The following is a 108404-nucleotide window of genomic DNA, read 5'->3' on the forward strand; positions in this document are numbered from 1 at the left end:
CCGCGTAGAGCGTGATGGCCGAGCGCGAGAACGAAGAGCTGGTCGGGAAAGCGCCCGAGAAACCCGAGGCCAGCTTGGCCAGGCCCTGGCCGATGAGGTCCTGGTTCTCGTTCCAGAGCGTGCCGGCGCGCGCGTTGTCGATCTTGGCACTCGAGGCGGTCTCGAGAAAGCTCACCAGCGTGATCATCAGGGCCGGCAGCACCAGCGCACCGAGCGTGCTCGGCGGCAGCATCCCCGGCCAATAGAAGGAAGGCAGGCCCGAGGGCAGGCTGCCCACCACGGCCCCGCCACGCAGCGCATAGTTGACGGCCCAGCTGATGGCTGCGGCGCCTGCCACCAGCGCCATCGTGGTCGGGAAACGCGGCGCCAGCCGCTTGCCGAGCCACAGCACTGCAATGCTGCCGAGCCCGAAGGCAATGGCCACCATGTCGGGCAGCGGACCGCCCCGCAGCACCTGGGCAATGGTGCGTCCTGTGAAGCCGAGCAGTGCCGGCAGCTGCGAAATCGCGATGAGCACCGCCGCACCCTGCGTGAAGCCGATGAGCACCGGCGAGTTGACCAGCCGCAGCAACCAGCCGAAGCGCCCGGCGCCCAGCACGATCTGGATGGCGCCCGATATCAGCGTGAGCCACACCGCCATCGCCACCCATTCGGTGCTGCCGGGCACCGCCAGCGGCGCAAGCGATGCACCCACCAGCAGGCTAGTGAGCGCCGTGGGTCCGACCGACAGCCGCTGCGACGAACTGAAGATCACCGCAATGAGCGCCGGGAACAACGCCGCATACACGCCGGTGACCAGCGGCATGCCCGCGAGCGCCGCGTAGGCCACGCCTTGTGGAATGACCATCAGCGCCACCGTGATGCCCGCCATCGCCTCGTTGCGCAGCAGCGCGGCCGAAGGGCGCGGCCATGCGAGGCAGGGAACCCAGCGTGCGAGGCGCTGGCGCAAGGAAGGAGAGGGGGCTGCCGGGTTCATGAATCGTTACTGGCGCACGGGGAAGCGGGAGAGCACAACATGCGCGGTGCGTCGCGCGGGGTGACGTGCAGGAGCGTTGTCAGATCAGCGACGTGGCGTTTTTCAGCACGTAGTCGCAAGCCTTTTCCTTCATCTTCGACGACAGGATCTTGAGGTTGAGCGTTTTGCCGTCGCCGCCTTTCAGCAGACCCTTTGCGCCGCTTTCGAAGTTCTTTTCCTGCTGCTTCTGGCCGGTGACCTTGGCAAGAAGCTTGTCTTTCACCGAGGCCGCATCGCCGCCGAGGTAATTGTTCTTGACGCAGTACTGAAGCACGCCGGCTGCACTGCCGATCGTGCTGGAGCCGATCGCGGGCATCTTGAAGCCGAGGTTCTCGCCGAGCGACGAACCGGCCTGGTCCTTGAGCTTGCCGAGCAGGTCGGACTGGGCCGAGGCCGAGACGCTGGCTGCGACCAGCACGATGGAAATCAGTGTGGAACGAACATGCATGACGTGCTCCCGCCTGTAGATGTGAATGAGGATTCCATCGTCAGCATACCCCGATGGAACCGCGACTCACGAGCGACGGAAGAGCAGCACCGAATTCGTGCCGCCGAAGGCGAAGGAGTTGCTCACGGCAGCTTCGAGCGCCGGCGCACTGGTGTCGTTCTGCGTCACGAGATTCAGGCTGCAGGCCGGATCGATCTCGTGGCAGTTGGCATTGGGCGGCAGTGCGCGGCGGTGCAATGCCAGCACCGTGATGAGCGCCTCGATGGCGCCCGCCGCGCCCAGCATGTGACCGTGCAGCGCCTTGGTCGAGCTGACGCGCAGCAGCTCGAGATCGTCGCCCCAGACTTCCGCGAGCGCATTGCGTTCGACCACGTCGCCGATGCGCGTGGCCGTGCCATGCGCGTTGCAGTAGCCCACGTCGCGCGGGTGCAGGCCGGCCTGGCGCAGGGCGGCGCGCAATGCGCGGGCCTGCCCGGGCGCGTCGGGTTTGGTGAGGTGCGTGGCGTCGCTGCTGAGGCCCCAGCCTGCGAGCGTGGCATAGCTGCGAGCGCCGCGCCGGCGGGCGCGCTCGGCCGATTCGAGCACGATGAACGCGGCCCCTTCGCCGAGAGCGAATCCGGTGCGGTCGGCCGCGAACGGCCGCACCGCGCCGGCCGCTTCGCCGGGCTGGAAGGTGGCCAGCGTCTGCATGGCCTGCCACGCCAGCACCACGCCCGGCACGATGAGTGCCTCGCTGCCGCCGGCAATGGCCAGGTCGACTTCACCGCGCTGAATGGCCTTGGCGGCTTCGGCAATGGCCACCGACGACGAGGCGCAGGCGACCGAATAGGTGAGCACCGGGCCTTGCACGCCGTTGCGCATGGCCACATGGGCTGCGGGTGCGTTGGGCATGAAGGCCGGAATGGTGAGCGGCGGCACGCGCGTGCCGCCGCGGTAGGCCGCCTCGAGCGCCGCGGCGCCGCCCATGCCGCAACCGGCGTAGACACCGATGCGCTCGGGATCGGCGTCTGCACGGTCGAAGCCCGCATCTTGCAGTGCGAGGTCGGCGGCCGCTACCGCGAGCTGGCTGACCCGGTCGACGCCGGCGAGCTGCAGCTTGGTGAACCAGCGTGTTTCGTCGAAAGCCACGGTGGCCGCGGCGGCCGGTTTGGGCAGGTCGGGAAAGATCGGGCGGATGGCCGATTGGCCACCCTGCAGCGCCTGGAACAGCGCATCGGGCTCGCCGCCGTGCGGCGCCATGACGCCGAGGCCGGTGACACAGACCTCGTGGTTCACGCTGCCTTCGCGGCCCTGACCTTGTCGACGAGCAACGCCAGTTCGCCCAGCGTGTCAATGTTCGCGTCGTCGTCGGGCATGGTGATGCCGAAGTGGTCTTCGATGGCAAACAGGAACTCGGCCAATGCGAGCGAGTCGAGTCCGCCGGTTTCGCGCATCGATGCGTCGGGGTCGAGCTTCGACGGTTCGATACCGTATTTCTCGTGGATCAGGTCCTGCAATTCCTTCAGCGAACTCATCGTGCGATGCCTGTTGTCGTGTGCCGGCCGCTGATCGATCGCCACCCCTCAGGGTGCTCCATGGGATCGACCCCTTCCTCGCTCGGCGTGTGGGTCAGTGATGGCCAATGATATCCGCTCCCACCAAAGTATTCGGCCGGTTCCGGTACGCTGGCCGCCAGCGCAAAGAGGGGAGTGCAAAGGCCGTTCCCAGCAACGCGCCAGCCACTGCGTCGAGCACCACGTGCTGCTTGACGGCCAGCGTCGAGTAGGCAATGGCGGCAAACCAGAGCCAGTTGGCAAGGCGCAGAAAGACGGGCGTGCGCGCCTCGCGCAGCACGTGGGCGAGGCGTATGGCCGTGAAGATGGCCACGGCCACGTGCATGGAAGGGCAAGCGTTGCCGGCGGCATCCACGCCCTGCAGCATTGCAAAGCCCGGGTAGCCTGATACGTCGATGGTGAGCGGCGGTATCTGCGTGGGCCAGAAATAGAAGAGGCCCAGGCCCGTGAGGCACAGCGCGCCGATCCACAGCCCGTAGACCACCAGTTCACGAAAGCCCAGTTGCAACCCGGGCGCAACGCCGACGTAGAACCAGAGCGAGAGGTAGGCGCCCAGCGTGTAGGGCTGGAACGGAATCAGATGGTCCAGCGCCGTGAGCGGCATCACCGCGACCGGGTACGCCGGGTTGCGCAGCAGATGGAAGTAGCCGATGAAGAAAAGCCAGGTAAAGGCCGTGGTGCCGATCGCCTTGAGCCAGAACAGGGAGCGGATGCGCTCGCCGATGTCTGCGGTCCAGGTCTGGGGGCGATGCGATCGGGGAATGGGCGCCATGAGCAGGTCAGCAGGTCGGTCGGGATGGTCCGTGATGGTTTCTTCGGCCCGCCGATCTTGCCAGAGCGCCGTGACGGCACGACCTGATTCCGGCGATTCAGGCGAGTGCGGCGGATCGCTTCCGGTGCTGGAACGAGGTCGGCGAGCGCCCGGTGGCCGCTTTGAACATGGCGCAGAACGCGCTGTCGGTGGCATAGCCGCTGGCCGCCGCCACCTGGCTCACCGCCATGCCGCGCGCCAGCAGCGGCAGCGCGTGCGCCATCACGGCCTGCTGCCGCCACTGCTGCCAGCTCATGCCGAGCTGGTCGCGAAAGAGCCGCGCCACGGTGCGCTCGCTGGCGCCGATGGCGGCGGCGCGCTCGGCCAGCGTGGCGCGGTCGGCCGGGTTGCGCAGCAGCGCTTCGCAGAGCTGGCGCAGCCGCTTGTCGGTGGGAAGCGGCACATCGATGCGGATCTGTGTGGCGCGCTCCAGCTCGTCGACCAGCAGCGGAGCGATCATGCGTTCGCGCTGCGGCGCATGCGGGTCGGTCGGCGGCAGGCCGTCGGGCGTGGTGTCGAGCGCGAGCATCAGCGCACGCAGCAACGGGCTGATTTCGAGCACCTCGCACTTTTCCCATGGCGGGCCGAGCCAGGCATGCAGGTACACGGTGCGCAGCTCGGCATCTTCGATCAGCATGATGCTGTGCGGCATGTTTGCCGGCACCCAGACCGCACGCGAGGGCGGCACGATATAGCTGCCGTCCTGCGTGCTGAGCCGGATCACGCCGCGGGTCGAGAAGGTGAGCTGCGGCCAGGGGTGCTGGTGCAGTTCGACGAAGGTGTCTGCGCTCAGGAAATGTTCTTTGGCGCGCAGCGGCCGCACGGCGTCGGGTGCGTAGAGGTGCGGCGTGAGCGAGGCCACGCTGGTGACCGGCGCCACGTTTGGGCCGCGCGGCTTGGCGGTGCGGGTGCGCCCGGCATCGGACGAAAAAGAGGGGGAAACGGCGCTTGGCATGGTTTCGACAAATGTTGTCGCTGTATCGCCATTCTGCCGCGACCTGCGGGCATAGCATCGGTGCCTGCCTGGTTTTTTTGTAGCAATCCATGTCTTCCTCTTCCTCCCCGACAGCCACCCCATCCACCAACCTGCGCAGCGATGCCCAGCTGATCGGCCTGGTCGGCCTGGCCCATGCCATCAGCCACTTCAGCCAACTGATCCTGGCGCCGCTGTTCCCCTGGCTGAAGGACGCCTTCAACGTGAGCTACACCGAGCTTGGCGCGGTGCTGACGGTGTTCTTCGTGGTTTCGTGCATCGTGCAGGCGGCCTCGGGCTTCATCGTCGACAAGCTCGGTCCGCGCCCGGTGCTCTTCGTGGGGTTGGGTGCGCTGGCGCTGGCGGCTTTCGGCTATGCCATGGCGCAGAGCTACTGGATGCTGCTGGCGTGCGCGATCGTGGGCGGCATCGGCAACGGTGTGTTCCATCCGGTCGACTACACGCTCTTCAACCGCAAGGTCGCGCCGACGCGGCTCGGCCATGCCTACAGCGTGCACGGCATCACGGGCAGCCTGGGCTGGGCGCTGGCGCCGGCCTTCGTGGTGCCGATTGCCATGGCCTATTCGTGGCGGGTGGCGCTGGCGTCGGCGGGTGCGCTGGCCATTGTGGTGCTGCTGGTGCTCTGGGTTTACCGCAGCGTGCTGTCGCTCGATGTGAAGGCGGTGCAAAAAGCCACCGGCCACGGCGAGCCCGCACCCATCGGCGGCGAGTTCGACTTCCTGCGCATTCCGGCCGTATGGATGTGCTTCGGTTTCTTCTTCCTGTATGCCGTCGTGATCAGCGTGGTGCAGACCTTCGCGCCGGTGGCGGCAGGTCATCTGCACGCCGTGCCCGTGGCACTGGTGGCGGTCTGCCTCACGGTCTACATGGTCGCGAGCGCGGCCGGCATGGTGGCGGGCGGCTTTCTCGCTTCCGATCCCTCGCGCTGCGAGCGCATCGTGGGCACCGGCTTCGGCATTGCGGCGGCCGTGGCGCTGGTGTTGGCCTTTGCGCAGTTTCCGCCGGTGCTGGTGCCGGTGCTGTTCGGCGTCATGGGTTTCGTGTCCGGCGTGGCCGGGCCTTCGCGCGACCTGCTGGTCAAGCGCTCGACGCCGCCCAACGCCACGGGGCGCGTCTACGGCGTGGTGTATGCGGGCTTGGACATCGGCCAGGCGCTGGCGCCGCTGGTGTTCGGTCGGCTCATGGACCATGCCCAGTACACGAGCGTGATCGTCGGCCTTGCGCTGGTGCAGGGCGTGCTGATTGCCAGCGCCTTCAACGTGACGAAGGTGCGCCGCACGGCGCTGATGCCGGCCTCGGCCTGACGTTCCGGGCGGCCGCCAGGGCGGTGGCCCGCATGCCGCCGATATCATCGGCCGCATGCAGGCCTTGTATGTGTATGTGATCGCCGGCGCCGTGCTGGCGGGCTTTGTGCAGGGCCTCTCTGGCTTTGCGTTTGGCCTGGTGGCGATGTCGGTCTGGGCCTGGACCCTGGAGCCGCAACTGGCCGCCGTGCTTTCGCTGTTCGGCGCGCTCACCGGCCAGGTGATTGCGGCGGTCACGGTGCGCCGCGCTTTCGACAGGCATGTGCTGTGGCCCTTCGTGCTCGGCGGGCTGGTCGGTGTGCCTTTCGGCGTGTGGCTGTTGCCGCACCTCGATCTTGTGCTTTTCAAGGTTTGCCTTGGCGTGCTGCTGGTGCTGTGGTGTCCTGCCATGCTGATGTCGCAACACCTGCCAAAGGTGACCTTTGGCGGACGAATTGCCGATGGCATCGCCGGGTGCATCGGCGGCGCCATGGCGGGCATCGGCGGCTTCTCGGGCACCATTCCCACGCTCTGGTGCACCTTGCGCGGCTTCCAGCGCGACACGCAGCGCGCGGTGATCCAGAACTTCAACCTCTCGATGCTGCTGGTGGCGTTTGCAATCCACCTGGCGAGCGGCAGCATCGGCCGCTCGATGGTGCCGCTGCTGGGGCTGGTGGCGCTGGCCGTCGCGGTGCTGCTGGGCGCGCGGCTCTACATCGGCATCAGCGAGGCGGCGTTCCGCAAGCTGGTGCTGGGGCTGCTGACAGCCTCGGGCGTGGCGATGCTGGCCTCGGGCGTGCCTGCGTTGTTGCAGCGCGGCTGAGCCGCCTGCCTCCGTCCCTACGCGGTGGGCAGGATCTCGCGCACGCGCTCCCAGGGCCGGCACATCAGCGTGCCGCGCGGGGAAACCACGATGGGCCGCTGCAGCAGGATGGGGTTGGCAATGATGAAGTCGAGCAGCTGGTCGTCGCTCCACTTCGGATCGGCCAGCTCCAACTCTTCGTAGGGTGCTTCCTTCGTGCGCAGCAGGTCGCGCGCGCCCATGCCCATGGCTTTTGCCAACTCGCGCAGCTTCTTCTTCGACGGCGGAGTCTCCAGATAGAGAACGATCTCGGGCTCGACGCCACTCTCGCGGATCAAGCCCAGCACGTTGCGCGAGGTGCTGCAGTTGGGCTTGTGGAAGATGGTCATCGGATACGCGGTGGTCGGAGTACGTGCGGTCATCGGGTCATCATTCTTTCTGCACCTGCGGGTCCAACGAGAAAGGAAAGCGCGCGGCCCAGAATTCGGCCAGCCGGGGATCGGCGTCCACGCGCCGCACCACCTGGGCCATGCGCGGCGCTACGCGGTAGAAGCGTTTTCGATGCGGCGTCCAGCGCGACAGCACGGTCACGTAGAGGTCGAGCATGCTGATCTTCTCGCCGAGCAGGTAGGGCGCGGGTTCGTCGATCTGCGTGTCCATCAGGTGCCAGCAATGCGCAATGCGCTCTGCCGAGCGTTCGAGCATCACGGCCTGCGCTGCGGGGTCGGGCGTGAGGCGCGTGGGATCGTCGCGTACCCAGTACAGCGAGTAGATGGCTGCCGGCAGGTAGACCATCCAGCGCAGGTAGCGTGCGCGCAGCGGATCGCCGGGCGCGGGGCAGAGCCCGGCCTCCGGATACCGATCGCCAAGCCAGATCAGGATGGCCGCGCTCTCGGTCATCACCTCGCCCGAAGGCAGCACGAGTGCGGGCACCTGGCGCATCGGGTTGATGCCCGATACGCGCTCGCGCTCGGCCTCTCCCTCCCAGGGAGAGACGTCGACAGTGTCGACCTGCGCGCCGATCAGCGTCAGTGCCGCATGAACGGGCGTGGCGCCCGAACCGGGCGCACCGTAGAGGGTGTAGCGGTCGTTCGAAGAGGCGGATGAAGAGGTCATCCGCCCAGATTACTGCAGCCGCGTGCCGGTTGTCACGCGGTGGCCAGCAGCGCGTCGACCTTCTTCAGGCCTTCGAGCGTCTTCACGCAGGCTTCGGCCACTTCGGTGCCCTTCACGGCGAAGTGGCGATGGAAGTACTTGCGGTGCTCCACATGCTCATGGAAATGGTGCGGCGTGAGCACGGCCGAGAAAATCGGCACGTCGGTTTCAAGCTGCAGCGACATCAGCGTGCTGACCACGGTACTGGCTACGAACTCATGGCGGTAGATGCCGCCATCCACCACCAGCGCGCAGCCCACGATGGCGGCGTATTTGCCCGAGTTGGCGAGCCGCTTGGCATGCAGCGGGATCTCGAATGCGCCCGGCACATCGAACACGTCGATGAGGTCGCGCGGCACACCGAGCCGTCCCATTTCGGCAAGGAAGGCATCGCGTGCCTGGTGGACGATGTCGGAGTGCCACTGCGCCTCGACAAAGGCGATGCGCTCGCCGCGCGGATTGCCCGACGCGTTGACGGCGGAAAGGGGAAGGTCGTTGATCTGACTCATGGTGTGCCTCTTGAAAGCAGGTTTCCTGAATCAGGGCGCACGAAACCACAAGCCAGACCGCGCCATTGCAAGAGATTGCAATGGCGCGCGGGCCGGCCCGCATTTCGCGCTCTCTTTCATCCGGACTGTGACCGTCGGCTTCGGAATTGCACCGAAATCTGCTGACCCCGCAGCCTGCTTGTTGCAGGCCGCGGGCGCTCGCGGGCTCGTGCGGCTCCTCTTTCGAAGAAGCCGCCATTACCGCCGGTGGGGAATTTCGCCCCGCCCTGAGAACGCTTGCCGTCCGGCATGCCGGACGACGGGGCGATTCTAGGAGCGGGCGGCGGCGCAGGTTGTCGCCCGCGCGCCAGACCTTCCGCGGCGCGGGGATTCTCGTCTCGTCTCGTCGCGCGCGGGGATGCGGGGCGGCTCAGCGCTTTGCGAGGAACTGCGTCATGTGCTGCAGTTCGTCGTCGAGCGCCGCGCTGAACGCCCCATTGCGCGGCTTGCGGTCGACGTAGCCGAATGCGGGCTGCAAGCGGCCTTCGGGTGCGGTGACGTTGGACCAGCCGATCACGTGGTCGTGCCACAGCATTGGCAGCGCGTAGTAGCCGAACTGTCGCTTCGGCGCCGGCGTGTAGGCCTCGAACTTGTATGCCCACCCCCACAGCAGGTCGAAGCGGCGGCGGTCCCACACCGCGGGGTCGAAGGGCGCGAGCAGGCGCACCTTGTCGTCTGGTGCATGGCGGCGCGAGGCCGGGTTTTCGTCGGCCGGCCAGTACCAGGTGGTGCCGTCGATGCGGCAGCTTGCAAGCTCTTCACGGGCGAGGCGCAGCGCGGCCTGCGTCTGCGCCGAGAGATGCGGGGCGCCGTAGCCGAGCAGCCGCACGAGATACGTCAGGCTCGCAGCCGGCAGCGGTGCGTACTTGCGCACGACCAGGTCGATGAGTGCGGCGGCGCGCTGGGCGCGGCCGGCGGGACTTTCATCGGCGGGCGCATGCGTGACAGCCTCGTAGACGCGCGTACCGCCGTCGCGCCGCACCACGCGCAGCATGCCGCGGTAGTGCAGTCCGTCGAGCAGCCGCGTCGTCGCATTGCTCGAGCCGCCCCAATAGTTCTTCACGCTGCCGTGCGCAAAGTGCTGTTCGACTTCGCGCGGATGCACCGGTCCGCGTTCGCGCACAAAGGCCAGAACGTCGGCGGCCTTGCGGCGAGTGTCCGCATCCCAGGGCCGCTTGGCTTCACGCGGATGCATCAGCGCCAGATGCTCACGCGGCAGGAAGCCGTAGTTGACGAGGCAGTCTTCTTCGACGGCAAGCCGCGTGTAGCGGCTTTCGAGATCGCCCGCGCGATAGTCCTTCACACGGTGGCGCAGCGTCAGGTCTTGTGCGCGCGCGGGTGCGCGGATCGGGTCGGCTTGAACGAAGCCGAGTTGACGGATCGCGCCGGGCAGCGTCGTCGGCCTGAAGAGGGTGCGCGCCACCGCATAGCGGCGCAGGTCGTCGAGGTTCGGGGTAGCCATGGGGCGAATTGCAGCACAAAGTGGAGCGTTCTTTTTTGGCGCTGCTGTTCTTCAGGGCGCGCACCCGCCGACGGGGTACCTTGCTCCGCGAATGTCCCCCGGCCTGCGGCCTCCTCCTTTATTTCGCTGCGCAAGGCACCCCATCGACGGGAGCGTTGGGCAGAGCGGTCGTTGATCGGCGGTTCACCGAGAGCGAGTCCAAGTGCACAGGGCATCGGGTGCTCCCCGCAGCGAAATAAAGGAGGAGGCCGAAGGCGGGGGACATTCGCGGAGGGGAGTACCCGGTGGCCTTTGCACGCGCCCTGAACAACAGCCCCGAATACGACCACAGGCTCAGACAGCGTGCTTATGCCGCTCGATACACACGTCGAGCGTTTCGTCACCGCTCCGCTGCCACCAGTCGAGGTTCGAGAAGATCTCGACCTCGCTGAAGCCCGCGAAGCCAGCGTCTTCGACCCAGCCGCGAATCTTCTTGAGTTCCACCACGCCGTCGCCCATCATTCCGCGATCGGAGAGCAGGTCCCGCGTAGGCGTGAGCCAGTCGCACACGTGATACGCCAGCAGGCGCTCGCGGCCGGCACGGGCGATCTGCTGCTGCAGCTTCGGATCCCACCACACGTGATAGATGTCCAGCGCCACGCCGAGCATGCCGCTCCTGCCTGCATCGAGCTCGTCGCAAATGTCGAGCGCATGTTCGAGCGTGTTGATGCAGGCGCGGTCGGCCGCTTGCATGGGGTGCAGTGGTTCGATGGCAAGCGGCATGCCGACTTCGCGGGCGTACTCCAGCGAGGCTGCGATGCCGTCGCGCACTTCACCGCGCGCACGGCCGATGTCCTTGTAGGCCGCCTGGCCGTCGAGCGCGCCGGGCAGCGCGCCGACCACCAGAACCAGGCAGGGCGCATTCAACGTCTTGGCCTCGTCGATGGCGCGGCGGTTGTCGTCCAGCGCGGCCTTCAGGCCTGCTGCATCGGGCGCCGGAAAGAAGCCGCCCCGGCAGTAGCCCGAGAGGCCGATGCCGTGCGCCTTCAACTGCTTCGCGATCTTGTCGAGCCCGACGGCAGCCACTTGATCGCGCCAGGGACTGATCGCGCGGATGCCGCGTTCGGCGCACTGGTCGATGATGCGGTCCAGCGGCACCTCGGCGCCCATCTGCTTGCGGATGGTCGCCGTGTTGATCGACAGCCAGTCGTGGTTCTGCGAGAAATCGCGCATGGGTTCGCTCAGCCTTCCACGCCGTGCAGGGCCAGCAGCGTCTTCATGCGCCGCACCGCCAGCTCGGGCTGCTCCAGCAGGTTGGCCGCATCGGCCAGGCGAAACAGCTCGGCAAAGTGCTGCAGCGAGCGCGTGCTCTGCTGGCCGCCCACCATCGTGAAGTGCTTCTGGTGGCCGTTGAGCCAGGCCATGAACACCACGCCGGTCTTGTAGAAGCGCGTGGGCGCCGCAAAGATGTGGCGCGACAGCGGCACCGTGGGACCCAGGATCGCGTGGAACTTCTCGGTGTTGCCTTGCGCCAACGCACCCAGCGCCGCACTCGCGGCGGGTGCAATTGCATCGAAAATTCCCAGCAGCGCGTCGCTCTTGCCGTGTGTCGGCTCGCTGCCGAAACCGTCACCGGCAATCAGCTCGGCGTAGTTGAAGTCGTCGCCGGTATACATGCGAACACCTGCCGGCAGGCGGCGGCGCATCGCGATTTCCTTGTCTTTGTCGAGCAGCGAAATCTTGATGCCGTCCACCTTGTGCGGATGCGCCGCGATCACGGCGAGGGCCGTGTCCATGGCCGCATCGGCGTCCTTGCTGCCCCAGTAGCCCGCTAGCGCGGGGTCGAACATGTCTCCCAGCCAGTGCAACACCACCGGCTGTTTGGCCTGGCTCAGGATGCGGTCGTACACGCGCTCATAGTCGGCCGGGCTCTTAGCCACGCGGGCGAGTGCGCGGCTGGCCATGACGATGAGCTTGCCGCCGAGCGCCTCGATGGCGGCCATCTGCTCTTCATAACCGCGGATCACGTCGTCGACGCTCTTCACGTCGTCGATGTTCAGGTGGTCGGTGCCGCAGCCCGAGGCCACCAGCGCGCCGGGAACGTCCTTCGCCGCATCGAGCGAACGGCGAATCAGTTCGAGCGATGTCGGCCAATCCAGGCCCATGCCGCGCTGCGCCGTGTCCATGGCCTCGGCCACGCCCAGGCCCAGCGAGAACAGGTGGTGCCGGTAGGCGATGGTCGCGTCCCAGTCAACGGCGGCCTGCAGCCACGGATCCACTGCGGCGAGCGGATCGGCCACCACGTGTGCGGCCGAATAGGCGATGCGGTTGAACTTGACGCCCGCTTCGGGCTTGACCGGCGCGGTGCCGCGCAGGGCGTACGGTGCGAGCGAGCCGCTCGCGGTGGGAAGGGTCAGCGAAAGTGCCATGCTGCCTGCCTCAGACCTTCAGCGCAGGCACGTCGACCCAGCGGCGTTCCTTCCACGACTCGAGCGCGGCCTCGACCAGCTGCACGCCCTTGGCGCCTTCAGGCAGCGTCCACTTGTAGGGCTCGTTCTCGACCACGTGGCGAATGAAGTGTTCCCACTGGATCTTGAAGCCGTTGTCGTACGCCTGCGAATCGGGAATTTCCTGCCACTGGTCGAAGAAATTCATCATCTGCTTTTCGTCCGGATTCCACACCGGGCGCGGCGTGGCCACGCGCGACTGGGCGCGGCAGCTCGACAGGCCCGCCACCGCTGAGCCATCGGTGCCGTCGACGTGGAAGGTCACGAGGTCGTCGCGGCGCACGCGCGTCGCCCAACTCATGTTGATCTGCGCGATGACGGGTTCGCCGTTGTGGCCGGTGAGCTCGCAGGTGGCGTAGGCCGCGTCGTCGGCGGTGGCTTCATACGGCTTGCCGGCTTCGTCCCAGCGCTTGGGGATGTGGGTGACGCCGAGGCACGACACCGACTTTACTTCGCCGAACAGGTTGTCCAGCACATAGCGCCAGTGGCACATCATGTCCAGGATCATGCCGCCGCCGTCTTCCTTGCGGTAGTTCCAGCTCGGGCGTTGAATTGGCTGCAGGTCGCCTTCGAACACCCAGTAGCCGAACTCCAGGCGCACGCTGAGCATGCGGCCGAAGAAGCCGGCGCGGCGCAGCATGTCGAGCTTGCGCAGGCCGGGCAGGAAGAGCTTGTCCTGCACCGCGCCGTGCTTCAGGCCCGAGCCTTCGGCGAGCCGCGCGATCTCGACGGCTTCATTGAGGTTGGTGGCAATCGGCTTCTCGCAGTACACGTGCTTGCCGGCGCGGATGGCCTTGGCCAGCAGCGTGGGGCGCATCTGCGTGGTGCCGGCGTCGAAGAAGATGGTGTCTTCCTTGTTGGCCAGCGCCTTGTCCAGGTCGGTGCCCCAGCGCGCGATGTTGTGCGTCTTGGCGAGCGCTTCCATCTTCTCGGCGTTGCGGCCGATGAGGATGGGGTCGGGCATGACCTTGTCGCCGTTCGACAGCGTGACGCCGCCCTGCGCGCGGATTGCGCAGATCGAGCGGATCAGATGCTGGTTCATGCCCATGCGTCCGGTGACGCCGTGCATGATGATTCCGAGTCGTTGTGTAGCCATGTCTTCAGCCGAAAAAGAGTTGGAGAGAGGGAGAAAAGGAGAGGGCGGATTACTGCGCCGGCGTCAGCCCGGCGGCCTTGACCAGCGTTGCGTTGGTCTTGATTTCGTCTTTGATGTAGGCGTCGAACTGCTCGGGCTTGAGCGTCCAGGCGTCGGCGCCGAGCTTCAGGAAGCGTTCCTTGACCTCGGGCGAAGCCAGCGCTTTCGCCACCTCGTCGTGCAGCCGGTTGACGATGTCGCGCGGTGTCTTGGCGGGCGCCATCATGCCGATCCAGAAGTTGAACTCGGAGCCGGGTACTCCGGCCTCGGTGGTGGTCGGCACGTCGGGTAGGGCGGCGGCGCGCTTGGGCGATCCGACCGCCAGTGCGAGCAACTGGCCGTCCTTGATCTGGCCGATCACGGGGGCGATGGGCGAGAAGTAATAGTCGACGCGGCCCGACAGCACTTCGGTCACGGCCTCGGCCGATCCCTTGAACGGGATGTTGGTGGCGTCGATCTTCGCGGCCAGCTTGAACTTCTCGGCGTTGAGGTGGGTGGCGCTGCCCTGGCCCGCCGAGGCGAAGTTGATGGTGCCCGGCTTGGCCTTGGCTGCCGCGACCAGCTCCTGCAGCGTCTTGATGTTCTTCGACGGCGAGATCACCAGCGCATTGGGCAGCGACGAGATGGGCGTGACGGCGGCGAAGTCGTTCACCGTGTCGAACGGCAGCTTTGCGAAGGTGGATGGGCTCACCGTGTGCGACGACGAGTGAATCATGATCGTGTAGCCGTCCGGTGCGGCCGTGGCCACGGCCTGCTGGCCGATCGTGCCGCTGGCGCCGCCGCGGTTGTCCACGACCAGTGTCTGGCCCATGCTCTGGCCCATCTTGTCGGCGATGGCGCGCGCAATGATGTCGGTGGTGCTGCCGGCCGCGAACGGCACGATCACGCGAATGGGTTTGTTGGGGTACCCGTTCTGCGCCGAGGCCAGGCCCGGCATCAAGGCGGCGAGGCAGGCGAGCGTGGCGAGTGCAGTGGTGCGTACAAGTTGCTTCATGGTTGTCTCCGTGCGGTCGGGCCGCCTTGTCTTGATCGATTAATTCACCAGTAAGTGAATTAGCAATTTTAGAAAGGCTGTCGCCGCAGCGCAACCGCTGCTGATTGGTAAATACCCGGAGATGCAGGAAGGGCGCCCGAAGGCTCAGTGCAGCACGTAGCCCAGCACGAGGTCGGTCATGTGCGAGAGGCGCTGCGCCATCGCCTTGGGCGCGCGCAGGTCGCGGCCGAAGACTGCCGAGAGCGTGTGGTTGTTCGAAAGGTAGAAGTAGCAGAGCGAGGCGATCGAGATGTAGAGCTGCACCGGGTCGACGCCGGCACGGAACAGCTTGTCGCGCTTGCCGCGCTCCAGCACGGTGTCGAGCAGTTGCACCAGCGGCGAGTTCATTTCCTGGATGCGCTCGGAGCGCTTGAGGTGCGCGGCGCAATGCAGGTTCTCGCTGTTGAGCAGCGTGATGAACTCGGGATGCTCGAGGTAGTAGTGCCAGGTGAACGAGACCAGCTGGCGAATGGCTTCGACCGGGTCGATTTCGTCCAGGTGCAGCTGTTGCTCGGCCTCGCGGATGTCGGCGTAGGTGCGCTCGAGCACCGCCAGGAACAGGTCGTCCTTGCTGCCGAAGTAGTAGTAGATGAGGCGCTTGTTCAGGCCCGCACGCGCGGCGATGCTGTCCATGCGTGCGCCGGCCAGGCCCCGCTGGGCAAACTCATCGCGCGCCGACGCAAGAATCGCGAGTTGCGAGCGGTCGGCGTCGCGCGAACGCGGCTCGATCGTTTCGGGTGAGGAATCCTTGGAGGCCTTCATGGCGCGAATTTAACCATTTGGTGAATTAGCGCAAGGCATTGGGGACATTGAGAGCAGGCGCGCATAGTTCCGGAGACGTTTGCAGTTGGGTTCGACGCTAGCAAAAAAAAAGCCGGCATGTGCCGGCCTTTTGATTCGGGAGCGCGATGAACGCGCAGTACCCGAGCGCTTACTTGACGTGCTTGCCGATCAGCGCGGCCAGTTCGAACATCGACACTTGCGGCTTGCCGAAGATTTCCTTCAGCTTGGCGTCGGCGTTGATGTTGCGCTTGTTGGCCTTGTCTTGAAGGTTGTTCTTCTTGATGTAATCCCACAGCTTGCTCACGACTGCGGTGCGCGGCAGAGGCGTCGAGCCCACAACAGCGGCGAGTGCCGGGCTGGGGGTCAGGGCCTTCATGAACGCGGCGTTGGGCGTGCGCTTCTTGGCGGGAGCGGCCTTCTTTGCAGGAGCCTTCTTCGCCGGTGCAGCCTTCTTCGCAGGAGCAGCCTTCTTTGCGGGAGCAGCCTTCTTGGCCGGTGCGGCCTTCTTCGCAGGAGCCGCAGCCTTCTTTGCGGGAGCGGCCTTCTTTGCCGGAGCTTTCTTGGCCGGAGCCTTCTTTGCAGTTGCCATGGTTGATTTCCTTTTTTGGTTGAACAGTCACCAATGAAAAACTTGCGTCTCCAGTGGCATTGCGGATGCTAAAGGAGAAAAAACGCGTTTCCAAGGGAAAAAGCGGTTTTTTCATTGGGAGTTGTTGTTTTTTCAGAGGGGAGAACCCGTGGTTTTCAGCTTCTGCGTCCAGGCCAGGTCGCCAGCACCACACCAATGAGCGCAAGCGCGAATGCAAACAACTGTGCTGCGGAGAGGCTTTCGCCGAGCACCAGCACGCCCACGAGGGCCGCGCTCACGGGCAGCATCACGGCGAAAACACCGGCCTGTGCAGCGGGCACATGGCGCAGGCCGGTCATCCAGAGCCACACGGTCCAGATGCTTGCGGCAAGCGCATAGACCACGAGCAAGGCCCAGGTGCCGAAGCGCACGGCCGAAAAATCGAACTGCAGTGCGAACCAGATGCCGAAGGGCATCGACAGCACGAAGCCCCAGAGGTTGATGAGCGACGAGATCCGCTTGGGGCCGAGACGGCCGGTGAGCGATTTGCCGATCACCGCATAGGCTGTTTCGCAAAGCACCGCGCAGAACACGAGCAGGTTGCCGAGCCAGGGCATCGATGGCGGCGCAGCGCCGTCGTTCGCGGCCGGTGCATGCGCCGGCGTGAGTGCGAGCAGGCCGATGCCGAGCGCGGCACAACCGATGGCAAGGCCGATGCGCACCGTGATGCGCTCGCGCAGGAAGAGCCAGCTCGCGACGGCCACGGCTGCGGGAATGGACGCCATGATCACGCCGGCCGACACCGCACTCGTCAGGCTCACGCCGAACAGCATGCAGATCGAGAACAGGAAATTGCCGAGAAACGATTCCAGAAAGACCAGGCCGCGTGTGTGACCGCTCATGGGCGGCTCATCCGATGCACGCCGCAGCCAGTGCGGCATGGCCAGCGCCGCGATGCCGAAGCGCAGCCATGCAAGCAGCAGCACCGGGAAGACGGCCACCAACGGTTTGGAGAGGGCGACATAACTGCCGACGAGCGACATGCTCAAGGCCAGGCAGCCGTAGGCAACGAGGCGGCTGGAGGCGGGGACGGCGGTGTTCAATAGACTGGACGGTTTGTTGGGACGATGGATTCAATGATGCCGCAATCGATGAAATTCGATGCCCTGCAGGGCGCGCGCGCTCCGCGCCATGTGTTTGTCTATGGCACGCTGCGTCGCGGCGGGCGCAATGACATCGCGCGTTTCCAGCCCGAGCCATTCCATGTGGCCGATGCCGTCATCGCGGGCACGCTGTACGACCTGGGTGCCTATCCCGGCTTGGTGCTGGACGGAAAAGGGCGAATCGTGGGCGAGATCTACCGCATCGAGCCCGAAGTGGAGGCCGCACTCGACGTGCTCGAAGAAGTGGCCGACGACGGCTCCGGCGAATACATCAAGCGCCAGGTGGCGGTGGATGCCGGTGCGCAGCGGTTCGAATGCCTGGTCTATGAAATCCATCCGGCGCGGATCGGAGGGCGCGCAGTGATCGGCAGCGGCGACTGGATTGCGCATGCCGCCGCCCGGTGAGCTTGTTTTGCCCCACCGTTTTCACTGCTGAAAGATTCATTGCACATTGCGAAAATCGACGCTGCTGCGCCGCAATATTTTTTCTCAATATGAGAAAAATAATTTTGCATTGAGAAATATGAAGACAAGTGATTGATTTTGTTGAGATAAAAATATGTCTTCTATAAGACATAAGAGTGCTGCTTGGGCTTAAAGTAACTCCACGGCCACAGCGCCCAACCTTCAATCAACCTCACGGAGTGACCATGCCCCAGACCCTCACCGAACAATTGAGCCGCGAACAGCAAATTGCCGCCCTCGAGAAAGAATGGGCCACCAATCCCCGCTGGAAGGGCATCAAGCGCGGCTACAGTGCCGCTGACGTCGTGCGCCTTCGCGGCTCGTTCCCCATCGAGCACACGCTGGCACGCCGCGGTGCCGAGAAGCTCTGGGAACTGGTGAACAACGAGCCCTACGTCAACTGCCTCGGCGCGCTCACGGGCGGCCAGGCCATGCAGCAGGTGAAGGCCGGCGTGAAGGCCATCTACCTCTCGGGCTGGCAGGTTGCCGCGGACGCCAACACTTACTCGGCGATGTACCCGGACCAGTCGCTGTACCCGGTGGATTCGGTGCCGACCGTGGTCGAGCGCATCAACAACACCTTCCGCCGCGCGGACGAAATCCAGTGGTCGAAGAACGTGAACCCCGGCGACAAGGGCTATGTCGACTACTTCGCGCCCATCGTGGCTGATGCGGAAGCCGGCTTTGGCGGCGTGCTGAACGGCTTCGAACTGATGAAGGCCATGATCAAGGCCGGTGCCGGCGGCGTGCATTTCGAAGACCAGCTGGCCTCGGTCAAGAAGTGCGGCCACATGGGCGGCAAGGTGCTCGTGCCCACCACCGAGGCCGTGCAGAAGCTGGTTGCCGCACGCATGGCGGCCGACGTTTGCGGCACGCCCACGCTCGTGATTGCCCGCACCGATGCGGAAGCGGCCGACCTCATCACCAGCGACTACGACGAGAACGACAAGCCCTTCCTGACGGGCGAGCGCACCGCCGAAGGCTTCTACAAGACGAAGAAAGGCATGGACCAAGCCATCAGCCGCGCCGTTGCCTACGCGTACTACGCCGACCTGGTGTGGTGCGAAACCGGCACGCCCGACCTGGAGTTCGCCCGCAAGTTCGCCGAGGCCGTGCACAAGGTGCACCCGGGCAAGATGCTGGCCTACAACTGCTCGCCGTCGTTCAACTGGAAGAAGAACCTCGACGACGCGACCATTGCCAAGTTCCAGAAGGAACTGGGCGCCATGGGCTACAAGTACCAGTTCATCACGCTGGCCGGCATTCACTCGATGTGGTTCAACATGTTCGACCTGGCGCAAGACTACGTGCAACGCGGCATGTCGGCTTACGTCGAGAAGGTGCAGGAGCCCGAATTCGCGGCACGCGACCGCGGCTATACCTTCGTCTCGCACCAGCAGGAAGTGGGTACGGGTTACTTCGACGAAGTGACCACGGTCATTCAGGGCGGCAAGTCCAGCGTCACGGCGCTGACCGGCTCGACCGAAGAAGAGCAGTTCCACTGACCTCCTGATCGCCGATACAGACGATTCGCTGTCACCTTCGAGCCCGGCCGAGCGCCGGGCTTTTTTTTGCAGGGAGCCGCAAAACCCGGCAGCCGATGGCCTGCACGGGCAGCGGATAGAATCGCGACTCTCTGCACCCAACAAGAGCGAGAAAGGCACCTTGGTTATGACACCGCGAACTACTCCGCAAGGATTCAGCGGCTTTTTCTTCGTCTTCGAAGGAAAGGGCCGGTAGCCCGCGCTCGCTGGTTTCTTCCAGCTCTCGAACCAAGCAAAGCGCGGCCAGTCACCGCGCTTTTTGTTTTTCCGCCCGAGGTTTTTCCATGATTCAGATCACGCTTCCCGACAACTCGCGCCGCGAGTTCCCCGGCCCGGTTTCGGTGGCCGAAGTTGCCCAGTCCATCGGACCGGGGCTCGCCAAGATGACGGTGGCCGGCAAGGTCGACGGCAAGCTCGTCGATGCCAGCGACGTCATCGACCGCGACGCCAAGCTGCAGATCATCACGCCCAAGGACGACGAGGGCCTGGAGATCATCCGCCACTCGACGGCCCACCTGGTCGGCCACGCCGTGAAGCAGCTGTATCCGACGGCCAAGATGGTCATCGGGCCGGTGATCGAGGAGGGCTTTTATTACGACATTTCGTACGAGCGCCCGTTCACGCCCGAAGACATGGCCGCCATCGAGGCGCGCATGCGCGAGCTGATTGCGCAGGACTACGACGTGGTCAAGAAGATGACGCCGCGCGCCGAAGTCATCGAGGTTTTCAAGTCGCGCGGCGAAGACTACAAGCTGCGCCTCGTCGAGGATATGCCCGACGAGCAGGCCATGGGCCTCTACTACCACCAGGAATACGTCGACATGTGCCGCGGCCCGCACGTGCCGAACACGCGCTTCCTGAAGGTCTTCAAGCTCACGAAGCTGGCCGGCGCCTACTGGCGCGGCGACGCCAAGAACGAGCAGCTGCAGCGCGTCTACGGCACGGCCTGGGCCGACAAGAAGCAGCTGGACCAGTACATCCAGCGCATCGAGGAAGCCGAGAAGCGCGACCACCGCAAGCTGGGCAAGGAACTCGACCTGTTCCACATCGACGAAGTGGCGCCGGGCGTGGTGTTCTGGCACCCCAAGGGCTGGGCCCTGTGGCAGGCGGTGGAGCAGTACATGCGCGGCATCTACCGCGACACGGGCTACTGGGAAGTGAAGGGTCCGCAGATTCTCGACAAGAGCCTGTGGGAGAAAACGGGCCACTGGCAGAACTACCGCGACAACATGTTCACGACGGAATCGGAAAAGCGCGAGTACGCGCTCAAGCCGATGAACTGCCCTGGCCACGTGCTCATCTTCAAGAGCGACCTGCGCAGCTACCGCGACCTGCCGCTGCGCTACGGCGAGTTCGGCCAGTGCCACCGCAACGAACCCAGCGGCGCGCTGCACGGCATCATGCGCGTGCGCGGCTTCACGCAGGACGACGGCCACATCTTCTGCACGGAAGACCAGATCCTCGACGAGTGCATTGCGTACACGGAGCAGCTGCAGAAGGTGTATGCCGACTTCGGCTTCACGGACATCCTCTACAAGGTGGCCACGCGGCCCGACAATCGTGTGGGCTCCGACGAGCTGTGGGACAAGGCCGAGCACGCGGTGATGGAGGCGCTGCGCCGTTCGGGCGTCGATTTCATCATCTCGCCCGGCGATGGCGCCTTCTACGGCCCCAAGATCGAATACACGCTGAAGGATGCGCTGGGCCGCCAGTGGCAGTGCGGCACGATGCAAGTCGACTTCAATACGGCCGAGCGCCTGGGCGGCGAATACGTGACGGAATCGAGCGGCCGCGCCCACCCCGTGATGCTGCACCGCGCCATCGTCGGCAGCCTGGAGCGTTTCATCGGCATGCTGATCGAACACCACGCCGGCGCGCTGCCTGCGTGGCTTGCTCCGGTGCAGGTGGCGGTGCTCAATATCAGCGAAGGACAGGCCGATTACGCCGCTTCAGTGGCGAAAACGCTGCAGAATCAAGGGCTTAGGGTTCAGCTTGACCTGCACAACGAGAAGATTACGTATAAAATACGGAAGCATTCGTTGCAAAAGCTTCCCTACATCCTTGTCGTAGGCGACAAAGAGAAGGAAGCTGGTGCCGTCGCAGTGCGCGCCCGAGGCAATCAAGACCTCGGTGCAATGTCCCTCGAGTCGTTCGTACGACGGCTCAATCAGGATATTGCTGACAAGCGTTGATTTGTCCCGGAAGCATCCTCATCTGTGCTTCTTGACCAATTCATGCCGCTTGTCCGCGAGGACTGACCCGGCTTCTGCTACAGATTTTGTAGCAACTTTTGAAGGATTCTGACCATCGCTACTGCATTTCGCGACCGCCGCCACCGCGAGGAACGCCAACACCGCCTGAACCGGGAAATCATGGCCCCGGAAGTCCGCCTTGTAGGCCCGGAAAACGAGCCATTGGGTGTTATGAGTCTCTCCGAGGCCTTGCGCCTCGCCGGTGAGGCTGACGTGGATCTGGTAGAGGTCGTTGCCGCGGCCAATCCGCCGGTGTGCCGTCTGATCGAGTACGGCAAGTTCAAGTACCACGAGCAGAAGAAGGCGGCCGAGGCGAAGTCGAAGCAGAAGGTCATCGAGGTCAAGGAAATCAAGTTCCGGCCCGGTACCGACGATGGCGACTACAACATCAAGATGCGCAATATCCGGCGTTTTCTTGAAGAGGGCGACAAATGCAAGATCACGCTGCGCTTTCGCGGCCGCGAGATCACGCACCAGGAGCTCGGTCTGGCTTTGCTGCAGCGCATTCGCGATGAGCTGGGCGACCTGATCGTCGTCGAGCAGTTCCCGAAGCTCGAAGGCCGGCAGATGATCATGATGATCGCGCCGGGCCGCAAGAAGCCGGGCGGCGGTACCGCCAAGCCAGCGTCGTCGGAAACGTCGGCGCCTGCAGCAGCCTGAAAAGGCCGGCTGAGTGACAGCAGGGTTTTAAAGAATTTCGCCTTTGAGGGCGCTTCGAAAGAAGTGCCGGCAGGGGCGAAATAAAGAAGTGTCTCGGGGCCAACAAGTCCGTGGAGTATCCGCGGCGCCTCACGAGCACAAACTAAAGGAGCATTCATATGCCCAAAATGAAGACCAAGAGCAGCGCGAAAAAACGTTTCCGCGTTCGTCCCGGTGGCACCGTCAAGCGCGGTCAAGCCTTCAAACGTCACATCTTGACCAAGAAGACCACCAAGAACAAGCGTCACCTCCGTGGTGCAGTCGCAGTGCATGAGACCAACATGGTTTCTGTCGCCGCCATGCTGCCCGGCCGTGGCATTTAACTCAGACGAACAAGGAGTACACACATGCCTCGCGTCAAACGTGGTGTAACGGCTCGCGCCCGCCACAAGAAAGTTCTCGCACTCGCCAAGGGTTTCCGTGGTCGCCGCGGTAATGTCTTCCGTGTCGCCAAGCAGGCGGTAATGAAGGCTGGGCAATATGCCTACCGTGACCGCCGCACCAAGAAGCGCGTTTTCCGTCAACTGTGGATCGCGCGTATCAACGCCGCCTCGCGTGAACTGGGCCTGACCTACAGCCAGTTCGCAAACGGCATCCGCAAGGCCGGAATCGAGATCGACCGCAAGATGCTTGCGGACATCGCAGTGCACGACAAGGCCGCTTTTGCCGGCATCGTGGAGCAGGTCAAGGCCAAGCTGGCTGCTTGATCCTGTACAGCAGGGCGGCTGTCTTCGTGGCAGCTTCCTGCGCTCACGACACAAGGGCTGGCGCTTGAAAAGGCTCCAGCTCTTTTTTTATTTCCCCGCCTATTTTTTGCTGCTATGAACGAGTTGGACTCACTGGTCGACACCGCACGCGTTGCCTTCGCCGAGGCGAAAACGCCCGCCGAACTCGAGAACGCCAAGGCGCAGTTCCTCGGCAAGTCGGGCCGCATCACCGAGCTGATGAAGGGCATGGCCGCCCTCAGCGTCGACGAGAAGAAGTCGCGCGGCGCCGCGATCAACGTGGCCAAGCAGGCCATCGAGTCCTCGCTCACCGAGCGCCGCCAGCAGCTGGCCGATGAAGAGCTTTCGCTGCAACTGCGCGCCGAGGCCCTCGACGTGAGCCTGCCGGGCCGCCGCCGCATCCCGGGTGGGTTGCATCCGGTGAGCCGGACCCTGGAGCGCATCGAAGAGATCTTCTCGAGCATGGGCTTCGACGTGGCCGATGGCCCCGAAATCGAGAGCGACTGGCACAGCTTCACCTCGCTCAACAACCCGCCGAACCATCCGGCGCGCTCGATGCAGGACACCTTCTACGTCGACCTGAACGGCGACGACGGCATTCCGTACAACCTGCGTCCGCACACCAGCCCGATGCAGGTGCGTTATGCGCATCAACACATCAAGAAGTACGCGGCCGAGTTTGCCGCCGCGGCAGCCGACACCTCCGGCATCGTCAAGGCGCCCGAGATCCGCGTGATTGCGCCGGGCCGCACCTACCGCGTCGACAGCGACGCCACGCACTCGCCCATGTTCCACCAGTGCGAAGGCCTGTGGCTCGGGGAGAACGTGAGCTTCAAGGACCTGAAGGTCGTTTTTACCGACTTCTGCCGCACCTTCTTCGAAAGCGACGACCTGGTGCTGCGCTTCCGCCCGAGCTTCTTTCCGTTCACCGAGCCGAGCGCCGAAATCGACATCCAGTTTGCGAGCGGCCCGCTGGCCGGCCGCTGGCTCGAAGTCGCGGGTTCGGGCCAGGTGCATCCGAACGTGGTGCGCAACATGGGCCTCGACCCCGAGCGCTACATCGGCTTTGCCTTCGGCATGGGCCCCGACCGGCTCACGATGCTGCGCTACGGCGTGAACGATTTGCGGCTGTTCTTCGACGGCGACTTGCGCTTTCTCTCGCAGTTCCAGTGACGTCCCCAGTTCAAACCTAGAAAAACCGAATACGAGATCGAAGAGATGCAATTCCCGGAATCCTGGCTGCGCGAGTTCTGCAATCCGCCCCTCGGCAGCGCCGAGCTGGCCGAAACGCTCACCATGGGCGGCTTCGAGGTCGAAGAGCGCCGCCCCGTGGCGCCGCCCTTCAGCCGCATCGTGGTCGGCGAAATCAAGGAAGCCGTGCAGCACCCCGACGCCGATCGCTTGCGTGTGTGCCAAGTCGATGTGGGGCAGGGCGCCTTGCTCAACATCGTGTGCGGTGCACCCAATGCGCGCGTTGGCATCAAGGTGCCGTGCGCGCTGGTTGGTGCCGAACTGCCGCCGGGTGAAGACGGCAAGCCCTTTCTCATCAAGGTCGGCAAGCTGCGCGGCGTCGAGAGCCAGGGCATGCTGTGCTCGGCCCGCGAGCTCAAGTTGAGCGAAGACCACGGCGGCCTGCTCGAACTCGATGCAGACGCACCCATTGGCGCCGACGTGCGCGACGTGCTCAAGCTCGACGACGCGCTGCTCACCCTCAAGCTCACGCCCAACCTGGCGCACGGCCTGAGCGTCTACGGCGTTGCCCGCGAGCTTGCAGCGCTGACAGGCGCACCGCTCAAGACGCCCGCCATCCCGCCGGTGGCCGCATCGTTTGCCGACGTGCTGCCGGTGAAGGTGGAGGCGCCCGAACTCTGCGGCCGTTTCTCGGGCCGCATCGTGCGCGGCGTGAACACCAAGGTTGCCACGCCGGCCTGGATGGTCGAGCGCCTCGCGCGCTGCGGCCAGCGCAGCGTGACGCCGCTGGTCGACATCTCGAACTACGTCATGTTCGAGTACGGCCAGCCCAGCCACATCTTCGACCTCGACAAGATCCACGGCGGCCTCACGGTGCGCTGGGGCAAGGCGGGCGAGCAACTCAAGCTGCTGAACGGCAACACGATCGGCGTCGACGACAAGGTCGGCGTGATTGCCGATGACCAGGCGGTCGAGTCGCTCGCCGGCATCATGGGCGGAGATGCCACCTCGGTGTCCGACGACACGCGCAACATCTACGTCGAGGCCGCGTTCTGGTGGCCCGAGGCCGTTCAGGGCCGCTCGCGCCGCTTCAACTTCTCGACCGATGCCGGGCACCGCTACGAGCGGGGTGTCGATCCGAGCCGTACGGTGGAGATCATCGAGCGCATCACGCAACTCATCGTCGAGATCTGCGGCGGCCAGGCCGGTGCCATGGACGACAAGATCCTGAACGTGCCCGAGGCCATGCCCGTCACGCTGCGCGTGGCGCGTGCCTCGCGTGTCATCGGCATGCCGCTCTCGCAGGCGCAGTGCGCCGATGCGCTGCGCCGCCTCGGCTTTGCCCTCGGCGAAGGCGAGGGCACATTGACCGTCACGCCGCCGCCGCACCGCTTCGACCTGCTGATCGAAGAAGACCTCATCGAAGAGGTCGCGCGTCTCATCGGCTTCAACAACCTGCCGACCACGGCGCCGCTGGCGCCTATCACGGCACGTGTGCGGCCCGAGGCGCAGCGCAGCCGCTTCGCGGTACGCCGCAGCATCGCGGCGCTCGGCTACCAGGAAACCATCAACTTCAGCTTCGTGGAAGCGCATTGGGAGCAAGACCTCGCCGGCAATGCCAACCCCGTCAAGCTGCTGAACCCCATCGCCAGCCAGATGAGCGTGATGCGCTCGTCGCTGATCGGCTCGCTGCTGCAGGTGCTCAAGTTCAATCTCGACCGCAAGGCTCCCCGTGTGCGTGTGTTCGAGTTGGGCCGCGTGTTCATGCGTGACGACAGCGTGGCCACCACCGACAGCACCGTGCGTGGCGTCAACCAGCCGATGCGCGTGGCCGGCCTCGCCTGGGGCGACGCGGAAGAAGCACGCTGGGATGGCAAGGCGCACCGCGTCGATTTCTACGATGCCAAGGGCGACGTCGAAGCGCTGCTCGCACCCCTGGTGCCGAGCTTCGAGGCGGCCGAGCATCCGGCCCTGCACCCCGGCCGCTCCGCGCGCGTGCTGATCGACGGCAAGGCCATTGGCTTTGTCGGCGAACTGCATCCGCGCTGGCGCCAGAAGTGGGACTTCGCCCTGGCACCGGTGGTTTTCGAACTCGACCTCGACGCCGTGGCCGCGCGCCCCGTGCCCCTGCCGCAGCCGGTGCCCAAGCATCAAGCCGTCGAGCGCGACATTGCCGTGGTCGTGGCCGAAGCCGTCACGCACAATGCATTGATGCAGACCATTCATTCGGCGGCAGCGGCCCAGGGGCTCCTGCGCGACGCCACGCTGTTCGACATCTATCGCCCGCAACCTGCGCGCGACGGTACCGTGCCGGCATCGGGCGGTCTGGCGCAAGGGGAGAAAAGCATGGCGGTTCGCCTGAGCTTCCAGGACGACAGCGCCACGCTGACGGACGAGCAGGTGGAACCCGCCGTGCGCGCCATCGTCGAACAACTGAGCGCCAAACTCGGCGCACGCCTGAGAGGTTGATGAGAATGAACGCTGCGGAATTCACGCTCGAAGCCCTCGAAACGCCCGCACTCACGAAGGCGCATCTGGCCGACCTGCTGTTCGAACAGATCGGCCTGAACAAGCGCGAATCCAAGGACATGGTCGAGGCCTTTTTCGACCTGATTGCCAACAGCCTGATCGAAGGCGCGGACGTCAAGATTTCCGGCTTCGGCAATTTTCAGATTCGTGTGAAGGCGCCCCGTCCGGGCCGCAATCCGCGCACCGGCGAAGCCATTCCGATCGGCGAGCGCCGCGTGGCCACCTTTCATGCAAGCGCCAAGCTGAAGGAACAGATTCACGGAAGCATCGAGCAAAACGGTACTCCCGAGGTCGAGTGGAGCCTGGGCGCCGAATAGTGCTTGGCGCTGCGCGGGTGCGTAGAGTAATCTCTAAGGTTTCCCGCGCACGGTCTTGATTTCAATGGAAATAATGGAGAAAGCGCTCCCGCCGATTCCTGTCAAACGCTACTTCACTATCGGTGAGGTCGGCGAGCTTTGCGGCGTCAAGCCGCACGTGCTGCGTTACTGGGAGCAGGAGTTCACCCAACTGCGGCCCATGAAGCGGCGCGGCAACCGGCGCTACTACCAGCACCACGAGGTGCTCATGATCCGCCGCATTCGAGACCTGCTCTACGACCAGGGCTTTACCATCAGCGGTGCGCGCAACAAGCTCCAGGAACTCGTGCAAGGCGAGCGCGACCGCCGCAAGGCAGGCATGGTGCCGCTCGAGGGCATGGAGGCCATGGAGATCGATCAGGAAGAATTCGATGCGGCCGTTCACGAGGACGATCCCGGTTCTTCCGGCAGTGGGGCCCGCATGATCGATCCATCGCAATTGCTGCACCTGCGTCGCGAACTCTTTGAAATTCGTGAGCTGCTGACCGTCGGACGGTGATTTCAGCCGGCTATAATTGAGAGCTTCGGTGTGTGGCGCAGCCTGGTAGCGCACTTGCATGGGGTGCAAGGGGTCGAAGGTTCGAATCCTTTCACACCGACCAAAATTGCTAGATAGATCAACGGGTTAGGGCCACAAGCTCTGACCCGTTTTTCTTTGTTTTTGACAAACTCGTAGGTTCCTGACAAACCCGAGCACTTTCAGCTGTTTCCACGCCCCCCAATTGCCGACGGCAAGGGGGTGCCGGTTGGAATCTTTCGGCGGTACACGCGCTTCGTGACCTTTACGTCCTCGTGGTGCAACAGTTCCTGAGCCGACACGTCCGAGTCGGAATCCGACGCCGCTTTCGCGCGCATGTCGTGGAAGGTGATTTCCCGCGGCTGCAGTCCCAGCTTCTTCCGCACGGCGCCCCAGAGCGTCTTGAACGCTTCTTTGCCGTAGGGCTTGCCTTGTTTTGTGATGAACAGGTAGTCGCTGGGCAGGCTGGCCGCACCGCCCCGGTTTTTCTTGCGCAGTTCAAGCGCGCGGGTCAGCGCTTGCCAGAGGTCCGGCGTCATGCTGTATGCCTTGGTGATGTAGCCCTTGTCGTTGCGCTTCTTCGTCACGCGCAGTTCGATCTGCGCTTCGTTGAAATCACCGATCCGGATGTCAAAGATCATTCCTTCCCTGGCGCCCGTCTGGGTGCTGATCTCGAGCATGCACTGCAGAACTGGGCTCGCGACGCCGTAGATCTCGGCATAGCGCTCGTCGCTCACGTACTGGTCGCGGGGAGTCTCCGGCAGGTACTCGATGCCGTCGCAGGGGTTGAAGGTCGTCAGGCCCCACCGCACCCGCGCCAGGCGGAACATGCGAGACAAGAGCTGGATGTCCTTGTTCGCTGACGCGGCGCGGTCGCGGTTCTCGTGCAAGTGCTGCGTGATGACGACGGCGCTCAGGTAGCCCGGCAGCATCGCCTGCACCTCTGTCTTGGCGTAGCGCTTCGCTTTGAATTTCAGCCGCAGCCGGCGTATTCGGCCTTCGTACTCTTTCCTGGTGGCGTCGCGCTTGATCGTCGGGAGCTCGTCGGCCTCGTACTTGCGGATCACCTCCTCGACGGTGCCCACGACGTCGTCGTCCGGAACAGCCGCTACCAAGGCGGGGGAGACATGCTTCTCCCACCAGACCCTGGCCTGAACGGGCGTGGTGCCACAGCGCATCCGCAGGCCGGCTTCCCTGAGCTTGGCCTCGATTTCCTTCGTCAAGCTGTCGGTGCCCCTCCAGTACCAGACTGCCCCGACCTTGCGCATGCCGCGCGGCAGGTCGGGGATCTTCCGGTTAACTGTGCGAGGGCGCGGCATCTTCTATTTCCCGACTGAGCGTTGCGAACGCCCGGAACGCCTTGACGGTCGATTCCATGCGGGACAGATTCTGCGCGTCCACCTCAACGGTCGTCCATCGGTGGCCACAGGCGCTGCAGCAGCGCAGCCGCATCACCTTGGAGTCAGTGTGCCGGGTCGTCATGACCCGGACCTCTTCGCTGGTGCAGGCGGCGCATCTCATGAGCACCCCTCGCGGAGCCGGCGGCTCATCGCTTTGTACCCTGGGCCATGACGACCCGCACGATGATGTTGCGAAGGTTTCCGCGATCCGTGACGGGATGATGAGCCCAGAACTCCGGCGCCTCCTGATCGAGGTTCTCCATGACCTTGGAGGCCAGCCAGTCGGCGTCGATCACGCCGCCAGGGGCGCCCGGGTTGGGCCGGCATGACCGATCGGTGTAGATCTTGGTCATGCGAGGCTCCGAATGGAGAAGCCGATCTCACGCCGCTGGCCGGCACCGGACACCAGGCGCAAATGGCCGATTGCGCCCGACTTCGCCCGCACCGCATGCGCAGGATAGAAAAACTCCGCGCCATCCTCATCAAGGCGGCACGTGTAGCCGGGGATGTAGTCCAGGCGCCGCTCTCCGTCAGCGTACTGACCGTCTTTCGTGTAGACCCTGCGAAGCTTGTATTCGCCCACGATGGTTGCGCCTTCCCCATAGGCAAAGACTGCCGTACCGACTGGCAGCACCGCGCTGGCCGTGTAGTCCATCAGCCGCGCGCTGTCGATTCCCGGGTCTTTCTTCGGCGTGGTGCGTGCCAGCTCTTCCACCTCTTGTTGCCGTGCCTGCTCGCGGCGGGCGCGCTCTTCGCGAGTAATCCCCTTCGTAACCCGCAGGCTGCGGCCCACGCACCGAACCTGCATCCAGCGCTCGTCCTGCATGCCCTTGACCTTTCGGCCATCGACTTGCACGCCGTTGAAGAAAGTCACCGAGGTGGCGGCGGGGAGGTGCTCCGCGGTGATGATGCCGGCCGCGATCAAGGCCTCGATGCTGCCGCTGTACCGGTCGCCGCTCACGCCTGCGTCGAACTCGACGCCCGGAATAGATTTTGCGAACATCACTTCACCCCCGCGTTGGCAAGTTTGACGCTTCGCTCAATCTCATCGTCGAGATTGCTTTGGGCCAAGTTGAGCAGGCGCAATGCTGCGTACAGGGTCCAATCGCTCTCCGAATCGAGCGCTGCAAGAAGCACATCCGCGGCGACACCAAGCGGGGCACTCGCCTTTTCGCACTCGTCGATCGATTTGGCGTCCATGCCTGCACCCAGCACGTCAAAAGCCCGCTCTGCCGCATAAATGGCGCCGTAGACGAGGTTGCTGCGTTCGCGCTCTGCACAGGCGCGCATTACTGCGACGGATTCTGAAATCATGGACCTGATGTCTTCGATCAGGAGGTCGCTCCACTCCGCACCCGGGAATGAGGCCTGTTCTGCGGGAGGGGCGTCGTCTTTTGGCCAGAATTGCACTCGACCCATGTCCGACACGAGAGCTTCCAACTGAGCGAGGATGGACTCACAGAGCAAGCCGCGCCCGTCGCCCTCGTGCATGGCCGCTACGCCGGTCAATACGCCCTGCGCGTCGTACAGCTCATCCTGAGCACGGAACATCGCATCGTCGGTTGGCGAAAGCTTCACGATGGTTGCGTCGATCAACTCGTGAGCAATCCGCATCGCGCGCTCGCCGAAATCTCCCGTGTCGCCGATTTCCCGGGCGGAATCGAGCATCTTGGATGCCTCTTCCAGCCCTTGCATGATGGTGGCGCACACGGATTCCGGCGTCTCGATCGTGGGAGCGACTTGCCACTTCTTGCTACTCGTGCTCCTAGAGGCGCGGGGCTTGTTGAGAACGGCGTTCATGCGTCTCCCCCTTCGGCGGCCTGCGAGAGTGCTTTCGTGACCAGATCCATCGCCTCGGTCATGAGATGGTGAATGCCTTCGAGGGCAAACATTTCTTCAGCGCCGCATTCGTTGTCGCACATGCGGTACTGGATCACCGCCGCGGCGCGCCACATTTCCGAATGGGCCTCGTCGGCTTTTTGATAGTCGCCGTTTTCCGTGGCTGACTGGAGCAACTGGTACGCCACTTCGATCAAGGAGTCGGCCGCGTAGTTGATGTTCTCGGTGTACGTGTCGAGACAAGCGCTGAGCAGGTGCTTAGCGGAACACCATTTGCGTTCCGCTTCGAGCAGAGATGCCATCGAATCTGCGGCGACAGGGGCAGAAATCTTGTTCTCGATTGGCGCACTGGCCAATTTGCGAACTGAGGAAGCAGGCTTGTCGATGACGGCGTTCATTGCTGCACCCCACGACCGTTGGCGATTGCACTGGCTTGCTGGTATTGGTTCCAGAGGCAATGGCTGGCAGTTTCTGCTTCTCGGGCGAGTCGCATGATCACACCGCCGAGCAGCGGGAGCGCGTCGCCGGTCAGCACATAGCCGTTGAAAGTGCCCTCCGCCGATTTCTCGACGGCGGCCAAGCAGACAACGCACGAGGCGAGCGCCTGGATCTCGGTTGTGCGCATCGTGAGCGTGTCGTACGCCGACGAGTCAAACGTGATCCGGGGTTCGGGCATGGGCTCGCCAGTGATCACCCCCATCCGGGGCGGGGCAGGGGGCTCGGTTGCGCCTGCCTGCGGGAGCGTGGCATCATTGGGCATGATTCGTTTCCTTGTCAGAGGGGTTTCGGGTCACAGAAGCCGGATGCGGGTCCAAGCGCATTCCGGTTTCGCCTTTTTTGAGGTCTGCTATTACGGTAGCAGTCCTCGTTCGAATCGCGCTAGGTGCGAATCGAGTATTTTTTTCGAGCGAGTTCACGCGGCCTCCTTTTCGCTGCCGAGCAAGGGCAGCACATTGGGGCTCCACTTCACCTGCTGAATCGGGACGCCGCTCCCATGCTTCTTGCCGGTGTCCAGGATGCGGGCGAATTCGCGGCCGGCATCGGTCACTTCCCACACATCGCCGCGCTTGAACTGCATGCCGGCTTCGGCCAACAGCAGATTCACACCGCGCGCGCTAGTGCCGATGCGTTTGCCGAGTTCGGTGGGCGTGAAGAACTGAGTGTCCTGCTTCTCGGCTTCGAGATGCACCTGGCCCAGACCTTCGAGCAGGTTCACGTCGGTGAGCTTGCGCACCATTTGATTGGCGCTGATCGCCGCAGCGTTTTTGTCGCAACCGAGCAGGCGGGCCACGCGGAAGAGCGGCGGGAAGGCTTTGGCGGCGTCGTAGGCCAGTCGAACGGGAGAGGGTGCAGCTTTCGGCGACGAGTAACTGCCCGTTTTGCGGATCGACGGGAGCACTTCTTCGAACACCCAGCGCTCGAAGCGTTCGGCCGCTGGGAGAGTGCTACTCACGATGAGGCGCAGCACGTCGGGCTCGGAAAGGATGCGGGTGTCCTGCATCCGACCCATAGCGTCGGTGATGGGGTGCAGCTTTTGCACCCCGCGGCAATGAGACCGGACTGCGGTGGTGGCATCGACGTAACCGAGCGCCTCCGTCACGTCTTTGCCGACAAAGTAGGGCTCGCCGTGGATCTCGAGCGCCCTGATGTTTGCGCCTTCGAAGCTGTAGGGAACGATGTTGCTCATTGCTGTCCTTTAGTCGTCGCTGCATTGAGTTGATTGAGATCGGGAAGCTGCGCAAGCGCGCGCGTTACTTGACACTGCTGTTGGGCGCGGCGATAAGTTGTTGCTCACGCGATTTTTCGAGGCGCATCACGATTTCGCGGCTCAAGCTTCGCCAACCTTTGCCAGCCTCAGCAGTGAGAAAGTCCTGCAGTGAGTCAGGAAGGCGGAGGGAAACCGGCGGCTTCTGCTTGGTCTTGAGATTGGTCATAGTACAAATATAAAAGTACTTTAGTACATGAACTGAATGGTAGCCGAAAATAGGCTTTGTGCAACTACTTTCTTGGCTTTAGTACTTTGATCACTACCGTTGGCGAGCGAATCACCATGGCGAGGTCTGCACGAGGCGCGTCGCAGGGCGATCTGGCGCGCGAAAGCGGAATCGCGGCGACCCAGTTGAGCCGATACGAGACTGGAAGGGCAACGCCGAGGAAACTCGCGCTTGCTCGCTTGGCGCAGGCGTTGGCGGTCAGTCTTGAGTGGCTTGAGCGCGGCGATGGGGAGATGGACGAGTATCCAACTGCCGAAGGAAAGGGGCTTGCATTCCATGTCGATGCTGAAATCGCAGATCGAATAGCCGCGTACGCCTACTTCCACGGTGTGACGGTGCCCGAAGCGATTGCCGAAATCTTGGACAACGCACTGTCGGTTTACAGCGAGAAAGAGTTGCCATTCATGCCAGAAGACAAAGAGAAACTGGTCCGACTGATTCGCGCAACTCATGGGCAGCGCTCTCGGCGCAAAGCACTCGCCGGCAAAGTGAAGTTGTTGCCTGAGCCAGTTTCCGGCGAGAGCCGACTTGTGCGGTCGCGAGATCTCCGGATTGATGCGTTGGACTACTACAAGCAAGTGCTCTCCAGAGAGAGCGAGCCCATTCCGCCGAAGCAAACCAACCGCGGGCCAGTGCGCAGTCCGAACGCCCGCAAGCCGAGGCCCTAGGCGCATCAAGCTACCTCCTGCTCGACGTTCCTGTGGGAACGAGACGCGCCTCGGCGCTTGGCGGCTTCCGCTTCCGCCGCCGCCATAAAGCAGATCGATCTTTAGCTTTGCGCTACTTTCACTGCATGCCACCAAATTTCGGAAGAGATGCGACTCCCCCAAAAAACTGTTCATAGCTCACTCCATAGAACCGCATGGACGCTGCGGGACGACGGTAGTGTGGTTTCATCCGTGGCGCGTAGCAGCGCCAAAAGTGGCAAGTTGGCTGGGTAGTATTCGCCACGGTTGAACTCATTGCCCTGGGTGGATCATTCGCCATGGCAATTTATACCTTCAAACGCCCGCTTTTTGCCTTGTTTAGGGCGCTGCAGAGCTTGGACATGTGGCGTAGGTCAAATTGATGCTCGAAGCACGGCAGGGTCATCAACTCAGCGATAACGGCAGGCTTTGCTGTGCGGAAGAAGAAGATGTTGATGCGCCACATGTCTTCAACAAACGCGTGCTCAGCCTTGTGCTTGCTGTTGCGTACGGTTGCCGACCCATAAAGCAGTAGCGCCCTGTCGAGTTCGCGTTGACTGACAATGATCCAGTTTGCGATTGGCAGCTCAGTGCGTTTGCCAAACAATGGTGCAACGGCTTGGATCGCGGCCTTGGCCTTTCTGCAGTTCTCAACGATGTCGCGCTTCGCCCTGAAGAGTGATTCGTGATCTTGAAATAGGTAACGTTGAAGCGCCTCGACGAGCCGTTCATCCCATGTGTTGCGCACGACATGTCGGAAGAAGACAGTCACTTCTAGGATTGGATCTCTCGTGCCGTCCGTGAATCGTTCTATCCAGAATTTTCGAAACTCTTGGAGGCTAGATCGGCCCGTTGCTCGACGTGGTTTCGTAAGAGAGATCGCTCTCTGAAAGCCAGGCTGCGCTCTGAGCCATAAATACAAGGCGGTTTCGGAGAGACGCTGCCAGTACTCGTCACGAAATCCGAGGAATGCATCGACGACCTGAGGGGCAACAGTTTCTAAGTCATTAATGTTTTCTGCGACCAAGTCTTCGAGCTCCCGTATTCGGTCTCGATCCGTGCCCGTCTCGGCGACCTTGTCCCATTCCTCAAACATTGCCTTAGTCGGAATCCTCATAGTTCACCTCGCGACGTGCTTGAGGATGCTGGACGGCACAGGATTTGGGCGCTTTCCGGAGGTTCCTCGGAGTAATTTGTCACACCCGTGATATTGCCACCAGCGCGGAAGAAGCGCGACTTTTAAGGCGGTCTCGAACGAACTGTCGAAAAAGCTCTGTGACCAATGGACCGACCGATCCTCGGCCTCAGGCTTGCTGCCCCCTTGTTAAGGGGCGAGATAGTCTCAACGCTTGGCGTTGAAATTCGGGGATCAGCTTGCCAATGTTGGTCTCAGCTAGGACGTGCTTATCCTTGTCCGTCATCGTATCGGGGCCGATGGAGCGGTTATTGACAGCCCTGGTCATCTCGTCGAAACGGGGTTGATCAGCTATATAGATGAGGATTGAATGCAGCTGGGTTAAGTTGTGCCGATCCGCCTGTGCGAAGAGGGCCTCGAACAGGAGAGCTTCAGATGAAGCCGCAACTGAATCCAGGTTGGCCAGTCTCGCGAAGCGTGCTTCGTCAATCGTTTTCAAAAGCAAAAGGTATGCGGACGTACTTGGCCACTGGTCAAAACTCATTAGGTTGATCTGGCCGGCCAGCTGAATCGCTTTTTGAACGTGTCGCAAGCTTGGGTTCAAAACCTCACATGCTTCCGCCATCGATCGTCGCAGATCGTGGCTGTCCACCGCGCTTGGCAAGTGCATCTCTGCCATCGCTCTGACAAAATTTTCAAATCTTCGACCGACTTGACTACCTCTCGGGACCTCCAGTTCAAGCGGTACGTTGAAGGCGACGAACTTCGCGAGATAGTCGCCTGCGTCCGTTCCTTGGCCATACGTGTGGCGAATTGACTCGTGGATTGAGTGTGAGTTCCAGAACAACACGAACACCACATTTTCTGCTCCGAACAAGTGCTTGATCCGTTCAAGTACTTCCAGGGCGAACGAGGGTCTGCATCTGTCGAGCTCATCGATGATCACCACTAAGGGATGCGACAGCTCCTCTGTAAGCTGACTAAGCACTTCCATGAAGTCGTTCTGGATTCTTTCCGTGGCCGAATATGATTCGAAAAGGCGTTGGACCGCTTTTTCAGAGAGCGAGGCGGCGCTATCCTTCACTCCTTCAACCACGCCTTTAACCAACTCGGTTTGATCATCCGCCGATAAGCCTATTGCCCTTGCGCCGAGCGTCAGAGCGGCCTTGGCGGCGATTGGGGCGGCGCTCTTTAGTACGGCCCCTGCCGCGCCCAAGAACTTCTTCTTGGCAACTCCGGATGGCTTAATTGCTTCGTATATCGCCGAGGCGATAACGGAGAATGGGTCGTCGTGATGGTCGTACCGGAATACGTCGATGGAGACTACGCACCCAGCACCTTTGGAGTCGCCCAGCCGTCTCCGCAGTTCTGAAGCAATCCACGTTTTCCCATTTCCCCATTTAGCGTCAACTGCGATCACTCGGGGCGTGGCAAGCCTGTCAGATGGAACCTTCGCAAGCACCTCGATGTTTTTTTCTAGTGCGGTGAGGAAACCGCCCCTGTTGAGGTGATCGACGGGCGCAGATTGTGGGGCAGTTGTCATTTGGAGGTTCCGGTTGCCATCTTGGAATCGTAACTTCTACATGCGAGCCATTGCACCTGCAGAGAGGACTTCAATCACGAGCGAAAAGCCCGTGTTCAAGCTTTCCGAGGTTCCGCGCTACAAGAGCGCATGCCTCAACTTCGCGGCCGACGCCACCCTCTGTTCTTGCGGCTGACCAAGCCGATCGCCCCGGTCTACCCTGATGCGGTGACTCCCGTAGCTTGGGACGACGACGAGCCGATCGAGGAAGCTGAAGGAGTGGTCTACATCGTCACACGTCCCTGTGCCCAGCTTCGCACCTGGTGCAGCCAACTTCGGAAGCTGCATGCTCTCGACAAGACCCATGAAGTGGAAGAGGGCGTAAGCCGCCTCAGTGCATCGCCGTTACGGCCGGCAAATCAGCGAGCACTCGGGACCAATCTCGAGATGTACTCGGCTCGCGACGGGAGGGTCCAATCGGTTCGTTCCGCTGAGAGTGCCTTTTTGACCAGCGAGTTGATGGCGATCGTCACTGAGCAAGCTGGAGGCCCCGCGGTGGGGTTCGTCTCGTTCTCGTTCAAGTGGTGGGCAAGGGCGTTCGACAGCGAGGACGATTTAGTCCATTTGGAGGTCGAGCTAGGCCAGGCCTGGATCGCGCCGATCTTTCGCGGGCGGAGATGGGGGGAGGCTGCCGCAATAGCTATCGCTTTTGCGGCCAAGCGACACTTCGACTACATCCAGGACACCACGAGATGGCCTCTGACGTTCTTTACGCCACTGGAGCTGACGGTGTGCGCTGACCTCTACAGCCAGAGCGGTGAGGCGCTGCTCGGAAAGTGCGCCGAATACGTGTCCATCCAGTTCAGTTTTGAGCCAGAGCCGCAGCGGCTGGAGGTGTCTCAGATCATTCTGGATGGGCGGTGGTGATAAGCGCATCCCCTAGTTTCTCTGGCGACTACTGGACCTTTTCAACCCAAGCGCGCACGCGCTCAGCGAGCAGCGGCTCACAACGTAGGTTGTACGTCGCTCCTGCCGCAAAATCGTGGTTGAGTGTGATGTCCGCTGAGGTGTACACGGTAGCAAACACCTGAGCTCTGTGCGGCGGTGTCGGAAGAAGGCAACGAACCCGGATGGAGGCGCGGCCAGGAAGAATCTTGGTCGTGGTGGGGTAACCGACATTTCTGGACCCGACTTCGAAGTGGTTCACAGCACTCAACAGAGCTGTCGGGCGCTGATTGAAGGTGGTGCGATCGATTCGAAAGCCGATGTCCGGGTCGGGAGTGGTGAGCGTCGCGACTTCATGCTCACCGAGCTCGGGCCCTTCATAGCCTCGTTTTACTGAGATTCCCGAGCAGCCGGCGATCGCGAAACTGAGCGCAAGGATGGAAAAGGACAGATACCTTAGATGGACCATGCGTTGTGGATTGCGTAATGGATATTGATGTAAAGGCCTGATATTGGCGATCCAATACACCGTCTGCTGCATGTGCGGCACTGCGTGGAATAGCGCGGCTAAGCTTGGTAAGCACGGACGCCAGCAGGCAAAACATCCTCTTCGCCTCGTTTCGCCCGACGATTCTGTTCGTGGCGGAACGCGCGCTCTTCAAGCTTCATCTGAACCTGGGTGTCTGGCGCGCCGCGAAGCATCCGGCAGACTTTGCAGGAGCAGGACTTCGGGGTTTGCTTCGAGGACACGGCGGCGATTATCAGGGCTATCACAGCCATGAAAAAGCCCGCACGCGGCGGGCTTTTTGTTAGCAACCACTAACGTTTATGCGGCGGCGCGTCTGCCAGTGCTTCGTTTGACCTCTTGATCACGCTTGATGGCTGCGACGGATTCCATGAGTAGTCGCTGCTCTTCCGACGCCTTGGAAATCACGTTCGCATAGATACGCTTCTTCTCTGCGGACGATGCTTCCCGGACGAAACGCGATAGCGACGTCTCTTCGACGAGTTCTGGGCGATGACGGAAAAGGTGGAACATGGCGGCCTCAATTCTAGGAGTAAACGATTTTCTCGACTTCTTCCCGTGAATATTGCAGCGGTGCAACGTGATTCAAGGAGCTCACATTCGCGAAGTAACGTCGGTGAGTTCCGTCAATGTCTTTCAAGATTACATCAATCTTGATGTCCGGCCCAAACTTTACCTTTAGCGCGTCTACTACGTCACGGGATGCGAAAAACTGATGCACGAATCGTTCCGGCGGGATGCGGCGTGCTTCTTGGTGCTCCCTGGCCTGTACGAAGTTCCACGCCAAGTGAGGCTCTTGGTACACGTAGATGATCTGGACGGCTCTGCCGTGCTGAATGCAGCGTTCGATGTTCCGTTCGGCCACTCCGAGGCTGGAAAGCGTCCCGTCGAGGAGAAAGCTTTGCTTTTGCTTGAACACTCGGTCGAGGACCCGTTCCACCAAAAGCGAAACGGCGTCTTGCATGAGCCATGAGTTCTGGCCCGTGTAACCCGGGATATGGGTCCGGAAGTCGTCCGGATCAATGCGAAGGAAGGCTCCAACCTCCTCAACGAGAGCTTTGGACGCTTCTGTTTTCCCCGCACCGGGAGACCCCGCCATGAAGAGCGCGACCGGGTTCTTTTCACCCGGGTATTTTTCAACGCTTGTGAAATCGGCAGAAAACCGAGTCCGATTCGCTTTCGCCCATGCAATCGCAGCGCCGTGGATCTCGCGCTCCTCAGGGGTCATTTCACTAGGTGCAGTGGCCATTTCAAGATTTTGGCGGCTGGCCTGTACCATAGAACCGCTCAATATCGGCGATGGTCTGCTCGATGAGAGCCGTGTCCTCGGGCTGCTCGATCAGCTCAACCAGCAGGTTCGCCAAATTCTTTCGAAGCGTAGGCCGCTGCTGAGCGGCGATGCTGGCCAAGTACTCAACGAGCGCTCTCACCGACGGCTCAGCGTCCGCTCCAACGAGCTTGAGCGAAGCTCGTTCAGTCCGCGGCCCTTTACCCGTCTCTAGCCACTCGGGCGATACCCGTAACGCCTTGGCAATGGACACGAGTTCCCGCGGGCGCTGTCTGAAGCCAGATTCGATGTTCCCGATCGAGCTCTGAGACACGCCCACTTCTTCCGCCAGCTGTACCTGGCTCCAGCCCAGCTCCTGCCGGACTGCTTTGACTCGTTCTGCGATTGTCTTCACGAACGAAATTCTCCCACAGCTTTTAAGTGCGTTCGTGTTAGCATTCTGGCTTCTATCGTGTTTAAGGACGGAGTTCTCATGCAAGGGTTCTGGCAAGCAGTGCTGGCTGCAGGTGGGATCGGGCAGTTGGCGCGCCGCATCGGCGTTGCGAACAGCACTCCAAGCAACTGGATCTGGCGAGGCCGAGTACCTGCAGAGCACTGCCCAGCAATCGAGAGGGAGACGGGCGTGATGTGCGAGGTGCTGCGGCCGGACGTTCCCTGGGAAGTGCTCCGTAAGCCAAAGCGGCGTACATCCAAGAAGGCGGCAAGGTGATGTCCCCGGTTCATCGTTTGTCCGTGCGCGGTGCTGCGCGGCCTCTCGGTGTGACATCGGCGTCCTGGGCCGCGAACCTCACATCGACGTCGCCATCAAGCCAGCGAATCACAAGTCTGCTGGTGCGCAGCGTCACCCGTGCTGGTGTACATCCCGTCGGGTCGGCATTCGTACTCAGCGTTGTCCGTGTGCTGTTGTGGATGAAGTCCGGGTCATTGGTTGCTGTGGGCATGGTGAGGCGTGTGTTCATGGATATGAAGTCTGGCCATGCCTACCCGAAAGCACCAGCAAGACAGACAGCACGTTCTTGCACCAGCTGCATCCGGCTGCACGGCGCCGGAACCTCGTGCATGCCTCTGCAGGAGGTTGCAAGGTGACTGTCGATCCTCCTGAAGATCGCGCCCGGAAGATCGTGTCGAGCATCCTCAAGGCGACCCAGCGCGATGCCTCTCAGACCGCTATCGCCGCAGCCATGGGCGTGAGCGAGTCCACCGTCTCGCGGCTGCTCAGCGATCACCTGGACAAGCTCGCGCTCGTGATGGCTCATGCCGGCCTGCGCGTCGTCGGCCAAGACATGCGCTGCTTTCCACCGGACTACGTTGACGCGCTGCTGCTGATGGCGAAGCAGCACCTGAGCGCTGTGCAGACCGTCCGGACGCTGGAGTGGGAATGATGCGCCGCCCCGTCAACCGCGTGATCTACATCGCGCACTTCATCTACTACTTGCACATCCATCGCTCATGGTCGAGTGCCATCTTTTGCATGCAGCACGAGGGGAGGGCGTGGCGCTGATCGCCGCGGCCAACCACATCCAGCCAGTGAACAACCCGCATTTCTCGGAGCCAGCCAAGACATGAAAGCTCACAACATTGAAGTATTTGCGCGGGATGGCGAGGTCGTTGTCCGCCAGGAATCGCCATACGCGGAAGACGCGGTGGGCGATGGCTTCGACACCGTGGTCTTGACACCCGAGCAGGCAGGCGCCGTCTGCCGCTGGATCATGCAGGCCGCTCGGGAGCTGTCGCTTCAGGTGAAGGTCGCGGGAGAGCTCTCCCAGTGAACTACTTCGAGCTTCACATCGGCGATTACGCTGAGGCCACGCAGCATCTGAGCATCCTGGAGGATGGTGTTTACACACGGCTGCTGCGCAAGTACTACGCGAGCGAGAAGCCGCTGCCGGCCGAGATCGAGAAGGTGCAACGCCTGATCGTCGCCAAGTCGAAAGACGAAAAAGCTGCGGTCGAGGCCGTGCTCTCAGAATTTTTTGTCCTGCGCGATGACGGTTGGCATCAGGATCGATGCGACGACGAGATCGCGCGCTATCGAGCTGGTGAGCCTGAGCGGATCGCCAAGAAGGCCAATGAGGAAGCGCGGACCGAGCGCCACCGCAGGGAGCGCGCAGACCTCTTTTCCAAGCTAACCGCAGCAGGGCAGCACGCCGCATGGAACATCGGCATCAGAGAGTTGCGGTCGTTGGTGGATGCGTTGCCGGCCACGGGAACTGCAACGCCTGTCACGGCACCTCGAACGTTCGAGGTCGCGGGAGCGGTAACGGCACCTGCAACGCCTGTCACGGCTACCCAGACACCAGACACCAACCCCCACTTCCCACTACCCACTACCCAGAATAAAGAAGATACCCCCCATACCCCCCAAGGGGGGAGGCGAGCGAGAAAAGCTTCGGACGACTCGACCGAATGCGTGCCGGGGTTCGACGCGTTCTACGCCGCCTATCCCCGCAAGGTCGGCAGGCGGGCTGCGGTCAAGGCGTGGACGAAGCTGGCGCCGGACGAGGCCCTGCAGGCGACGATCCTCGGCGCTCTGGCAGCGCAGAAACCGCACCTCGACCGCCGAGAGAGCGGCCGGTACATCCCGCATCCGGCGACATGGCTCAACGCGGGCCAGTGGGACGACGAAATCCCCGGCGGCAAGCCGGCGCCCGTCAACGCGGCGGGGCAGGTTTGGTGGCAGATCGCCGGCTTCGGGCACGTGGCCGAGGCTCAGAACGACCGATGCCACATCGGCAACTACCACGAGTTCCGCGACGGCAAGCGCATCGCGCAAGGGGTGCTGGCGTGAACGGGGCTGAGCGAATGACCTACGACCGGTTGGTACGGCAGGGAGAGGATGAGCGCGATGCTGCGGAGCAAGCCCGACGCGATGCGCGCGAACGCCTTACTGGCCGCCCTTGGTGGGACATGCCCTGTAGGCGCGGTGAGTGCCCGGGATTCCCTTCTTCGATGACCGGCTGCTGTGGCTGCCACCCCGACGCGCAGACGCCGGAGGACGAATCGTGAACATCTCCGAAATCAAAGCCATGATGGCCGCGCAGGCTGCGGACATCGCGCGCATGCTGCTGCCGCAGGGTAAGCAGCGGGGCAGCGAGTGGAAGGCGGGGAACACCTGCGGCGAGCCTGGCGACAGCCTCTCAGTGTGCATTCGGGGCCACAAGGCCGGCGTCTGGAAGGACTTCGCCAGCGACAACGGCGGCGACCTAATCGACCTGTGGATGGCCTGCCGCGGGCAGTCCATGGCCGAGGCGATGAAGGACATCAAGCGGCATTTCGGCATTCGCGACGACTTCCCGCGTCCACCCGAAAAGACCTTTCGCCGACCGGAGAGCCCGCGTGCCCCGGCAGCGAAGGCCCGGGCCGCGGAGTGGCTGATCGGCCGCGGGCTGACCGAGGAAACGATCCGGGCCTTCAAGGTCGCCGAGCAGGTGCAGCACGGCAAAACCTACGCTGTCTTTCCATTCATCGACGAGCACGGCGAGCTCATCAACATCAAGTACCGGAACCCGGACGAGAAAAAGGACATGCGCCAGGAAGCGGGTGCCGCACCATGCCTTTTCGGGTGGCACCTGATCGATCCGAAGGCGCGGACGGTCACCATCACCGAAGGCGAGATCGACGCCATGACGCTGCACCAGATGCGTGTGCCGGCGCTGTCCGTCAACCAGGGCGCTGGCAACCACCAGTGGATCGAGCACGACTGGGAAAAGCTCGAGCGTTTCGATGACATCCTGATCTGCTTCGACAACGACGAAGCCGGCGACAAGGGCGCGGCCGAGGTCATCAACCGCCTGGGCGTGGAGCGCTGTCGGCGCGTGCGGCTCGGTGCGAAGGATGCGAACCAGTGGTTGCAGGACGGAGCCGAGCCGGTGGATTTTCAGCAGGCGATGGAAGACGCCCGACCATTGGACCCCGACGAACTGCGCAACGCCAACGACTACACCGCGGCCGTGGAAGCGCTTTTTTATCCGCCGCCCGGAACACCGCTGGACCCGGCGCTGTACATCGATAAGGAGCTGGACTGGTTTCGCTTCCGGCTGGCCGAGTACACCTGCTGGACCGGCATCAACGGCCACGGCAAGAGCCTGATGCTCGATCAGATCCTGCTCGGCTTGATGCTGCAGGGCGAGCGCGTCGTGATCTTCTCCGGAGAGATGGGGGCTGCCCGTCACCTGAAGCGCCTGCACAAGCAGGCCAGCGGCCAAGATCGTCCGACCCGCGAATACATCCGTGCGATTGGCGCCTGGTTCCGTGAGCGGCTGTGGCTGTTCGACCTCGTGGGCGTGGCGAAGCTCGACCGTCTGCTCGAGGTGTTTGCCTATGCCGCGCGGCGGTATGGCGTCCGGCACTTCGTTATCGACAGCTTGATGATGATCGACGTGCCGCAGGACGGCCCCGGCGCGATCACCAAGCAGAACGAGGCCGTGCAGAAGCTGGTTTCGTTCAAGAAGACGCACAACGTCCACATCCACCTGGTGGCGCACCCGCGCAAGCTGCGTGACGAAACCGAGGCGCCCGGGAAGATGGAAGTCGCAGGCGCTGGCGGCATCGTCAACGGCGCCGACAACGTGTTCTCCATCTGGCGTGCCCAGAAGGACGAAGCGCCCGCCAACCCGAACGACGCCGATGCGCTCGCCAAGTGGCAGGAAGCCCAGGAGGGCATCGACGCCAAGCTGATCCTCAAGAAGCAGCGCGAGGACGGAGTGCAGGACTACACGCTGCGGCTGTGGTTCGACAAGCCGACCCAGCAGTACCGAACCGGACCAAGGAAGTACCCGCTTCGCTTTGTCGAGTTCTCAACCCAAGACCAGGAGACGCACCATGAGCATGCGTGAGTTCGAGCAGTACCTGAAGGCGTCGGATTTCTTTGCCGACACCATGAACGTCCACCGAGCGGCCACAGCAGAAGTCATCGCGAGCTTCGCCACAGTGCTCAAGCGCCGCGGACAGATGACCGATGTCGATATGAACGAGTTGCTGCGTCGGCTTGAGGACAGCACCGGCCGGCCATCCATCGACGGGAGCCGCCGCATCCTGGCTGCACGCATCGGCGACAGCCTGAAAGGTCGCGGATGAAAGTCATCGAGCGGTACGCCGCTGCCGTCCGGTCGTCCAATCTGGAGATCAACGAACGCACTACGCGCTCGGACTCCGATGTGTTGGGCGCCATGGGGCTTGCCGCGCGCCAGTTCCCTTTGGCCGTCGCGCTGCAGCGCCTGTTCCTGGGCGATAGCACTGCGGCGCGTGAACTCGTCGAGATCCTGGCGGACGACGCATGGCGGCAGGCGAGGGCGATGCGGGTCAAGCTCAACCGGGTGCAGGCCTACGACTTGGCGCAAGGCTGTGTCGCCTGGCACCGCAATCCGACCTGTGACGCGTGCGGAGGGCATGGGGCGACGGTCATCCCCGGCAGTAAGACGCTCGGCGTGCGCTGCAAGCCCTGCAAGGGCACCGGACGCACTTCGCTGAGCAAGCTCTTCAAGGAGCGTGCCGAGGTAGCCGACTGGCTGGTTGCGCACATGGAGCGGCATCAAGCGATGGCCGGACCTGAGGCGATGAAGCAGATCGCGGGGTATTTGGATCTGAAGATCGCCACTGCCGAAGCGGCAAAGTAAAAACTCTTTACTCGTTCGCTGTTTCTGCTTTAAAATCGTTTGGCCTGTACAAATCCCGGGTGTTCCGGGAAAAATAAGAGCAGCCCAGCCGTCGATGGCGGAGCTCACTTCAAATGATCCCAAGCCGCCCTCGAGGCGGCTTTCTCTTGGATAGCTACTCAGTACCCACCCCCGGTGTAAGCAGATACACGCTTCTCACAAAAGAAGCCGGATATTTTTGATAACTGGTTATAGACGCCTGCGGACCGATCAACGAGATTGCTAGATCTCGCTCTGACCCGCCCGGCGCCCATTGGAGCGAGCCTCGGCTAGTGGGTGCCGTGAGGAGACGACCGATGGTCAAAAAGAAGCCCACTCCGCGACGTGATGAAGAGCGTGCACGGAGGGTCGAAGAACTCGTTAAGCGAGCCAAGAGCCAGCTGAAGGCGGGACGAATGCCCGAAATCGACGCTGTTGTTCCGAAAGAGGCCCTGCAGGATGACTACACCGCGGACGACTACCTGAAGTTATGCGCGTCTGTCGTGCTGTTCGGCACTCATAGTTGGTACATCGGGCGCATCGATTTGCCCCCGGAAACAAAGGTCGAGTGGGATGGCTTGCGATGCAGAGATGTGTGGATGGAATTCAACGGGAAGGTTTCACATCCGGACGTCGATAGCATCATCGGCGAGTTGCAAGACTGTATGGGAGTCGCAGTGGCGGCCGCAATCGCTGCAGGACTTGTGAATCTGGCCGCCGCGGCAGCCGCTTTCAAAGAAGCGTTGATTGCCTGCTTGATCTCCAAGGGAGTCGAGATCACGAAGGATTTTGCAGCTTGGATTGATGCCAAAACAGAGAAGGGAAGCTGGCACTACTGCTTCTAGTGTCCAGCGAATTAAGCCCGCCCAGAGTAATCTCGGCGGGTTTTCTTGTGTGCCCTAAACTGCCGCCGCGGTGTGGCGGAATTGGAATACGCAGCGGCTCTCGGCTACCACGGTATGAGGGCAACGGTCAGTCCTCTGGCATCCGGGTTCGAATCCCGGCACCGCTATCCTTTCCGACGAAGCTCGCCCGAAGCAGTGATTGCGTCTGCACTTCGACACAGCTCGCCTACTCTGCCCCAGAAAAGGTGCGCTTACGTCGGGATCTAGGCAATGGCCGTGGCGTAGGTTGAGCAGTAGATTTCCGCGTTTTGCATGCTCGTCCAAGACCGTTTTGTCCATATGTCCGTACCGTTCGAGTATTTAACGGTGGCATGCATTTCGTCGTAGACAGCCTTGGTAATCCACAACGGTTTCTCGGAGAGAGACGTAAGTTTCGCCGCATGATTGGCCGCTCTCCCAATCCAAACCAAATCGTTATACCCACGAACTCCGATGCGTGCTGCGCGCAACTGACTTGTGTCTACGCCGACCACGTGATCGAGAACGAAGGTCGTATCCTTGTACCGCGCCTTGATGGCAGGACGTAGGATGTAGTGCACGGCCCAGTGGATCTGCAGCGCGCTCCGAACCGCATTCGTGTTTTTGCTATTTCCGGTGAACACCGCCATAACTCGGTCCCCGTCGTATGCGGTCACAACGCCGTCATTGCTGGCGATCACGCGAGCAGCGCATCGTAGGTAAGTTTGGTAGATCTCCGCGCTGAACCACCATTGGTAGTTGTCGACCATGTTTGTCGATCCATCGAGGTCTGCGTAGAGAACGGTTGCGCTCTCTAGATTTTTTGCATGATTGTTTAGGCGGACGTCTTCAGGATCGGGGACATTGCCGGTTCGCGTTTCATCCCAAACGCCTGTGTAGATTTGAGAGACTTCCGCCTCGAGGTCAGTCTTCAGTGTCATTGGGACCTATGTCTTAATCAGCAGGCCAACGGCTGCGGCCCAAGGTATCGCGCAAGCAAATGACCATCGAATGCTCTTGGTCACCCACCCGTACTTGTATCCAGCAATCTCCGCATTGCGGTGAATCTGCGCGGCATAATCGTCGAGTAGATCCGTTGGACTCACGGTGCGGATCTTTTCTTGATACTCGGCAAGATCAAGTTCCAAAACCCGGCCGAAGAAGAGAAGTGAAGACTTTGGGCCATTGGTGCGAGGCAGAACTGCCATTGCAGCGCAGAAGATTCCAAGTACAGCCATTCCGGCTGCGCTCAAGGTCCACAAGTATGTCCATGCTGTTCTTGCGTCGAGATCGGACGTGCTGAAAGCGGCGGCCAACCCCCCGATCAGTGCGGTATCGATCGCGACCACTACCCCGACTTTTACTTCAGCTGCTGCGATCCATGCTAGGTGCCGCTCAAAAATCCACTGAGCCGCCCCTAAGCGATCTTTGTCATCCATCTTGTTCCCTCCTGCCTGGAACACATTGTGGCAGGCAACGTTTCCACGAGGCAGCGTGCTTCGTACTATGCGCCGCTCCAGACTTGCTGAAGGGCGAGGCGGTTAGCGTGGAACACATAGCGCTCACCGCTCAAGCCAGTCATGTCCGCTCGCAGAACTGCTTACTCGTTGAAGCCGATGATGGAAATGATCGTGACGACCGTTCCCTTCTTCGGCTGCTTGCCTTTTTTGCTACGAAGGTACATCGCGACGGACTGAAGCAGTTCAGTGCGCGTCAAGGTTCGATACGCCCTGACGTGGTACACAACCCCACGGCCTGGGTCGTTCAACGTGTTCACGATGGTGGGTAGTTCCATCCACGCACTGTAGTGCCTCGTCAGTCGGTTGGACAAGACATAGCACTTGCAACCCGAAAAGCCCAGGCTGGCAGCAGCCAAGACGCACATTGCACGGTGCTTAAAGCCGAGGTGGGAGACCGATATGCGTCGCACAATCATGACTTGCCCACGCTGCGCAAGCGCCAGCCAGAGCTGGACGACCTGGATGGACGAAGGCTTCGAACGGTGGTACTGCGATTGCGGTGCTACGGGGCGGACTTCTCTCGCGCCCGAATCGCAACTTGAAGAAGTTCCTCCGCCCGCTTCAAGGCAAAGGTCTGAACCTCCGCAATCGACAGGTTCGCACTGCGAGGTATTGCCACCGTGAAAGAGATGCTTTCGATCTCTTCTCCATCGGTGCGGTGCACCACGGCGTCCGTCCAAGTGACCAGCCAACCGTGTTCGACAGTGTTCTGGATGGTGAATGGCTGTCCGACATATTGCATTTCGTCCGCCCGTCGCCGGGTCCGTGTTGAGGAACTCGGACTCTACTCGGCGACTGGGCGGGCACCAGCGCGCATGCATGGCTGAGATGGCTGCTGCATACGACAACAAGGACGGCCGCATCCGTGGCCGCGCATTACAGGCGAGGCGTCTAAAGGTGTGGAGCAAGGACCCGAGGTGCGCTGTGTGTCGCAAGCTGGTCGAGTTCAACGATGTGCCCGGCCGCGGATTCCAGCTGGATCACAAAGCACCACTGTTCAAGGGTGGACCGGACACCGAGGCCAACTGCCAGGTGCTGTGCGTGGGGCCGAACGGATGCCACGACAAGAAGACAGCCGACGACCTGGGCTATCGCGCTCCTGTGCGCATCGGGCTGGACGGATTCCCCGAATGAGAGCAACCCATCGACGAGCCGCGTGCACCGAGACGGTGCGCGAAGGGCTGGGGGGGAGGGTTTTCGATAGAACGAGGACCCTTTGGAAACCAGGCGCTTAGTCTTTTATTCACGCGTGTAGTTCAGCAATTTGATTTTTGAGAGTCGAGGTTCCCTATGCCCAACCCCAAAAAGCCGCGAGCGCTAAAGGTGGTCTCGGGCACGGTCCAGCCCAGCCGCGACGAGCAGCCAAGCATCGAATTGCCGCCGGTTGTTGATGTGCCGGAGCCGCCCGAGTGGTTGCCAAACGCGCATGCCGTGAAGGAGTGGAAGCGGTTGGCGCCTGTTCTGGTGGCCAACAAGCTGCTGACCGATGTGGGTCTGAGCCCGTTGGGCAACCTGTGCGCCCTACATGGAAAGATGGTCCAACTGTGGGCCGCGGGCGAGGCCCCTGTCGCGTCGATGGTGGCGCAGTACCGAAACCTGATAAACGACTTCGGCATGACGCCGGTGTCGCAGGGCAAGGTCAGGCCGGTGGGAGACGAGCCGGCGGGAAACAAGTTCGCTCAGCGTGGCAAACGAGCCGCGTGATTTCGTCGCGATAGCGAAGGACTACGCGAAGAGGGCGGCGAACCCCAAGAATCGAAAGCAGTTCGGCATCTGGATGCGACTGGCCGGCCGGCGCTTTCTGGACGACCTGAAGCGGGCGACGAAGGCCCAGGGCGCCCCGTTCTACTTCGACGAGTGGCATGCGAACGACGTGTGTCTGTTCGCCGAGGATCTGCCGCACGTCGAGGGGGTTTGGGACACGCCGACGATCGTCCTGCACGAGTCGCACATTTTCTTCTTGGTGCAGCTGTTCGGTTTCCGCAAGCAGGACGGCACGCGGCGGTTCACGACGGCCCTTTTCGCCATCGCTCGCAAGAATGCAAAGAGCACGCTGGCCGCGATCATCGGCCTGTACTGCCAGAACTGCGAAGGTGAGAACGGACCGCAAGTCATCACCGGAGCGACAACCGGGCAGCAGGCCCGGATCGTGTTCAAGGTCGCGAAGACCATGGTGGAGAAGACGGCGGATCTGCGGTCGGCGTTCGGACTCGAGGCTTTCGCCAATGCGATCGCCAGCTATAACAACGGCGGCACCTACAAGCCGATCAACGCGAAGGCGAGCACGCAGGACGGCTTGAACCCGAGCTGCACGATCCTGGATGAGATCCACGCGCATAAGAATCACGACCTGCTGAACGTGCTGAAGTCGGCGGCGGGTGCGAGGCGGAACCCGTTGTTCCTGTATCTGACGACCGAGGGCTACGCGAACCCGGGACCATGGGAAGAGGAACGAGAGTTTGCAAAGAAGGTGCTGCGCGGCCTGATCGAGGCCGACCACTACCTGGCGGTTTACTACGCCGTAGACGAGAAAGACGACGACCTCGGCACGGAAGCCGATGACGACTTCGACGAAAGCGCCTGGCGGAAGGCGAATCCGTTGATGGACGTGAACCCCATCCTGCTTGACGAGATCCGGAAAGCCGCCATCGAGGCGAAGGACAAGCCTGGCCAGCATGCCGAGTTCAAGATCAAGCGGCTGAACCGGCCGTCAGCGGTCGCACAAGGCTGGGTCAACATCACGAAATGGCGGGAGTGCAAGGGCGCCGTCGATCTGGAGTGGTTGCGGAAGTACCCGTGCACAGGCGGCCTTGACCTGTCGAGCACCACTGACTTGACATCGTTCCGGCTGGTCTGGGACATCGAAGGGTTCATCTACACGCACGGATGGCGCTTTGTGCCGGCAATGGCCGTTCGCAAACGCACGCAGCGTGGTCTCATCCCTTACGCAGGGTGGGTACTGAAGGGCCTGCTGATCGAGTCCGGCGTCGAGGCCATCGACTATGCGCCGATCGAGAAAGTGATCATCGACGCGAACGAACAGTTCAACCTGCAAGCCGTGGGCTACGACGGTTGGAACGCATCGCAGACCGTGCAGCGCTTGAATGCTGCCGGCGTGAACATGCAGCAGTTCATACAGGGACCGCGCAGCTACCACCCGGCAATGCAAGCGCTCGAGGTGGCCTACCTGAACGGCCGCTTCGCCTTTGGCCAGGATCCGATCCTGAACTGGAACGCGTCGAACGTGATAGCGCGCCAGGACGCGAACCTGAACAACGCGCCCGACAAGAAGAGGGCGCCGGAAAAGATCGACGATTTCTCAGCCTTGCTTATGGGCATCGGCGCCGGCCAGGTGGAGAAACCACGAACGCCTGACTACAAGATGATCGTCATTTGATCGTCGCCCCTCACTCGAAGCCCGCCCTGTGCGGGCTTTTTTCATTGGAGCCACCAGCATGGACCGCGCGTTTTCCACCATCGAGATCAAAGCCCTGAGCGAGGGCGACGGCCGCCGCACGTTCAAGGGCATCGCCTCGACGCCAAGCACCGATCGCGCCGGCGACATCGTCGAGCCAAGTGGTGCGCAGTTCAGGCTGCCCATGCCGTTCCTCTGGATGCACGACAACGCCGATCCCATCGGCTGGATCACCGCGGCCAAGGTAACGGAGAAGGGCATCGAGGTTGAAGGCGAGGTGGCCACCATCGAAGAGGATGGTCCGCTGAAAGAACGCCTGACGATGGCCTGGCAGATGCTCAAGGCAAAACTCGTTCGCGGTTTGTCGGTTGGCTTCAAGCCCATCGAAACCGCCCAGATCAAGGGATCGTTCGGCGTGCGCTACATCAAGTGGCTCTGGTTCGAACTGTCCGCCGTCGTCGTGCCCGCAAATGCCGACGCATCCATCACCGCGATCAAGTCGATCGACAACGCCCTGTTCGCCGCGACCGGCAAACAGCAGGACCGTGTCGTTCGCCTGCTCGCTCCCGGCGTCTCGGGAAATCCCAAAGCCCGAAAGGGCGTCGTTTTCCTCAATTCCTGAAAGATCATCATGAACCTGCAAGAACAGATCAAGCGTCTCATGGAGACGCGCACCGCCAAGGCCCTCGAGCTCGAAGGCGTGCAAAAGAAGGCCATGGACGAAGGCCGCACCAAAGACGAAAGCGAGCGCGAGACGTTCAAGGGCCTGACCACCGACATCAACCAGATCGACGCTGAGCTCGCTGACCTGCGTCAACTCGAGGGAATGCAGGTCGAGAAGGGTGTTCCTGCAGCTGGTGGCAACCCCGCTGCCGCGGCCGGCGCCCGCGGCTCAATCGCCACGGGTGGTGCTCCCGCCATTCACATGAAGAAGGACGCGGACGAGAAGTTCAAGGGCCAGAACTACACCCGCATCGTGATCGCGAAGGCACTCGCCCGCATCAACGACACGAACCCGTTGTTCGAGGCGCAGCGGCGCTGGGGTGAAACGAACCCCACGCTGGTGAACATCATCAAGGCGAACGAAGTGCCGGGCGGTGGCACCGGCGCGGGCGAGTGGGGCAGCGAACTGGTGGCGGTGAACAACCAGTACACCGGCGACTTCATCGAGTTCCTGTACGGCGCCACGGTCTACGACAAGCTACCGCTCCGCGAGGTGCCCGCGAACGTGATGATCAAAGGCCAGGACGGTGCGGCTACGGGGTACTGGGTGGGCGAATCCAAGGCGATCCCTGCCACCGCCATGGACTTCATGAACGTGACGCTGAGCCGCCGGAAGGTCGCCGCCCTGGCTGTGATTTCGAACGAACTGATCAAGGACTCGTCGCCTGCCGCAGAAATGCTGGTGCGTGATGCCCTGGTCAACGCCTCGGCGCAGCGCGTCGATCTGACGTTCCTTTCCGCTGCCGCTGCTGTTGCGGACGTTTCGCCCGCCGGTATCCTGAACGGCGTCACGCCGATCGCCTCGGCCGGCGACGACGCGGACGGTCTGCGCCAAGACATCAAGGCGCTCTATGCACCGTTCCTGACCGCGAAGAACGCCACCGGCCTGCAGCTCGTGACGAGCCCGACGCTCGCCAAGGCAATCCAGCTCATGACGAACGCGCTGAGCCAGACCGAGTTCCCGGGTATCACCACCGCCGGCGGCACGCTGCTCGGCGATCCAGTGGTGACTGGCGACAACGTCAACCCGGCCTGGCTGGTGCTGCTGAAGCCGAGCGACATCTATCGCATCGGCGACACCGGTGTCGAGGTGTCGATCTCGCGTGAAGCCATGATCGAGCAGAACTCGGCGCCGACTGGCGCGACTGACACGCCGGTCGCCGCTTCGCAGACGATGACCTCGATGTTCCAAAGCGAATCGACGGCCATCAAGGTGGTACGCCCGATTAACTTCGGCAAGCGCCGCGCCTCTGCCGTGGCCTATGTGAACGACGCGGCCTACGGCACTCCGCCCGCGCCCTGAGCGTAACCCGCCGGGCCCCTCGGGGCTCGGCTCTCAAATTCCTCAAGGAGCCGCCGTGCGTCAAGATCTCAAAGCCCTCAAGCCGTTCAGGTATGCAGGCCGTGCCCTGCAAGCCGGCGACCCTTTCAGCGCTTCCCGTCGCGATGCGCGCGTGCTGCATGCATTGGGCCGAGCGGCGCCTGCCGATTCCTACACAACCACCGCGGCGACTGTCCCGGTGACGAAGGCGCCCGCCACGACGGCTGCGCAAAAGCCTGCAGCCAAGAAGACGAAGGCGCCCGCGAAGTGAGCACCTTCGGCGCCTACCTTCGCGAGCAGCAAGTCCTGCAAGCGGCTCAGGTGAAGGCTGTTCCAACGGTGCAGCCGCGCGGGTTGGTCTCGCTGAACACCAGCGGCGCGTGGATCGACATCACCCCCGCTCAGCCGCCCGGTTACTTCCAGCTGGACATCAACGCCCGTCCCGAGACGGTGATGTCGCATCCAGCCGTCTTCTCGTGCGTGACGGTGATTTCCAACGACATCGGAAAGCTGCGCACTCGCCTGATGAAAGTAGACGCCGATGGCATCTGGAAGGAAGCCCAGAGCGCGGCTTACTCCCCAGTGCTGCGCCGCCCGAACAACTACCAGAACCACATCCAGTTTCGGCAATGGTGGATCATCTCCAAGTTGGTCTGGGGCAATGCCTACATCCTGAAGGTTCGCGATGGCCGCGGCGTGGTGGTCGGCATGTACATCCTCGATCCAGGCTTGGTCATGCCAATGATCGCGCCGGATGGAACGATCTTCTATCAGCTCGCGCAGGACAATCTTTCCGGCCTGCAGTTGCCTTCGGTGTTCGTGCCCGCCTCGGAGATCATCCACGACCGCATGAATTGCCTGTTCCACCCGCTGGTGGGCGTGTCGCCGCTGTTTTCTGCTGCGCTACCCGCCTCGAGTGGGCTGGAGATCCTGAAGGACTCGCAGCGCTTCTTCAAGCAAGGGGCTAAGCCCAGCGGGATCCTGGCCGCGCCTGGCGCGATCGGCGCGGACACTGCAAAGGAATTGAAGGAATACTGGAACGCCAATTTCACCGGCGCCAACTCGGGCAGGGTCGCGGTTGTCGGCGATGGGCTCAAGTACGAGCCAATCCGAATGACATCGGTCGATTCGCAGACGAAGGAGCAGCTCGGCCTGAGCGCCGACATGGTCGCCCAGGTGTTCCACGTCCCCGGGTTCAAGGTTGGCGGACCGATTCCCGCGGGTCAGAAGGTAGGCGACCTGAACCAGATCTATTTCAGCGATGCGCTGCAGTCGCTGATCGAGGAAATGGAAGCCAGTCTCGATGATGGCCTTTCGCTTCCAGCTGAGTACCGCACCGAGCTCGACCTGGGCAACCTGCTGCGCATGGATCCGGCCACCCAGGCGGACGTAACCGTGAAGCTGGTTGGCGGGGGCGTGATGACGCCGAACGAAGGCCGAGCAGATCACAACCTGCCGCCGCTTGTCGGTGGCGACACGGTCTACATGCAGCAGCAGGACTTCCCGCTGGATCAGGTCCGACTTAACAAGATCGAACCACCGGCACCGCCTCCGTCGCCCCAGGCGCCGCCGGCACCCGCGCCGGAGCCCGAGGAAGAAGATCTCTCAGAAGAAGAGCGGCGCGCGTTTGCCGACTACATCGCGAAGGAGCTTGAATGCGAGCCGACCTGAAAGCACTGGCCGACATCGTCATCCAGACCTTCCGCGCAGCAATTGCGCCGATCGCCAAACGATTGGACGAACTCGATCTGGTGGTGAAGGGCATCCCCGAAACTCTGGCGCCCCGTATCGAAGAGACCGTGAAAAAGGCTGTGGAAGCGATCCCGCTCCCAAAGGACGGGCAAGATTTCCCGGCCGAAGAGGTTGAGCGCATGGTGGCTACTGCCGTCTCGGCGATTCCGCCGCCTAAGGATGGCGAGCCAGGCTCAAGCGTAAGCATTGTGGATCTGGAGCCCGTAGTTGCGGAGGCAGTTTCTAAAGCGGTTGCCGAGATTCCCCCACCGAAAGACGGTGAAAGCGTGCCAGTCGAAGAGGTGCGTCGAATGATCGATGAAGAGGTGGCGAAGGCGTTGGCAGCCGTGCCGCCTGCCAAGGATGGTGAGCACGGACGCGATGCGTTGCAGCTCGAACTTCAGCCCGAGATCGAGGTGGAGAAGTCGTACCCGCGCGGCACCTATGCGCGACATGCCGGCGGCCTCTGGCGCGCATTTGAGGCCACGAAGGCGATGCACGGGTGGGAGTGCGTCGTTGACGGTATCGCCGACCTGCGCATCGAGCAGCCGAGCGGCCGTGAGTTCACGCTCGTGGCCCGCACATCGAGCGGTGCCGAAGTCTCGAAGTCGATCAAGGTTGCCGCGCTGGTGGACAAAGGCGTCTTTCGTGCGGACGAGGGCTACGAGGCCGGCGACGGCGTGACGTGGGGCGGCTCGTTCTTCATCGCGCAGAAGGATGCGCCCGTCGGCAAGCCAGGTGAGCCCGGTTGCGATGGCTGGCGGCTGGCCGTGAAGCGCGGGCGCGATGCAGGAAAGGGGGTTGCCGTATGACCATGCTGGTGACGCTTGAGCAGGCCTCCGATCACCTGCGCCGCGACACGGTAGACGATAGCGCCGACCTGACGCTGAAGATTCACGCTGCATCCGGTGCTGTGCTGCGCTACCTGAAGGGCGCCAACCATTTCCAGCCTGAGCTTGACGCCGAAGGAAACCCGGTGGTAGACGCCGACGGGAAGCCGGTCTACACGACCGAGGTGCTGTTTGAAGTTCAAGCCGCCGTTCTGCTGCAGCTCGGCTATCTCTACAAGGACCGGGACAACGACAAGGACCACGAGTACGAGCAGGGCTTCCTGCCGCGGCCCGTGACAGCGTTGCTGTACGGCCTGCGCACCCCGGCACTCGCATGACGCTCGGAGCTGGAAGTCTCAACCGCCGGGTCAAGCTGCAGCGCCTGGTGGAGTCGCAGGACCCGGTTACCGGTGCGGTGTCGAAGACCTGGCAGGACGTGGCGACCGTCTGGGCGAACGTGCGCTACCTGAACGGCGTCGAGACGCTGAAGGCAGACACGACGATCAGCGCGGCCAAGGTGTCGATCCGCATTCGCTTCCGCGCAGACGTGGTGGCGAAGTGGCGCGTGGTCTACGCGCTGACGAATTTCAACATCCTGGCCGTGCTGCCTGACGCGCAGGGCCGGGAGTACGTCGATCTGGCGTGCGACACAGGAGCGAACGAAGGATGACGAACCACATGAAGACAATGGCCGGACAGGGCGCCGACTTGCGCGACCTCCTGATGACCGAACTGAACATCCCTCGCTCGTCGAAGTGGTTCGAGGTGCGCTTCGGCGTCGACGAGCCTGTGACTGTGCGTTGCGAGTTCTACGCTGAAGAGCAGCCCGAGCACGAGGAAGAGCCCGATGTTCCGGATGCTCCCAACTACGGCGGGCTGAATGGCTGACACCCGAACCTTGCGCGGCCTAGACGACGTGCTGGCCAAGCTCAAGGCCCTCCCGCCGGAAATCGCCAGCAAGCGAGGTGGCCCGGTGAAAGCGGCGCTGCGCAAAGGCGCGGTCGTGATCCAGAAGGCGGCAAAGGCGAACATCCGCCGCATCACGCAGAAAACCGAGGACGCCGGCTACGCCAGCACCAAGACGCTTGAAAACGCTGTCGTCGTGCGCCGCGACCCGAATCCGCAGCGCAGCGGCGCGAACGAGCGGTATCGCGTGATGATCAGCCGCAAGAAGTATGCGGGCCGCGATACCAAGGCGGTGGCCACCGGCCGCTATCTGGAGATCGGGACCGAAAAGCAGAAGGCCGAGCCCTGGCTGACGCCGGCTTACATGAGCGAGCGCGAAAAGGCCCTATCCACTGTCGAGCAAGAGCTCGTTGCGGGCGTCAATCGTGCAATTGCCAAGGTCTCGAAAGGTGGCCGCTGATGCTGCCCCTGGTCTTCCCTCTTCTGAAGAACGCCGCGGCCGTCACTGCGTTGATCGGCACGAGCCCTGTGCGCGCGTACCGCCATGGCCGGGCGCCACAGGACGTGGCCGCCCCCTATGTCACATGGAGCGCGCCCGGCGGCACCGCTGAAAACACTTTCCAGGGTGCAGACGCAGACTTTTTCCGGGTGCAGGTCGATTGTTGGTCAGACGGGGATGCGGAGATTGAAGCGCTCGCCGCTGCGGTCCGTGCTGCGCTCGAGCCGGCTGCCTACCTGGTTGCCTACCTAGCGGACGACCAGGACGAGACCACCAAGCGATACCGCATCAGCTTCGCATTCGATTTCATCAAGCCGCGCTGAGCGGACAGATTTCAACCACCAGGCCGCAATTGAGCGGCCTTTTTTTTCGACCAAAGAAAGGCCATCACCATGGGCACCGTCATCAAAGCACAAGGCACCGACCTCTACTGGGCCACGGGCCCGACCGCCGTCGAGCGCGTTGTTTGCGCCACTGGCATCACCGGTCTGGGCGGCGCCCGCTCCCAGATCAATACCTCGTGCCTGGATAACACCGAAGACGAAACCTTCGTCGGCGGCCTCGGCACTCCTGGGCAAGTTACTGTGCCGTTCAACATCCACAAGGGTGAAACGGCGCACGAAGATCTGATTGCTCTCAAGGCTTCGGGTGCGAGCGTCTCCTGGGGTATCTACAGCTCCGATGCCTCCACGGTGCCGACCGCCGTCGCCTCAGTGATGCAGACGGTCGTCGATCGCGTCTCTGCCCGTTTCACCGGATATGTCGCGGACTTCAATCTCGACGTGGCCGGCAACGACATCTGGAAGGGCACGATCACCATTCAGCGCAGCGGACCTGTGCTCTGGGACCTGCTGACGGCATGAACGAATTCGACAACCTCTTCGTCTCGCCCGAGGTGCATGAGCGCACGGTCGAGCTCGCCGACGGCACCAAGCACATCCTGCACTTCCGCGAAGTCCCGGCGACGATCTTCCGCAAGTTCCAGATGGACGAGTCCTCCGACGACGAGGACGTGCGCGCGAACAGCATCGCGCGACTCATCGCGGCCAGCCTGTGCAAGGCCGACGGATCGCCAGCGATCTCCGTCGAGAAGGCCGCGACGCTCAAGCCGAACCCATCGAACGTGATCTTTTCGGCGGTGCTCTCGGTGAACGGGGTCGGCGCCAAGGGAAAAGCCCAGCCGCCGGGGGAACCGACTGGTTCTGGCACGTCCTCGCCCTTGCCCTCGGCGGCCGAACAGTAGAGGAATGGCAGGCCTGCATGACGCAGGCCGAGTTCCAGCGCTGGGGCGCATTTTTCCGAGAAAACCCCTTCGACGACTTCCACCGCTATCACCGCCCAGCCGGACTCATCTCGGTCAGCCTGGGTGGCGGCGACGTGCAGGACAAGCTGGACTGGCTAAGGCCTCCACCTGACACCGGGCATACGGGCGCGGACATGGACTTGTTCAAGGCCGCCGGCATCACTCCACCGAGAAAAGCAACATGACCATTGGCAGCATCGTCGTAGACCTGCTCGCTCGCACAGGCTCGTTTGAAACGGACCTGAACCGAGCCGCCAAACAGGCGGAGAAGCGCGCGAAGGAGATCGACGCCGCTGTTTCGAAAGCCGGTGCCGCGGTGGGGACGGCGCTTGGCGCGGCAGGCATCGCCGCCGTGTACTTCGGCAAGCAACTGATCGACGGCCTGGACGCGCTCAACGACGTGGCGGATGCCACCGGCGCCAGCATCGAAAACATCAGCGCCCTTGAAGACGTGGCGATGCGTACCGGCAGCAGCATGGATACCGTCACCGGCGCGCTCGTGAAGTTCAACAATGTGCTCAAGGAGGTCGATGGCAAGAACGCCGCATCGCAAGCGCTGAAGGCTCTGGGCCTGGACGCCCAAGAACTGAAGCGAATGGATCCGGCAGAGGCGCTGCACCGTACCGCTGTTGCGCTCGCTGGCTTCGCCGACGACGGCAACAAGGCGCGGCTCGTTCAGGAGTTGTTCGGCAAGTCGATTCGCGAGGTTGCGCCTCTGCTGAAGGATCTGGCCGAGAAGACCGAACTCGTGGGCACGGTGAGCGCGGAGCAGGCAGCCAACGCTGAGATTTTCAACAAGCAGATCTTCGCCATGAAGGCGAACGCCACCGAAGCTGCACGCTCGATCGTCGGCGACCTTCTGCCGGCGCTGAACCAGTTTCTTCGAAACGCTGCCGACATCAAGAAGATGGGCGGCTTCGGCCTGATCGTCAAGGACGCTGCGAAGGACATGATCGGCCTCGGCAGGATGACCGGCGACAACGGCGCGGACATCAAGCGCCTCATGGCAGAGCGCGACAAGCTGCAGGGCGAGATGGACAAGGAGGCTCGACCCCTTGTTCGTGCCAACGACAGCCGCAAAGGCGACATCGAAGAGTTGAATCGCTATCTGGCCTTGCTTCGGATGAAGCAGCGCAACGAGATCGAGCTGGCGAATACGGGACAGGATTTCGGCGACGCGGTATCGCGGCGCACGAAGAAGCCGCCATCGCTCCCCGAGATTGCCGCTGTCAAGGACCCCAAGAAGGCCGGCGGGCCTAAGGAGTCGGAATACCAGAAGTATCTCGAGAACCTGGGCAAGGAGCTCAGCCGGACTGAAGAGCTCACGCGCGCCGGCATGGTGCTCGCCGACATCCAGTCTGGCCGGCTCAAGCTGCTGAAAGGCGAGAGCGCCGAACCGCTGCTTGCCATCGCGCGCGAGATCGACGCCAACAAGGAGCTGACCGAAGAGAAAAAGCGCCGGGTTGAGTTCGACAACCAGCTTCGTGAATCCGTGCTCCAGGACATGCAAACGCAGGAGCAGCAGGTCAAGACGCTGGATGAGGGCAACAAGGCAATGCGCGAAGAGATCGAACTCATCGGCAAAAACGCCGAGGCGCAAGCCGCCATCGAGCAGGCCAGGCTCAGCAGCGCGATCGCGATCAAGGAGGAGCAGCTGGTCCGCTCAGCCAACACAGAATTCCTGAGCCGTGAATCAGCTGCGCTTCAGGAGCAGATTCGACTGCTGACCGAGCGCCGTGACCTGGTGGGCATGAAAGGGGCCGCTGAGAAGTTGGCGGACGACGCCAAGAAGACCGAAGACCTCGCCAAGAGCATCGGCGCGGCGTTCTCCAGTTCGTTCGAGAAGGCCATCGTTGACGGCGACAAGCTGAGTGACGTGCTCAAGGGGCTCGCCAAAGACATTCTGTCGCTGACCTTGCGCCAGGCCTTCACCGCTCCCATGGCTGAGGCCATCGGCAAGGGCGTCAGCGGATTCGATTTCAGCAGCATCTTCGGGGCCATCGGCGGGCTGTTCGGTGGCAAGTTCGCTGAAGGGGGCTCGCCGCCAATGGGAAAAGTTTCTATCGTCGGCGAGCGCGGCCCCGAGCTCTTTGTACCCAATACGGCCGGCAAGATCATCCCGAACCACGCGCTAGGTGGTGGCGGCGGCGCTGTGACGGTTGTTCAGAACTTCACCGTGGGCGACGTGGCCACAGAGGCGACGGTGCGGCAGGCGGTGACGAATTCCGAGCGCCGCATCGCTGGCCAGATCGGCCGCAGCCGTCAGTACGGAGGCGCACTCGCATGAGCCTCATCGCGCTTCCAGCCGGGCTCTGCCCGAATTCTTTCTCGCTGCGGCAAAAGACGAATCAGCGCATGTTCGAGTCCCCCTTCGGAGGGAGTGAGCAGGTGATTGACATGCTGAACGATCGGTGGATGGTGTCAATGTCGCTGCCCAACAGGCTGCACGCCGACGCCGCGCGTGTAGAGGCATTCATCGCTGCGCTTCGCGGCATGACCAACACCGTGGCCCTCTACCATTGGGCCCGCAAGCAGCCGAGGGGCACCATGCGGGGAAGTCCTTCATGCGGAGCGATTTCCGCAGGCGCGCAGACGATTTTCATCGGCAGCGCGGGCGCAGGAGCCACCCTGCTGGCAGGCGACATGATCGGCATCGCAGGATTGCTGCTGCAGGTGGCGTCGGATGTGACAGCCGACGGCGCCGGCCTTATGCCCTTCGTCCCATTGGTCAACAGCGTGCGAAAGGACATCCCGAGCAATACGCCCGTGATCTGGGACAAGCCGACTGCACCGTTTCGGCTCGCGTCTCAGTCGGCCGTTCAGTACATCCCAGGTTATGCGCCGGAAGTGGCGCTCGACTTCGTGGAGTCCATCGTATGAGGACGCTCGCCCCTCAGACGATCGACACCCTCAATGCGTCGATGCTGACGATCGTCCAGCTGGTGTACATGGAGTTTCCAGGCTTCCCAGTCGCCCTGAACTCTGCGAACCGCCCCATTGCTTACAACAGCGTGATGTACGAAGGCGCAGCCGGGCTCGGCTCCGTTGGCGCGGTCGAAGACTCTTCCGGGGAGGTGAAGGGGCTGCAGTTCGAGTTGTCCGGCGTACCAATCGAATACATGGCATTGGCGCTGGATGACGCGGCGATCGTGCAGGGCACGCCCGTGACGATCAGGCTCGCCATTCTCGACGCGGTCGGTCAGGTCATCGAGGCGCCGATCGACTGGATAGGCCGGATGGACACGATGAGCATCCAGGAGGACGGGGAGACCTGCTCCATCGCCGTCACCGCTGAAAGCTCGGCCGTGGATCTGCTGCGCGGCAACGCGCTCACGACCAGCAACGCCGACCAGCAGTTTCTCTACCCCGGCGACCGGGCGTTCGAATACGTCGCTTCGCAGGCCGGGACCCCCGTGGTCTGGCCGACCAAGCAGCTCTTCATGGCGATGCGGTGATGAGACTCCCGGACTGGCAAATGCGCTTCGCCGAATTCGGCAAGCAGCGGGCAGCGATGCCTTTTGAGTGGGGCTCGAACGATTGCTGCTCTTTCGCGGCTACTGCCGTCGAAGCGATAACTGGCGTCAACCCAATGGTTGGAATCGCCCCCTACGACAGCGCCATCGAAGCCGCGCGCATGACTGAAGAGGGCGGCGGTTTGGCCCAGCTCGCCACATCGCTACTTGGTTCGCCGGTGTCCCCTGTCATGGCGGCGGTGGGCGACGTTGTGCTTGTGATTAATGTGGGTCGGGAGATGCTGGGTGTCTGCAACGGAGTCAACGTCGCGGCGCCCGGTGCCGCCGGCATGGTCGCGCTTGGCATGGACGCTGCTCTCGCGGCCTGGAAGATCTAATGCCACAAGCACTGGTTTACGTCTTTACGGCTATCGGAGCTTCCGTCGGTGTGGCCACTGTCGCGGCCTACGCCATCACGCTTGTAGGCACGCTGGCGCTCTCGAGCTACCAGAAGCGCAAGGCGGATCGACTCGCGCGGGCGCAATTCGACGCTGCACAGGTCGACCGCCTGGCCAACGTGCCAGGCACCGTCGCGCCGCGAGAACTCGTGCTCGGTCGGGTGCGCAAGGGCGGGCATGTTTTCTACCGAACCAGTGTCGGACAGTACAAAGAGTTGTTCATCATGTGCATCGCGGTGGCGTCGCACGAGATCGACGGCATCGAACAGGTCTATTTCAACGATCAGCCTGTCACGCTCGATGTTGACGGGAAGGTGACGACGGCGCCCTATGGCGTTGCATCGAAGATCAGCACTCAGCAAACGCTTCCCGGTGCGGTAACCGTCTTGGCTCAAACGCCGATCGACGGAGGCGCCTCGCTCAGGATCGATCGAATCTTTGTTGGTGGGGGCGGGCGTACCGAAGTCACGGGCTTTACCGTCTCCGGCAATGTCGTCACGATCACCGAAGACTTTCTGCCCGGCCGGATTTACACGGCTTACTACCAGTACTCGGGGTTCAATTCGTTCGCCCATGTGCGCTGGCACCTCGGATCGCCCGGCCAGGCCGCGGATGGGGCACTTATCCAGCAGCTGGGCGGCGCCTGGACCGAAGAACACCGTGCCGCCGGCATCGCCTATCTGGTCTGCAGCTTCGCGTACAACGACACCGCTTTCCCTTCTGGAATTCCGAATGTGACCGTCCGCATGCGCGGCGCCAAGGTGTACGACCCGCGGACCGGCACTACTCAGTTCACCGAGAACCCGGCGTTGATGATGCGGCACGTCATGCTGCATCCGCAGTTCGGCAAGCGCACTGCCATGACCGCCGCGGAGGATGCACGGATCATCGCGGCGGCCAATACCTGCGACCTTCCGATCAGCTATTTCGGCACGGACATGGTGGAAATGTTCCGGGCATCGTGCGTCTTCCCCTTCGGGACAGCTGCTCGTGATGTCCTGGATGACATGTCGCAGGCGATGGGGGGTGAGTGGGCCTATGCAGCCGGCGAGTTCTTCGTGCGCGCAGGCAACTATCAGCTGCCCGTCATGGACTTCTTCGACAAGGACTTGGCAGTTGTGCAGCGGTCGAACGACGGCTCCACTTCTCAGAACGGAATCTCGATCAGCCCACACCGCGCACGAAATGACAAGTTCAATACCGTGGCAATCCGCATCTGGGACGAGGCGGCCAACTACGTACAGACTCCGATCACGCCCTTCCGCGCGGATGCCCTGGTTGCGGCCGATGGTGCGGAGATTTCCCAGGAAGTCACGATGCCGGCAGTCTTCTATGCCGGGCAGGCGTTCCACATCGCCGGCATCATGTTGCGAGACAGCCGCGACCCTCTGACTATCTCGCTGCCGCTGAAGATGTCCGCCTATGCAGTCGAACTTTTCGACACTGTGACGGTGACGCTGTCGCGCTATGGCTGGGTTGGCAAGCCGTTCCGGGTGATCGGCCGCACTTTCTCTGCAGGCGGCGTGGTGCAGGTGCTGTTGAAGGAAACGAACCCTGCGATCTACCAGTATGGCGGAGGGTTCCAGCCGCAGGGCTACGCGCAGAACAGTGGACTTCCGAAGCCGTGGGACATCGACCCTCCGACCATCACCGACATTTCGAGTGGGGAAGGCGAACTCATCATTCAGAACGACGGCACGGTCGTGAACGGTGTTCGCGTGACTTGGACGCCAGTGGCTGATCAGTCGATCGCCAATGGCGGCGAGATCGAGGTTCAATACCGGGTGCTGCCAGAACCATCCTATCGAAGCCTGGTCGTGCCGGGGGACAGCACGGAAGCGAAGTTCACGGGGGCGGAGGATCTTGCATTCGTCCTGATCCGAGTGCGCAGTCGCAACAGCCTGGCGGTGAGCGATTGGAGCTTCGAAGAGATGCACCAGGTGATCGGCAAGACGGCGCCACCGCCCAACATCGAGAATCTGACCATCTCCGGAAGCGTCATGTCTTGGACCATGCCGCGGCGCGTGCCTGATCTGGCTGGCTTTGTCTTCCGGTTCCAGTACGGCAACAACACCGATTGGGGTAGCGCGGCGCCTCTGCACAACGGCCTGATCACTGAATCGCCGTATGACCTTGTGACCCGGCCCGGCGGGGTGGTGACGATCATGGGGAAGGCACAGGACACGAGCGGAAACCAGTCACAGGCCACGGCCAACATCGTGATGAACCTGGGCGATGCGCCGATTGCCAACATCATCGAGCAGTGGGACTTCAAGGCCATGGGCTGGCCCTACCAGGCGGGAGAGCAGAGCGGATGGACGCTCGTGTCCGGAGACCCGACGGCGGACGCACTAGATTCTCTGTACGGCACCGACGACCAGAGCTTCTACGGCGCCGATCTTGATCCGTTCTACGACGCGAGCGCTTATGGGCAGATGGTTTATGTGACCGAAGAGATCTCGATCAACTCGGCCCTTGCCGGATCAATCATGACCTTGGCGACTCAAACGCAAGGCACAGATCTTCATGTCGACTATCGCCTGGCTGGCCCTGGCTCGTTGTACGGTTCCGACTCCGATCCGATGTACGGGCCAGATGCCGAACCCTTTTACGATGGCCCAGGAGAGTGGCAGCCGTGGCCTGGACAACTGGCGGTCGAAAACGAGGTCTACCAGTTCCGCGTGACCATCGGAGCCGGCGTGGATCGTGGGATCTTGCAGCAGATGGTGCTGACCATTGATGCCCCAGACATGGAAGAGGAAATTCCTGATCTGGTCATCAATGCCGGGGGTACTGCGATTCCGTACACGAAAAACTTCACCTACATCAAGACGGTGCAGGCCACGTTGCAGGCCAACGCCAGCGGTGCAGAAACGCTGCAGGTCACCAAGACCACGCCGCTGATCCCATTCGTCAAGGCTTACAACGCCGCCGGGGCTGCGGTCTCAGGCGCCACAGCCGACATCACGCTCAAGGGCTACTAGCTCCACACCTCTACAGATTCAGGCCGCCTCCGGGCGGCTTTTTTATTTTCGAAAGGCAACACCATGTCGGCATTTCCCGCACGCACCACGCTTGCAGACACCTACCCGAATCCTTCAAATGCGGTCTTTCGAACCGGCATCGGTGAGTTTTACGATGCGACGACTGGGTTGCTCGGCACGACTGGCAACCAGGCCGAAGCCCGCGACCTTCTCGGCATCGGCGGCATGCAGCAATACCGACTAACGAAGTCGGGCGCCAATCTTCTGCTATCCCGCTACGGTGGCAAGTTCCTGACGGTGAACAACGTCAACTGTGCCATTCCGGCGGCCGGTGTGACTTTGGCGCCAACCGGGGCGGTCTCGGGCACCTCATACTTCGTTTACGCAACCGCCGCAGCCGGAGTTGTCACCGGGCTGGAATTCTCCGCCACGGGCTATGTGATCGACACGACCTCGGGCGTGCCGGTGAAATCGTCAGACCCTACGCGCACGCTCGTTGGCCTGGTGCGTGCCGTCGGCGGCCCTGCATGGTCCGACATCGCGGCTCAGAGGTTTGTGATCAGCTGGGCGAACCGGCGCCCGATTCGCTGCTTTGCGACCAGCGCTTCCGCGGTGAATATCGCTACCTCCGCCCCGACGCCAATCATTCCGTTCATGGAGTTTTTGACGTGGGGTGATTCATGCGTTTCGGCCCAACTGGCCGCCACCGTCACCAACACTACGGCCAATGCGCTCACTTTCACAGGGTTGGCGCTAGACAGCAACACCACCATCTCCATGCCGGCACTGGTGTTCCAGGCGTATGCGGGAACTGCAAGCGGCTACGCGGCCGGCGGAAAAGTCTTTGAGCTTGCTGAGGGCTACCACTACATCTACACCTTGGGCTATGTGTCTGGCGGCACCGGGACGTGGTCGGCGGGGCTCGAGCACAACGCTGTCATCCAAGGTTGACGCGGTGAAAAAACTTCCAAGGGGTGGTGAATGAACGGGCAGCCGTCAGTAACCGATGCTGTGGGCTTCGGAATCTTCCTGGCCGGCCTTGTCTACGCCCCCAACGTGGCCGCTGTCGTCGGTCCGTATATCGTGATCGTGCTCGCCTCGGTCATCGGCGCATCGTTCGCCCTGAAGCGCCGGGAGAAGACAACACGCCTCGTGGCCGTGTGGTATTTCCTCCGGGTCGCCGGATTGGCTGTGCTGATTACCGTGAGCCTGGCAGGCATCGGCAGCAGCTACTACAGCTCTCTCACCGAGCGCGTGCTGATCACTCCCGTGGCGTTGCTGATCGGTGCGATAGGAGACGACTGGCCATCTCTGTTGCGCAGCATCGTGCGCATCTTCTTTCGCGCCATTGACCTTGCCCGAGGCAAACCTGACGCGGACAAAGGGGAGTCCTCATGAACTGGGATCTAGCACGCCTCTGCGCGGTGATGACATGGCCGGCAAGCGCAGCGCTCATCTTCATCACTTGCTGCCGCCTCAATGCTATGCCCAAGAACACCAGGCTGCCGGTGGTCATCGAGTACGCCGTATGGGCGGCCATCGGGGCAGCGATCCCGATGCTTCCCTTGGCCGGAGAGTGGCCCGGCCCAGGCATGGTGGCCATCGCGTACGGCCTGGTGGTGGTGCTGCTGTGCAGTGCGCGGGCCTGGGCTGGTGACGTGGCGCCAGACGAAGCTACCGACAACGCCCCGCTCGGCAACGAACCGGAGATCCGCTAATGAACGCAAACCGCAAAGCCTTCCTCGACATGCTCTCGGTGAGCGAGGGCACCAGCACCAGTCCGATCACTCAGAACGATGGCTACGACGTGATCGTCACCGGCGTCGGTGGACCCGAGGTCTTCACTGACTACTCACAGCACCCCTTCGTGAACCGGAAGCCCAAGCAAGTCAAGGGTTCGTTGTATTCGACCGCTTCCGGCCGCTATCAGCACATGCGCGTGCACTGGGAGCACTATCGCGATCAACTGGGACTGCCGGACTTCGGGCCTGAATCCCAAGACCGTTGGGCTCTTCAGTTGATCAAGGAGCGTGGCGCACTGCGACTCATTGATGCTGGCAGGTTCGATGAAGCGGTCGCGCGCGTGCGCAACATCTGGGCCAGCCTGCCTGGCGCCGGCTACGGCCAGCCAGAGCACGGCATCGAGAAGCTGCGCGCCGCTTACGTGGCCGTCGGCGGGACGCTGTCATGAAGTGGTGCACCTACTGCGGCATGCAGGGCCACTGCGCCTCGGAATGCACTCGGAGGTTCCAGCTATGCCGTTGACATGGCTGCTCACCAACTGGAAGCTGATTCTGGTTGGACTTCTGCTTGCGTTGCTCGGACTCCAGACCATGCGTGTTGCCGAGCTAAAAGAAGATGCTGCCGAAAAGAAGGCGGCTGATGCCGAAACCCGACTGCTCGCTGACCGCGCGCAGCGCGCTGAAGAACAGCGCCGCGCCGCGGTCGCCGCCAAGGAGACTCAAGATGCCCAAGTCAAAATCAATGCTCTCGAAGGCGATCTTCGCCTGGCTCGTGATGCTTCTGACGGGGTGCGCGATGCAGCCGCCGGCGCCGCCGTTCGAGCCCGCGCGCAATCCTGTGCTATCAACCCAAGCCAGGGCAAGCCTAGTGTCGACGCCCTCGATCTGCTCGTCGACGTGCTCGGCAGGGCTGACCGCAGAGCGGGGGAGTTGGCAGAGTACGCTGACCGGCTCCGCATTGCCGGCCTCACCTGCGAGCGTACCTACGACGCGCTGACGAAGTGAACGGCGATCAATTGCGGGTGCCGCGCACCCAGTACTGACCGCCCAGCGGTAGCCACCCCAGACCGCTTTCGATCCAAGCCAAAGCCGACAGCTTAGGCGGAATGAAAAGGCAGTAGTTGGCTGCCGTGACGGCCATCGCGGCTTTGCGCACTAGGGACTTCGTCTCGCTGGGCTTGAGCAGCACAGCATCTGCATCGTATGGGCAGTTGTTGACGATCCGTCGCGTGATGGGGTTGTAGGGGTTGTGCTCGAAGATGTAGAGCTCGCCGCCAGGTCTGAGGCGCTTCGCGAGCGTCGCTGTGGCCGCCTCCCGCTGCGCTGGCGGGATGTGGTGATAAACGCTGGCGACGAAGACCATGTCGAACAGTTCGTGCATCTCGCCGTCGTCTTCAAGGAAGAATGGCACGCCCGGGTTTTCTGCGCGAGCAAGTTCCAAACTGAGCGGCGAAACATCCGAGCCTTCGACGACCGCCTCCGGAAAGGTGGCTCGCAGGAAAGGAATGTTGCGACCGATGCCGCACCCGTACTCAAGAATTCTGGCGGGCTTGATGCGAGTGGTCTTCTGTACCAGCTTCACCTTGTAGCGAGCAAAGTAGGCTTCGTCTGCAGAGAAAAATCCGACGCTCTCGCGAAGCAGCTCGTTGTAGTTCTCTGCGTGCTCATCGAAGTTGACCTTGTTCATGGGTGCGCTCCTTCGAGTTGAAGCATCCTCTATTTGGCCGCACGAGGAAAGCCCCAGCCGAGATTGCGAAGCTCGCCGGCCCCTGGCGGCTGTAGAGCCGGCGCCCCAGAAAGAACTGGAGGCGCGGGCTGCGCTGTGGATGCGCCTACGGGTGCGAGAAATCGAAGCGCATGGGAGCCGATCGACTCTTGGCCTCGATGAGACCGAATTTGCGTGAGAGGGATTACGTTCCGCGCCAGCGATGCTCCACGCTCAGTTCGCGCGCATTCATCAGTCGCGTCCTGCCATCAAGAATTTCAATATTTGATTGCATCTGTTACATTCACCGCCAATTGGCCGAACTAGCAGTAATGATGACCGTTTTTATCCAAGTTAAGGTGCAGAGTAGTTAAGCATTAGTTTTTCTGCAATTGAAAACTTTTTGATCATCTTGTTCGCGTCACTCCATCACCGGTCTCTCTCGCATTCAGAAGGAAGAAAATGATCAGAACGATCCGCAGTTCGATTTCCATATGGAAATGTGCACTGCCGCTCATGGCGGCAATAGCAGGAGCTTCATCGCAGGCATCACCTGGATTTAGCGTGAGTGACAACCTCGGTATGCAGCCGCCGCCCACGCTGCAATACATGGTTCCTCTCGCCGCCCAAGCGAATACGACCTCGCTTTGGATTTTGAAGCACAACACTGCGGGGGATAAACAAGCCGGGGTCATGCCGGGAACAAGCCCATCCACGACTGTTTTAAAAAACGGCACCCTTGTTACCGCTTTTCAAGCCAACACGGGAAAACTTTTTATCCTCGGGCCCAGTGGAGCGCAAGATTGGGGACTCGGCATGATGGCTGGCACCAGCCCAAGCATCACCGCGACACGCAACGGATTCCAGGTAGCGTTTCAGGCCGACACAGGAAATCTTTGGATTGTTGGAGAGGGCGGTGCCGGCGATACCCGCATGGGAATGATGCGGGGCACCAGCCCATCCATCACAACTCTCTATAACGGTGCAACCGTTACCGCGTTCCAAGCGAATACAAGCAATCTATTCACCACCGGATTTTACGGAACGAAGGATTGGAACTTGGGCATGATGGTGGGCACGAGTCCGAGCATCACCGCCCTTGGGAATGAGTTCCAAGTCGCAGTTCAGGCGAATACAGGTAATCTGTTTACTGTCGGATATGGCGGAGCAGGCGACACCGGCCTCGGCATGATGACTGGAACCAGTCCGTCCATTACGACCTTGGCCATTGGTGCGAGCATCACCGCCTTCCAGGCCAACAACGGCAATCTGTATACGACCGGATATGGAGGCGCGAAAAACTGGGGTGTGGGAATGAGGGCTGGCACAAGTCCAAGCATCACAACGGTCCAGATCGGGGGAACCGTCACAGGCGTGATCGGTATGCCTCTGGACACGTATCAAATCGCGTTCCAAGCCAATACCGGCAGTCTATGGACAGTTGGCTATGGCGGCAGTGGTGACCATAATTTTGGCATGGCACCGAACACAAGTCCTTCGGCTGTGCCCATGGTTCTTTACTCGATTCCTCAGGTGGACAATCGGCCCATAAATGTGACGATCCCTCCATATCCCGTTTGGAGATGGTGAGAGTGAGGTAGTAATTCCCTCTTCCGATCGCAAAGGCCCCCAGCATCTAAGCGAGGGGGCTTTTTCATTGGTGGCGAACCTGAGCTGTGCTTTGGCCTGAGCGCTACGGAGCGTGCCGACTCGCGGAAATCGATGGGCGGTTCAACTTGGCTCATGGTTTGTCGCCGCAGCAGCCTCCAGCAGCTTTAGCGAGAGGGCGCCAGGCAAGCTGTGCACCTCGCAGTACCAGACTTGGTAACACCATCGTCCGTTGACCTGCTCAGTCCCGGCAAAGCTGATGGTGTCGAATGCGCAGGCGACCACGTTGGGGCGCCAGAGGATGCCCAAAGGTGGCGGCATGGTGTCTGGGCGCGCCTCCCAAAGGCCGAACTGGTCCCTTCCTTCCACGGTCCGCAGTGTCAGCATTCCACACAGCCACGGCTGATCAACGAACTCCCGCTTGCTCAACCGGGTGCCGCCGCGGTAACGGGGTCTCATCTTCACTCGCATGACACGTCCTTTGCGGCGGCCGGCCGGAGCACAAACCAGTGGGGTGCGTCCTCGTCAAGGTTCCAAGCATCAATTGGGTTGGCGACAACACACAGCGTGGCGAAATGCCAACCCACGAGCGTGCGCCGCAAATTCATCGCATTGGGCCGGGTAGGTACGATGTCACCGAGGCGTTCAGGTGGCAGTTCCAGGGGGCACCCTTGGGGACCTCGCCTGGCGTCGGATTTCTTCTTCAGGGGCACATACCCTTTGGACGACTTACCGCCCAAGACAACACGATCTGTGTTTCTGCCGTGTCCAACATTCGCATCGAGGTGGATTTACTCGAAGGCGACTGGACAGCCGCCTCGGCTGCGCTAGGGCGCCGGCTACGGATACGAGAAATCAAAGCGCATGGGGCTGATCGACTCTTCAAAGACAAGCTCAAGGCAGCCGAGGAAAAGTTAAAGATCGTGAATGAGGCGCTTGAACAGCAGGTCGCCTCAAAAGGCCTTTAATTCCTCTGGAGGTCATATCGCCCGCGTCCGGGTCAGGCAGCAGTTGAAGCTGGCGCAGGCTCTGGCATGTCCTCGATCCTTGCGATCTCGGCATGCCCATGTTCCGTGATGCGCGTCACGGTGGCCGCCCGTGACGGGGTGTACCGGGCGGTGGCCTCCAAGGCGCCAATCTCGGCTTCGACCAGACCCGTCGCTGTAAGCACCGAGACGTATCGGACTTCTTCAGGTTCGAAGACCCGAACAGGAAGCTCTTCAAGCTGCAGTTGCAGCAAAAACCACAGCGGCATCCGACTCCCTAGACGAGTTCGGGCGTGCTGGATTCGAAGGCGCTTGGCTTCCTCGCGCAGCCACTGAGCGTCTTCAGAGAGCTGTCTCACGACCGCGTTGAGCGCAGCGATCCTTTCCCCCACATCGGAGGACGCTTCGTTGTGAACTAAATCATTCGTCATTGGGCTCAAATGTGATAATTTCACATTGATCGTACGCTTGGTTACGATTGGGCTGCTTGGTAGTTTCCAGAGCTGGACAACTCTCAGCAGGTACGTTGTGAGCTCACATCTTGGATGTCTAGAAAATGAATCGAACCGGTGCTGTTCTCGGCAAAGAAGCGGGTTTGGCCACGCTGCGCGAGCTTCTCCATGAAGCAGAGCACGGCGCTTTGAATTGCATGGCGCTTCGCGTGTATCGCGCAGACGGCGGCTCAGATGACCTCGTGCTGGGAGGGAGCGCGAAAGAACAGGCCAAGGCGCTGGGTGATCTCCTCGCGATGAAAGATTGAGCGTCGGCGCGCCAGGCCTCAGCGCTACTCGGAGGCTTGGTGCTCCACTGGGACCACGTGCCACACCTGACGGTGCTCGAACACGCGCAGCTGGCCGTTGGCGTGCTGAGCCTCCAACTCGGTGCCGGAGATCAGGAAGCCCGGCCCCTTGAACGGCATGATCACGGGATCGGTCAGGCGCCCGCGGCTTGCCATCTGCGCAGTCCCGTGGCTGACATAGAGGCTGACCTCCACCAGGTTGCGCGCTGAGTTGTTCTTGTCTCGGTCAGATTCCAGGATGGTGACGGTGTAGCGCTCGGCCGGCATTCGCTCGCTGGGTTTCAGCCGCAGGCCGTTGCGCATGAGGAAAGTGACGTCAGCGAAGAACATGAACGTGCGCCCCGAAACGGGCAAATACAGGAGCAGGCATCACGGGTCTTAGTACCTTTGTACTGTACAAATATACAGTATTCTGGTGATAATGGACCCATGGAAAACGTGCCTGCATCCCTCTGGATTGCCGCCTGCGCGCACCGGCTGCAGCAGCGGTGGCATACCGTTGATCCGCTCGAGCTGGAGGATGTCGCTCGCGACTTGTGGCTCGACGAACGGCTGCGAGCGATGCCGCCAGACCAAGCGGCCATCGACTGGCTGCGGCCGATCAGTGCCGGAATCAATTTACCTGGCTAGCCGGTTCCTTCCTCGCGAATGCGGGCGTCCCACATCTTTGCGAGTTCGGCAAAGCCGTCCTCCTTGATCCGGATCACCGTGGCGGCACGTGGAGCTGCGTAGCGACCAGTTGAATCGAGAGCTTTGATCTCTGCTTCGATCAAACCGGTAGCCAACAGCACCGCGACCGCCCGGATGTCCTCCGGATCAGCAACACGCAGTGGAAGCTGCGCATGCAGCAGCCTTATCAGGAACAAGAGAGGCATTCGAGTCTCCGAGTGCCGGCGCTTGTTCTTCGGGCTGCCAAAAATGCCGGCCATTTCTGGTCGGCGGAATGTAGCTACAAGTGAAACTCAGTTTCAACTAATTGGTTATGTTTTAGAAGCATTTTGTGAAATACATCACGCTATTGGCTGGGCGCAACACCGGTCGAGGGGCTGCACAGTCGAGATCGTCTGACGTTCTCACGTTCGAACCGGAGCGACTATCGAACCATGCAACCACTCCGCAGAATCGCCGTAACCGTCCTTGAAGAGGAAGAGGGCGCCTACCGCTGGCGCCTGGTCGAACTCGAAGGGGAGAGCTGGTATGTCCTAAGCCAGCAGGCGCGATCCATGAAGACTTACAAGGCCGCGATGGCGGCTGGTCTGCTTGAGCTGCAGAAGATGATCGATGACCTGGACGTTGGGCCGCGGGACGAGGAGCCTGAGCCATCAAAGGCCAAAAGAAGCGGGCCTGTGTTTGGCTTCGGATTTGGGCTGCCGAAGCTGGGGTGAGCACAGGCAGTGCGCATTAGTACGCTTGAGGCCCGCACCGAGGCCAACTGCTATTTGAGAATCAGAATTCCGCCTTTGCCGTATCTGAGCACCAGAGAGCCAGACTCGAAAGAAAACGTGGGCTCTTCTTCCTTGGATCGTAGGGCGCTGTACTTGATCATCGCAAATAAGCTGCAGGAGGTCCGATCGCAGCCGTAGTACCACGCTTCTACACGACCTATGCCAGATCCTCGCGGCCCGTAGAAGCCGTAGATGTCGCCGAAATCCTTGGGGCCGTTTGCAACGGTTTCTTTGCGCATTGCGTAGTCGTCATAAGACTTCGTAAACCATGCCTTCGCAGCATTGAGGTTTCGAAACTCCATTGGCGCGTTATGGGCGCTGGCGCTTGTCGCGACAGCCAGCAAGAGTAGAGAGGCTAGTCGAAGCAGTCGGCTTCTTTGCATGACTTTGAGTTACTCGCGTGTTGCAACAAATGCAGCATATCCTGCGCCGCCGGTCTTTGGCTTTGGATTGCCCGAGATCAATTGGAGACGTTCTACCAGCCTGACAAACGCGACGCTGCCAAGGGAGGGCGTCTGCGCGACTGAGCTTTTTTTTGCCGTCTCGTTTGTCAGGCATTGGGGACGTATCCGATGGGCTGACAAGTACTTGCGGTGCTTTAAACGCCCTCATGGGGTGCAAGGGGTCGAAGGTTCGAATCCTTTCACACCGACCAGTATTGACGGGGGTTAGCAGCGTAGTAGTTGCTAACCCCTTTGTCATTTTCGGCGCCCGTGCCCTTCCAGTGCCCTAAATTGCGCAGGTGCAATGATGCGCATAGGCGTACAAATGGCGCGGCCAGCCGCCATACTACCGGCAGCCGACGATAAGGGGGTATTTACGTGCCTTTGGTTATCGTCGGTTGGGCCGCGGCACTGAACCCTGGCATTGTTCCAAGCTGGCTTCTCGTTGGCGCGCAACCGTTTCACCGTTCTTCACAGCCCTAAGCGCAGGTAACACCGCGCGCCGTGCGCTGCAGTGTCGCGGGACCTTCGATGAGAGATAGTGCAAGGTCGGCCCAACTGGTCTCAATCTTCAGCGGCGTGCTCGCGAAGGCGGTTCGTTGGGGTAAAGCAAAAAAAGTGGTTCTGCATATGCGGATTTCGCGCTTTGTTTCTCGCACCCCGGGCCAAAGAATGTTGGCGCACTCCCTTATTCGCTTCTCACGCTGCTGAGGAAAAGGCGCGGCACGGAGCGACCGCGGGCGGAGTGCCAACTTGCCTGCTCCCCCCGAAAGCGGTCCACGCAAACTCCAACGAAAACGCCATACATGAGCTCTCCTTTATCGACAACGCCCGATTGACCTGCTCGGTTTAATCGAGACAGTTTTTCCTCAATCCCGTGGCTGGTGTGCCGATACCAGTTGATCTCGGCCGCAGAGTCGCCTACTCAGGCCGAGTGCCATCAAAGGCCTTTTGCAAGAGTTCCCTGATCTCGCCTAGCTGTGCTGCGCCGACCTCTCTCGGGTTCCAGTACGGGCTATTCACAACGAGGTCTGCGGCACGGTCGAGATCATCCTCCTTCATGTCGATGTCGCGCAGCGCCACCGGCGCCCCGTTGTCTCTCGCCAGATCGAACAGGCCCGCTGCGGCGCTGCTTTGCACTGTTGTTCCGAGTGCGCGCTGGACGCGGGACATGGCTGCAGGCACCACCGACGCGTTGAAAGCAATGGCGTGAGGCAACACCACCGTGTGCACCTCGGCATGAGGCAGGTTGAAGCTTCCACCCAGGGTGTGGCAAAGCTTGTGGTGCAGCGCCATGCCCACGTTGCCGAGCACCGTTCCGCACAGCCAGGCGCCATACAACGCGTCTCCGCGCGCATCGATATCGTCGCTGCGCCGGCGGATTGCCGGCAGCGCCCTGGCCAGCGCGCGGATGCCTTCCTCGGCCATCAGCTCCATCACCGGATTGCCGTCGCGCGCATACAGGCCTTCGGCCGCATGCGCAATTGCGTTCATTCCGCTCGTCACGCTCAGGGAAGCCGGCAGCGTCAGCGTCAACTCCGGGTCGTAGATCACCGTGCGGGGTAGTACACGCGCGTCCCTGCCGGTCTTCTTCAAGCCGCCCTCGGTGATGCCGTAGATGGGCGTCATCTCGCTCCCGGCGTAGGTCGTGGGAATCGCAAGAATCGGCAAGCCGGAGTCGAGCGCGATGGCCTTGCCCAAGCCGGTGGTCGAGCCACCGCCGATGGCAACGGCGCAGTCCGCGCCCAGGCGGCGCGCCTCGTCACGGGCTTCGCGCGCCGTCTCGATGGGCACGTGCATGACAGCGCGCGCAAAGATGCCTGCTGCGCGGCCGCCAAGACGCTCGGCCACCAGCTGCGCCTGACCCTGCTGCTCTGGCGTGCACAGCACCAGCGCTCGGTGCGCACCGAGCAGTTCGATCTCGCGCTCCAGATGCGCCAAGGCCCCGGCGCCGAACACCACCCGCGACGGTTGGCCGTTGTAGACGAATTCCTTCATGCGATCTCCGCTGTGTCGCGCTCAGCCCAGGCTCTGCCGGCCTGGATTGCGTAATCCACCTGATGCCGGGCTATGCGGACGCCAGCCAGCGCGTCGCGCGCCCGCAGATGTTCTGGATGCACGGCATATGCGGCCAGTGCTTCCCAGGATTCGAACTCGCTGTACAACACGACGTCGCAGGCATAGTCCACTCCGCTAGCGTCCTTGCCGACTTCTAGGTGAAGCAGTCCGGGAACACGGCCACGCAGGCCGTGGAAGCAGCTTCGCAGACGCTCGATGTTTCCCTGTTTCTCCTCGACCGTGGTGCCGCTCACGTCCCACATGACGATGTGCCGAATCATTGCGCGTCCTTTGCAGATTACGAGTGAGGAAGGATGCTTAGGCATCCGCGGTGTCTTGCTTGGTGGAGTTCAGAACGAAGTCGTATTCAACGACATAGGAGCCATCGGACTGCTGCTTCCAATCGGCGATCAGCGACTGGCGCACGCCGAACACGGCGTCCGAATCCAGATACTGGTCGTCGCTTCGGAACAGGTGCGTGATCAGCTTCTCGTAGCCGTCCGCCGTGATCAGGAAGTGCAGGTGCGCGGGACGCCAGGGATGCCGGCCTGTGGCCTCCAGGAGATCGCCCACCGGCCCATCGTGCGGAATGGCGTAGGGGACCGCCAGGATCGAGCGGAAGTGGTAACGGCCCTCGCTGTCGGCGTGCACGATGCCGCGCGCCTGCGCATGGCCGAGCTCCGGGTGCTGCACGTCGTACAGACCGTCTTCGTCTGATTGCCACACGTCCATGTGAGCGTTGGCGACCGGCTCGCCGCCGATGCCACGCACCGTGCCGCGTACCAGGCACGGTATGCCGTGCGCACCATTGGAGATGTCCGCGCCAGATTCGTAGTGAGGCGCCCCTTCCACGTGGAACGGACCGAAGACGGTCGCCTCGGTGCAGCCGGCGGGTTTGTCGTTGTTCTGCGCCACCGTCAGCATCGACAGGCCTAGCACGTCCGACAGCAGGATGAACTCCTGGCGCTTGTCGTCGGTGATGTGGCCGCAGCGGGTCAGGAACTCGATGCCCTTGAACCACTCTTCTTCGGTCAGCTCCACCTCGCGTGCAAAGGCATGCAGGTGCTGCACGAGACTGTCCATGATGCGCTTGAGCCGCGGGTCAGCCGCCTGCGCCTGGCGCGCAAGCACGGCGTCGGTGATGGTGTGATGGTCCAGATTGCGCATGATGGCTCTCCTTCAGTCCAGCTGGAGTTGGGTCCGCTGCGCGACCGTACCCCACTTGGCGAAGTCTTCCTGGCTGCGCCGTTGCGCCTCTTGGGTGCTGTAGCCTTCAATACGCAGATCCATCTCCGCCAGACGTGCTTTCACGGCCGGAGCCTGGAGCGCGGTACGCACGTCGCGCTGGATTTTCTCGACGGTAGCGGCTGGCAAGCTCGACGGCGCGGCCAAGGTCTCGAAGAAGGTCGCATCGAAGCCCGGATGTCCGCTCTCGGCAACGGTCGGAACGCCGGGCAGCAGGCCCGATCTTTCCTTGCCGGAGACGGCGATCGCCCGCAGCCGCCCGCTCTGGACATGCGGCAGGACCACGGAGGAGACGATGAAGCCGCAGTCCACATGGCCGCCCATCACGTCCTGCGCGGCCGGGCCGGGACCTTTGTAGGGCACATGGGCGAGCCTGGTTCCGGTCGTCGCCAGCAGCATCTCCATGGCCATGTGGCTTGGCGAGCCCGCGCCGCCGGAGGCATACAGCCGGGTGGATGGCAACTGGGTGAACTTTGCGAGCGATGGGACCTCGGCGGCTGGATTGCACACCAGCAACTGGTTGAAACTCGCGAAGTAGGTCACCGGCTTGAGCGAAGCCCTCGGATCGAAGCCCAGCTTCTTGTACAGATGGGGATTGATGGTGAGGATCGTGTCGGGCCCGACGAGCAGTGTGTGGCCATCCTTGGCTTGCGCGACTTCCCCGGCGGCCAGGTTGCCTCCGGCGCCTGTCTTGTTCTCGATGACGACCGGCTGATTCCAGGCGGCCTGAAGCGCCGGCTGTATCAACCTGGCGATCACGTCACCCGGGGTGCCCGGCGGAAATGCCGCCACCAGGCGGACCGGCTTGGTCGGCCAAGCCTGCGCGAATGCCGAAGGAGCCATCGCCAAGGCCATTGCAAGGACGGCGAGACGAAGAAGCGGGGTGTTGACTTTCATGCGCGGTTTCCTCCCGTCGCATCGACGGAGCTTGTTGAAGGTGTTGAAGTGCCGTGCGGTGCTGCGGGGCAAGGCCGGGCCGTGACGCGAGACAGCACACTTGCTGCATCGTCCGCGGCTGCACCGCGCCACGCAACGATCTGGTCCGGGCGGATCAGTGCAAGCGGCGCTTCATAGAGTTCACGCAGGGACGGCTGCGGCAGCCGCACGACGCGCAGATCCATTTCCAGATCCCGGGCCGCGGCTTCGAAGGCCTCGGTGGCGGGGGCATCAGGCCCCAGCGCGAGCAGGGTCCATTCGGCGTGGAACAGGTCGAACAACGAGCGCCCGTCATCGAGCCACGCGTGCGGTGGCCGGCCACCCGGACTGGCGGTGGGTGTGTAGGCATTCGGTTCGTCCGGCGGCAGCACGGTCCCATCGCCGAGGATGATCGGCGAGCCGTCGTACCGGCCGCCGAAGGTCACGCCCGGGATATTGAATTCGAGCCGGGCATGCGCATCGAAGTGCAGGCCCGCGAGCTTGCGCTCGGTGTCGCCCCGCTGGGAGGTTTCTTCCAGCTCGGGCTTTGCCGCGAAGAGTCCCACCGAGTCAGCGAACTTGCGCGCGTAGCCGGTGTTGCGCTCGGCCAGGGGCCTGCGCTCGGCCTCGTAGCTGTCGAGCAGCGCCAGCGGTGCCTGGCCGCGGATCACGCTCGCGAGCTTCCAGCCCAGGTTGACCGCGTCTTCGACGGCCGTGTTGTAGCCCAGTCCGCCAGTGGGCGTGAACAGGTGGGCCGCATCGCCCGCGATGAAGACCCGGCCCTGCTGGAAGCGCTGCGCCACCAGCGCGTGCCCGGCGAGCCAGGTCCCCATGGAGAGAATCTCGATCGGCACATCGGCGCCCACCGCTTGCGCAAAGACGCGGCGCGCATCAGCCTCGGTCCAATCGTCGGCGTCTTCGCCGGGGCGCAGCGCCGCATGGAATGCGTATTCGGACACACCATCCACCGAGGCCATGAAGGCACGCCTTTCGTGGTTGACGGCCACGTACATCCAAGCCTTGGGGTGGCGCAGCACGTCGACGAACCGGGGTGCGCGCAGGTAGATGGCAAACATCTTGCCGCCCATGAACTCGCGCTGGATGCCGCTCACGCCGCCCCACTCGATGCCCAGCTGTTGCCGGACCAGACTGCGCGCGCCGTCGGCACCGATCAGGAACTTCGCGACCACGTCCTGCGCAGGACCTCCTTCGCTCGACCGCACCGTGGCGCTCACCGATCCACCCTCGTCGCTGAACCGCTCCAGCCGCCAGCCATAGCGCACATCGGCGGAAGGCCAGGCCTGCGCATGGCGGCGCAGCGCTTGCTCGACGAATTTCTGCGACACGCGATGCGGCAACTCGGCGGCGCTCCAGGAGCCCGTCATCGACTTGACCTTGACCGCGGCCTCGGCCGCCGTGGGCAGGCTGATGCGTGCCAGCTCATGGCCGGCCAGCCGCGTGAAGTAGGCGATGTCCGTTGGATGATCGGCGGGTAGACCCAGCGCACGGATCTCGTGCGCGAAGCCGAGCCGGCGGAAATGCTCCATCGTGCGGGCCTGCGTCGCATTGGCCTGCGGGTTGAAGGCCGTGCCCGGTTTGGCGTCGACGAGCAGGCAGCGGATGCCGCGGCGGCCGAGCTCGTTGGCGAGCATCAGGCCGCAGGGGCCACCGCCGGCGATCAGGACATCCGTGGCGATGAGGGGAGGGCGGCCGGCATCGGGCCGGAACGTGGAGGTCATCGGCTGTCTTTCTTCTTCCTGCATCAGTCGGCGCGGATCCCGCGTTCCCGGATCACGGCGCCCAGCCGCTTTAAGTCGGCCGCGCCCTTGTCGCCGAAGGCTGCGGGCGTTAGCGGCTCCGGTACATTGCCGAGCGTTTCGATGGTTGCCCTGACGGCCGGCAGTGCCAGCGCGCGGTTGACTTCGGCATTGATCCGCTGGATCACGGCCGGCCGCGTGCCGGCGGGCGCGTAGAGGCCGAACACCGCATCGGCGTCGAAACCCTTGAGGCCGAGTTCATCGAGCGTGGGCACTTCGGGCATCTGGGGCGCGCGCTTGAGGCTTGCGACCGCCAGCATGCGCAGCTTTCCGCTCCTGACGTGCTGGATGCTGATGCCGGGATCGAACAGGAAGTCGATCTGGCCGCCCAGCAGGTCCGTCAGCGCGGGCGCCGCGCCGCGGTAGGGCACATGGATGGCCGTTGTCCCTGTCTGGCCCGTCATCATCTCCGCCGCCAGATGAGGCGAGCTCCCGTTGCCGGGCGATCCGAACGAGCGCTTGCCGGGGTTCGCCTTGAGGTCGGCGACCAGGCCCTTGAAGTCCTTGACCGGGCTGTCGGCACGCACCACCAGGTAGAACGGCACGCGTGCGACGGATGCGACCGGGACCAGATCCTTTGCCGGATCGAACGACATCTTCGCGTAGATGTGCGGGTTGATCGACACCATGCCGCCGGAACTCATCAGGAACGTATAGCCATCGGGCGATGACTTGGCGACAAAATCGCCGCCGAGGTTGCCGCCCGCGCCGCCCTTGTTCTCGACGAGCACCGGCTGGCCCAGGGCTTCGTGCAGCGGTGCGCTGATCACGCGGGCCAACTGGTCAGCCGCGCCGCCCGGCGCGAAGTTGGCGACGATCTTGATCGGCTGCCGGGGCCAGTCCTGGGCCTGAGCGATGCCGCACGGGCCGAGGCCGAGCGCCAGCGCCGCGGTTGCGAGCAGGGATTTCATGGGGTGTCTCCTGCTTTTCATCAGAACGGATAGTGGCGGTCGGTGGTCTGCACCGTGAGCCAGCGCAGTTCGGTGAAGGCGTCGATGCCGGCCTTGCCGCCGAAGCGGCCGTAGCCCGAGTCCTTCACGCCGCCGAAGGGCATCTGTGCCTCGTCGTGCACGGTCGGGCCGTTCACGTGGCAAATGCCGGAGTCGATGCGGTTGGCCACATCCCAGGCACGTGCGAAGTCGCGCCCGAACACTGCGGCGGACAGCCCGTACGGGTTGTCGTTGGCCACGCGCACCGCTTCGTCGACGCCGTCGACACGCACCACCGGCTTCACGGGACCGAAGCTCTCTTCATGGTAGATGCGCATCTGCGGCGTCACATGGTCGAGCAGCGTCGCGGGCATCAGCGTGCTGTCGGCCTTGCCGCCGCAAACCAGCTTCGCGCCTTTGGCAAGGGCGTCGTCGATCAGCGCGTTGCAGCGCTCGACGGTGCTCGCATCGACCACCGAACCCAGCACCACCGGCCCCTTGCGCGGATCGCCCAGCGGCAGCTGCACGGCTTTGGCGGCGAGCTTCGCGACGAAGGCGTCCGCGATGCTGTGGTCCACGATGATGCGCTCGGTGCTCATGCAGATCTGGCCGCTGTTGGCGAAGGCGCCGAAGGCCGCGCCGTTGACTGCGGCGTCGAGGTCGGCATCGTCCAGCACGACCAGTGGGGCCTTGCCGCCCAACTCGAGCACCGCGGGCTTCAGGTACTTCGCGCAGGTCTGCGCGATCAGCCGGCCGACGCGGGTGGAGCCGGTGAAGTTCACCCGCCGCAGTGCCGGATGGGACACGATGGCTTCGACCACCTGGGCCGCATCCGCTGGTGCGTTGGTCACGAAGTTGACGACGCCTGGCGGGAATCCTGCATCCTTGAAAGCTTCGACGATCAGGCCGTGCGTGGCCGGGCTGAGTTCCGAGCCCTTGAACACCACCGTGTTGCCGCAGGCCAGCGGCGTGGCGATCGCTCGCACGCCGAGGATCACCGGCGCGTTCCACGGCGCGATGCCCAGCACCACACCGGCCGGTCGGCGCAGGCCCAGGGCCAGGCTGCCGGGTACGTCGGAGGGGATAACCTCACCGCTGATCTGGGTCGTCATGCCGGCCGCTTCCTGCAGCATGCCGGCGGCCAGGTGCACATTGAAACCGGCCCACGGGGCGCCGGCGCCGGTCTCGGATGCCATGGCATCCGTCAGGGCCTGGGCCTTCGCCTCGATGGCCTGCGCCGCCTTTAGCAGCAGCGCCCTGCGTTCGCCCGGGCCGGTGCGGGACCAGGCCGGAAACGCGGCCGCGGCGGCTTCGACCGCTGCCACGGCGTCGGCCTTCGTGGCGGCCGGCGCGATGGTCGCCACCGTGCCGTCGAGCGGATTGCGGCGCTCGAAGGTCGCACCGTCCGCGGCCTGGCGGTCTTCGCCATTGATCAACATCGATATCGTGCCCATCGTCTTGTCTCCTTGTAGATTTGGAAAAGCGAAAAACCGTCAAGCCACTTCGATCTCGACCAGCATCGGTGCGGTCGATTGCAGGGCCTGGTGCAAGGCCGGACGCAGTTGGTCCGCCGTGTCGACGCGCAGCCCCTTCATGCCTTGCGCGCCGGCCAACGCGACAAAATCGAGATCGGGCAGGTCGGTGCCCGGCACATGCTCGTCAGGCCGGTAGCCGAAGATGCGAGCAAAGTCGTACAGCGCGGCGTAGCGGCGGTTCTTCAGGATCAGCACCGTGACCGGCAGCGCCAGCTGGGCTGCGCTCCACAGCGCCTGAATGGCATACATCGCCGAGCCATCGCCCACCAATGCAATGACCCGTGCGCCAGGCTTGCCCAGCGCCACCCCCACCGCGGCCGGAAGGCCGAAACCCAGGCCGCCGCTGCACATGGTGTAGAAAGTTTCCGACTCGAAGACCGGCAGGTGGGCGTGCATCACGGGCCGTGCGCTGGGTGCTTCCTCGACCAGGATGCTGTCGCGCGCGCGCACGTCGGCCAGGGTCTGCAGGACCCACGCAACCGGCAGGCGTTCACCGGGCTCGGGCCCTGCGACGCGCGGCGGCCGCACGTGGGCAGGTGGTGCCGGACGATCGCTCGGCATGCTGCACTCGAGCAGATCGAGCAATCCCAGGCGGATGCTGCCGACCACGGAGGTTCCCGTCGGCGCCCAGGCTGCGACCTGGGGATCGTCCGTGAGCTGCACCAGCTCGCATCCTTCGGGCAGGTGCGGCCCATGGCCCGGGACATGGTAGGTGAACGCCGGCGCACCGAGCGCAAATACGAGGTCGTGGCCGGCGAGCCGCTCGACGATGCGCTCGCGCATCGGTGGCAGAAAGCCTCCCCACAGCGGGTGGTCTTCCGGGAAACTGCATCGGCCCGACATGGGCGCGACGTACACGCGGGCGTTGTGCCGCTCGGCCAGTTGAACCGCTTCTTTCCAGGCCTCGTCGCGATCGACCGCGGCACCGACCACGAAAGCGGGGGAGCGGGCGCCATCGAGGGCCGTGGCAATGCGCGCAAGAAGATCGGGATCTGCGCGCACGTGGCGGCTGACCTCTCGTGCATCGACCGGCAGGGTCTGCACGTCCCAATCGTCCGACGGGATCGAGACCAGCACGGGGCCGCGCGGCGGCGTCATCGCGATGTAGTAGGCGCGCGCAATCGCCAGCGGGACGTCCTCGGCCCGCGCCGGCTCGACGCTCCACTTGACGTAAGGCCTCGGCAACTCGGGCGCCTGCGTGGAGCCTAGAAAGGGCTCGAAGGGCAGGATCGACCGCGCCTGCTGGCCGGCCGTGATCACCAGCGGCGTGCGGTTGCGGAAGGCCGTGAAGATGTTGCCCATTGCATGGCCGACGCCGGCCGCGGAATGCAGGTTGATGAATGCCGCGTTGTGCGTGGCCTGCGCGTAGCCGTCCGCCATGCCCACGACGACGGATTCCTGCAGTCCGAGCACGTAGCGGAAGTCTTGCGGGAAGTCGATGAACATCGGCAGTTCCGTCGAGCCCGGGTTGCCGAACACGCTGGTCATGCCGAACGCGCGCAGCAGCCTGAAAACCGCGTCTCGCACGGTCAGGGTGCTGCCGGCCGAGAGAGGCGCTTGCGCGGGGAGTTCAACGCGTCGATCCATGAATGCTCCTAGATGAGACCCGCAGTTTTGCGCTTCATCTGGTATTCATCAATACAATGAAATGTCTAAAGCAAAATAAGCCAGATGCATACTGAAAAGCTGGACATGAACCTGCTGCGGCTGTTCGAGGCGGTGTACCGCCTGGGCAGCGTCAGCCGCGCCGCAGATGCTCTGGGGCTGTCGCAGCCGGCTGCGAGCCAAGGGCTGACGCGATTGCGCCTTGCCTTGGGCGATGCGCTGTTCGTGCGCGCCAACGGGCGCATGCGCCCGACGCTGCGCGCGGAGCGGTTGGCAAGCGTCGTTCAGCCGGCCGTCGCCGCCATCGAGGATGTGCTGCGGGACGAAGACACCTTCGACCCCTCGCGTTCGCAGATGACCGTTCGGCTGCACCTGAACGACATCGGCGAGGCGAGGCTGCTGCCGGAACTGATGGAAGCCTTGCACCGCCAGGCACCCGGCATACGGGTGCATACGACGCCGCTGCCGCACGGGGAGATCACCGATGCACTCGAAACCGGAGCCATCCATTTCGCACTCGGGTTCCTGCCTTCGGTCAGCGGCACGGAGCGCGTCGAACTGCTGCGCGATCGCTACGCGGTGGTGGTGCGGGCGGGACATCCGATGGCCAAGGGCACGAAGGCGGCGGATGTCCGCATGACCATTCAGGACCTGCGGCGCCTGGAGTACGTGGCCGTGCGTTCGCACTCGGAGACCTTTCGCATACTGCAGCAGCTCGGGCTCGATGGAAGGCTGGTGCTCAACTCGGCGCATTTTCTGGCGCTGCCGGCGATCATTGCACGCACCGATTTCGCCGTCGTGATGCCGCAGGCGATCGCGCGCAGGTTCATCGAGCCGAAGCGCTATGCGGTGCTTCCGGCGGAGCTTCCCCGCAGCGCCTTCACGGTGTCGCTGCACTGGAGCCGCCGGTTCGAATCGGACCCGGCGCACCGCTGGATGCGGAATCTCTTCATCGGTCTTTTCCAGGACAAGGAACGCTGATGGCTTGCGCTCGCAGCAAGAGTCTTCATTCTCCGAAAGCCCAAGCCGGGTACATACATGCGCCTGACTCGCGGCTTCTCGCGCCGCGGACGGCAAGAAATGGCAGCCATGCCGGAGGCGAATGCCACGGCCTTACCAGACTCGAGCCCACCCACGACTTCCTCGAATGCTTCCCAGGTCGGGGTGCCGTCATCACGCGCGTACTCCCGTCCGCTGCCGATGATGAAGTTCGAAGCCGGTATCGGCGGTACGCTCAACGGGGTGCCGGGCTCGGCAGCGCGGCCTGCCGACACGAGCCACGATTCCGGCTTGATTTCAGACGGTTGCTTTTCCATTCTCGGTTTCTCCGGAAAGGCAGAAGATGCCTATGGCGTTCCATCAGCAAGTGGGTGCGGAATGCCGCCGTCTCCATAGGAACGGACAATCTGTGCAATGACCACCTGGTAGCCGTTGAGCCAAAGCGCCTGACGCTGCTTTGCGGCGATGTGTGCGGGGTGCTCGATGAGCTCGCGAAGTGCGTCCATCGTTTTCCAGTAGTACACGTTGGAGACGAGTCCCGCTGCATGGTTTTCCCAACTCTCTTCGCCCATGTAGCCGGGGATGGACTTGGCAACCCGGGCAATGACGTTGTCCAAGGCGTGGAACTCGTCGTCGAACTGGCCCTTTGCGAAAGTGAAGGTAGATGTGTACATGTGGGTTTGCGTGGGCCTCAGCTCGTTCCACTGGCATTGCGCATCAATCCCGCCAGTTCCTCGTGTCCGTGCGCCTTCAACGTGTCCGCTGCGCTGAGGCGATCGCGCGCTTCCCTGTTTTGGCTGAGCTTGGTCTTGCCCACCAACGAGGTAATGGCGATCTCGATGCCCACGATGTTGCGCACCATGCTGTCGATGTACTCGGGTGCGGAGTCGCCCATCTTCCAGGGCCTGGGTTCGGTCGCCTCGTGCCGCCGCGTCAGGCGCGCGATGATGCGGCGCGCGAAGCGCTCGTCGGCATGCACGGTGAGCACGCCGTGCGCGTGCACCACCTCGTAGTTCCAGGTCGGCACCTGGCGGTGCGCCTCGTGCTTGCTCGGGTACCAGTTGGGCGAGATGTAGGCCTGGGCCCCGCAAAAGATGACCATCACCGGAGTCCCTGTGGGGCAGCGCTGCCACAGCGGGTTGGCGCGGGCGAGGTGGGCCGAGAGCAGGCCATGCGTTCCCACGTCGGGATCGAACTCGAAGGGGAGGTGATCGGCATCCAGGCCGGTGGCCCCATGCGTTACCAGGGCTCCCAGTGGGTGATCGCGGATCACGCGTTGCAGTTCTTCGGGCCTTGTTTCGGCAAAGTGCGGGGGGATGTACATCGGGGAGGGTAGAGATGTGGCGGGCAGCTGGAACTGTCGCGCGGAACCGGCACAATGGGAAGGTCCAGTTTTATTTCTTTTGCATGGACCAGTTGCATTCCCCGTTCAGCCAGGGCTCCCGTGCCAACAGGGCCGGACGCCGCATCTACGATCTGCTGCGTTCCCAGATCGCCGATGGATCGCTCGCTGCCGGCGCGCGGGTGCCGTCCACGCGAGCCTTGGCGGCAGAGCTCGGAGTGTCGCGTACCACCGTCACCGCTGCCTACGAGCAGCTCGCGGCCGAGGGCTTCCTCGTCACGTCCGTCGGACGTGCCGCCCGCGTCGCGAGCCCGCCGGCTGCGCGTACACCAACCGGCTCGAACGCGAGGCGGCGCGCCAAGGCCGCACCATCTCTCTCGGCGTTCGGCCGTCGTGTTGCGTCGATCGAAATGCTGGGACTTGCTGTTGCCGAGCCGGCCCGCATCGACTTCCTGTATGGCGCGGTGGCTTCTCGCGACTTTCCGGCGTTGGCCTGGCGGCGCGGGTACCAGGCCGAACTGCTGCGCCGTCAACACAGTCTCTACTATGTCGCGCCCGAAGGTGACGCGTCGCTGCGCCGTGCCCTCCAGGGATACTTGAGGCGCGCGCGGGGTCTGGCCTGCGACACCGAGCAGATCCTCGTGGTGCACGGCTCGCAGCAGGCCATCGACCTGTGCGCGCGGCTTCTGCTGGATCCCGGCGATGCCTTCGTCTTCGAGGAGCCCGGGTACCTGATGGCGCGCCGGTGCTTCGAGGTCACGGGCGCCGAGCTCCTGGCGATCCCGGTGGACGCTCAAGGCCTGGACACCGCCAGGCTGCCCAAGGACGATCGCGCCCGTCTGGCGTACGTGACGCCATCGCACCAGTTCCCTCTGGGTGGCGTGCTGCCCATCGGCAGGCGCCTGGAACTGCTTCATTGGGCGCAAACGCACCGCGCCTGGGTCGTGGAGGACGACTACGACGGCGAGTTTCGCTACGGCCAGCGTCCGATCGACGCACTGCAGTCGGTAGACACCGACGGCCGCGTGATCTACGTAGGCACCTTTTCCAAGGCGCTGTCGCCGCAGCTTCGGCTCGGCTACCTGGTTCTGCCACCCGAACTGGTGCCGGTGTTTCGGCAGGCCAAGCGGCTGGCCGACCGCCATGCGCCCGTGCTGGATCAGCGCGTGCTGGCGTCGCTGATCGACAGCGGCACCTACGAGCGCCACGTGCGGCGCACGCGCCGCGAGCACGAACGCCGGCGGGCGGCACTGCTCGATGCCATTGCGCGCCACCTGCCTGCCAGCGCCACGGTCATCGGCGCGGCGGCCGGGCTGCATGTGGTGCTCTGGCTGCCGTTCCTGCGGCCGCAGGACGAGCCCGCGCTGGTGGCCGCGGCCCGCAGCAAGGGCGTGGGCGTCTATGCGGTGTCGCCGCTGTTCGCCAGGCCGCCGTCGCGCATGCAACCCCGGCCGGCCGGACTGATCCTGGGATATGCCAGCCTCTCGGTCGAGGAGATCGATCAGGGGATGCGTGTGTTGGCTGCGGTGATCGCCGCGCGGGGGGCGAAGCCGAGCGCGAGTGTCACTAAGGCAAAGCGGGCGAGCGCCGAAGCTCCCGGTACAGCGTCGCGCGGCTGATGCCCAGCCGGCGCGCGGCCTCGTCCTTGTCGCCTGCAGTCTCTGCGAGCGTCTTTCGTATGCAGGTATCGCGCTCGCGGTCGAGGTGTGCCTGCAGCGTAGTCGTTGGGGTCGTTCCGTGCCGGCCCGCAATGGCCTGCGGGCGCTTTGCGACAGGCTGATCCGGCAGCCCTGCTTCGCCAGAGAGCAGGAAGCGCAGCAGCGCGGCTTCCAACTGCCGCACGTTGCCCGGCCAGTCGAAGGCCAACCATCGCGCGCGAACAGATGAGGGTGCACGGCGCCCCGGCAGGCCTTCGCGCAGCGCGATGCGCTCGAGCAACTGCTCGGCCAGCCACTCCAGGTCGTCGCGCTCGCGCAGCGCCGGCATGTGCACGCCGAGCACATTGAGCCGGTAGTACAGGTCGGCCCTGAACTGGCCCGCGTCCACACGCTCCTGCAGGTCGCGGTGGGTGGCGCAGACGACGCGGGTGTCGATCGGAATCGGCGAGACGCCGCCTACGCGCACGATCTCCTGGTTCTGTACGGCGCGCAGGAGGCTGGCCTGCAGGCTGAGGGGCATATCGCCGATCTCGTCGAGGAACAGCGTGCCGCCGCTCGCGAGTTCGAACTTGCCCGGCTTGCCGCGCGTCCGCGCGCCGGTGAAGGCGCCGCCTTCGTAACCGAAGAGCTCCGCATCGATCAGCGATTCGGGAATGGACGCGCAGTTGACCCACACGAACGGGCGCCGGGCGCGCGGCGACAGCGCATGGATTGCGTTGGCCGCCAGTTCCTTTCCGCTGCCGGTTTCACCCTGGACGAGCACGGGCAGCGAGAGCGGCGCGGCCTGTTCGATGGCCGCGCGCACCGCGTCCATCCGGGTGCCCTGGCCCAGTATGTCGTCGATGCCGTAGCGCGCGGTCCACGGCGTGGGCGGGCTGTGGATGGCGCGCCCCTGGTCGCCGACGACAGCCACCGCCTTCTTCAGCGCCGCCATGTTGGAGAACAGCGCCAGACCGACCGCGCCGATGATTCGCTCGTCCTGGTAGACGGGCACCTGCCGCGCGAGCAACTGGTGGCCCCGCACTTCGAGCGGCATCATGGTCACGGAGAGGTCGCCGCGCGCCACATGGTGCAGGCGCGTCTTCGGCGACACGACATCGGTGATGTGCCGGCCGATGAAGTCTTCCTGGGGGCCGCCCAGCAGGCGGCAGTAGGGCGCATTGATGAGCACGACGCGGCCGTTGGTGTCGACCGCCACCAGGCAGTCGGACACATGGTCGAGCACGCGGCGCAGGAACTCAGCCTCGTTCTGGCCGGAGCCGAACCATTCGGGAAAGGGCATTTTTTGTCTCTTGATTGCGACGTTAGGACTCAATACTGAGACTACGGCATGTGCTCCAGGTCGTCAATCGAAGCCTTGATGAGAAATTCTTCAAGCAAATCAAGTACTTGTGGAAATCGCGAAGAAGTCCGCCGAGCGGGCCTCGGATTTGCTCTGTGCCCTCCGCCCGCATTCGAAGCGGCGCGGCGGCTTCCGTCCTTTCACCTGGAAATGCACATGAACGACATCATTTCAATCGGAGACATGCACGTGCGCGTGGCGGGCCACGGCCCGGCGCTCGTCTTTTGCCACGGCTTCACCACAACCGGCGAGTTCTGGCGCGAGCAGATGGGCGCGTTCTCGCGCGATCACCGAATGGTGGTGCCCGATCTGCCCGGCCATGGCCGCTCGGCATCGCCACGCTCCCGCCGCTACACGATCGACGCGTTCGTGAACGACCTCGTGCTGCTGTTCGACAAGCTGCGTCTCGACGACGCCATCCTGGTGGGGCTGTCGATGGGCGGCACGATCGCCCAGCGTTTCGCGCTCGCGCACCCGAGCCGCTTGCGCGCGCTGGTGCTGGTGGGCGCCACGCCGCACGGGCTCGGCCCCGACGTGAACGTGAAGAATGTGCTGCACGCCATCGACACCCTCGGCGTCACTGCGGCGAGCCAGGCGGTGATCGACCGCTCGTTCGCCTCCGCCGCCTCGCCCGAACTGGTCGTCTTTGCGCGCGACCAGGTGGCGCAGACACCGGAATTCGTCGCCCGCGAAGCCATCGTCTCGCTGAACGAGGCCGACAGCCGGGCGCAGCTCGCACGCCTGGCATTGCCGACGCTCGTCGTCTGCGGCGAGGAGGACGCCATCACGCCGCCGGCCGAGTCGCATGCGCTCGCCGCCGGCATTCTCGGCGCGACACTGCAGCTGGTGCCCAGCGCCGCGCACTTTCCGATGCTCGAGCAGCCCGAGCGTTTCAATGCGATCCTGCGTGACTTCATCGCTCGCATCGACAACCGGAGCGGCGCTTGACGCGCGTCCGCCATACATCAAGGAGTATGGACATGACAACAGCAGTTGAGACTTCCCCCGCCACCCCCGAGCGTTCGCGTGAAACGCGCCGAGTGGTCTTCGCCGCCGCGCTCGGCACCGTATTCGAGTGGTACGACTTTTTCATCTACGGCAGCCTCGCCGTGTTCTTCGGCGGATTGTTCTTTCCGAAGGGCAACGAGTCGGCGGCCATTCTCGCGTCGCTTGCGACTTTCGGCGCAGGCTTCGTGCTGAGGCCTTTCGGTGCGATCGTCTTCGGGCGGCTGGGCGATCTGGTCGGGCGCAAGAAGACCTTCCTGGTGACGATGATGATCATGGGCATTGCCACCGCCACGATCGGATTCCTGCCCACGTTTGAAACCATCGGCTGGGCCGCGCCGGCCATCCTGGTGCTGCTGCGCCTTCTTCAAGGCCTGGCAATTGGCGGCGAGTTCGGCGGTGCCGTCACCTACATCGCCGAGCATTCCGATCCGCGGCGCCGCGGCTTCATGACGAGTTGGTTGCAGATCACCGGTACCATTGGGTTGCTTGTTTCCCTGGGCGTGATCCTGGCGCTGCGCTCGTCGATGTCCGTCGAGTCATTCGCCTTGTGGGGATGGCGCGTGCCATTCCTGCTGTCCATCGGGCTGCTCGTGTACTCGCTGTATGTGCGCATGCGGCTGGAGGAGTCGCCGGTGTTTCTCGAGATGAAGGCGCACGGCAAGGGCTCGCGCAACCCGGTCAAGGACACTTTCGGCAACCCTCGCACTTTGCGCATCGTCCTGGTGACGATTTTCGGCGCCGTGGCCGGGCAGGCGGTGATCTGGTACACCGCGCACTTCTACAGCTTGCAGTTCCTCACCGCGACGCTCAAGCTGCCGCCGCAGTCCGCCTACGCCTACCTCACGATCGCCCTGGTGCTAGCTACGCCATTCTTCGTGCTTTTCGGTTGGTTGTCCGACCTGATCGGGCGCAAGTGGATCATGCTGACGGGTTGCTTGCTTTCCGCCATCCTGTTCATGCCGCTTTTCCAGGGCATGGCCAAGTACGGTAATCCGGCCCTGGAGGAGTTCCGCGCCCGCACCCAGGTCGTCATCCAAGGCGGCGACTGCAGCGAGGACCAGTCCTTCATCGGCCAGCTGTTCCAGCCGAAGGCGACCAAGCCGTGCACGCGCGCCCGCTCGTTCCTGGCCGCGCAAGGCGTGCCGTACACCTTGCAGCCGCAAGCGGGCGAGCTGCAGTTCGTGGTCGCCGAAACGACGCTGACCGGTTTCGATGAAGCGGCACTGCGCCGCGTGCTGGTCGAGCGCGGCATGCCGCTCACGGCCGATCCGGCACGCGTGAATGCGCCCATGGTCGTGCTGATGCTGTTCGTGCTGGTCTTCCTCGCGACCATGGTGTACGGTCCGATGGGCGCGTTCCTCGTCGAGCAGTTTCCGACGCAGGTGCGCTACAGCGGCGTCTCCGTGGCTCTTCAGTTCGGCAACGGCTGGATCGGCGGCTTCGCGCCGTTCATCGCCACTGCGATGGTTGTGAGCAGCGGCGACATCTTCCGCGGGCTCGTCTACACGATTGCGGTAGCGCTGCTCACCTTGGTGATCGGTGCGTTCTGCATTCGTGATCGCCGGGGGCTCGACATGCGCGAGCCGATGGCGGCAACGGAAGCGCCGCGTTCCACCTCGACGCTCGCTGCGTCTGAACAGTAGACCGGACCGGCATGGCTCCCGCCAAGATCCCCGTCACGATCGTCACCGGCTTCCTCGGGGCCGGCAAGACCACGCTCGTGAACCACCTGCTGGCGCAGTGCAGCGGCACCTACATCGGCATCATCGTCAACGAGTTCGGCGAGGTCGGCATCGACGGGCAGCTGATCGTCGCCGATGACCAGCCGCTGATCGAGATCACCAATGGCTGCGTCTGCTGCACGGTGCGAAAGGACCTGACAGCGGCGGTGAACGAGCTGCTGCAACGCGCCGAACGTCCGATCGAGCGGCTGATCATCGAGACTTCCGGCCTGGCCGACCCCGCTCCGGTGCTGCAGAGCTTTCTTGCCGATCCCGCCTTGTTGCAACTCGTGGAACTCGAGTCGGTGGTCACCGTCGCCGATGCCCATCACATCCTGCTCCATATCGGCGACGACATCGTGCGCGAGCAGATCGCCTTTGCAGACGTGATCGTGCTCAACAAGGTCGAGATTCCCAGCGCATCGGAGCTGGAGCAACTCGATGGAGAGCTGCGCAGGCTGAATCCGGCCGCGCACCTGGTCCGGACCGAGCGGGCACAGGTTTCGGCCGCCGAGCTGCTGGGCACGAAGCGCTTCTCCTTTCCGCACGTGCTTTCGATTGAGCCCGATCTGCTGGACGGCGAAGCGCACGACCACGAGCACGACACCTCGATCGGCTCGTGCTGCATTGAAACCGATGGTGCAATCGATCCGGAGCGGTTCAGCCGCTGGATGAACCAGCTGGTTCAACGCGAGGGCGCGCGGCTGATGCGCACGAAGGGCGTGCTTCACTTCGACGGCGAGGCGCGGCAGTTCCACTGTCACAGCGTGCACATGCTGCTCGATGCGCGGCCTGGGCGGCGGTGGGGCCCCGATGAGCTGCGCTGCAGCAAGCTGGTCTTCATCGGGCGGGAGCTTGCGGCCGACGCGTTGCGCGAGGGTTTCCTCGGATGTCTCGTGGTTCAACCCGAACGGGCGCCGGCTCCTGCCACCGAATCTGAAACGGAGCACCCATGAAACTCCAACATGCGCTGGGCGGCCTTGAGAATCTCGGGCCCGTCCACCTCGAAACCCGCGTCTTCGTGCAGGAATGGGAGAAGCGTATCTTCGGCATCCACACGGTGATGATGGCCGAGAGCGCCCACCTCGCAGAGGCATTGCCCAGATATCCGATGGCCACCTTGCCGACAACGTTCAAGGACACTTGGACCTGGGCCTCGCTACGCACCGGTGCCGAGAGCATGCAGCCCTTCGAGTATTTCAAGTTCCGCTACTACGAGAAATGGCTGATGGGCATCAGCCAGTTCTTTGTCGACGAGGGCTACATCACCGCCCAAGAGTTGGCTTGGCGGACCGCGCACTATCGCGTCCAGCCCGACGCGCCGCTGCCCGAGCGGCCCAGCGAGCCGATCAAACGCCAGATCGTCGACTACCTTCTGCAAGGCGATTCCAGCTTGCGGCCGCTGCCGCATGCACCGCGGTTCGCGGTTGGCCAGACGGTGCATGTGGCCGACCCCGCGGCGGCCGACCACACGCGGCTACCCGGCTACCTGCGCAATAAGAAGGGCACTGTCCGCGAGGTATACCCGGGTGCCTTCGAGTATTTCTGCTCGACAGGACCGGACGGGTTGGAAGGACCGATGCCGGTGTACCGCGTTGCGTTCGATGCGCGCGACATCTGGGGCCCCGACCTCTGCGAACCGAATACGACGATCTACGCCGACCTCTTTGAGGTCTACCTGCAATCTGGAACGCCCAAGGAAGAAGAGAAAACGTCATGAGCAGCGATCTGTTCAAGTACAACGACGAGCGCGAAGCAGCGAGTGCCGCGAAGGTGCGCGCGCTGGAGGCCCTGCTGATCGAGAAAGGCGTGATCGGCAGCGATTCGGTCGATGCGGTGCTCGATCATTTCGAGAAGATCGCGGGACCGTTCAACGGCGCGCGCATCGTTGCGCGGGCATGGGTCGATCCCGCCTACAAGCAGCGCCTGCTCGACGACACGCCCCGGGCCATTGCCGAACTTCAGCTGCCGCTGGGCATGGAAGGCGCCGAAGGAGAGCACATGGCCGCGGTGGCCAACGGTCCGGGTGTGCACAACCTGATCATCTGCACGCTCTGTTCCTGCTATCCGTGGCCGGTGCTCGGGCTGCCGCCGTACTGGTACAAGGATCCGGTGTTCCGCGCCCGAGGCGTGCGCGAGCCGCGCGCAGTCTTGCGCGAGTTCGGCGTACCGATAAGTGAGCACATCGAAGTGAAGGTGTGGGACAGCAGCGCGCAGATCCGCTGGTTCGTTGTGCCTGAGCGGCCGGCCAACACCGACGGCTTCAGTGAAGAGCAACTGGCTGCGCTGGTCACGCCGGAGGCGATGATGGGCGTCGCGCTGGTACCGCCGCCTACAGCGACCTGAGGCCGGGTGCCATGTTCACTCGCTTCGAGGAATATGCTGCTTCCCAGATGCTGGGCCATGTCGACTCGCCGCCGCGCAGCCAGGGTAAGCTGTTCTTTGCAGAGGCGTGGCAACGGCAGCTCTTCGGGTTGACGCTGGCGGTGGCCAAGCAGGGGCACTTCGAGTGGGAGGACTTCCGGCAGCACCTGATTGAATCGATCGGCGACTGGGAACGGCTTGATTGCGCAGCACAGCCGCCGTGGGACTATTACGAGCGGTTCTTCGGGGCGCTGCTGCAGGTTCTGGAACGGCAGCATGTAATCACCGAAGGCGAACTGGCCCAGGCCCTGGCTGAACGGTCGGCGCGGAGCAGTGAATGAGTGCCGAGTGGCTTTCCTTTTCGGGGCTGGTCCTGATGTTCGTGCTGGGCCTGCGGCACGGGTTGGACCCCGACCACATCGCCTGCATCGACGGCCTCACCTGGCGCGCGCTCAATCATTCGCATGCCCATGCAGGTTGGATCGGGACCTTGTTCGCGCTCGGCCACGGCCTGCTGGTCACGCTGATCGCGGTGGTCGTCAGCAAGCTTGCGCTGCACTTCGATCCTCCGGGCCTCGTGGTGACCGTTTTCGGATGGATTCCAACCTTGCTGCTGATCGTGGTCGGCTGCCTCAATCTGCGCCTGCTGCTGCGCAGGGAGGAGGCCTACGCGCCGACCGGCTGGAAAATGAGCCTGATCCCTGCGCGCTTGCGGCAGCAGACGAGTGCCTGGTCGGTGGTGGTCATCGGCGTGCTGTTCGCCACCGTCTTCGACACCGCCACACAGGCGGCAGCCTGGGGCTACGTCGCCAGCAACAAGAACGGCGGTGCATGGGCTGCCTTGCTCGCAGGGATGACCTTTACGGCAGGGATGATGGTCACCGATACGCTGGACGGCCGCATCATTTGCCGAATCGGCCGAGGCATCGAAAATCCGGAGGCGGGGCGCCGCGTGCGCCGGACACTGGGCTGGCTCATCGTTGCCATCTCATTCGGCGTGGCTGTCTACAACGTGGCCAAGGCGTTGTTGCCGGAAGTCGAACTCGACGACATGGCGTTTTCATTCGCCGGCGCTGCGCTGGTTGTTGTCATGCTGGGCATCTGGGCGTGGAGTGCCAGGCGCGCACGCAGTGCGCGAGCGTGCGTCATGCCGGGCCTTCGGAAAGACGCGCCCCCAACACCTCTTCCTTCGCGGACCTCCTGATGTCGCCCCGCAGCGTACGTCGGTGAACCGACAACTGCCAGCCCGCGGCGCGGCTGCGTCCGGTGGCCACGAGTGCCTCTCTGCCCAGAGCTTGGCAACCCAGCGCTTCCATCTTCTTCTCCGGTTCTCTCATGGTCAAACACATTGCATTCCCGGGCGCCGTTGCCCTGCTGGCCAGCACCTCGACGCTGGCGCAGGTGAGCCTGCAAGCCGTTGAGGTGACGGCCACGCAGCAGGACCAGTCTCCATCGCTGCAGGCAACGCCCGCGGTTGGCAGCCGGCTGGATCTGACCGTGCGCGAAACGCCTGCTTCTGCGGAGGTGATCACGCAGGAAATGATGGAGCGGCGCGGTGCGCGAACTTTCGAGGAGGCATTGCGCGGCAGCGTGGGGATGACCGCGGGTGGCGCGCCTGGTTCCCCCTCCGTGGCATCGACACGCGGCTTCACGGGCGGCTTCATCACCTACCTGTTCGATGGCGATCGGGTGGCGGTGGCCTCGATGGTGAGCCGGCCGCAGGACACCTGGAACTACGAGCGCATCGAAATCCTGAAGGGCCCTGCCTCGGTGCTCTACGGCGAAGGCGCCATCGGCGCGGCCGTCAATTTCGTGACCAAGCGGCCCGACCGAAACAACCCGGGTGCCGAGGCCATGCTGTCCTACGGCAGTTTCGGCACGGTGCGTGCCGGCGTCGGCCTGGGCGTCAACATCGGCGAATCGAGTGCTTTGCGGCTGGACTACAGCCGCCAGGAGACCAACGGGTACATCGACCGCAACAAGCAGCGGTACGACAACCTCACCGTGGGGTTCACCACGGCCTTGACGCATGACCTGACGCTCGATCTGACGATGGACTATGCCAAAGACAGCGCGCTGTCCTACCAGGGGACGCCGCTCGTGCCGCGTGCCTTTGCGATGCAGCCGACCGACATCGTGGGCGACTCGGCGGGGCGAGTGGTCGATCGCAGCATCGCCTTTCGCAACTACAACGTCGACGATGCCCAGATGAGCGCGCGCAGCCTCTGGACGCGTGCCAAGCTGACCTGGCAGATCGCGCCGGAATGGAAGCTGCGCAACGAACTGTCCTACTACACGGCGGACAGGGCGTGGCGCAATGCAGAGTCCTTCGCCTTTGCCGCGCCCGGGCGGATCGCGCGCGACCTGGTCGGTATCACGCACGACCACCAGATTCTCACGAACCGGCTCGATCTCACGAACACCTCGCCCATCGCCGGCATGAAGAACCGGTTCGTGGCGGGCCTCGAGCACACGAAGACCGACTTTTCCTCCAACCGCGATTTCTCGAATGGATCGGCCGCGGCCGACAATGCCCTCGCGGTGGGCGAATTCGCCACCTTCCCGGGAAGCTATGGTGCCTTTGCCGCCAATCCGGCGCTCTACGCCGGCGCCGGCAACCGCACGATCTTCGGCGCACGGATCCCCACCAGCTCGCTGTTCCTGGAAGACGCCTTGTCCGTCAGCGACCGTTGGACCGTCGTGGGCGGCTTGCGCCAGGACTACGTGAAGCTGGAACGCCAGAGCGTGGACCTGAACACCCGAGCCCTGACCTCGTTCACCCAGAAGTACAGGCCGACATCGGGACGGCTGGGCGTGGTGTTCGCCATCGACCCCGACACGTCGGTCTATGCGCAGTACACCAACGCGAGCGCGCCGGTCGGGACGGGCAACCTCCTGTTGCTCTCGGCCGCCAACGGTGCCTTCAGCCTCTCGACGGGCAAGCAACTCGAGGTCGGCGTCAAGCAGTCGGCTTTCGACGGGCGACTCGACTACACGGTGGCGGCTTACAAGATCGAACTTGACAACGTGCTGTCGCGCGATTTCAGCAACCCGACGCTCACCGTCAACAGCGGCAAGCAATCCGCCCACGGCCTCGAACTCGCCGCGGCCTGGAAGGCGACGCGCGACCTGACGCTGAGCGGCAACCTGGCACGCGTCGAGGCGCAGTTCGATCAACTGATCGAGGCCGGCAACGTTTCGCGGGCCGGAAACACGCCGCCGAATGTGCCGAAGACGGTTGCCAATCTCTGGGCTGACTACGAGATCCCTGGATGGCCGGTGCGCGTGGGTGGGGGCGTCAACCGAACCGCCCACTCCTACGCCAACAACGCCAATACGGTGCGCATGAACGGGTTCACCACGGCGACCGCCTATGCGACCTGGACGCTGCCAAAGGGCGACCTCACGTTTCGCGTGCGCAACCTGACGGACAAGCCCTACGCCTACTGGAGCGGCGCGAATTCGAACGACCAAGTCATGATCGGCGCACCGCGCAGTTTCGAAGTCGCCTACCGGGCGACTTTCTGATGCGCGTGCCAACCCAGCCGATGGCAAAGGCATGAAGCCGGCCCTGATCTTCATCCACAAGTGGCTCGGCATCTCGCTGGCGCTGCTGTTCCTGATGTGGTTCCTCAGTGGCATCGTGCTGTATTACGTGCCGTTCCCCAACCTCACGCAGGCAGAGCGCCGGGCCGGACTGCAGCCCATGGCGCTGGCCGCCGATTGCTGCCTGACGGCCGAAGAAGCGGCAAGACGAGCCGGCGTGGCGTTCACCGAAGCACGCCTCGCGATGGCCGAGGAAGAGACGCCGGCCTGGCGGCTCCTGGTCGATACCGGCAACAAGAGCGCCCCGCAGTGGCAGACGCTCGATGCCCGCACCGGTGCGCGGATGGCGCCGCTGACCTCCGTCCAGGCCATGAAGGTGGCCGAGATCTCCAGCGGCCGGCGGGCGCTGTCGGCCGAAGGGCTCGAGCGCGACCAGTGGACGGTTCCGCAAGGAATGGATCCCTACCGTCCTCTTTTCAAAGTCAGCCTGGAAGGCGACGATGGCCTCGAACTGTACGTGTCCAGCACGGCCGCCGAGGTGGTGCGCGACACGCGCCGTGCCGAGCGGTTCTGGAACTGGATCGGCGCCGTGCCGCACTGGATCTACCCGACCGTGCTGCGGCAGTTCCCGCAAGCATGGAACCAGGTCGTCGTCTGGCTCTCGATCCCTGGCGTGCTGCTGGCCGCGACGGGGCTGGTGCTGGGAATCTGGCAGCTGTTCCTCAACCGGTCTCGCTGGATCCCCTATCGCAAGTTCTGGATGCGTTGGCACCACATGGCCGGCCTGGTCGCCGCGGTGTTCACGCTCACCTGGATTTTCTCGGGCCTGATGTCGATGAATCCCTATGGGGTGTTCTCTTCACGGGGGCTCCCCACCGCCGAGCGCGACCGCTGGCTCGGCGCCGACCGGGGTGCCGTTGTGACGCCGCAACTGGCCCTGGCTGCGGTCGCGGCCCGAGAAGCCGGTGCGCAGGCGTTGGAACTCGAGCGGCTTCGAATCGACGGGCAAGTCTGGTACCGCATCCAGGGCACGCAGCAGCGGTGGTGGGTGCGCGCGGACGACGCGAGCGCCATGCCGGCGGTGGAACCAGTGTTGCCGGACGGATGGGTGTCGGGCACTCTGCAGCGTGTGCGTGGTGTCGACCGCTCCCCTGCGAGCGTGACGCGGATCGATCGCTACGACGAGGTCTACTACGCGAAGGATCCGGCCTCGGCGGAGGCGCTGGACACCCGGCCGTTGCCAGTCTGGCGCGCCCATTGGCCCGACGGCACGGACCTGTATGCCGACGCCGCCTCGGGCAAGGTGCTGTTGCGAGTCGATCCGTCAGGCCGCTGGCAGCGGCTTCTCTACCAAGGATTGCACAGCCTCGACTTCGAGCCGCTGCGCGCACGGCCCTGGTTGCGCGACGCCCTGGTGCTGATTCTTTCCCTGCTCGGTACGGCCCTGTGCATCACATCGTGCGTCATTGGATGGCGCGCTCTGTCGCTCGAGACGGAAAGTGCACGACACAAGGGAATCGCTCGTTAAAGAGGAGACACGCCTCGTGGCCGAATATCGTGCTGCTGCCGCCAGGCCTTTGCCGTGATTGCCGTCTGTCGCGCTGATCACCGCAAAGGCCTCCAACAACGATCAATAGAAACAGCTCTACCTCCGGTCCCATCACATCGCGGGAAAGCATGAGGATCTTAGCCATTTCACGATCGCAGCCGCGGCGAAGGAAGACATCGTCACGCTGTTTTGGAGCCCGGTAGAAGACGGTCAATCTGGACCGAATGGGCCGCGTTTCGTGTCCCACTTAATGGCTGAATAGATCCATCGGCGTCACGGGCTCTCGCGATGATGCTCACTGGACCGGGACTTCGCGGCAGTGGAAGCGTTGCTGCGAACTGCTGCCATTCGAATTCTCGGCGGGGTCGGACCTTGGCCAATTGCCATGTTGCTGCACCATCGGTGCTGAGGGCCAAGCTACTGATGCCGTTGTTGCTCCAGGCCCAGCCCTTGACTTTCACATCATCTGCGGAGATGGTGTCGCCGGGTGCCGGATGGGTGATCATCGAATTGGGCTCGACGGCCCACACCGGCCCTCGAATGACTTTGCCTTCATGCTCGCTGTCGCGGTTGTACCAGACGGTCGTGAAGGGGGAGTTCGCACGCCTGCCTTGGACCGACAGCCGGCAGAGCCACTTGGTCATGTTGGTGCCGAACCAGCCAGGCACCACCAGCCGAACGGGCCCGCCCCGCTCGCGCGTCAGGGGTGCGCCATTCATCTCGTAAGCCACGAGCACCTCGTGAGACAGCGCCTTCGAGATCGGCAGATCCTTGCGGTACCGGTTCATCTTGCGACCGCCGAATTCGCCGCTATCGAGCCCGTCCGACCACACATGGGTGGCACCCGTCTCGAGCTGCGCATGCTCGAGCAGCACAGCCAGCGGCACACCGGTCCAGCGGACGTTGCCCACCCGCCAGAGGTTGTCGTCGGCCGGAACCAGGGGGCTGCCAAAGCACTCGTGAAAGGCGGTGATGGAAACCGAAGGCAGCCGCCTGAGACCGTCCAGATCGATCGAGAAAGGCCTGCGGACGAGCCCGTCGACTTGCAGCCGCCAGCGCTTGGCGTCGACGTCGACCGAACCCATGTGGATGGTCTCGAAGAGCTGCGCGTCGGAGGTGATGACGTCGCGCAGCGCCGCAGGGGCGGGTGGCGGCTTCAGGTGGAATCCGGGAGACCGACCAACGACAACCGAACGCTCTGCTCCTTCAGGCAGCGGTGGCAGGAAAGTCGAGCTATTCATTCAGCACCCCGGCAGTCACCTCATCGTCGAGCAGCCGCGGAAACTGCGGATCGGAAGACCCGGACCACGCGACCGGCTCGTGGCGGCGGCGTTCGACACCCAGAGAGAAGACGTCGAATCGGTTGTAGTAGCCCACCACGTCATGGAACTGCTTCGGCTCGATGCACTTGTTCAGGTCGAACTCCGCATAGGCGATCCCTTCCTCGTTCTGAAGCGTGTCGCCGATCTGCGTGCCGGTGGGGTCCACGAACATCGATGCGGCGCGCGGCGTGCCGTCGACCACCTCTGCCACGGCAGGATCGCGATCCACCAGGAAGTCACGCATCGCCTTGTCCATGAAGCTCGCGCAGATGATTCCGAACGCCTTGGCTTCGAACGAATGGGCGGACGCCCGGATGCGGTTTGCCGTAACGTTGTCGAAGTTTCCGCCGCCCGACGGCTTGCGCGTGGGCCACATTGGCGGCCAGCTGGAGACATGGATCTGCTCTGCCTGCGCCATGAGCGAGAAGCGCGCAAGCGGGTTGGTGTTCTCGCCGCAGATCAGCCCGCCGATGCGCCCGAAGCGGGTCTCGGCGACGCGAAGTCCCTGTCCGTCGCCCGCCGCCCAGACCAGCTTCTCGTAGAAGGTCGGCACCAGCTTGCGATGGTGGTTGAGCAACTCGCCCGTCTCGCCGATCAGGATGTTGGAGTTCCAGATGCAGCCGGTGCTCACGGTGCTGCGCTCGCTGATGCCCATCGACACGCACACGCCAAAGCGCTTGGCGGCTGCCGCAATCAAGGCCACCTCGGGCCCCGGCACATAGACGCTGTTCTCGACCATGGCCTCGAACAGATCGTGGTTGTAGATGGGCGCCCACAGGGCGGCCCACACCGGGAACGCTGGGATATACGTCTCCGGAAACGCGATCACCTGCGCGCCATGGAGGGCGGCCTCCTTGATGATGGACACGGCCTTTTCGGTCGTGGCGGTCTTGTCGAGCAGCACCGGCGCTGCGTGGGCGGCGGCAACCTTCACCCGGGGCAATGAACTCATGTCAGGTACTCGCTCTGCGTTGCTGAGGCCCACAGGATAGTTGCCGGTGCGGCCGTGCAGATGCGCGAAAAACGCAACCAATGGTGCGTTTTTGCCGGCTCCTCAGGTCCATGCAGGATCTGCGCACAGTGGGTTGCGAATTTCCCGGCGGCTATTTGCACAGAACATGCTCACCATTGCCGTGTCGCGGACCTGTCCGTTCAACCAGCCTGGAGGGCCCATGGACCCATCACACGAGTATGTTCGCCTTTCCCGCACCGGCCTCTGCGCATGTGGCAGTACCCACGGTGACGATGAGGAGTGCCTCGCGGAGAAGCCTGCGAATGCCGACGATGCGCTGGCCGGCGCCATGGCCCAGGGCATGCTGCACGGCCTCTTTCCCGAGCACGGCCAGCGGCGTGCCTTCGTCAAGACGCTGGGTCGGGCGGGGGCGCTGGCCGCACTCACGGCACTCACGCCGCTGACCCAGCTTGCCGCCGTCGCGCAGGAGCGCAGCAGCAAGGGCGTGCCGGAGAAAAAGCGGCTCGCTGTCGGCTTCCTGCCCATCACCTGCGCGACGCCGCTGATCTATGCGGAGCAGCTCGGACTTTTCCCGCGCGAGGGGCTGGAGTTGAGCCTGCAGAAGATCGCCGGAATCGCGCTGATCCGCGACAAGATGGTGAACGGGGAACTGGACATCTCCCAGCAGGTGATGCCCGTTGCGCTGGCCATGTCCGCCGGCATCGGCGGCGCTCCCATTCCGGCCCGTGTGATGACGGTGCTCAACCAGAACGGCAACTCGCTGGTCCTTGCGATGAAGCACAAGGACAACCGCGACCCGAAGAACTGGAAGGGCTTCAGGTTTGCCGTGCCGTTCGAGCAATCCCACCAGATGCTCCAGCTGCGCCACTACCTCGCATCGGCGGGGCTGGACGCGGACCGGGACGTCTCCTACCGCGTCGTTCCTCCGTCCGAGTACGTCTCCAACCTCCGCGTGGGCAACATCGACGGCTTCTTCGGCGGCGAGCCGGGCGGCCAGCGCGCTGTGTACGAAGGCACGGGTTTCATTCACCTGGTTTCGAGCGAGATCTGGCCGGAGCATCCTTGCTGCTCGGTCACAGCAACCGAGGCCTGGATCAAGGCCCATCCGAACAGCTTCATGGCCGCCTACCGCGCGATCATTGCAGCGAGCCTGCATGTGTCCGAGCCTGCCAATCGCGCAGGGATGGCCAAGATCCTTGCCCAGCCCCAATATCTCAATCAGCCCGAAACGGTCGTGGACCAGGTCCTCACCGGCAGGTACGCCGATGGCCTTGGCAATGTGAAGACCCTGCCGCGCCGCATCGACTTCCAGCCCTTTCCTCACTACTCCAGCGCGGTGTGGCTTCTGACCCAGATGCGCAGATGGAACATGATCAAGGAGGACCTGGACTACAAGGGTCTCGCCCGCCAAGTCATGCTGGCCACCGATGCAAAGCGCCTCATCGAGGAGCGCGGCGGCAGGGCGCCCGAGGTCGGATTCCGCAAGGAAATCATTCTGGGCAAGAGCTTCGACTCCGATCGTCCCGCCGACTATCTGAAGTCGCTGGGCAAGGCGTGATCATGCAGGGCGCGATCTCGACCTCACGCTCCTGGCTGGCCACTTTGGCGATCGGCCTGCTCTTGCTGGCCGTCTGGCAGGCACTCGCCTCCAGCGGGGGCGGCAGCGCGCCGGCGGAGCTTTCCGACTACGACAAGCTGATGGGCAAGAGTCCCGGTGCATCCGTGGAGCGCTCGGCCATTCCGACGCCGGTCGATGTGTTCAAGCGCGCCGGCGAACTGTTTGCGGATCCGTTCCGCCGCAACGGCGAGAACGACCTGGGCATTGCCTGGCACTTGCTCGACTCGCTCAGGCGCGTGTTCAGCGGCTACGCCCTGGCCGTGCTGGTCGGCGTTCCCCTGGGATTTTTGCTGGGTCTGGTTCCATGGCTGGGCCAGGCGCTGAATCCTTTCATCCAGCTGCTGCGGCCCGTCTCGCCCATGGCCTGGATGCCGCTCGCGCTCTACACGCTGAAAGACAGCGGCGCCTCGGCGATCTTCATCATCTTTATCTGTTCGATCTGGCCGATCTTGATCAACACCCTGTACAGCACCGCGAGCGTGCGCCAGGACTGGACCAATGTCGGCCGCGTCATCGGACTCACGCCACTGGAACGCGCGCGCAAGATCGTCTTTCCGGCGGCAGTTCCCATGATCCTCACGGGCATGCGCATCTCGATCGGCATCGCCTGGCTGGTGATCGTGGCGGCGGAGATGGTGGTGGGCCAGAGCGGGATCGGCTTCTTCGTGTGGAACGAATGGAACAACCTGCAGATCTCCAGCATCATCGTCGCCATCGTGATGATCGGCGTCGTCGGCCTGGTGCTCGACCAGTTGCTGGGTGCATTGATGAAGCATTTGAGCTTCCGTGAATGAAAGGCCAGACCATGTTGCGTCCAACTTTTTCCGCTGCCCCGATGGCCTCGAGCGCAACGCCTGGGTTCCTGCGGGTTTGCGGTGTGCGGCAGACCTTCAGCACGCCCAAGGGCGACTTTCCTGCGCTCAGCGAAATCAATCTGGAGATCCGCAGAGGCGAATTCGTTGCACTGATCGGCCATTCTGGTTGCGGCAAATCCACGCTGCTCAATCTTCTCGCGGGCCTGGCATCGCCGACCGCGGGAACCGTCTCGTGCGACGGAGAGGTCATCCGTGGGCCCGGACCTCGGCGTGCAATGGTGTTCCAGAACCATTCTCTCCTGCCGTGGCTCAGCTGCTTCGACAACGTGCGCATGGCCGTGCGCAGCGTGTTTCGCGCCGAGTCCGCATCCGCGGTCGATCACCGCACCCAGGCGGCCCTCGAAATGGTCGGCCTGGCACATGCCGCACACAAGAAGCCCAGCGAAATCTCCGGCGGCATGAAGCAGCGCGTCGGCATCGCCAGGGCACTGTCGATGGAACCGCAGGTCCTGCTGATGGACGAGCCCTTCGGCGCGCTTGACGCGCTCACGCGCGCCAAGTTGCAGGACGAGCTGCTCGGCATCGTCGAGAAAACCGAAAGCACGGTGGTCATGGTCACGCACGACGTGGACGAGGCGGTGCTCCTTGCGGACCGCATCGTCATGATGACCAACGGTCCCGCGGCACGGATCGGGGAGATCCTGGACGTGCCGATCGGGCGCCCGCGCGACCGCGTCAGCCTGGCCACCGACCCGACCTATGCGGAGTGCAGGCGTGCACTGATGGACTTCCTGTACCGACGCCAGGCGCATGTCGAGCAGCCGACGGGCTAGTTCGCCTCGGCAATCTTCCATCGCCGAGGCACTGTGCCCGGACTGAGAAGCGGCCATGCTCGGCTGCGCTTGTAATGCGCATCTCGATGTGAAATGCTATCCAGGAACCACCGGCCGGTCGGGCCGATGGAGCAGGATTGCATACGACAACGCATGAGAAGGCCGCATGACGACCAAGAAGGTACCCCTCGCCAACCTCGATTGGGACGATGTGCGCCTGTTCCTGCATATCAATCGTTCCGGGAGTCTTTCCCAGGCGGCCAGGCAGCTTCACATCGATCATTCCACGGTCAGCCGGCGGCTCGCGCAGTTGGAGTTGTGCCTGGGTGGCCCGCTCTTCGAACGCCACCGCACCGGACTCAAGCCCACCGAGCTGGCGCATGTCCTTGCGCTGCAGGCCGAGAACATGGAGCGCGCCGTGCTGTCGCTGCAGGAGGAACTTGGCGGAGCCGACAGGGAGCCATCGGGCAGCGTGCGTATTGCCATGATGGAAGGCATCGGCGCCATGTTCGTGGCTCGCCATCTCGAGCCGCTGCTGCGCAAGCACCCCAAGCTGCGCGTGGAGTTGGTGACGTCTTCTTCCATCGTCAACGTGAGCCGCAGGGAGGCCGATGTTTTCGTCAGCTTTTTCAAACCGATCGGCCAGGGATTGGCGTGCGAGACAGCGGGCTCATTCGCGTTGTATTTGTATGGCTCGCCGAGTTATCTCGAGAACCACGGAGTGCCCGCGAGTCTGGCCGACCTCTCCAAGCATCAGTTCGTGGGATACCTGGACGACCTGATCCAGCTCGACGCGGTCCGCTGGCTCGATGAAGTGGTCGCAAGGCCTCCGATGAGCTTTCAGTCCAACAGCATGCTGGCGCAGATGGCCGCCGCGGCGTCCGGGCTCGGCCTGGTGCTGCTTCCCAAGTTCTCCGTGGTGAAGGAGGACACCCTGGTGCCGGTGCTTGCCGACACGGCGAGGGTGACGCGAACGCTCTGGGTGAGCGTGCACCATGACCTCCAATACTCGGCCCGCATCCGCGCTGTCACCGAGTACCTTCATCGACTCTTCGAGTTGAAGCAAGAATGGCTCAACGGCCCAGCGGACGCGCAGCCGCGCGGCTAGCCGCCATGCATACGTGAGGACGCCTTGCCGCATCGGCGCAACCCGATGTGCGGATTTGCCCAGAGCGTCACTGCGGCAGCCAACCCGTGTTCCGATACATTGAAGCTCCTGATCCTGCAGAAGAGCTCTCGCCATGCCTCAAGACATCAGCACCCAGTTGATTCACCACGCCTACGTTCCGCCGGCCGGCTACGAGGCGGTTCCCCCGGGCGTGTTCAAGGGATCGACGGTGTTGTTCCCCAACGCGGCAACGGTGCGCGAACGTGCCAAGGCATTCGGCTACCGCGACGGGTATAGCTACGGCCTCTACGGCACGCCGACCACGTACACGCTCGAACAGCGCTTGTGTACGCTCGAAGGTGGTCGGCACTGCCTGCTCTGTCCGAGCGGTCAGGCGGCCATTGCCCTGGTCAACCTCGGCTTGCTGTCGAGCGGCGACGAGGTGCTTCTGCCCACCAACGTCTATGGGCCTTCGCTGCGCCATGCACGGGCGACGCTCTCGCAGATGGGCATCACCCATCAGTGCTACGACCCCTTGGACGTCGCCGATCTGCAGGCCAAGTTCAGCGTGCGTACCAAGCTCGTCTGGGTCGAGGCACCAGGCTCGATCACCATGGAATTTCCGGACCTTCGCACATTGGTGGCGACGGCCAAGAACGCGGGCGCGATCGTCGCGCTCGACAACACCTGGGGCGCAGGCATCGCATTCGCGCCGTTCGAGATGGGCGTGGACATCAGCGTTCACGCGCTGACAAAGTACCCTTCAGGCGGTGCCGACGTCCTGATGGGCTCGATCATCACCAACGACGATAAGCTGCGTGACAAGCTCCGCATCGCCTACCTGGACCTGGGCATGGGCGTGGGCGCCAACGACGCAGAACTGGTGCTGCGGGGCTTGGCATCCATCAAGGCTCGCTATGACCTGCACGACGCCACGGCTCGGGCGCTCGCCTCTTGGTTGGCCAGGCAAAACGGAATAAGCAGGGTCTTGCACCCCGCCTTGGAATCCTGTCCAGGGCACGAATACTGGGCGACCCACTGCAGCGCAGCCGCCGGCCTCTTCTCGGTGCTCATCGACGAGTCTCGCACCCCCGCGCAAGTCGATGCTTTCTGCGACCGTCTTCAATTGTTCGGGATCGGCCTGTCCTGGGGCGGGCCCATGAGTCTGGTCATGGCCTATGACATGGGAAGCATCCGCAGCGGCAAGCAGAGTTATGCCGGGCATCTGCTGCGCTTCTCGATCGGCCTGGAGGGCGCTGACGATCTGCGAGAAGATTTGGCACAAGCGCTGTCCGAGGCGTTGGCTGCATAGACGAATTCTCAAAGCCCAGCGGTGCAAGAAGGAGTGATCTACACAGACGCCGCGGCCCCTTCATCATTTCCTCCGAATGGCGAAAACTTAAGGGGTAGAGCCACATACCGGCGGGCGCAGACCAACATCACTTCCAAAAAGGATAGTGCAGCCGTTTGAGCACTTGCGCAGTTCAACGCACGAAAAGACGTGTGCCCCATCGAATCTCGCAGCTAAGCGCCTGGGAGTTGTGAACAACGTCGCAGGGAGGGGCGACCCCGACACCGCGCAATCGTTGCATCCTGGTCGCAGGTGGCGGCTTCACCGGACTGTCGGCAGCGTTGGCAAGGGAGCCAAGGTAGTCGTCCTCGAAGCAGTGCGTATGGTCGGTGAAGCTTCAGCCCGCGACGGCGTAGGCGTCCGGCCAACCCGCCTTGACGGCGAGTTCGGTGTTCAGCTGTGCTGCCAACAATGTGGCAGATGCATCTTCAATGCGACTGGCAGGCTGCGTCGGCAGTCGCGTGAGGACGTCGCGGATATAGGCGTAGGGGTCGTGCCCGTTGAGCTTGGCCGAGTGGATCAGGTCATCACGGCTGCCGCTCGTTTGCCTGCGCGTAGTGATCCGGCGAACAGCCAGTTCTGCCGTCCGAGGGCAACGGGCCGGATCTGTTCTTAATCCAGTTGTTGCCGATCGGCAGATCACCGTCTTCCAGGAAGCGAGTGAGTGCATCCCAGCATTTGAGGCTGTGGTCGACTGCCTTGGCAGTAGCTGATTCGTCGGGGATCTTCTGCCGCTGCTGGCGCATCCATTGGCGCATCCATTGGCGCAGCGCATGGCGCCGCCGGCCCCGACCACCTCACGCTCGACGTGTCGTACAGCTCGCCGAAGAACTACAGCGCCTGCCCGCCTTAGCCATCCTTGAGGTTCGCGTGAAGTCCTTCAGCGGATCCACCGGGAGCTTGCGATAGATCGCCCCCTGCGCGAGAGCTGATCACGCCCGGTCTGCTGGATTGACTCGTGTTTCTCAACCTCACCAATGTCGACTCGAGCGCCCGCCGGGGACTGGCTTTTATGCAAGCTACCGTGCAAGTTTACGGGTGCCGGCTTGCATGCTTCTCGCATGAAGTGACGTGAATATCAACCTCTATTCTGTTTTAGGAATTTTTATGTCCATCTCCCGGAGAATCGCTCTCAAAACGGCATGCGCATCGGCCATCGGCTGGACGAGCGCCACACCTTGGACCTTGGTGCGGGCCAACCAAGCGCTCAAGATAGTTTCGCCTTTTAACGCGGGCGGGGTTAATGACGTATTGGCACGAGCCTTGGCTAAACCACTGGGCGACCTAGTGCACCAAAATGTAATTGTGGAGAACCGGCCTGGTGCAGGCGGCAGCATCGGTGCCGGTTATGTCGCTCGGTCGGCACCCGACGGCAACACCTTGCTTCTGGGCATCGTCGATACACAGTCGATTATTCAGTTCATTTACCGCAAACTGCCTTACAACCCCGAAACCGATTTGCGCCCGGTGAGTTTGGTCTCCCATATTCCTATCGTGCTGACAGTGGGCCAATCACTGGACCAGATTCGCAAT

At 63.1% G+C, this 108404-nt stretch carries 126 protein-coding genes, 2 tRNA genes, 1 pseudogene and 1 riboswitch (2 of these 130 cut by a window edge); of the genes and pseudogenes, 73 read left to right on the plus strand and 56 right to left on the minus strand.

The features are described 5' to 3' along the window. The 6 genes from ABIC94_RS10335 to ABIC94_RS10360 all read right to left on the minus strand — a co-directional run. On the minus strand, positions 1–976 hold the 5' portion of the coding sequence (locus ABIC94_RS10335; protein WP_354372921.1) for a SulP family inorganic anion transporter. It extends 782 nt beyond the left edge of the window; 976 of the gene's 1758 nt are visible here — the first part of the coding sequence; the start codon lies at positions 974–976; its stop codon lies off the left edge, out of view. Positions 977–1055: 79 nt separating this feature from the next. Beyond that, positions 1056–1463 carry a DUF2501 domain-containing protein gene (locus ABIC94_RS10340; RefSeq protein WP_354372922.1) on the minus strand — a complete coding sequence of 136 codons (408 nt, stop codon included), beginning with the start codon at positions 1461–1463 and terminating at the stop codon, positions 1056–1058. Positions 1464–1529: 66 nt separating this feature from the next. Beyond that, positions 1530–2738 carry a beta-ketoacyl-[acyl-carrier-protein] synthase family protein gene (locus ABIC94_RS10345; RefSeq protein ID WP_354372923.1) on the minus strand — a complete coding sequence of 403 codons (1209 nt, stop codon included), beginning with the start codon at positions 2736–2738 and terminating at the stop codon, positions 1530–1532. Then, entirely contained in the window at positions 2735–2977 is a 243-nt protein-coding gene (locus ABIC94_RS10350; protein ID WP_354372924.1) for an acyl carrier protein, read from the minus strand. The genes ABIC94_RS10345 and ABIC94_RS10350 overlap by 4 nt, the downstream gene beginning before the upstream one ends. 94 nt (positions 2978–3071) lie before the next feature. Further along, the gene (locus tag ABIC94_RS10355) at positions 3072–3788 is read right to left on the minus strand and encodes a phosphatase PAP2 family protein (RefSeq protein ID WP_354372925.1); all 717 of its coding nucleotides are present in this window, start codon (positions 3786–3788) and stop codon (positions 3072–3074) included. Between the two features lie 97 nt (positions 3789–3885). After that, positions 3886–4782 (minus strand): AraC family transcriptional regulator, encoded by an 897-nt coding sequence (locus ABIC94_RS10360; RefSeq protein ID WP_354372926.1) that lies wholly within the window; start codon positions 4780–4782, stop codon positions 3886–3888. Between the two features lie 89 nt (positions 4783–4871). Between ABIC94_RS10360 and ABIC94_RS10365 the strand changes: the two genes are divergently transcribed. After that, positions 4872–6125, plus strand: a complete 1254-nt coding sequence (locus ABIC94_RS10365; RefSeq protein WP_354372927.1) for an MFS transporter — start codon at positions 4872–4874, stop codon at positions 6123–6125. 55 nt (positions 6126–6180) lie between these two features. Next, positions 6181–6927, plus strand: coding sequence for a sulfite exporter TauE/SafE family protein (locus tag ABIC94_RS10370; RefSeq protein WP_354372928.1), 747 nt, complete (start codon positions 6181–6183; stop codon positions 6925–6927). 17 nt (positions 6928–6944) lie between these two features. Here ABIC94_RS10370 and arsC read toward each other — a convergent pair whose 3' ends face one another. From arsC to ABIC94_RS10425, 11 genes are all read right to left on the minus strand, one after another. Further along, on the minus strand, positions 6945–7328 hold the full coding sequence (arsC, locus tag ABIC94_RS10375; RefSeq protein ID WP_354372929.1) for an arsenate reductase (glutaredoxin): 384 nt from the start codon (positions 7326–7328) through the stop codon (positions 6945–6947). 7 nt (positions 7329–7335) lie between these two features. After that, entirely contained in the window at positions 7336–8022 is a 687-nt protein-coding gene (locus ABIC94_RS10380) for a glutathione S-transferase family protein (RefSeq protein WP_354372930.1), read from the minus strand. Positions 8023–8054: 32 nt separating this feature from the next. After that, on the minus strand, positions 8055–8570 hold the full coding sequence (locus tag ABIC94_RS10385; RefSeq protein ID WP_354372931.1) for a 6,7-dimethyl-8-ribityllumazine synthase: 516 nt from the start codon (positions 8568–8570) through the stop codon (positions 8055–8057). A gap of 104 nt (positions 8571–8674) precedes the next feature. Next, a riboswitch (FMN riboswitch) is annotated at positions 8675–8848 on the minus strand. Positions 8849–8979: 131 nt separating this feature from the next. Next, positions 8980–10071 (minus strand): DNA glycosylase AlkZ-like family protein, encoded by a 1092-nt coding sequence (locus ABIC94_RS10390; RefSeq protein WP_354372932.1) that lies wholly within the window; start codon positions 10069–10071, stop codon positions 8980–8982. A gap of 333 nt (positions 10072–10404) precedes the next feature. Further along, positions 10405–11283: a sugar phosphate isomerase/epimerase family protein gene (locus ABIC94_RS10395; protein WP_354372933.1), complete on the minus strand. Its 879-nt coding sequence runs from the start codon at positions 11281–11283 to the stop codon at positions 10405–10407. An 8-nt stretch (positions 11284–11291) separates the two neighbouring features. After that, on the minus strand, positions 11292–12479 hold the full coding sequence (locus ABIC94_RS10400; RefSeq protein ID WP_354372934.1) for a dihydrodipicolinate synthase family protein: 1188 nt from the start codon (positions 12477–12479) through the stop codon (positions 11292–11294). A gap of 10 nt (positions 12480–12489) precedes the next feature. Continuing rightward, the gene (locus ABIC94_RS10405; RefSeq protein ID WP_354372935.1) at positions 12490–13653 is read right to left on the minus strand and encodes a Gfo/Idh/MocA family protein; all 1164 of its coding nucleotides are present in this window, start codon (positions 13651–13653) and stop codon (positions 12490–12492) included. Positions 13654–13702: 49 nt separating this feature from the next. Next, positions 13703–14686: a tripartite tricarboxylate transporter substrate binding protein gene (locus ABIC94_RS10410; RefSeq protein WP_354372936.1), complete on the minus strand. Its 984-nt coding sequence runs from the start codon at positions 14684–14686 to the stop codon at positions 13703–13705. Positions 14687–14830: 144 nt separating this feature from the next. Continuing rightward, a complete protein-coding gene (locus ABIC94_RS10415; protein ID WP_354372937.1) occupies positions 14831–15487 on the minus strand; it encodes a TetR/AcrR family transcriptional regulator in 657 nt (218 codons plus the stop codon). Between the two features lie 169 nt (positions 15488–15656). Further along, on the minus strand, positions 15657–16097 hold the full coding sequence (locus ABIC94_RS10420) for an SWIB/MDM2 domain-containing protein (protein ID WP_019653319.1): 441 nt from the start codon (positions 16095–16097) through the stop codon (positions 15657–15659). Between the two features lie 155 nt (positions 16098–16252). Beyond that, entirely contained in the window at positions 16253–17179 is a 927-nt protein-coding gene (locus tag ABIC94_RS10425) for a DMT family transporter (RefSeq protein WP_354372938.1), read from the minus strand. Positions 17180–17227: 48 nt separating this feature from the next. On the opposite strand from ABIC94_RS10425, the gene ABIC94_RS10430 reads away from it, so the two are divergent. The 11 genes from ABIC94_RS10430 to ABIC94_RS10480 all read left to right on the plus strand — a co-directional run bounded on the left by ABIC94_RS10430 (position 17228) and on the right by ABIC94_RS10480 (position 27602). Beyond that, positions 17228–17644 (plus strand): gamma-glutamylcyclotransferase family protein, encoded by a 417-nt coding sequence (locus tag ABIC94_RS10430; protein ID WP_354372939.1) that lies wholly within the window; start codon positions 17228–17230, stop codon positions 17642–17644. Between the two features lie 245 nt (positions 17645–17889). After that, positions 17890–19209 (plus strand): isocitrate lyase, encoded by a 1320-nt coding sequence (gene aceA, locus ABIC94_RS10435; protein ID WP_055804720.1) that lies wholly within the window; start codon positions 17890–17892, stop codon positions 19207–19209. Positions 19210–19532: 323 nt separating this feature from the next. After that, positions 19533–21440: a threonine--tRNA ligase gene (gene thrS / locus ABIC94_RS10440; protein ID WP_354372940.1), complete on the plus strand. Its 1908-nt coding sequence runs from the start codon at positions 19533–19535 to the stop codon at positions 21438–21440. Positions 21441–21545: 105 nt separating this feature from the next. After that, the gene (gene infC / locus ABIC94_RS10445; RefSeq protein ID WP_354373154.1) at positions 21546–22160 is read left to right on the plus strand and encodes a translation initiation factor IF-3; all 615 of its coding nucleotides are present in this window, start codon (positions 21546–21548) and stop codon (positions 22158–22160) included. A 158-nt stretch (positions 22161–22318) separates the two neighbouring features. Further along, the gene (rpmI, locus tag ABIC94_RS10450; protein WP_007832497.1) at positions 22319–22522 is read left to right on the plus strand and encodes a 50S ribosomal protein L35; all 204 of its coding nucleotides are present in this window, start codon (positions 22319–22321) and stop codon (positions 22520–22522) included. A 24-nt stretch (positions 22523–22546) separates the two neighbouring features. Then, the gene (gene rplT / locus ABIC94_RS10455; RefSeq protein WP_007832499.1) at positions 22547–22906 is read left to right on the plus strand and encodes a 50S ribosomal protein L20; all 360 of its coding nucleotides are present in this window, start codon (positions 22547–22549) and stop codon (positions 22904–22906) included. A gap of 114 nt (positions 22907–23020) precedes the next feature. Then, on the plus strand, positions 23021–24097 hold the full coding sequence (gene pheS / locus ABIC94_RS10460) for a phenylalanine--tRNA ligase subunit alpha (protein WP_354372941.1): 1077 nt from the start codon (positions 23021–23023) through the stop codon (positions 24095–24097). A 45-nt stretch (positions 24098–24142) separates the two neighbouring features. Beyond that, complete coding sequence (pheT, locus tag ABIC94_RS10465) at positions 24143–26584, plus strand: phenylalanine--tRNA ligase subunit beta (protein ID WP_354372942.1); 2442 nt, start codon at positions 24143–24145, stop codon at positions 26582–26584. A 5-nt stretch (positions 26585–26589) separates the two neighbouring features. Next, positions 26590–26961: an integration host factor subunit alpha gene (locus ABIC94_RS10470; protein ID WP_354372943.1), complete on the plus strand. Its 372-nt coding sequence runs from the start codon at positions 26590–26592 to the stop codon at positions 26959–26961. Positions 26962–27034: 73 nt separating this feature from the next. Continuing rightward, positions 27035–27499 carry a MerR family transcriptional regulator gene (locus tag ABIC94_RS10475; protein ID WP_354372944.1) on the plus strand — a complete coding sequence of 155 codons (465 nt, stop codon included), beginning with the start codon at positions 27035–27037 and terminating at the stop codon, positions 27497–27499. A 26-nt stretch (positions 27500–27525) separates the two neighbouring features. Next, a tRNA-Pro gene (locus tag ABIC94_RS10480) sits at positions 27526–27602 on the plus strand. 97 nt (positions 27603–27699) lie between these two features. Here the strand turns inward: ABIC94_RS10480 and ABIC94_RS10485 are convergent. From ABIC94_RS10485 to ABIC94_RS10520, 9 genes are all read right to left on the minus strand, one after another. Next, positions 27700–28836: a site-specific integrase gene (locus ABIC94_RS10485; protein WP_354372945.1), complete on the minus strand. Its 1137-nt coding sequence runs from the start codon at positions 28834–28836 to the stop codon at positions 27700–27702. After that, entirely contained in the window at positions 28814–29038 is a 225-nt protein-coding gene (locus tag ABIC94_RS27360) for an NrdR family transcriptional regulator (RefSeq protein ID WP_436317981.1), read from the minus strand. Before ABIC94_RS27360 ends, ABIC94_RS10485 begins: the two co-directional genes overlap by 23 nt. A gap of 25 nt (positions 29039–29063) precedes the next feature. Next, positions 29064–29270 carry a hypothetical protein gene (locus ABIC94_RS10490; RefSeq protein WP_354372946.1) on the minus strand — a complete coding sequence of 69 codons (207 nt, stop codon included), beginning with the start codon at positions 29268–29270 and terminating at the stop codon, positions 29064–29066. Next, on the minus strand, positions 29267–29923 hold the full coding sequence (locus ABIC94_RS10495; RefSeq protein WP_354372947.1) for a hypothetical protein: 657 nt from the start codon (positions 29921–29923) through the stop codon (positions 29267–29269). The genes ABIC94_RS10490 and ABIC94_RS10495 overlap by 4 nt, the downstream gene beginning before the upstream one ends. Continuing rightward, positions 29920–30717 (minus strand): hypothetical protein, encoded by a 798-nt coding sequence (locus ABIC94_RS10500; RefSeq protein ID WP_354372948.1) that lies wholly within the window; start codon positions 30715–30717, stop codon positions 29920–29922. The genes ABIC94_RS10495 and ABIC94_RS10500 overlap by 4 nt, the downstream gene beginning before the upstream one ends. Next, a complete protein-coding gene (locus tag ABIC94_RS10505) occupies positions 30714–31154 on the minus strand; it encodes a hypothetical protein (protein WP_354372949.1) in 441 nt (146 codons plus the stop codon). The genes ABIC94_RS10500 and ABIC94_RS10505 overlap by 4 nt, the downstream gene beginning before the upstream one ends. Beyond that, positions 31151–31516 (minus strand): hypothetical protein, encoded by a 366-nt coding sequence (locus ABIC94_RS10510; RefSeq protein WP_354372950.1) that lies wholly within the window; start codon positions 31514–31516, stop codon positions 31151–31153. Before ABIC94_RS10510 ends, ABIC94_RS10505 begins: the two co-directional genes overlap by 4 nt. 153 nt (positions 31517–31669) lie before the next feature. Next, the gene (locus ABIC94_RS10515; protein WP_354372951.1) at positions 31670–32443 is read right to left on the minus strand and encodes a BRO-N domain-containing protein; all 774 of its coding nucleotides are present in this window, start codon (positions 32441–32443) and stop codon (positions 31670–31672) included. Positions 32444–32507: 64 nt separating this feature from the next. Beyond that, the gene (locus tag ABIC94_RS10520; RefSeq protein ID WP_354372952.1) at positions 32508–32690 is read right to left on the minus strand and encodes a hypothetical protein; all 183 of its coding nucleotides are present in this window, start codon (positions 32688–32690) and stop codon (positions 32508–32510) included. 56 nt (positions 32691–32746) lie between these two features. Here ABIC94_RS10520 and ABIC94_RS10525 point away from each other — a divergent pair, with 56 nt between their 5' ends. Beyond that, a complete protein-coding gene (locus ABIC94_RS10525) occupies positions 32747–33418 on the plus strand; it encodes a helix-turn-helix domain-containing protein (RefSeq protein ID WP_354372953.1) in 672 nt (223 codons plus the stop codon). Between the two features lie 325 nt (positions 33419–33743). On the opposite strand, the gene ABIC94_RS10530 is transcribed toward ABIC94_RS10525, so the two are convergent. Further along, positions 33744–34463: a hypothetical protein gene (locus ABIC94_RS10530; protein ID WP_354372954.1), complete on the minus strand. Its 720-nt coding sequence runs from the start codon at positions 34461–34463 to the stop codon at positions 33744–33746. Between the two features lie 277 nt (positions 34464–34740). Beyond that, on the minus strand, positions 34741–36114 hold the full coding sequence (locus tag ABIC94_RS10535) for a KAP family P-loop NTPase fold protein (protein WP_354372955.1): 1374 nt from the start codon (positions 36112–36114) through the stop codon (positions 34741–34743). 129 nt (positions 36115–36243) lie between these two features. Between ABIC94_RS10535 and ABIC94_RS10540 the strand changes: the two genes are divergently transcribed. Then, positions 36244–37020 (plus strand): hypothetical protein, encoded by a 777-nt coding sequence (locus tag ABIC94_RS10540; RefSeq protein ID WP_354372956.1) that lies wholly within the window; start codon positions 36244–36246, stop codon positions 37018–37020. Positions 37021–37048: 28 nt separating this feature from the next. Here ABIC94_RS10540 and ABIC94_RS10545 read toward each other — a convergent pair whose 3' ends face one another. From ABIC94_RS10545 to ABIC94_RS10560, 4 genes are all read right to left on the minus strand, one after another. Then, positions 37049–37579, minus strand: a complete 531-nt coding sequence (locus tag ABIC94_RS10545) for a hypothetical protein (RefSeq protein ID WP_354372957.1) — start codon at positions 37577–37579, stop codon at positions 37049–37051. Positions 37580–37864: 285 nt separating this feature from the next. After that, the gene (locus ABIC94_RS10550) at positions 37865–38077 is read right to left on the minus strand and encodes a hypothetical protein (protein WP_354372958.1); all 213 of its coding nucleotides are present in this window, start codon (positions 38075–38077) and stop codon (positions 37865–37867) included. Positions 38078–38090: 13 nt separating this feature from the next. After that, the gene (locus tag ABIC94_RS10555) at positions 38091–38813 is read right to left on the minus strand and encodes a zeta toxin family protein (protein ID WP_354372959.1); all 723 of its coding nucleotides are present in this window, start codon (positions 38811–38813) and stop codon (positions 38091–38093) included. A gap of 1 nt (position 38814) precedes the next feature. Further along, complete coding sequence (locus ABIC94_RS10560; RefSeq protein WP_354372960.1) at positions 38815–39246, minus strand: helix-turn-helix domain-containing protein; 432 nt, start codon at positions 39244–39246, stop codon at positions 38815–38817. A 78-nt stretch (positions 39247–39324) separates the two neighbouring features. Between ABIC94_RS10560 and ABIC94_RS10565 the strand changes: the two genes are divergently transcribed. Continuing rightward, the gene (locus ABIC94_RS10565) at positions 39325–39561 is read left to right on the plus strand and encodes a YdaS family helix-turn-helix protein (RefSeq protein WP_354372961.1); all 237 of its coding nucleotides are present in this window, start codon (positions 39325–39327) and stop codon (positions 39559–39561) included. 10 nt (positions 39562–39571) lie between these two features. Here the strand turns inward: ABIC94_RS10565 and ABIC94_RS10570 are convergent, their stop codons facing one another. Further along, positions 39572–39811 (minus strand): hypothetical protein, encoded by a 240-nt coding sequence (locus ABIC94_RS10570; protein ID WP_354372962.1) that lies wholly within the window; start codon positions 39809–39811, stop codon positions 39572–39574. A 123-nt stretch (positions 39812–39934) separates the two neighbouring features. Between ABIC94_RS10570 and ABIC94_RS10575 the strand changes: the two genes are divergently transcribed. The 9 genes from ABIC94_RS10575 to ABIC94_RS10615 all read left to right on the plus strand — a co-directional run bounded on the left by ABIC94_RS10575 (position 39935) and on the right by ABIC94_RS10615 (position 45497). Beyond that, positions 39935–40234, plus strand: a complete 300-nt coding sequence (locus ABIC94_RS10575) for a helix-turn-helix domain-containing protein (RefSeq protein ID WP_354372963.1) — start codon at positions 39935–39937, stop codon at positions 40232–40234. Further along, entirely contained in the window at positions 40231–40353 is a 123-nt protein-coding gene (locus ABIC94_RS10580; RefSeq protein ID WP_354372964.1) for a hypothetical protein, read from the plus strand. The genes ABIC94_RS10575 and ABIC94_RS10580 overlap by 4 nt, the downstream gene beginning before the upstream one ends. A 61-nt stretch (positions 40354–40414) precedes the next feature. Continuing rightward, positions 40415–40621, plus strand: coding sequence for a hypothetical protein (locus ABIC94_RS10585; protein ID WP_354372965.1), 207 nt, complete (start codon positions 40415–40417; stop codon positions 40619–40621). After that, a complete protein-coding gene (locus ABIC94_RS10590; RefSeq protein WP_354372966.1) occupies positions 40618–41640 on the plus strand; it encodes a YdaU family protein in 1023 nt (340 codons plus the stop codon). Before ABIC94_RS10585 ends, ABIC94_RS10590 begins: the two co-directional genes overlap by 4 nt. 238 nt (positions 41641–41878) lie before the next feature. After that, positions 41879–43687 carry a toprim domain-containing protein gene (locus tag ABIC94_RS10595; RefSeq protein ID WP_354372967.1) on the plus strand — a complete coding sequence of 603 codons (1809 nt, stop codon included), beginning with the start codon at positions 41879–41881 and terminating at the stop codon, positions 43685–43687. Beyond that, positions 43674–43928: a hypothetical protein gene (locus ABIC94_RS10600; protein WP_354372968.1), complete on the plus strand. Its 255-nt coding sequence runs from the start codon at positions 43674–43676 to the stop codon at positions 43926–43928. Before ABIC94_RS10595 ends, ABIC94_RS10600 begins: the two co-directional genes overlap by 14 nt. Further along, positions 43925–44467 (plus strand): hypothetical protein, encoded by a 543-nt coding sequence (locus tag ABIC94_RS10605; RefSeq protein ID WP_354372969.1) that lies wholly within the window; start codon positions 43925–43927, stop codon positions 44465–44467. Before ABIC94_RS10600 ends, ABIC94_RS10605 begins: the two co-directional genes overlap by 4 nt. Positions 44468–44802: 335 nt before the next feature. Next, a complete protein-coding gene (locus ABIC94_RS10610) occupies positions 44803–45330 on the plus strand; it encodes a hypothetical protein (RefSeq protein WP_354372970.1) in 528 nt (175 codons plus the stop codon). Between the two features lie 66 nt (positions 45331–45396). Then, positions 45397–45497: transfer RNA gene (locus tag ABIC94_RS10615), tRNA-Glu, on the plus strand. 96 nt (positions 45498–45593) lie between these two features. Here the strand turns inward: ABIC94_RS10615 and ABIC94_RS10620 are convergent. From ABIC94_RS10620 to ABIC94_RS10635, 4 genes are all read right to left on the minus strand, one after another. Further along, a complete protein-coding gene (locus ABIC94_RS10620) occupies positions 45594–46289 on the minus strand; it encodes an adenylate/guanylate cyclase domain-containing protein (RefSeq protein ID WP_354372971.1) in 696 nt (231 codons plus the stop codon). A 6-nt stretch (positions 46290–46295) separates the two neighbouring features. After that, positions 46296–46787 carry a Pycsar system effector family protein gene (locus tag ABIC94_RS10625; RefSeq protein ID WP_354372972.1) on the minus strand — a complete coding sequence of 164 codons (492 nt, stop codon included), beginning with the start codon at positions 46785–46787 and terminating at the stop codon, positions 46296–46298. 161 nt (positions 46788–46948) lie between these two features. After that, a complete protein-coding gene (locus ABIC94_RS10630; RefSeq protein WP_354372973.1) occupies positions 46949–47125 on the minus strand; it encodes a hypothetical protein in 177 nt (58 codons plus the stop codon). Between the two features lie 245 nt (positions 47126–47370). Next, positions 47371–47610, minus strand: coding sequence for a hypothetical protein (locus tag ABIC94_RS10635; RefSeq protein ID WP_354372974.1), 240 nt, complete (start codon positions 47608–47610; stop codon positions 47371–47373). An 86-nt stretch (positions 47611–47696) separates the two neighbouring features. Between ABIC94_RS10635 and ABIC94_RS10640 the strand changes: the two genes are divergently transcribed. From ABIC94_RS10640 to ABIC94_RS10765, 26 genes are all read left to right on the plus strand, one after another. Further along, complete coding sequence (locus ABIC94_RS10640) at positions 47697–48002, plus strand: HNH endonuclease signature motif containing protein (RefSeq protein ID WP_354372976.1); 306 nt, start codon at positions 47697–47699, stop codon at positions 48000–48002. A 156-nt stretch (positions 48003–48158) separates the two neighbouring features. Next, positions 48159–48572, plus strand: coding sequence for a hypothetical protein (locus ABIC94_RS10645; protein WP_354372977.1), 414 nt, complete (start codon positions 48159–48161; stop codon positions 48570–48572). Then, positions 48553–50265, plus strand: coding sequence for a terminase large subunit (locus ABIC94_RS10650; protein WP_354372978.1), 1713 nt, complete (start codon positions 48553–48555; stop codon positions 50263–50265). The genes ABIC94_RS10645 and ABIC94_RS10650 overlap by 20 nt, the downstream gene beginning before the upstream one ends. Positions 50266–50323: 58 nt before the next feature. Continuing rightward, positions 50324–50905 carry an HK97 family phage prohead protease gene (locus tag ABIC94_RS10655; RefSeq protein ID WP_354372979.1) on the plus strand — a complete coding sequence of 194 codons (582 nt, stop codon included), beginning with the start codon at positions 50324–50326 and terminating at the stop codon, positions 50903–50905. 9 nt (positions 50906–50914) lie between these two features. Beyond that, positions 50915–52309, plus strand: a complete 1395-nt coding sequence (locus ABIC94_RS10660; protein WP_354372980.1) for a phage major capsid protein — start codon at positions 50915–50917, stop codon at positions 52307–52309. A gap of 55 nt (positions 52310–52364) precedes the next feature. Continuing rightward, complete coding sequence (locus ABIC94_RS10665) at positions 52365–52598, plus strand: hypothetical protein (RefSeq protein WP_354372981.1); 234 nt, start codon at positions 52365–52367, stop codon at positions 52596–52598. Continuing rightward, positions 52595–53998 (plus strand): phage portal protein, encoded by a 1404-nt coding sequence (locus tag ABIC94_RS10670; RefSeq protein WP_354372982.1) that lies wholly within the window; start codon positions 52595–52597, stop codon positions 53996–53998. The genes ABIC94_RS10665 and ABIC94_RS10670 overlap by 4 nt, the downstream gene beginning before the upstream one ends. Further along, a complete protein-coding gene (locus tag ABIC94_RS10675; RefSeq protein ID WP_354372983.1) occupies positions 53983–54870 on the plus strand; it encodes a phage portal protein in 888 nt (295 codons plus the stop codon). The genes ABIC94_RS10670 and ABIC94_RS10675 overlap by 16 nt, the downstream gene beginning before the upstream one ends. Beyond that, on the plus strand, positions 54867–55226 hold the full coding sequence (locus tag ABIC94_RS10680) for a head-tail connector protein (protein WP_354372984.1): 360 nt from the start codon (positions 54867–54869) through the stop codon (positions 55224–55226). The genes ABIC94_RS10675 and ABIC94_RS10680 overlap by 4 nt, the downstream gene beginning before the upstream one ends. After that, the gene (locus tag ABIC94_RS10685) at positions 55223–55558 is read left to right on the plus strand and encodes a phage head closure protein (protein ID WP_354372985.1); all 336 of its coding nucleotides are present in this window, start codon (positions 55223–55225) and stop codon (positions 55556–55558) included. Before ABIC94_RS10680 ends, ABIC94_RS10685 begins: the two co-directional genes overlap by 4 nt. An 8-nt stretch (positions 55559–55566) precedes the next feature. Then, positions 55567–55776, plus strand: coding sequence for a hypothetical protein (locus ABIC94_RS10690; RefSeq protein WP_354372986.1), 210 nt, complete (start codon positions 55567–55569; stop codon positions 55774–55776). After that, the gene (locus tag ABIC94_RS10695) at positions 55769–56254 is read left to right on the plus strand and encodes an HK97-gp10 family putative phage morphogenesis protein (protein WP_354372987.1); all 486 of its coding nucleotides are present in this window, start codon (positions 55769–55771) and stop codon (positions 56252–56254) included. The genes ABIC94_RS10690 and ABIC94_RS10695 overlap by 8 nt, the downstream gene beginning before the upstream one ends. Then, positions 56254–56616: a tail completion protein gp17 gene (gp17, locus tag ABIC94_RS10700; RefSeq protein WP_354372988.1), complete on the plus strand. Its 363-nt coding sequence runs from the start codon at positions 56254–56256 to the stop codon at positions 56614–56616. Before ABIC94_RS10695 ends, gp17 begins: the two co-directional genes overlap by 1 nt. 69 nt (positions 56617–56685) lie before the next feature. After that, positions 56686–57156 (plus strand): phage tail tube protein, encoded by a 471-nt coding sequence (locus ABIC94_RS10705; RefSeq protein ID WP_354372989.1) that lies wholly within the window; start codon positions 56686–56688, stop codon positions 57154–57156. Next, on the plus strand, positions 57153–57536 hold the full coding sequence (locus ABIC94_RS10710) for a hypothetical protein (protein WP_354372990.1): 384 nt from the start codon (positions 57153–57155) through the stop codon (positions 57534–57536). Before ABIC94_RS10705 ends, ABIC94_RS10710 begins: the two co-directional genes overlap by 4 nt. Before the next feature lie 17 nt (positions 57537–57553). Next, on the plus strand, positions 57554–57781 hold the full coding sequence (locus ABIC94_RS10715; protein WP_354372991.1) for a phage tail assembly protein T: 228 nt from the start codon (positions 57554–57556) through the stop codon (positions 57779–57781). Next, positions 57778–59883 carry a hypothetical protein gene (locus tag ABIC94_RS10720; protein WP_354372992.1) on the plus strand — a complete coding sequence of 702 codons (2106 nt, stop codon included), beginning with the start codon at positions 57778–57780 and terminating at the stop codon, positions 59881–59883. The genes ABIC94_RS10715 and ABIC94_RS10720 overlap by 4 nt, the downstream gene beginning before the upstream one ends. Continuing rightward, a complete protein-coding gene (locus ABIC94_RS10725) occupies positions 59880–60476 on the plus strand; it encodes a hypothetical protein (protein ID WP_354372993.1) in 597 nt (198 codons plus the stop codon). Before ABIC94_RS10720 ends, ABIC94_RS10725 begins: the two co-directional genes overlap by 4 nt. Continuing rightward, positions 60473–61051, plus strand: a complete 579-nt coding sequence (locus ABIC94_RS10730) for a hypothetical protein (RefSeq protein WP_354372994.1) — start codon at positions 60473–60475, stop codon at positions 61049–61051. The genes ABIC94_RS10725 and ABIC94_RS10730 overlap by 4 nt, the downstream gene beginning before the upstream one ends. Next, the gene (locus ABIC94_RS10735; protein WP_436317982.1) at positions 61051–61446 is read left to right on the plus strand and encodes a DUF6950 family protein; all 396 of its coding nucleotides are present in this window, start codon (positions 61051–61053) and stop codon (positions 61444–61446) included. Before ABIC94_RS10730 ends, ABIC94_RS10735 begins: the two co-directional genes overlap by 1 nt. Continuing rightward, positions 61446–64490 carry a phage tail protein gene (locus ABIC94_RS10740; protein WP_354372996.1) on the plus strand — a complete coding sequence of 1015 codons (3045 nt, stop codon included), beginning with the start codon at positions 61446–61448 and terminating at the stop codon, positions 64488–64490. The genes ABIC94_RS10735 and ABIC94_RS10740 overlap by 1 nt, the downstream gene beginning before the upstream one ends. Before the next feature lie 63 nt (positions 64491–64553). Then, positions 64554–65441, plus strand: coding sequence for a hypothetical protein (locus ABIC94_RS10745; RefSeq protein WP_354372997.1), 888 nt, complete (start codon positions 64554–64556; stop codon positions 65439–65441). A 30-nt stretch (positions 65442–65471) separates the two neighbouring features. After that, the gene (locus ABIC94_RS10750; RefSeq protein WP_354372998.1) at positions 65472–65888 is read left to right on the plus strand and encodes a hypothetical protein; all 417 of its coding nucleotides are present in this window, start codon (positions 65472–65474) and stop codon (positions 65886–65888) included. Next, on the plus strand, positions 65885–66208 hold the full coding sequence (locus tag ABIC94_RS10755) for a hypothetical protein (protein ID WP_354372999.1): 324 nt from the start codon (positions 65885–65887) through the stop codon (positions 66206–66208). The genes ABIC94_RS10750 and ABIC94_RS10755 overlap by 4 nt, the downstream gene beginning before the upstream one ends. Then, positions 66208–66681: a glycoside hydrolase family 24 protein gene (locus ABIC94_RS10760; protein ID WP_354373000.1), complete on the plus strand. Its 474-nt coding sequence runs from the start codon at positions 66208–66210 to the stop codon at positions 66679–66681. Before ABIC94_RS10755 ends, ABIC94_RS10760 begins: the two co-directional genes overlap by 1 nt. A gap of 64 nt (positions 66682–66745) precedes the next feature. Beyond that, the gene (locus ABIC94_RS10765) at positions 66746–67237 is read left to right on the plus strand and encodes a DUF2514 family protein (RefSeq protein WP_354373001.1); all 492 of its coding nucleotides are present in this window, start codon (positions 66746–66748) and stop codon (positions 67235–67237) included. 7 nt (positions 67238–67244) lie between these two features. Here ABIC94_RS10765 and ABIC94_RS10770 read toward each other — a convergent pair whose 3' ends face one another. Next, complete coding sequence (locus tag ABIC94_RS10770) at positions 67245–67919, minus strand: class I SAM-dependent methyltransferase (RefSeq protein WP_354373002.1); 675 nt, start codon at positions 67917–67919, stop codon at positions 67245–67247. A gap of 480 nt (positions 67920–68399) precedes the next feature. Here ABIC94_RS10770 and ABIC94_RS10775 point away from each other — a divergent pair, with 480 nt between their 5' ends. Further along, on the plus strand, positions 68400–69527 hold the full coding sequence (locus ABIC94_RS10775) for a hypothetical protein (protein WP_354373003.1): 1128 nt from the start codon (positions 68400–68402) through the stop codon (positions 69525–69527). Between the two features lie 782 nt (positions 69528–70309). After that, a complete protein-coding gene (locus tag ABIC94_RS10780; RefSeq protein WP_354373004.1) occupies positions 70310–70513 on the plus strand; it encodes a hypothetical protein in 204 nt (67 codons plus the stop codon). A gap of 32 nt (positions 70514–70545) precedes the next feature. Here ABIC94_RS10780 and ABIC94_RS10785 read toward each other — a convergent pair whose 3' ends face one another. Beyond that, positions 70546–70962 (minus strand): hypothetical protein, encoded by a 417-nt coding sequence (locus ABIC94_RS10785; RefSeq protein WP_354373005.1) that lies wholly within the window; start codon positions 70960–70962, stop codon positions 70546–70548. A 125-nt stretch (positions 70963–71087) separates the two neighbouring features. Here ABIC94_RS10785 and ABIC94_RS10790 point away from each other — a divergent pair, with 125 nt between their 5' ends. Next, complete coding sequence (locus ABIC94_RS10790) at positions 71088–71291, plus strand: hypothetical protein (protein WP_354373006.1); 204 nt, start codon at positions 71088–71090, stop codon at positions 71289–71291. A gap of 24 nt (positions 71292–71315) precedes the next feature. Here the strand turns inward: ABIC94_RS10790 and ABIC94_RS10795 are convergent, their stop codons facing one another. Beyond that, the gene (locus tag ABIC94_RS10795) at positions 71316–71660 is read right to left on the minus strand and encodes a hypothetical protein (RefSeq protein WP_354373007.1); all 345 of its coding nucleotides are present in this window, start codon (positions 71658–71660) and stop codon (positions 71316–71318) included. Positions 71661–71759: 99 nt separating this feature from the next. Between ABIC94_RS10795 and ABIC94_RS10800 the strand changes: the two genes are divergently transcribed. Further along, the gene (locus ABIC94_RS10800) at positions 71760–71960 is read left to right on the plus strand and encodes a hypothetical protein (RefSeq protein WP_354373008.1); all 201 of its coding nucleotides are present in this window, start codon (positions 71760–71762) and stop codon (positions 71958–71960) included. Here the strand turns inward: ABIC94_RS10800 and ABIC94_RS10805 are convergent. Beyond that, complete coding sequence (locus ABIC94_RS10805) at positions 71957–72259, minus strand: hypothetical protein (RefSeq protein WP_354373009.1); 303 nt, start codon at positions 72257–72259, stop codon at positions 71957–71959. The genes ABIC94_RS10800 and ABIC94_RS10805 overlap by 4 nt on opposite strands. A 174-nt stretch (positions 72260–72433) precedes the next feature. Between ABIC94_RS10805 and ABIC94_RS10810 the strand changes: the two genes are divergently transcribed. Next, positions 72434–72715 (plus strand): hypothetical protein, encoded by a 282-nt coding sequence (locus ABIC94_RS10810; RefSeq protein WP_354373010.1) that lies wholly within the window; start codon positions 72434–72436, stop codon positions 72713–72715. 50 nt (positions 72716–72765) lie between these two features. Here ABIC94_RS10810 and ABIC94_RS10815 read toward each other — a convergent pair whose 3' ends face one another. The 9 genes from ABIC94_RS10815 to mdlC all read right to left on the minus strand — a co-directional run bounded on the left by ABIC94_RS10815 (position 72766) and on the right by mdlC (position 83304). Next, positions 72766–73077 (minus strand): hypothetical protein, encoded by a 312-nt coding sequence (locus ABIC94_RS10815; RefSeq protein WP_354373011.1) that lies wholly within the window; start codon positions 73075–73077, stop codon positions 72766–72768. Positions 73078–74139: 1062 nt separating this feature from the next. After that, positions 74140–75216, minus strand: coding sequence for a maleylacetate reductase (locus tag ABIC94_RS10820; RefSeq protein WP_354373012.1), 1077 nt, complete (start codon positions 75214–75216; stop codon positions 74140–74142). Continuing rightward, positions 75213–75557 carry a Dabb family protein gene (locus ABIC94_RS10825; protein WP_354373013.1) on the minus strand — a complete coding sequence of 115 codons (345 nt, stop codon included), beginning with the start codon at positions 75555–75557 and terminating at the stop codon, positions 75213–75215. Before ABIC94_RS10825 ends, ABIC94_RS10820 begins: the two co-directional genes overlap by 4 nt. 37 nt (positions 75558–75594) lie before the next feature. Further along, on the minus strand, positions 75595–76443 hold the full coding sequence (locus tag ABIC94_RS10830; protein ID WP_354373014.1) for an intradiol ring-cleavage dioxygenase: 849 nt from the start codon (positions 76441–76443) through the stop codon (positions 75595–75597). 12 nt (positions 76444–76455) lie between these two features. After that, the gene (locus ABIC94_RS10835; RefSeq protein WP_354373015.1) at positions 76456–77418 is read right to left on the minus strand and encodes a Bug family tripartite tricarboxylate transporter substrate binding protein; all 963 of its coding nucleotides are present in this window, start codon (positions 77416–77418) and stop codon (positions 76456–76458) included. Continuing rightward, complete coding sequence (locus tag ABIC94_RS10840) at positions 77415–79175, minus strand: FAD-dependent oxidoreductase (protein WP_354373016.1); 1761 nt, start codon at positions 79173–79175, stop codon at positions 77415–77417. The genes ABIC94_RS10835 and ABIC94_RS10840 overlap by 4 nt, the downstream gene beginning before the upstream one ends. 23 nt (positions 79176–79198) lie before the next feature. Next, positions 79199–80164, minus strand: coding sequence for a Bug family tripartite tricarboxylate transporter substrate binding protein (locus ABIC94_RS10845; RefSeq protein WP_354373017.1), 966 nt, complete (start codon positions 80162–80164; stop codon positions 79199–79201). Positions 80165–80184: 20 nt separating this feature from the next. Then, positions 80185–81636 (minus strand): aldehyde dehydrogenase, encoded by a 1452-nt coding sequence (locus tag ABIC94_RS10850; RefSeq protein ID WP_354373018.1) that lies wholly within the window; start codon positions 81634–81636, stop codon positions 80185–80187. Between the two features lie 39 nt (positions 81637–81675). Then, entirely contained in the window at positions 81676–83304 is a 1629-nt protein-coding gene (gene mdlC / locus ABIC94_RS10855) for a benzoylformate decarboxylase (protein WP_354373019.1), read from the minus strand. An 84-nt stretch (positions 83305–83388) separates the two neighbouring features. Between mdlC and ABIC94_RS10860 the strand changes: the two genes are divergently transcribed. Continuing rightward, positions 83389–84303 (plus strand): LysR family transcriptional regulator, encoded by a 915-nt coding sequence (locus ABIC94_RS10860; protein WP_354373020.1) that lies wholly within the window; start codon positions 83389–83391, stop codon positions 84301–84303. Positions 84304–84668: 365 nt separating this feature from the next. On the opposite strand, the gene ABIC94_RS10865 is transcribed toward ABIC94_RS10860, so the two are convergent. Then, a complete protein-coding gene (locus ABIC94_RS10865) occupies positions 84669–84995 on the minus strand; it encodes an antibiotic biosynthesis monooxygenase family protein (protein WP_354373021.1) in 327 nt (108 codons plus the stop codon). Positions 84996–85012: 17 nt separating this feature from the next. After that, a complete protein-coding gene (locus ABIC94_RS10870; protein ID WP_354373022.1) occupies positions 85013–85645 on the minus strand; it encodes an FMN-binding negative transcriptional regulator in 633 nt (210 codons plus the stop codon). Positions 85646–85728: 83 nt separating this feature from the next. On the opposite strand from ABIC94_RS10870, the gene ABIC94_RS10875 reads away from it, so the two are divergent. After that, positions 85729–87282 (plus strand): PLP-dependent aminotransferase family protein, encoded by a 1554-nt coding sequence (locus ABIC94_RS10875; protein WP_354373023.1) that lies wholly within the window; start codon positions 85729–85731, stop codon positions 87280–87282. Here ABIC94_RS10875 and ABIC94_RS10880 read toward each other — a convergent pair. Beyond that, entirely contained in the window at positions 87230–88603 is a 1374-nt protein-coding gene (locus tag ABIC94_RS10880; protein WP_354373024.1) for a sigma-54 interaction domain-containing protein, read from the minus strand. The two genes, ABIC94_RS10875 and ABIC94_RS10880, sit on opposite strands and share 53 nt — an antisense overlap. A 216-nt stretch (positions 88604–88819) precedes the next feature. Between ABIC94_RS10880 and ABIC94_RS10885 the strand changes: the two genes are divergently transcribed. From ABIC94_RS10885 to ABIC94_RS10925, 9 genes are all read left to right on the plus strand, one after another. Further along, positions 88820–89611 (plus strand): alpha/beta fold hydrolase, encoded by a 792-nt coding sequence (locus ABIC94_RS10885; protein ID WP_354373025.1) that lies wholly within the window; start codon positions 88820–88822, stop codon positions 89609–89611. Positions 89612–89643: 32 nt separating this feature from the next. Further along, the gene (locus ABIC94_RS10890) at positions 89644–91314 is read left to right on the plus strand and encodes an MFS transporter (protein ID WP_354373026.1); all 1671 of its coding nucleotides are present in this window, start codon (positions 89644–89646) and stop codon (positions 91312–91314) included. A gap of 11 nt (positions 91315–91325) precedes the next feature. Next, entirely contained in the window at positions 91326–92348 is a 1023-nt protein-coding gene (locus ABIC94_RS10895) for a CobW family GTP-binding protein (RefSeq protein ID WP_354373027.1), read from the plus strand. Continuing rightward, complete coding sequence (nthB, locus tag ABIC94_RS10900) at positions 92345–93112, plus strand: nitrile hydratase subunit beta (RefSeq protein WP_354373028.1); 768 nt, start codon at positions 92345–92347, stop codon at positions 93110–93112. Before ABIC94_RS10895 ends, nthB begins: the two co-directional genes overlap by 4 nt. Beyond that, complete coding sequence (gene nthA, locus ABIC94_RS10905) at positions 93109–93738, plus strand: nitrile hydratase subunit alpha (RefSeq protein WP_354373029.1); 630 nt, start codon at positions 93109–93111, stop codon at positions 93736–93738. The genes nthB and nthA overlap by 4 nt, the downstream gene beginning before the upstream one ends. Positions 93739–93749: 11 nt before the next feature. Beyond that, the gene (locus ABIC94_RS10910; protein ID WP_354373030.1) at positions 93750–94097 is read left to right on the plus strand and encodes a nitrile hydratase accessory protein; all 348 of its coding nucleotides are present in this window, start codon (positions 93750–93752) and stop codon (positions 94095–94097) included. Then, entirely contained in the window at positions 94094–94960 is an 867-nt protein-coding gene (locus ABIC94_RS10915; RefSeq protein WP_354373031.1) for a hypothetical protein, read from the plus strand. Before ABIC94_RS10910 ends, ABIC94_RS10915 begins: the two co-directional genes overlap by 4 nt. Before the next feature lie 131 nt (positions 94961–95091). Further along, a complete protein-coding gene (locus tag ABIC94_RS10920) occupies positions 95092–97284 on the plus strand; it encodes a TonB-dependent receptor (RefSeq protein ID WP_354373032.1) in 2193 nt (730 codons plus the stop codon). 31 nt (positions 97285–97315) lie between these two features. Continuing rightward, positions 97316–98830, plus strand: a complete 1515-nt coding sequence (locus ABIC94_RS10925) for a PepSY domain-containing protein (protein WP_354373033.1) — start codon at positions 97316–97318, stop codon at positions 98828–98830. Between the two features lie 200 nt (positions 98831–99030). On the opposite strand, the gene ABIC94_RS10930 is transcribed toward ABIC94_RS10925, so the two are convergent. Both ABIC94_RS10930 and ABIC94_RS10935 read right to left on the minus strand, forming a co-directional pair. After that, positions 99031–100092: a molybdopterin-dependent oxidoreductase gene (locus tag ABIC94_RS10930; protein WP_354373034.1), complete on the minus strand. Its 1062-nt coding sequence runs from the start codon at positions 100090–100092 to the stop codon at positions 99031–99033. Next, complete coding sequence (locus ABIC94_RS10935) at positions 100085–101125, minus strand: carbon-nitrogen hydrolase family protein (RefSeq protein ID WP_354373035.1); 1041 nt, start codon at positions 101123–101125, stop codon at positions 100085–100087. The genes ABIC94_RS10930 and ABIC94_RS10935 overlap by 8 nt, the downstream gene beginning before the upstream one ends. A 220-nt stretch (positions 101126–101345) precedes the next feature. Here ABIC94_RS10935 and ABIC94_RS10940 point away from each other — a divergent pair, with 220 nt between their 5' ends. The 5 genes from ABIC94_RS10940 (at position 101346) to ABIC94_RS10960 (ending at position 106832) form a co-directional block, all read left to right on the plus strand. Further along, a complete protein-coding gene (locus tag ABIC94_RS10940) occupies positions 101346–102704 on the plus strand; it encodes a CmpA/NrtA family ABC transporter substrate-binding protein (RefSeq protein ID WP_354373036.1) in 1359 nt (452 codons plus the stop codon). A 2-nt stretch (positions 102705–102706) separates the two neighbouring features. Then, on the plus strand, positions 102707–103558 hold the full coding sequence (gene ntrB / locus ABIC94_RS10945) for a nitrate ABC transporter permease (protein WP_354373037.1): 852 nt from the start codon (positions 102707–102709) through the stop codon (positions 103556–103558). A gap of 41 nt (positions 103559–103599) precedes the next feature. Then, positions 103600–104412: an ABC transporter ATP-binding protein gene (locus ABIC94_RS10950; RefSeq protein WP_354373038.1), complete on the plus strand. Its 813-nt coding sequence runs from the start codon at positions 103600–103602 to the stop codon at positions 104410–104412. Between the two features lie 166 nt (positions 104413–104578). Continuing rightward, positions 104579–105520, plus strand: a complete 942-nt coding sequence (locus ABIC94_RS10955) for a LysR family transcriptional regulator (RefSeq protein ID WP_354373039.1) — start codon at positions 104579–104581, stop codon at positions 105518–105520. A gap of 133 nt (positions 105521–105653) precedes the next feature. Continuing rightward, entirely contained in the window at positions 105654–106832 is a 1179-nt protein-coding gene (locus tag ABIC94_RS10960) for a PLP-dependent transferase (protein ID WP_354373040.1), read from the plus strand. 432 nt (positions 106833–107264) lie between these two features. Here ABIC94_RS10960 and ABIC94_RS10965 read toward each other — a convergent pair. Further along, positions 107265–107623: pseudogene (locus ABIC94_RS10965) on the minus strand (IS66 family transposase); the annotation flags it as partial. 319 nt (positions 107624–107942) lie between these two features. Between ABIC94_RS10965 and ABIC94_RS10970 the strand changes: the two are divergent. Continuing rightward, positions 107943–108404 carry the beginning of a Bug family tripartite tricarboxylate transporter substrate binding protein gene (locus ABIC94_RS10970; RefSeq protein ID WP_354373041.1) on the plus strand. It continues 555 nt past the right edge of the window, so the window shows 462 of its 1017 coding nt (coding positions 1–462); it begins with the start codon at positions 107943–107945; the stop codon falls past the right edge of the window.

Source organism: Variovorax paradoxus, assembly GCF_040544635.1.
In the GTDB taxonomy this organism is placed as follows: Bacteria; Pseudomonadota; Gammaproteobacteria; order Burkholderiales; family Burkholderiaceae_C; genus Variovorax; species Variovorax paradoxus_R.

Bases quoted from the DNA above. Each gene is read 5' to 3' on its own strand.
- ABIC94_RS10340 (WP_354372922.1), bottom strand. From the start codon at position 1,463: ATGCATGTTCGTTCCACACTGATTTCCATCGTGCTGGTCGCAGCCAGC.
- ABIC94_RS10350 (WP_354372924.1), bottom strand. From the start codon at position 2,977: ATGAGTTCGCTGAAGGAATTGCAGGACCTGATCCACGAGAAATACGGT.
- ABIC94_RS10730 (WP_354372994.1), top strand. From the start codon at position 60,473: ATGAGGACGCTCGCCCCTCAGACGATCGACACCCTCAATGCGTCGATG.
- ABIC94_RS10580 (WP_354372964.1), top strand. From the start codon at position 40,231: ATGATGCGCCGCCCCGTCAACCGCGTGATCTACATCGCGCACTTCATC.
- ABIC94_RS10845 (WP_354373017.1), bottom strand. From the start codon at position 80,164: ATGAAATCCCTGCTCGCAACCGCGGCGCTGGCGCTCGGCCTCGGCCCG.
- ABIC94_RS10655 (WP_354372979.1), top strand. From the start codon at position 50,324: ATGGACCGCGCGTTTTCCACCATCGAGATCAAAGCCCTGAGCGAGGGC.
- gp17 (WP_354372988.1), top strand. From the start codon at position 56,254: ATGCTGCCCCTGGTCTTCCCTCTTCTGAAGAACGCCGCGGCCGTCACT.
- ABIC94_RS10680 (WP_354372984.1), top strand. From the start codon at position 54,867: ATGACCATGCTGGTGACGCTTGAGCAGGCCTCCGATCACCTGCGCCGC.
- ABIC94_RS10565 (WP_354372961.1), top strand. From the start codon at position 39,325: ATGCAAGGGTTCTGGCAAGCAGTGCTGGCTGCAGGTGGGATCGGGCAG.
- ABIC94_RS10600 (WP_354372968.1), top strand. From the start codon at position 43,674: ATGAGCATGCGTGAGTTCGAGCAGTACCTGAAGGCGTCGGATTTCTTT.
- nthA (WP_354373029.1), top strand. From the start codon at position 93,109: ATGAGCAGCGATCTGTTCAAGTACAACGACGAGCGCGAAGCAGCGAGT.
- ABIC94_RS10915 (WP_354373031.1), top strand. From the start codon at position 94,094: ATGAGTGCCGAGTGGCTTTCCTTTTCGGGGCTGGTCCTGATGTTCGTG.
- ABIC94_RS10835 (WP_354373015.1), bottom strand. From the start codon at position 77,418: ATGAAAGTCAACACCCCGCTTCTTCGTCTCGCCGTCCTTGCAATGGCC.
- ABIC94_RS10745 (WP_354372997.1), top strand. From the start codon at position 64,554: ATGTCGGCATTTCCCGCACGCACCACGCTTGCAGACACCTACCCGAAT.
- ABIC94_RS10860 (WP_354373020.1), top strand. From the start codon at position 83,389: ATGCATACTGAAAAGCTGGACATGAACCTGCTGCGGCTGTTCGAGGCG.
- ABIC94_RS10605 (WP_354372969.1), top strand. From the start codon at position 43,925: ATGAAAGTCATCGAGCGGTACGCCGCTGCCGTCCGGTCGTCCAATCTG.
- ABIC94_RS10695 (WP_354372987.1), top strand. From the start codon at position 55,769: ATGGCTGACACCCGAACCTTGCGCGGCCTAGACGACGTGCTGGCCAAG.
- ABIC94_RS10620 (WP_354372971.1), bottom strand. From the start codon at position 46,289: ATGACACTGAAGACTGACCTCGAGGCGGAAGTCTCTCAAATCTACACA.
- ABIC94_RS10785 (WP_354373005.1), bottom strand. From the start codon at position 70,962: ATGACGAATGATTTAGTTCACAACGAAGCGTCCTCCGATGTGGGGGAA.
- ABIC94_RS10360 (WP_354372926.1), bottom strand. From the start codon at position 4,782: ATGCCAAGCGCCGTTTCCCCCTCTTTTTCGTCCGATGCCGGGCGCACC.
- ABIC94_RS10895 (WP_354373027.1), top strand. From the start codon at position 91,326: ATGGCTCCCGCCAAGATCCCCGTCACGATCGTCACCGGCTTCCTCGGG.
- ABIC94_RS10365 (WP_354372927.1), top strand. From the start codon at position 4,872: ATGTCTTCCTCTTCCTCCCCGACAGCCACCCCATCCACCAACCTGCGC.
- ABIC94_RS10775 (WP_354373003.1), top strand. From the start codon at position 68,400: ATGATCAGAACGATCCGCAGTTCGATTTCCATATGGAAATGTGCACTG.
- rpmI (WP_007832497.1), top strand. From the start codon at position 22,319: ATGCCCAAAATGAAGACCAAGAGCAGCGCGAAAAAACGTTTCCGCGTT.
- ABIC94_RS10520 (WP_354372952.1), bottom strand. From the start codon at position 32,690: ATGACCAATCTCAAGACCAAGCAGAAGCCGCCGGTTTCCCTCCGCCTT.
- rplT (WP_007832499.1), top strand. From the start codon at position 22,547: ATGCCTCGCGTCAAACGTGGTGTAACGGCTCGCGCCCGCCACAAGAAA.
- ABIC94_RS10875 (WP_354373023.1), top strand. From the start codon at position 85,729: ATGGACCAGTTGCATTCCCCGTTCAGCCAGGGCTCCCGTGCCAACAGG.
- ABIC94_RS10935 (WP_354373035.1), bottom strand. From the start codon at position 101,125: ATGAGTTCATTGCCCCGGGTGAAGGTTGCCGCCGCCCACGCAGCGCCG.
- ABIC94_RS10690 (WP_354372986.1), top strand. From the start codon at position 55,567: ATGAAGACAATGGCCGGACAGGGCGCCGACTTGCGCGACCTCCTGATG.
- ABIC94_RS10415 (WP_354372937.1), bottom strand. From the start codon at position 15,487: ATGAAGGCCTCCAAGGATTCCTCACCCGAAACGATCGAGCCGCGTTCG.
- ABIC94_RS10710 (WP_354372990.1), top strand. From the start codon at position 57,153: ATGAACGAATTCGACAACCTCTTCGTCTCGCCCGAGGTGCATGAGCGC.
- ABIC94_RS10850 (WP_354373018.1), bottom strand. From the start codon at position 81,636: ATGGGCACGATATCGATGTTGATCAATGGCGAAGACCGCCAGGCCGCG.
- ABIC94_RS10920 (WP_354373032.1), top strand. From the start codon at position 95,092: ATGGTCAAACACATTGCATTCCCGGGCGCCGTTGCCCTGCTGGCCAGC.
- ABIC94_RS10940 (WP_354373036.1), top strand. From the start codon at position 101,346: ATGGACCCATCACACGAGTATGTTCGCCTTTCCCGCACCGGCCTCTGC.
- ABIC94_RS10715 (WP_354372991.1), top strand. From the start codon at position 57,554: ATGACGCAGGCCGAGTTCCAGCGCTGGGGCGCATTTTTCCGAGAAAAC.
- ABIC94_RS10550 (WP_354372958.1), bottom strand. From the start codon at position 38,077: ATGTTCCACCTTTTCCGTCATCGCCCAGAACTCGTCGAAGAGACGTCG.
- ABIC94_RS10555 (WP_354372959.1), bottom strand. From the start codon at position 38,813: ATGGCCACTGCACCTAGTGAAATGACCCCTGAGGAGCGCGAGATCCAC.
- ABIC94_RS10790 (WP_354373006.1), top strand. From the start codon at position 71,088: ATGAATCGAACCGGTGCTGTTCTCGGCAAAGAAGCGGGTTTGGCCACG.
- ABIC94_RS10420 (WP_019653319.1), bottom strand. From the start codon at position 16,097: ATGGCAACTGCAAAGAAGGCTCCGGCCAAGAAAGCTCCGGCAAAGAAG.
- pheS (WP_354372941.1), top strand. From the start codon at position 23,021: ATGAACGAGTTGGACTCACTGGTCGACACCGCACGCGTTGCCTTCGCC.
- ABIC94_RS10545 (WP_354372957.1), bottom strand. From the start codon at position 37,579: ATGCAGCAGACGGTGTATTGGATCGCCAATATCAGGCCTTTACATCAA.
- ABIC94_RS10405 (WP_354372935.1), bottom strand. From the start codon at position 13,653: ATGGCTACACAACGACTCGGAATCATCATGCACGGCGTCACCGGACGC.
- ABIC94_RS10810 (WP_354373010.1), top strand. From the start codon at position 72,434: ATGCAACCACTCCGCAGAATCGCCGTAACCGTCCTTGAAGAGGAAGAG.
- ABIC94_RS10765 (WP_354373001.1), top strand. From the start codon at position 66,746: ATGCCGTTGACATGGCTGCTCACCAACTGGAAGCTGATTCTGGTTGGA.
- ABIC94_RS10705 (WP_354372989.1), top strand. From the start codon at position 56,686: ATGGGCACCGTCATCAAAGCACAAGGCACCGACCTCTACTGGGCCACG.
- pheT (WP_354372942.1), top strand. From the start codon at position 24,143: ATGCAATTCCCGGAATCCTGGCTGCGCGAGTTCTGCAATCCGCCCCTC.
- ABIC94_RS10880 (WP_354373024.1), bottom strand. From the start codon at position 88,603: ATGCCCTTTCCCGAATGGTTCGGCTCCGGCCAGAACGAGGCTGAGTTC.
- ABIC94_RS10735 (WP_436317982.1), top strand. From the start codon at position 61,051: ATGAGACTCCCGGACTGGCAAATGCGCTTCGCCGAATTCGGCAAGCAG.
- ABIC94_RS10370 (WP_354372928.1), top strand. From the start codon at position 6,181: ATGCAGGCCTTGTATGTGTATGTGATCGCCGGCGCCGTGCTGGCGGGC.
- ABIC94_RS10515 (WP_354372951.1), bottom strand. From the start codon at position 32,443: ATGAGCAACATCGTTCCCTACAGCTTCGAAGGCGCAAACATCAGGGCG.
- ABIC94_RS10380 (WP_354372930.1), bottom strand. From the start codon at position 8,022: ATGACCTCTTCATCCGCCTCTTCGAACGACCGCTACACCCTCTACGGT.
- ABIC94_RS10760 (WP_354373000.1), top strand. From the start codon at position 66,208: ATGAACGCAAACCGCAAAGCCTTCCTCGACATGCTCTCGGTGAGCGAG.
- ABIC94_RS10635 (WP_354372974.1), bottom strand. From the start codon at position 47,610: ATGCAATATGTCGGACAGCCATTCACCATCCAGAACACTGTCGAACAC.
- ABIC94_RS10870 (WP_354373022.1), bottom strand. From the start codon at position 85,645: ATGTACATCCCCCCGCACTTTGCCGAAACAAGGCCCGAAGAACTGCAA.
- ABIC94_RS10585 (WP_354372965.1), top strand. From the start codon at position 40,415: ATGAAAGCTCACAACATTGAAGTATTTGCGCGGGATGGCGAGGTCGTT.
- ABIC94_RS10755 (WP_354372999.1), top strand. From the start codon at position 65,885: ATGAACTGGGATCTAGCACGCCTCTGCGCGGTGATGACATGGCCGGCA.
- ABIC94_RS10675 (WP_354372983.1), top strand. From the start codon at position 53,983: ATGCGAGCCGACCTGAAAGCACTGGCCGACATCGTCATCCAGACCTTC.
- ABIC94_RS10510 (WP_354372950.1), bottom strand. From the start codon at position 31,516: ATGCCCAATGATGCCACGCTCCCGCAGGCAGGCGCAACCGAGCCCCCT.
- ABIC94_RS10595 (WP_354372967.1), top strand. From the start codon at position 41,879: ATGATGGCCGCGCAGGCTGCGGACATCGCGCGCATGCTGCTGCCGCAG.
- ABIC94_RS10645 (WP_354372977.1), top strand. From the start codon at position 48,159: ATGCCCAACCCCAAAAAGCCGCGAGCGCTAAAGGTGGTCTCGGGCACG.
- ABIC94_RS10800 (WP_354373008.1), top strand. From the start codon at position 71,760: ATGGAAAACGTGCCTGCATCCCTCTGGATTGCCGCCTGCGCGCACCGG.
- mdlC (WP_354373019.1), bottom strand. From the start codon at position 83,304: ATGGATCGACGCGTTGAACTCCCCGCGCAAGCGCCTCTCTCGGCCGGC.
- ABIC94_RS10490 (WP_354372946.1), bottom strand. From the start codon at position 29,270: ATGACCAAGATCTACACCGATCGGTCATGCCGGCCCAACCCGGGCGCC.
- ABIC94_RS10955 (WP_354373039.1), top strand. From the start codon at position 104,579: ATGACGACCAAGAAGGTACCCCTCGCCAACCTCGATTGGGACGATGTG.
- ABIC94_RS10910 (WP_354373030.1), top strand. From the start codon at position 93,750: ATGTTCACTCGCTTCGAGGAATATGCTGCTTCCCAGATGCTGGGCCAT.
- ABIC94_RS10750 (WP_354372998.1), top strand. From the start codon at position 65,472: ATGAACGGGCAGCCGTCAGTAACCGATGCTGTGGGCTTCGGAATCTTC.
- ntrB (WP_354373037.1), top strand. From the start codon at position 102,707: ATGCAGGGCGCGATCTCGACCTCACGCTCCTGGCTGGCCACTTTGGCG.
- ABIC94_RS10890 (WP_354373026.1), top strand. From the start codon at position 89,644: ATGACAACAGCAGTTGAGACTTCCCCCGCCACCCCCGAGCGTTCGCGT.
- ABIC94_RS10820 (WP_354373012.1), bottom strand. From the start codon at position 75,216: ATGAAGGAATTCGTCTACAACGGCCAACCGTCGCGGGTGGTGTTCGGC.
- ABIC94_RS10685 (WP_354372985.1), top strand. From the start codon at position 55,223: ATGACGCTCGGAGCTGGAAGTCTCAACCGCCGGGTCAAGCTGCAGCGC.
- ABIC94_RS10395 (WP_354372933.1), bottom strand. From the start codon at position 11,283: ATGCGCGATTTCTCGCAGAACCACGACTGGCTGTCGATCAACACGGCG.
- ABIC94_RS10505 (WP_354372949.1), bottom strand. From the start codon at position 31,154: ATGAACGCCGTCATCGACAAGCCTGCTTCCTCAGTTCGCAAATTGGCC.
- ABIC94_RS10720 (WP_354372992.1), top strand. From the start codon at position 57,778: ATGACCATTGGCAGCATCGTCGTAGACCTGCTCGCTCGCACAGGCTCG.
- thrS (WP_354372940.1), top strand. From the start codon at position 19,533: ATGATTCAGATCACGCTTCCCGACAACTCGCGCCGCGAGTTCCCCGGC.
- ABIC94_RS10470 (WP_354372943.1), top strand. From the start codon at position 26,590: ATGAACGCTGCGGAATTCACGCTCGAAGCCCTCGAAACGCCCGCACTC.
- ABIC94_RS27360 (WP_436317981.1), bottom strand. From the start codon at position 29,038: ATGAGATGCGCCGCCTGCACCAGCGAAGAGGTCCGGGTCATGACGACC.
- ABIC94_RS10640 (WP_354372976.1), top strand. From the start codon at position 47,697: ATGGCTGCTGCATACGACAACAAGGACGGCCGCATCCGTGGCCGCGCA.
- ABIC94_RS10950 (WP_354373038.1), top strand. From the start codon at position 103,600: ATGGCCTCGAGCGCAACGCCTGGGTTCCTGCGGGTTTGCGGTGTGCGG.
- ABIC94_RS10960 (WP_354373040.1), top strand. From the start codon at position 105,654: ATGCCTCAAGACATCAGCACCCAGTTGATTCACCACGCCTACGTTCCG.
- ABIC94_RS10400 (WP_354372934.1), bottom strand. From the start codon at position 12,479: ATGGCACTTTCGCTGACCCTTCCCACCGCGAGCGGCTCGCTCGCACCG.
- aceA (WP_055804720.1), top strand. From the start codon at position 17,890: ATGCCCCAGACCCTCACCGAACAATTGAGCCGCGAACAGCAAATTGCC.
- ABIC94_RS10355 (WP_354372925.1), bottom strand. From the start codon at position 3,788: ATGGCGCCCATTCCCCGATCGCATCGCCCCCAGACCTGGACCGCAGAC.
- ABIC94_RS10930 (WP_354373034.1), bottom strand. From the start codon at position 100,092: ATGAATAGCTCGACTTTCCTGCCACCGCTGCCTGAAGGAGCAGAGCGT.
- ABIC94_RS10925 (WP_354373033.1), top strand. From the start codon at position 97,316: ATGAAGCCGGCCCTGATCTTCATCCACAAGTGGCTCGGCATCTCGCTG.
- ABIC94_RS10610 (WP_354372970.1), top strand. From the start codon at position 44,803: ATGGTCAAAAAGAAGCCCACTCCGCGACGTGATGAAGAGCGTGCACGG.
- arsC (WP_354372929.1), bottom strand. From the start codon at position 7,328: ATGACCGCACGTACTCCGACCACCGCGTATCCGATGACCATCTTCCAC.
- ABIC94_RS10540 (WP_354372956.1), top strand. From the start codon at position 36,244: ATGCCTCAACTTCGCGGCCGACGCCACCCTCTGTTCTTGCGGCTGACC.
- ABIC94_RS10885 (WP_354373025.1), top strand. From the start codon at position 88,820: ATGAACGACATCATTTCAATCGGAGACATGCACGTGCGCGTGGCGGGC.
- ABIC94_RS10570 (WP_354372962.1), bottom strand. From the start codon at position 39,811: ATGAACACACGCCTCACCATGCCCACAGCAACCAATGACCCGGACTTC.
- ABIC94_RS10475 (WP_354372944.1), top strand. From the start codon at position 27,035: ATGGAGAAAGCGCTCCCGCCGATTCCTGTCAAACGCTACTTCACTATC.
- ABIC94_RS10770 (WP_354373002.1), bottom strand. From the start codon at position 67,919: ATGAACAAGGTCAACTTCGATGAGCACGCAGAGAACTACAACGAGCTG.
- nthB (WP_354373028.1), top strand. From the start codon at position 92,345: ATGAAACTCCAACATGCGCTGGGCGGCCTTGAGAATCTCGGGCCCGTC.
- ABIC94_RS10840 (WP_354373016.1), bottom strand. From the start codon at position 79,175: ATGACCTCCACGTTCCGGCCCGATGCCGGCCGCCCTCCCCTCATCGCC.
- ABIC94_RS10625 (WP_354372972.1), bottom strand. From the start codon at position 46,787: ATGGATGACAAAGATCGCTTAGGGGCGGCTCAGTGGATTTTTGAGCGG.
- ABIC94_RS10795 (WP_354373007.1), bottom strand. From the start codon at position 71,660: ATGTTCTTCGCTGACGTCACTTTCCTCATGCGCAACGGCCTGCGGCTG.
- ABIC94_RS10725 (WP_354372993.1), top strand. From the start codon at position 59,880: ATGAGCCTCATCGCGCTTCCAGCCGGGCTCTGCCCGAATTCTTTCTCG.
- ABIC94_RS10485 (WP_354372945.1), bottom strand. From the start codon at position 28,836: ATGCCGCGCCCTCGCACAGTTAACCGGAAGATCCCCGACCTGCCGCGC.
- ABIC94_RS10385 (WP_354372931.1), bottom strand. From the start codon at position 8,570: ATGAGTCAGATCAACGACCTTCCCCTTTCCGCCGTCAACGCGTCGGGC.
- ABIC94_RS10830 (WP_354373014.1), bottom strand. From the start codon at position 76,443: ATGCGCAATCTGGACCATCACACCATCACCGACGCCGTGCTTGCGCGC.
- ABIC94_RS10865 (WP_354373021.1), bottom strand. From the start codon at position 84,995: ATGTACACATCTACCTTCACTTTCGCAAAGGGCCAGTTCGACGACGAG.
- ABIC94_RS10825 (WP_354373013.1), bottom strand. From the start codon at position 75,557: ATGATTCGGCACATCGTCATGTGGGACGTGAGCGGCACCACGGTCGAG.
- ABIC94_RS10815 (WP_354373011.1), bottom strand. From the start codon at position 73,077: ATGGAGTTTCGAAACCTCAATGCTGCGAAGGCATGGTTTACGAAGTCT.
- ABIC94_RS10410 (WP_354372936.1), bottom strand. From the start codon at position 14,686: ATGAAGCAACTTGTACGCACCACTGCACTCGCCACGCTCGCCTGCCTC.
- ABIC94_RS10660 (WP_354372980.1), top strand. From the start codon at position 50,915: ATGAACCTGCAAGAACAGATCAAGCGTCTCATGGAGACGCGCACCGCC.
- ABIC94_RS10740 (WP_354372996.1), top strand. From the start codon at position 61,446: ATGCCACAAGCACTGGTTTACGTCTTTACGGCTATCGGAGCTTCCGTC.
- ABIC94_RS10430 (WP_354372939.1), top strand. From the start codon at position 17,228: ATGAAATTCGATGCCCTGCAGGGCGCGCGCGCTCCGCGCCATGTGTTT.
- ABIC94_RS10805 (WP_354373009.1), bottom strand. From the start codon at position 72,259: ATGGCCGGCATTTTTGGCAGCCCGAAGAACAAGCGCCGGCACTCGGAG.
- ABIC94_RS10535 (WP_354372955.1), bottom strand. From the start codon at position 36,114: ATGACAACTGCCCCACAATCTGCGCCCGTCGATCACCTCAACAGGGGC.
- ABIC94_RS10390 (WP_354372932.1), bottom strand. From the start codon at position 10,071: ATGGCTACCCCGAACCTCGACGACCTGCGCCGCTATGCGGTGGCGCGC.
- ABIC94_RS10500 (WP_354372948.1), bottom strand. From the start codon at position 30,717: ATGAACGCCGTTCTCAACAAGCCCCGCGCCTCTAGGAGCACGAGTAGC.